This window comes from Bradyrhizobium sp. 141 (genome assembly GCF_023074055.1).
In the GTDB taxonomy this organism is placed as follows: Bacteria; Pseudomonadota; Alphaproteobacteria; order Rhizobiales; family Xanthobacteraceae; genus Bradyrhizobium.
The window spans coordinates 1-82958 of record NZ_JADPKR010000098.1 but is presented as its reverse complement, the minus strand read 5'-3'; the positions used below and the strand labels follow the sequence as shown (position 1 = coordinate 82958).

General features: G+C 64.1%; 79 protein-coding genes and 1 tRNA gene. 42 read left to right on the top strand and 38 right to left on the bottom strand.

Going from position 1 to position 82958, the window contains the following annotated elements:
* Positions 1-111 precede the first annotated feature (111 nt).
* The 4 genes from fabA to IVA81_RS30360 form a co-directional block, all read right to left on the bottom strand.
* Positions 112-642 carry a bifunctional 3-hydroxydecanoyl-ACP dehydratase/trans-2-decenoyl-ACP isomerase gene (gene fabA, locus IVA81_RS30375; RefSeq protein ID WP_247324792.1) on the bottom strand — a complete coding sequence of 177 codons (531 nt, stop codon included), beginning with the start codon at positions 640-642 and terminating at the stop codon, positions 112-114.
* 102 nt (positions 643-744) lie between these two features.
* The gene (locus IVA81_RS30370; RefSeq protein WP_247324791.1) at positions 745-1812 is read right to left on the bottom strand and encodes a GGDEF domain-containing protein; all 1068 of its coding nucleotides are present in this window, start codon (positions 1810-1812) and stop codon (positions 745-747) included.
* Between the two features lie 165 nt (positions 1813-1977).
* A complete protein-coding gene (locus IVA81_RS30365; RefSeq protein ID WP_247324790.1) occupies positions 1978-3519 on the bottom strand; it encodes a DEAD/DEAH box helicase in 1542 nt (513 codons plus the stop codon).
* A gap of 299 nt (positions 3520-3818) precedes the next feature.
* Positions 3819-4778 carry a helix-turn-helix transcriptional regulator gene (locus tag IVA81_RS30360; protein WP_247324789.1) on the bottom strand — a complete coding sequence of 320 codons (960 nt, stop codon included), beginning with the start codon at positions 4776-4778 and terminating at the stop codon, positions 3819-3821.
* Between the two features lie 200 nt (positions 4779-4978).
* Here IVA81_RS30360 and IVA81_RS30355 point away from each other — a divergent pair, with 200 nt between their 5' ends.
* From IVA81_RS30355 to IVA81_RS30340, 4 genes are all read left to right on the top strand, one after another.
* Positions 4979-6493 (top strand): caspase family protein, encoded by a 1515-nt coding sequence (locus IVA81_RS30355; protein ID WP_247324788.1) that lies wholly within the window; start codon positions 4979-4981, stop codon positions 6491-6493.
* A 284-nt stretch (positions 6494-6777) separates the two neighbouring features.
* Positions 6778-7206 carry a hypothetical protein gene (locus IVA81_RS30350; protein WP_247324787.1) on the top strand — a complete coding sequence of 143 codons (429 nt, stop codon included), beginning with the start codon at positions 6778-6780 and terminating at the stop codon, positions 7204-7206.
* 230 nt (positions 7207-7436) lie between these two features.
* The gene (locus IVA81_RS30345; protein ID WP_247324786.1) at positions 7437-8684 is read left to right on the top strand and encodes an FAD-dependent oxidoreductase; all 1248 of its coding nucleotides are present in this window, start codon (positions 7437-7439) and stop codon (positions 8682-8684) included.
* 179 nt (positions 8685-8863) lie between these two features.
* Positions 8864-9628: an outer membrane beta-barrel protein gene (locus IVA81_RS30340; protein WP_247324785.1), complete on the top strand. Its 765-nt coding sequence runs from the start codon at positions 8864-8866 to the stop codon at positions 9626-9628.
* A 103-nt stretch (positions 9629-9731) separates the two neighbouring features.
* On the opposite strand, the gene IVA81_RS30335 is transcribed toward IVA81_RS30340, so the two are convergent.
* From IVA81_RS30335 to parE, 4 genes are all read right to left on the bottom strand, one after another.
* The gene (locus tag IVA81_RS30335) at positions 9732-10502 is read right to left on the bottom strand and encodes a glucose 1-dehydrogenase (RefSeq protein WP_247324784.1); all 771 of its coding nucleotides are present in this window, start codon (positions 10500-10502) and stop codon (positions 9732-9734) included.
* Between the two features lie 21 nt (positions 10503-10523).
* The gene (locus IVA81_RS30330) at positions 10524-10709 is read right to left on the bottom strand and encodes a hypothetical protein (RefSeq protein ID WP_027557870.1); all 186 of its coding nucleotides are present in this window, start codon (positions 10707-10709) and stop codon (positions 10524-10526) included.
* Between the two features lie 312 nt (positions 10710-11021).
* Positions 11022-11804 (bottom strand): porin family protein, encoded by a 783-nt coding sequence (locus tag IVA81_RS30325; protein ID WP_247324783.1) that lies wholly within the window; start codon positions 11802-11804, stop codon positions 11022-11024.
* A gap of 444 nt (positions 11805-12248) precedes the next feature.
* Positions 12249-14291 (bottom strand): DNA topoisomerase IV subunit B, encoded by a 2043-nt coding sequence (parE, locus tag IVA81_RS30320; protein WP_247324781.1) that lies wholly within the window; start codon positions 14289-14291, stop codon positions 12249-12251.
* Between the two features lie 273 nt (positions 14292-14564).
* On the opposite strand from parE, the gene IVA81_RS30315 reads away from it, so the two are divergent.
* From IVA81_RS30315 to argC, 3 genes are all read left to right on the top strand, one after another.
* Positions 14565-15095, top strand: coding sequence for a DedA family protein (locus tag IVA81_RS30315; protein ID WP_247324779.1), 531 nt, complete (start codon positions 14565-14567; stop codon positions 15093-15095).
* Between the two features lie 225 nt (positions 15096-15320).
* The gene (locus IVA81_RS30310) at positions 15321-15986 is read left to right on the top strand and encodes an FMN-binding negative transcriptional regulator (protein WP_247324777.1); all 666 of its coding nucleotides are present in this window, start codon (positions 15321-15323) and stop codon (positions 15984-15986) included.
* Positions 15983-16966, top strand: a complete 984-nt coding sequence (argC, locus tag IVA81_RS30305) for an N-acetyl-gamma-glutamyl-phosphate reductase (RefSeq protein ID WP_247324775.1) — start codon at positions 15983-15985, stop codon at positions 16964-16966. Before IVA81_RS30310 ends, argC begins: the two co-directional genes overlap by 4 nt.
* 146 nt (positions 16967-17112) lie before the next feature.
* On the opposite strand, the gene IVA81_RS30300 is transcribed toward argC, so the two are convergent.
* From IVA81_RS30300 to phaC, 3 genes are all read right to left on the bottom strand, one after another.
* Positions 17113-17880, bottom strand: coding sequence for an outer membrane beta-barrel protein (locus IVA81_RS30300; protein WP_247324773.1), 768 nt, complete (start codon positions 17878-17880; stop codon positions 17113-17115).
* A 192-nt stretch (positions 17881-18072) separates the two neighbouring features.
* The gene (locus IVA81_RS30295) at positions 18073-18471 is read right to left on the bottom strand and encodes an MAPEG family protein (protein WP_247324771.1); all 399 of its coding nucleotides are present in this window, start codon (positions 18469-18471) and stop codon (positions 18073-18075) included.
* A gap of 63 nt (positions 18472-18534) precedes the next feature.
* Entirely contained in the window at positions 18535-20343 is a 1809-nt protein-coding gene (phaC, locus tag IVA81_RS30290; RefSeq protein WP_247324768.1) for a class I poly(R)-hydroxyalkanoic acid synthase, read from the bottom strand.
* A gap of 253 nt (positions 20344-20596) precedes the next feature.
* Here phaC and IVA81_RS30285 point away from each other — a divergent pair, with 253 nt between their 5' ends.
* The 4 genes from IVA81_RS30285 (at position 20597) to glpX (ending at position 24739) form a co-directional block, all read left to right on the top strand.
* Positions 20597-20872 carry a hypothetical protein gene (locus tag IVA81_RS30285; protein ID WP_247324766.1) on the top strand — a complete coding sequence of 92 codons (276 nt, stop codon included), beginning with the start codon at positions 20597-20599 and terminating at the stop codon, positions 20870-20872.
* Between the two features lie 214 nt (positions 20873-21086).
* Entirely contained in the window at positions 21087-22307 is a 1221-nt protein-coding gene (locus tag IVA81_RS30280) for an LL-diaminopimelate aminotransferase (protein WP_247324765.1), read from the top strand.
* Between the two features lie 29 nt (positions 22308-22336).
* A complete protein-coding gene (locus IVA81_RS30275) occupies positions 22337-23653 on the top strand; it encodes a homoserine dehydrogenase (RefSeq protein WP_247324764.1) in 1317 nt (438 codons plus the stop codon).
* 84 nt (positions 23654-23737) lie between these two features.
* Positions 23738-24739 (top strand): class II fructose-bisphosphatase, encoded by a 1002-nt coding sequence (gene glpX / locus IVA81_RS30270; protein ID WP_247324763.1) that lies wholly within the window; start codon positions 23738-23740, stop codon positions 24737-24739.
* Positions 24740-24808: 69 nt separating this feature from the next.
* Here glpX and IVA81_RS30265 read toward each other — a convergent pair whose 3' ends face one another.
* Complete coding sequence (locus tag IVA81_RS30265; RefSeq protein ID WP_247324762.1) at positions 24809-26227, bottom strand: hypothetical protein; 1419 nt, start codon at positions 26225-26227, stop codon at positions 24809-24811.
* Between IVA81_RS30265 and IVA81_RS30260 the strand changes: the two genes are divergently transcribed.
* Positions 26169-26897 carry a haloacid dehalogenase type II gene (locus IVA81_RS30260; RefSeq protein ID WP_247324761.1) on the top strand — a complete coding sequence of 243 codons (729 nt, stop codon included), beginning with the start codon at positions 26169-26171 and terminating at the stop codon, positions 26895-26897. The two genes, IVA81_RS30265 and IVA81_RS30260, sit on opposite strands and share 59 nt — an antisense overlap.
* A 41-nt stretch (positions 26898-26938) precedes the next feature.
* On the opposite strand, the gene IVA81_RS30255 is transcribed toward IVA81_RS30260, so the two are convergent.
* Both IVA81_RS30255 and IVA81_RS30250 read right to left on the bottom strand, forming a co-directional pair.
* Positions 26939-27838, bottom strand: coding sequence for a hypothetical protein (locus IVA81_RS30255; protein ID WP_247324760.1), 900 nt, complete (start codon positions 27836-27838; stop codon positions 26939-26941).
* On the bottom strand, positions 27823-29661 hold the full coding sequence (locus IVA81_RS30250; protein ID WP_247324758.1) for a peroxidase family protein: 1839 nt from the start codon (positions 29659-29661) through the stop codon (positions 27823-27825). The genes IVA81_RS30255 and IVA81_RS30250 overlap by 16 nt, the downstream gene beginning before the upstream one ends.
* A gap of 323 nt (positions 29662-29984) precedes the next feature.
* Between IVA81_RS30250 and IVA81_RS30245 the strand changes: the two genes are divergently transcribed.
* Both IVA81_RS30245 and IVA81_RS30240 read left to right on the top strand, forming a co-directional pair.
* Positions 29985-31349 carry an FAD-binding protein gene (locus tag IVA81_RS30245; RefSeq protein WP_247324756.1) on the top strand — a complete coding sequence of 455 codons (1365 nt, stop codon included), beginning with the start codon at positions 29985-29987 and terminating at the stop codon, positions 31347-31349.
* Between the two features lie 213 nt (positions 31350-31562).
* Entirely contained in the window at positions 31563-34718 is a 3156-nt protein-coding gene (locus IVA81_RS30240; protein ID WP_247324755.1) for an adenylate/guanylate cyclase domain-containing protein, read from the top strand.
* A gap of 4 nt (positions 34719-34722) precedes the next feature.
* Here IVA81_RS30240 and IVA81_RS30235 read toward each other — a convergent pair whose 3' ends face one another.
* Positions 34723-35466, bottom strand: a complete 744-nt coding sequence (locus IVA81_RS30235; protein ID WP_247324754.1) for a TetR/AcrR family transcriptional regulator — start codon at positions 35464-35466, stop codon at positions 34723-34725.
* A 179-nt stretch (positions 35467-35645) separates the two neighbouring features.
* Here IVA81_RS30235 and IVA81_RS30230 point away from each other — a divergent pair, with 179 nt between their 5' ends.
* From IVA81_RS30230 to IVA81_RS30220, 3 genes are all read left to right on the top strand, one after another.
* On the top strand, positions 35646-36848 hold the full coding sequence (locus IVA81_RS30230; protein WP_247324752.1) for an efflux RND transporter periplasmic adaptor subunit: 1203 nt from the start codon (positions 35646-35648) through the stop codon (positions 36846-36848).
* Positions 36849-36853: 5 nt separating this feature from the next.
* Positions 36854-40000, top strand: coding sequence for an efflux RND transporter permease subunit (locus IVA81_RS30225; protein WP_247324751.1), 3147 nt, complete (start codon positions 36854-36856; stop codon positions 39998-40000).
* A gap of 73 nt (positions 40001-40073) precedes the next feature.
* Entirely contained in the window at positions 40074-40967 is an 894-nt protein-coding gene (locus tag IVA81_RS30220) for a LysR family transcriptional regulator (RefSeq protein ID WP_247324749.1), read from the top strand.
* A gap of 14 nt (positions 40968-40981) precedes the next feature.
* Here IVA81_RS30220 and IVA81_RS30215 read toward each other — a convergent pair whose 3' ends face one another.
* The 6 genes from IVA81_RS30215 to IVA81_RS30195 all read right to left on the bottom strand — a co-directional run bounded on the left by IVA81_RS30215 (position 40982) and on the right by IVA81_RS30195 (position 45054).
* Positions 40982-41191 (bottom strand): hypothetical protein, encoded by a 210-nt coding sequence (locus IVA81_RS30215; RefSeq protein WP_247324748.1) that lies wholly within the window; start codon positions 41189-41191, stop codon positions 40982-40984.
* Between the two features lie 11 nt (positions 41192-41202).
* A complete protein-coding gene (locus tag IVA81_RS40515; protein WP_256469402.1) occupies positions 41203-41328 on the bottom strand; it encodes a hypothetical protein in 126 nt (41 codons plus the stop codon).
* A gap of 4 nt (positions 41329-41332) precedes the next feature.
* On the bottom strand, positions 41333-41491 hold the full coding sequence (locus IVA81_RS30210) for a hypothetical protein (RefSeq protein ID WP_247324747.1): 159 nt from the start codon (positions 41489-41491) through the stop codon (positions 41333-41335).
* A gap of 26 nt (positions 41492-41517) precedes the next feature.
* Positions 41518-42936, bottom strand: a complete 1419-nt coding sequence (locus tag IVA81_RS30205) for an OFA family MFS transporter (RefSeq protein ID WP_247324746.1) — start codon at positions 42934-42936, stop codon at positions 41518-41520.
* A gap of 244 nt (positions 42937-43180) precedes the next feature.
* Positions 43181-44164 carry an MBL fold metallo-hydrolase gene (locus IVA81_RS30200; RefSeq protein WP_247324745.1) on the bottom strand — a complete coding sequence of 328 codons (984 nt, stop codon included), beginning with the start codon at positions 44162-44164 and terminating at the stop codon, positions 43181-43183.
* Between the two features lie 224 nt (positions 44165-44388).
* Positions 44389-45054 carry a GntR family transcriptional regulator gene (locus IVA81_RS30195; RefSeq protein ID WP_247324744.1) on the bottom strand — a complete coding sequence of 222 codons (666 nt, stop codon included), beginning with the start codon at positions 45052-45054 and terminating at the stop codon, positions 44389-44391.
* A gap of 119 nt (positions 45055-45173) precedes the next feature.
* Here IVA81_RS30195 and IVA81_RS30190 point away from each other — a divergent pair, with 119 nt between their 5' ends.
* From IVA81_RS30190 to IVA81_RS30150, 9 genes are all read left to right on the top strand, one after another.
* Complete coding sequence (locus IVA81_RS30190) at positions 45174-45968, top strand: enoyl-CoA hydratase/isomerase family protein (RefSeq protein WP_247324743.1); 795 nt, start codon at positions 45174-45176, stop codon at positions 45966-45968.
* A 9-nt stretch (positions 45969-45977) separates the two neighbouring features.
* Positions 45978-47237: a CoA transferase gene (locus tag IVA81_RS30185; protein ID WP_247324742.1), complete on the top strand. Its 1260-nt coding sequence runs from the start codon at positions 45978-45980 to the stop codon at positions 47235-47237.
* Positions 47238-47300: 63 nt separating this feature from the next.
* A complete protein-coding gene (locus IVA81_RS30180) occupies positions 47301-48293 on the top strand; it encodes a tripartite tricarboxylate transporter substrate-binding protein (protein WP_247324741.1) in 993 nt (330 codons plus the stop codon).
* A gap of 208 nt (positions 48294-48501) precedes the next feature.
* On the top strand, positions 48502-48984 hold the full coding sequence (locus tag IVA81_RS30175) for a tripartite tricarboxylate transporter TctB family protein (RefSeq protein ID WP_247324740.1): 483 nt from the start codon (positions 48502-48504) through the stop codon (positions 48982-48984).
* Between the two features lie 11 nt (positions 48985-48995).
* Complete coding sequence (locus IVA81_RS30170) at positions 48996-50534, top strand: tripartite tricarboxylate transporter permease (protein WP_247324738.1); 1539 nt, start codon at positions 48996-48998, stop codon at positions 50532-50534.
* Positions 50531-51535, top strand: a complete 1005-nt coding sequence (locus IVA81_RS30165) for a 4-hydroxythreonine-4-phosphate dehydrogenase PdxA (RefSeq protein WP_247324737.1) — start codon at positions 50531-50533, stop codon at positions 51533-51535. Before IVA81_RS30170 ends, IVA81_RS30165 begins: the two co-directional genes overlap by 4 nt.
* Positions 51536-51672: 137 nt before the next feature.
* Complete coding sequence (locus IVA81_RS30160) at positions 51673-51882, top strand: hypothetical protein (RefSeq protein ID WP_247324735.1); 210 nt, start codon at positions 51673-51675, stop codon at positions 51880-51882.
* A 135-nt stretch (positions 51883-52017) separates the two neighbouring features.
* A complete protein-coding gene (locus tag IVA81_RS30155) occupies positions 52018-53079 on the top strand; it encodes a glycosyltransferase family 4 protein (protein WP_247324732.1) in 1062 nt (353 codons plus the stop codon).
* 12 nt (positions 53080-53091) lie between these two features.
* A complete protein-coding gene (locus IVA81_RS30150) occupies positions 53092-54087 on the top strand; it encodes a L,D-transpeptidase family protein (protein ID WP_247324731.1) in 996 nt (331 codons plus the stop codon).
* 42 nt (positions 54088-54129) lie between these two features.
* Here IVA81_RS30150 and IVA81_RS30145 read toward each other — a convergent pair whose 3' ends face one another.
* From IVA81_RS30145 to IVA81_RS30135, 3 genes are all read right to left on the bottom strand, one after another.
* Positions 54130-54546, bottom strand: coding sequence for a cupin domain-containing protein (locus IVA81_RS30145; RefSeq protein ID WP_247324729.1), 417 nt, complete (start codon positions 54544-54546; stop codon positions 54130-54132).
* A gap of 51 nt (positions 54547-54597) precedes the next feature.
* Positions 54598-55341: an SDR family oxidoreductase gene (locus IVA81_RS30140; RefSeq protein ID WP_247324727.1), complete on the bottom strand. Its 744-nt coding sequence runs from the start codon at positions 55339-55341 to the stop codon at positions 54598-54600.
* Positions 55342-55739: 398 nt separating this feature from the next.
* Positions 55740-56816: a methyl-accepting chemotaxis protein gene (locus tag IVA81_RS30135; RefSeq protein WP_247324725.1), complete on the bottom strand. Its 1077-nt coding sequence runs from the start codon at positions 56814-56816 to the stop codon at positions 55740-55742.
* Between the two features lie 284 nt (positions 56817-57100).
* On the opposite strand from IVA81_RS30135, the gene recJ reads away from it, so the two are divergent.
* The 3 genes from recJ (at position 57101) to IVA81_RS30120 (ending at position 60741) form a co-directional block, all read left to right on the top strand.
* Entirely contained in the window at positions 57101-58942 is a 1842-nt protein-coding gene (gene recJ, locus IVA81_RS30130) for a single-stranded-DNA-specific exonuclease RecJ (protein ID WP_247324724.1), read from the top strand.
* Between the two features lie 95 nt (positions 58943-59037).
* A complete protein-coding gene (locus IVA81_RS30125; protein WP_247324717.1) occupies positions 59038-59847 on the top strand; it encodes a glucose 1-dehydrogenase in 810 nt (269 codons plus the stop codon).
* A 96-nt stretch (positions 59848-59943) separates the two neighbouring features.
* Positions 59944-60741 (top strand): aldolase, encoded by a 798-nt coding sequence (locus IVA81_RS30120; protein WP_247324715.1) that lies wholly within the window; start codon positions 59944-59946, stop codon positions 60739-60741.
* A gap of 6 nt (positions 60742-60747) precedes the next feature.
* Here the strand turns inward: IVA81_RS30120 and IVA81_RS30115 are convergent, their stop codons facing one another.
* Positions 60748-61977, bottom strand: a complete 1230-nt coding sequence (locus IVA81_RS30115) for a lytic murein transglycosylase (protein ID WP_247324713.1) — start codon at positions 61975-61977, stop codon at positions 60748-60750.
* A gap of 144 nt (positions 61978-62121) precedes the next feature.
* Here IVA81_RS30115 and IVA81_RS30110 point away from each other — a divergent pair, with 144 nt between their 5' ends.
* Both IVA81_RS30110 and IVA81_RS30105 read left to right on the top strand, forming a co-directional pair.
* The gene (locus tag IVA81_RS30110; RefSeq protein WP_247324711.1) at positions 62122-62382 is read left to right on the top strand and encodes a hypothetical protein; all 261 of its coding nucleotides are present in this window, start codon (positions 62122-62124) and stop codon (positions 62380-62382) included.
* 60 nt (positions 62383-62442) lie between these two features.
* Positions 62443-62694, top strand: coding sequence for a hypothetical protein (locus tag IVA81_RS30105; protein WP_247324709.1), 252 nt, complete (start codon positions 62443-62445; stop codon positions 62692-62694).
* 34 nt (positions 62695-62728) lie between these two features.
* On the opposite strand, the gene IVA81_RS30100 is transcribed toward IVA81_RS30105, so the two are convergent.
* Positions 62729-63250 (bottom strand): MarR family transcriptional regulator, encoded by a 522-nt coding sequence (locus IVA81_RS30100; RefSeq protein ID WP_247324707.1) that lies wholly within the window; start codon positions 63248-63250, stop codon positions 62729-62731.
* A gap of 54 nt (positions 63251-63304) precedes the next feature.
* Between IVA81_RS30100 and IVA81_RS30095 the strand changes: the two genes are divergently transcribed.
* Both IVA81_RS30095 and IVA81_RS30090 read left to right on the top strand, forming a co-directional pair.
* A complete protein-coding gene (locus IVA81_RS30095) occupies positions 63305-63784 on the top strand; it encodes a carboxymuconolactone decarboxylase family protein (RefSeq protein ID WP_247324705.1) in 480 nt (159 codons plus the stop codon).
* A 21-nt stretch (positions 63785-63805) separates the two neighbouring features.
* Positions 63806-64309: a cupin domain-containing protein gene (locus IVA81_RS30090; RefSeq protein ID WP_247324703.1), complete on the top strand. Its 504-nt coding sequence runs from the start codon at positions 63806-63808 to the stop codon at positions 64307-64309.
* A 52-nt stretch (positions 64310-64361) separates the two neighbouring features.
* On the opposite strand, the gene IVA81_RS30085 is transcribed toward IVA81_RS30090, so the two are convergent.
* The 3 genes from IVA81_RS30085 to efp all read right to left on the bottom strand — a co-directional run bounded on the left by IVA81_RS30085 (position 64362) and on the right by efp (position 67637).
* Positions 64362-65348 carry a DUF808 domain-containing protein gene (locus IVA81_RS30085; protein ID WP_247324701.1) on the bottom strand — a complete coding sequence of 329 codons (987 nt, stop codon included), beginning with the start codon at positions 65346-65348 and terminating at the stop codon, positions 64362-64364.
* A 79-nt stretch (positions 65349-65427) separates the two neighbouring features.
* Positions 65428-67050: a M23 family peptidase gene (locus IVA81_RS30080; RefSeq protein WP_247324695.1), complete on the bottom strand. Its 1623-nt coding sequence runs from the start codon at positions 67048-67050 to the stop codon at positions 65428-65430.
* Positions 67051-67070: 20 nt separating this feature from the next.
* Positions 67071-67637 carry an elongation factor P gene (gene efp, locus IVA81_RS30075; RefSeq protein WP_247324694.1) on the bottom strand — a complete coding sequence of 189 codons (567 nt, stop codon included), beginning with the start codon at positions 67635-67637 and terminating at the stop codon, positions 67071-67073.
* Positions 67638-67799: 162 nt separating this feature from the next.
* Between efp and epmA the strand changes: the two genes are divergently transcribed.
* The 3 genes from epmA to IVA81_RS30060 are packed head-to-tail and all read left to right on the top strand — an operon-like array spanning position 67800 to position 70253.
* Positions 67800-68864, top strand: a complete 1065-nt coding sequence (gene epmA, locus IVA81_RS30070) for an EF-P lysine aminoacylase EpmA (RefSeq protein WP_247324692.1) — start codon at positions 67800-67802, stop codon at positions 68862-68864.
* Entirely contained in the window at positions 68861-69955 is a 1095-nt protein-coding gene (locus tag IVA81_RS30065; protein WP_247324690.1) for a lysine-2,3-aminomutase-like protein, read from the top strand. The genes epmA and IVA81_RS30065 overlap by 4 nt, the downstream gene beginning before the upstream one ends.
* Before the next feature lie 43 nt (positions 69956-69998).
* Positions 69999-70253, top strand: coding sequence for a hypothetical protein (locus IVA81_RS30060; RefSeq protein ID WP_247324688.1), 255 nt, complete (start codon positions 69999-70001; stop codon positions 70251-70253).
* 67 nt (positions 70254-70320) lie between these two features.
* Here IVA81_RS30060 and IVA81_RS30055 read toward each other — a convergent pair whose 3' ends face one another.
* The 3 genes from IVA81_RS30055 to IVA81_RS30045 form a co-directional block, all read right to left on the bottom strand.
* Positions 70321-71406 (bottom strand): 3-deoxy-7-phosphoheptulonate synthase, encoded by a 1086-nt coding sequence (locus tag IVA81_RS30055; RefSeq protein WP_346659424.1) that lies wholly within the window; start codon positions 71404-71406, stop codon positions 70321-70323.
* A 235-nt stretch (positions 71407-71641) separates the two neighbouring features.
* A complete protein-coding gene (locus IVA81_RS30050) occupies positions 71642-72220 on the bottom strand; it encodes an HdeD family acid-resistance protein (RefSeq protein WP_247324686.1) in 579 nt (192 codons plus the stop codon).
* 156 nt (positions 72221-72376) lie between these two features.
* A complete protein-coding gene (locus IVA81_RS30045) occupies positions 72377-73174 on the bottom strand; it encodes an IclR family transcriptional regulator (protein ID WP_247324684.1) in 798 nt (265 codons plus the stop codon).
* 179 nt (positions 73175-73353) lie between these two features.
* Between IVA81_RS30045 and IVA81_RS30040 the strand changes: the two genes are divergently transcribed.
* The 5 genes from IVA81_RS30040 to IVA81_RS30020 are packed head-to-tail and all read left to right on the top strand — an operon-like array spanning position 73354 to position 77781.
* Positions 73354-74514, top strand: a complete 1161-nt coding sequence (locus IVA81_RS30040; RefSeq protein ID WP_247324683.1) for an aminotransferase class V-fold PLP-dependent enzyme — start codon at positions 73354-73356, stop codon at positions 74512-74514.
* A gap of 14 nt (positions 74515-74528) precedes the next feature.
* Positions 74529-75431 (top strand): amino acid ABC transporter substrate-binding protein, encoded by a 903-nt coding sequence (locus IVA81_RS30035; RefSeq protein WP_247324682.1) that lies wholly within the window; start codon positions 74529-74531, stop codon positions 75429-75431.
* Positions 75432-75489: 58 nt separating this feature from the next.
* Entirely contained in the window at positions 75490-76281 is a 792-nt protein-coding gene (locus IVA81_RS30030) for an amino acid ABC transporter permease (RefSeq protein WP_247324681.1), read from the top strand.
* Complete coding sequence (locus tag IVA81_RS30025) at positions 76278-76973, top strand: amino acid ABC transporter permease (RefSeq protein WP_247324680.1); 696 nt, start codon at positions 76278-76280, stop codon at positions 76971-76973. The genes IVA81_RS30030 and IVA81_RS30025 overlap by 4 nt, the downstream gene beginning before the upstream one ends.
* 37 nt (positions 76974-77010) lie before the next feature.
* Positions 77011-77781, top strand: coding sequence for an amino acid ABC transporter ATP-binding protein (locus IVA81_RS30020; RefSeq protein ID WP_249812904.1), 771 nt, complete (start codon positions 77011-77013; stop codon positions 77779-77781).
* Positions 77782-77789: 8 nt separating this feature from the next.
* Here the strand turns inward: IVA81_RS30020 and IVA81_RS30015 are convergent, their stop codons facing one another.
* From IVA81_RS30015 to IVA81_RS29990, 6 genes are all read right to left on the bottom strand, one after another.
* On the bottom strand, positions 77790-78830 hold the full coding sequence (locus IVA81_RS30015) for a PrsW family glutamic-type intramembrane protease (RefSeq protein ID WP_247324679.1): 1041 nt from the start codon (positions 78828-78830) through the stop codon (positions 77790-77792).
* Between the two features lie 291 nt (positions 78831-79121).
* A complete protein-coding gene (locus tag IVA81_RS30010) occupies positions 79122-79364 on the bottom strand; it encodes a hypothetical protein (protein ID WP_247324678.1) in 243 nt (80 codons plus the stop codon).
* 136 nt (positions 79365-79500) lie between these two features.
* Positions 79501-80508 carry an acyl-CoA desaturase gene (locus IVA81_RS30005; RefSeq protein ID WP_247324676.1) on the bottom strand — a complete coding sequence of 336 codons (1008 nt, stop codon included), beginning with the start codon at positions 80506-80508 and terminating at the stop codon, positions 79501-79503.
* A gap of 119 nt (positions 80509-80627) precedes the next feature.
* A complete protein-coding gene (locus IVA81_RS30000) occupies positions 80628-81254 on the bottom strand; it encodes a PilZ domain-containing protein (RefSeq protein WP_247324674.1) in 627 nt (208 codons plus the stop codon).
* Between the two features lie 216 nt (positions 81255-81470).
* Positions 81471-81968, bottom strand: a complete 498-nt coding sequence (locus IVA81_RS29995; protein WP_247324673.1) for a hypothetical protein — start codon at positions 81966-81968, stop codon at positions 81471-81473.
* A 293-nt stretch (positions 81969-82261) separates the two neighbouring features.
* Positions 82262-82336, bottom strand: a tRNA-Glu gene (locus IVA81_RS29990).
* A gap of 224 nt (positions 82337-82560) precedes the next feature.
* Between IVA81_RS29990 and IVA81_RS29985 the strand changes: the two genes are divergently transcribed.
* A complete protein-coding gene (locus IVA81_RS29985) occupies positions 82561-82815 on the top strand; it encodes a PilZ domain-containing protein (protein WP_018323099.1) in 255 nt (84 codons plus the stop codon).
* Positions 82816-82958 lie beyond the last annotated feature (143 nt).

The following is an 82958-nucleotide window of genomic DNA, read 5'->3' as shown; positions in this document are numbered from 1 at the left end:
CCGCCAGGCCACGCCTTGACGGACGCGAGCACGGCGTCATCATGGCAGGCGCAGGCGATCCGTCGGCTCAAAACACCGCCGCCATTTAATGGTTGCTACGAGACCTGATGCTCAGTCCACGGCCTTGGTCAGGCCGACCCTCATGTCCTTGGCCGTGAAGACGCAGACGCCGTCTGCAAGCACGCGGCCGTCGGCGATCCCGAGCACCAGCTTGCCGCGCCGGACCTGACGCATGGTCACCTCGTAGCGCACGCATCGCGCGTCCGGCGTGATCGTGCCGGTGCACTCGACCTCGCCGACGCCGATGGCGCGGCCCTTGCCCGGTGAGCCCGACCAGCCAAGCCAGTAGCCGATCATCTGCCACATCGCGTCCAGGCCCAGGCTTCCGGGCATCATCGCGTCACCGCGATAGTGGCAATCGAAGAACCAGTGGTCCGGCACAATGTCGAGCTCGCCGACGATATGGCCTTTGCCAAACGCGCCGCCGTCCATGCTGATCTCGGTGATACGGTCCATCATCAGCATCGGCGGAGCCGGCAATTGCGCATTGCCGGGGCCGAAATAGCCGCCTTCGCTCGATCTCAGCAGCTCGTCCCTGGTGTAGGACGGTTGTGGCGTGTGGAAATCGTGGGGGTTGGGCAAGACGACAAGTCCTCGCGATCGGGCGCTTTGAGGCGGCGAGGAAGATGTCGTTCGTCAGGCGGGAAAGTCAAGCGCAGGCATTTTTCGACCGCGCTGCTTCCATCACGCCACCCGGCTATGCGTCTCGACCGCGTATTCCGGATCGGCTTCGCAGATCACGCGGTTGCGGCCGTTCCGCTTGGCGGCGTAGAGGCAGGCATCCGCACGCTCGATCAGCGCATCGGTGTCGTCGCCTTGCTTGAGCATGGAGACGCCGACGGAGATGGTGACGCGGCCGAGGATCTCGCCGGTGGACTTCTTCTTCAATTCCTTCGCCATCACCGCGCGGCGGATGTGGTCGGCCACCGTGAGGGCCTGACGCAGCGCGGTGTTGGGCAGCACGACCGCGAACTCCTCGCCGCCATAGCGTGCGGTGATATCCTGGCCCTTGATGGTCTGCTTCAGCGAAAGGCCGACGAGCCGCAGCACCTGATCGCCGGTCAGATGGCCGTAGGAATCGTTGAACGATTTGAAGTGATCGATGTCGAACAACAGCAGCGACAGCGGCTCACCCGATGCGAGTGCGCTCTGCACGGCCATATCGATCATGCGATCGAAATATTTGCGGTTGCCGAGTCCGGTGAGCGGGTCGGTCAAGCTCTCCGCGCGGATCGCCTCCAGGCTCTGCTGCAGATTGCTGATCTCGTTCTTCGACAGCGTCAGTCGGTCTTCCAGCGCCTTGTTGGTCTCACGCATCTCGCTGGTCGAACGCAGCAGCGTTTCGACGATCGACTTGATCTGCTCGCGGCTCTTGGCCGACGAGAGTTTTTCGGTGGCGTCCGACAGGCTCGCATCGTAGGAGCCGGTCATGCCGAGTGCATCGCCCAAGACCTTCATCACGTCGTCGATCTCGCCGATGACGCGCGCGCCGACCTTGTCGATGCGGTCGGTGGTCTTGATGTGGGAGAGATAGGTTTCGTAGATCTGCTCGAGATCGGCTTCAGTCAGCTTGCCGCTGCGCGCCAGCGTCTCGTTGACGATCTTGTTGAGTGGCGCGTTGTAGCCGGTGGCGTAGACGTACCAGATCTCGTAATTGCGGGGAATTGCCGTCTGTCGCAGCGATCGGATCTGACCGAGCGCTACCTCGGCGAACGCCATCGTGCGTTCGTGTTCGTCGAGAACCTTGACCACGGAACATACCCCACAGCGGTCGGTGCGCCGTCGACCGCAGCAATGCTTAAATTATGTTCGTAGGCTAACGGACGATCGTGAACGCCCCGTAAATATACGTTCACGAATGCATCTAAAAAATTGTGCGGCGGGTTTGCTCAACCGAAACCTGGAGCGCGTCGCGCTTCAGGCCCCGGCGGGGGAGCGAACCGGCCGCAGCAGAAACGCCGGCAGATGCGAGTGATCGCCCGGCTCGGTGTCGGCCTCGCGTTGGCGGCGGGGCTCGGGACGGCCGATCGACGGCACATGCGCCGTATTGGCCGGCTGGCGCGCGTCGTGACGCGGCTCCGCCCTGCGCTTGTCGCTGGAACGATGCCTTGCTTCAGCGGGCTGTCTTGCCTCCGAAGGACTCTTGGCTTCGGACGCATGTCCGGCCTCGGAAGCTTGTCTTGCTTCGGAAGCATGTCTTGCCTCGCCACGCGGCTCGTGGCTGCGCTCACGGTCGCGGCCGCGCTGCGGTTTGCCGCGCCCGCCGCGTGAGCGTTCGCGGCCACGCGACTCGCGCGGACGCTCGGTCGCATCGGAGGCTTCGGTGTGGATTTCAAAATTGCCTTCGGCGCGCGGAATGCTCTGGCCGATCAGCTTCTCGATTGCCACCATCGACTTCTGGTCGAGCGGCGTCACGATCGAGATCGCGGTGCCGGTGCGGCCGGCGCGGCCAGTGCGGCCGATGCGGTGAACGTAATCGTCGGCGTGATGGGGAACGTCGAAATTGTAGACGTGGCTGACCTCGGGAATGTCGAGGCCGCGGGCGGCGACGTCGGAGGCGACGAGCAACGGCAGCTCGCCCTTGCGGAATTGCTCGAGTGCGGCGGTGCGGGCCGACTGGTCCATGTCGCCGTGCAGGGCGCCGACGCTGAACCCGTGCTTCTGAAGCGATTTGTGAACGATCGCCACTTCACGCTTGCGATTGCAGAAGATGATCGCGTTCTTGAGGTCCTTGGCTTCGCGCAGCAGGCGGCGCAGCAGGTCGCGCTTCTCGTGCGCCTCGCGCCCGGCGGGCACCTGGACCTGCGTGACCGTCACGGCGGTGGTCGCGGGCTTGGACACCTCGACCTTCTGCGGATTGTGCAGGAAGGTCTCGGTGATGCGCCGGATTTCCGGCGGCATGGTCGCGGTGAAGAACAGGGTCTGCCGCGTGAACGGGACGAGCTTGCAGACGCGCTCGATGTCGGGGATGAAGCCCATGTCCAGCATGCGATCGGCTTCGTCGATGACGAGCAGCTCGACCCCGGTGAGGAGCAAACCGCCGCGCTCGGTATGGTCGAGCAGGCGGCCAGGGGTGGCGATCAGCACGTCGACACCGCGCGTCAGCTTGGCATCCTGGTCTCCGAAGGAAACGCCGCCGATCAGGAGCGCGACGTTGAGCTTCTGGCCGGCGCCGTATCGGTCGAAGTTCTCCTTGACCTGGGCCGCGAGCTCGCGGGTCGGCTCGAGGATCAGCGTGCGCGGCATGCGGGCTCGAGCGCGCCCTTTTTCGAGGATGGTGAGCATCGGCAGCACGAAGGCCGCGGTCTTGCCGGTGCCGGTCTGGGCGATGCCGAGCACGTCCTTGCGCGCGAGGACGTGGGGGATCGCCTGTTCCTGAATGGGGGTGGGGGTGGTGTAACCGGTGGCCGCCACTGCGGCGAGGACTTTTTCGGACAGTCCGAGATTTGAAAAGGACATTGAGCCTCTGGTCGAAACCGCCGTTCGGAATCGAGGATGATTAAGGCTGTCGCGTTCCACCCCGAAACGGCGCGCTCTCAAAGAAGCTGGGGGTGCTGACTCACGCGGACAAAGCGCAAGGCTCAGGAATCGCTCTTCGATCTGAGCCGCGTCGCCCCGGAACATAGGCGGGAATCGGCCAAAGTCAATGGAGCGGGCGCGGGAAGGCCCTAAAAAACCTGAGGTTTTCACCAAATAGCGGGCGCGACTGGGGTTTTTCACCCGGCCCCGCGCTCCGGCCGGAGCCGCCAAAATGGCGGCTAACGCCCATCCGAGCCCTGGGCCCGGAAGTCACCGGGGGCCATGCCGTAGGCGGCGTTGAAGACCCGGTAATAGGTCGCCAGGCTCTCGAAGCCGCACGCGGCCGCGACGTCGGCGATCAGCCGCTCGGGCGCCTCGCGCATCAGGCGGCGGCTCTGTTTCAGGCGTTCGTCCGTCACGGTCTGCGAGAAGCTCTTCTCCGCAGTCTCGAACAGCATGTGCAGGTGGCGCACGGACACGCCGAGCTCATCAGCCACCATCGCCGGCGCCAGATCCGGGTTTTGCAGGTGGCACGCGATCAGGCGGCGGGCCTGCGAGAGGCGTGCGGCCCGCAGCGCGGCCTGTCCGCGCCGGGTGCCGGGCCTGACGATGCCGCGCTCGATCAGCGCCAGATGGGCCAAAGCCTGGACGAGGGAGGTCGCATCGCTGGCCTGATCCGCGGAGGCTTCACCGAGCTCGGCAAAGCAGGCCCCGAGCAGGGGCGCCAGGGTCGGATCGCCGAACGTCCGAGGCGAAAGCTCGCGCATGCGCTTGTCCTGCGCCGGGATGCTGCTGAGCGGGATCTTCAGGATCCGCAGGTGGAAGCCCCCGGCGCCCAGCGGCGTGGTGCGGTAGGGCAGGTCGGTATGGCTGGTGGCGAAGCTGCCGTTGGCGATCGCGAAGTCGCTTCCGCGCATGCCGCCGAACCAGCCGCCGCTGCCGAGCTGCTGGTAGACGCAGATGGCGTCGCCCGGCGCGTAGGCGATGTCGGTCGTGCTGCGCTCCACCGTGTAGGGCGAGGCCTTCAGCTCGACGAGGCCGGCGCCGCCCAGCTGGAGCAGCGAGAATTCGCCGAAGAAGTCCGCGCGCCGTTCGCGCTCGAGTTCGGCCGTGACGCCGAACAATCCCTTGGAACGCACCTCGCGCCAATAGTCGAAGCGATCATTCGGCTCGACCTCGTCGGTACACCAGCGATACACGGCAGCCCCCGCTTGCAGCGCAATTGCCCTAGAAAGAGCAGATTCCGTGGGAATCTGCCATAGCCAGATCATGGAACCGGAGCCCAGGTCCCTTGAACCGCCGTTACGCCTGGGCCGACTATCACACAGCGGCAGGGGATCCAATGAACTGCTGTTCGAAGGAAGCGGCCTGCGGCCGTTCTGCAACGGGAATTTTTGCGATGACGCGTCGGCTTTTCAGAATTCTGGCGGCCCTTGGCCTGGTGGCGGGCCTGAGCGGCTTCGCTATTCCCGCCCATGCCGAGAAGCGCGTCGCGCTCGTCGTCGGCAACAACGACTACAGGAACGTCCCGAAGCTGCTCAAGGCGGTCAACGACGCCCGCACCATGGGCGATACGCTGAAGCAGCTCGGCTTCTCGGTGATGGTCGCAGAGAACCAGAACCGGCAGCAATTCTCCGAGACCTTGCTCGCCTTCGACAAGGCGATCGAGCCCGGCGATACCGCGTTCTTCTTCTACGCCGGCCACGGCTTCGAGATCGCGGGTCAGAACTATTTGCTGCCCACTGATGTGCCGTCGGCGACCGAAGGGCAGGAAGAGCTGGTGCGCGACGCCTCCATCCTGGCCGACCGCATCGTCGAGCGCCTCCAGAACAAGAAGGCGCGGACGTCGATCCTGGTGTTCGACGCCTGCCGCAACAATCCGTTCGAGCGCAAAGGCACCCGTGCGGTCGCCGGCGCCGGCGGACTTGCGCCGATGATGCAATTGCCTGAAGGCGTGTTCTCGGTGTTTTCGGCAGGTCCTCGCCAGACCGCGCTCGATCGTCTGTCCAACGACGACGCCAATCCCAATTCGGTGTTCACGCGCACCTTCGCCAAGGAGCTGCTCAAGCCCGGCGAGAATCTCGTGCAGGTGGCGCAGCGCACCCGCCGGGCCGTGAGCGAGATGGCCGATACCGTGAAGCACAGGCAGGTGCCTGTCTATTTCGACCAGATGGTCGACGACGTGTTTCTCAGCGGCCTTGCCAAGGATGCCGTCGCGCGTTCGGACGACCCGCCGCCGCAGAAGCTCGCGGCGCTGCCGCCGGTGTCGGTGCCGCAGCTGCCGAAGGAGGAGGCCACCAACGCGCCGATCGCGAGCTTCTCGCGGCACAATGGCGGCTGGAGCGTGGTGTTCTCCTTCGCCGACCCGGCGCTCGGCATTTCCTGGCGCATCGCCGGCAAGGGTGACTTCCGCGAGACCGGCTTCATCGATACGCTCGATCCGCGCACGCGCAAGCGCATGCCGAACCCGTCGATCGAGTTGCCGCCGGATGCTCAGGCCGGCACCATCGAAGTCCGCTATGTCGATCAGTCCGGCGACATGCAGGGGCCGTTCCCGATCAGGTTCGATCCTGAGGCCGCGCTGATCCGCGACCAGCGCAAGATCCTCGACATGACGGCGACGAGCTGGCTGTCGTTCCGCGAGTTCAACGGGCTGCTGGTCTACTACACGCACCTCGTGTCCTATCGCTGCGCCATCCGCGAGGTGCGCATCGGCATCGACACCGCCGTGCCCAACCAGGTGCTGAAGATGCCGCCGTGCGACATGCGCGACCCCAGCGCGATCACTGCCGGCATGCCGCTCTACATGAAGCTCGCTCCCGCTACGCAATCCGTCTCGGTGGAGCTGACTTATCGCGACGGCAGCGTGTCGGAGATCAAGAGTTTCCGCAGCGCGAACCGCAGTAATAATTGATGATGACTCCTTGTCGGTTGCGTCGCGACCCCGTGGGGGGTTGCGTCGCGACCCCGAGGGAGTGGACTAACGGAACTGTTCTTCAAGAGGCATGTTAAATTCACCTTGGACCAAGCCTTTGCAGGATTTGCGGTCGTCGTCCAACCATCACTGAGCTTCTGGCAGAGCGACGAAAGCTGACGGCTTCGGCATCCCGTGACTGAAGCGAAAGAAGTTCGGTAAGCACGTACCAAGGAACAACTCCTTGGGTCCCTGGATTGTCCACCAAACCAGGGAGATGATCCATGATCCGCAAGTCCATCCTTGTAGCCTTCGCCTGCGCTGCGCTTTCGACGTCCGCTTATGCTCAGGGAGGCGGCGGTGCTGGAGGCGGCGGTGGCGCGGGTGGTGGTGCCAGTGCCGGCGCCGCTGCAGGGACGGGTACCGGCGGCGCGGGATCCGCGGCCAGTTCGGGTGCTGGAATGGGCACGTCATCCAGCAGCGCCAATTCGGGGCCCTCGGCTCCGTCAGGGATGGGGACGCAGGGCACCACCACCGGAGCCAACGTCAACACCAACAGGAGCCAGAGCAATCCGAACGTTCAGCCGCCGACTGCGAACGGCACGTCGCCGACAGCGGCGCAAGCTGCGCGGAACTCTGGTGCCGGCCATGCGCCCAACGGGTTGCCGATCGGCAGCCCGGGCAGCGGGACCAGCAATGAAGATCAGAAATAGTCCAGTTCCCGTCCAGGATAGGCCCGCGCCGTGCGGGCCTATCTGTTGCCTCGCGAGCGGCAAACATCAGGGGGCGCGGCTTATTCCCGGGACCGGACGGGCCGGAGTGACCTGAGCTGCCGGGCAGCGTTCGACATCCCGCATCCAAATTCAGACGCCGATCACCCGGAATCGGCGTTACATTGCCCGCCATATCTTGATCCATACTCACATCGCGGATCGCGGCTGCAATGACATCCGACCAGCAATCGAACCGGACCAAGAAAGTCCGCTGCTGCATTGTCGGCGGCGGGCCGGCCGGCATGATGCTCGGATATCTCTTGGGGCGGGCCGGCATCGAGGTCGTGGTGCTGGAGAAGCATGCGGATTTCTTCCGCGATTTCCGCGGCGATACCGTGCATCCCTCGACACTTGAGGTCATGGACGAGCTCGGCCTGATCGACGGCTTCCTGAAGCTGCCGCATCAGCGTTTGCAGAAGATGGACGGCCTGTTCGGCGGCACGCCGGTGCGCATTGCCGATCTCAGCCGGCTCCACACCAAATATCCTTTCATCGCCTTCATGCCGCAATGGGACTTCCTGAATTTCCTGCGCGAGGCCGGACGGCGCTTTGCCTCGCTCGAGGTGATGATGAGCACGGAGGCGGTCGATCTGATCCGCCGCGGCGAGACCATCGCCGGCGTGCGGGCGAAAACGCCTGATGGCATCATCGACATCGAAGCCGATCTCACCATCGCTTGCGACGGCCGGCATTCGACGGTGCGCGAGCGCGCGGGCCTTGCCGTCGAGGAGATCGGTGTGCCGATGGACGTGCTGTGGTTCCGTGCGGGCCGCAAACCCGACGAGACCGAAAAAGTGTTCGCGCGCGTCGAGCCCGGCAAGATGATGGTCACCTTCGACCGCGGCGACTATTGGCAGTGCGCCTATGTCATCGCCAAGGGACAATACGACGCGGTGAGGGCGAGGGGATTGCAGGCGCTGCTCGACGACGTTGTGCGCATGGCGCCGATCCTGAAGGGCGGCATCGCCGACGTGAAGAGCTTCGACGACGTCAAGCTGCTGACCGTCGCGATCAACCGCATGGCGCGCTGGACGCGGCCGGGCCTGCTTTGCATCGGCGACGCCGCGCATGCGATGTCGCCGGTTGGCGGCGTCGGGGTCAATCTTGCCGTGCAGGATGCGGTCGCGACCGCCAATCTGCTGGCCGACAAGTTGCAGCACGGCTGTCCGTCCGAGAACGATCTCGATGCTATCAGGCGTCGCCGCGAGTTCCCGGTGAAGATGACGCAGCGGATGCAGGTGATTGTGCAGAACAAGATCATCAGCGGCGCCTTGAAAGGCGGCGATCGGCCGCTCAAAGTGCCGCTGATCGTGCGCCTCATCACCGCGCTGCCGTGGCTCCAGGGCATTCCGGCGCGCCTGCTTGCGCTCGGCGTGCGGCCCGAGCACGTGCATTCGAAGGCCGCGCCCGGATCGTAGCGCAGGGAGCCGGTAGGGATAACGCCGCGTTAAATCGCGCGTGCGGCGTTGCTAGCGTGCAACAGCGCCCAGGGATTTGCGGACCGGCGCGCGCCCCTGCGCCGCGTTAACTTTGTTGATTCGAATTTTAGTAACACCCGTCTGTGACCTTGCGCCCATCAAAGGACACGGGGTGTACCATGCGTAACAAATTCATTGCCGCCTTCGCCTGCACGACCGCTCTGGTTTCGACGGGCGCGGCCTCCGCCGCCGATCTCGGCGCGCGCTACACCAAGGCACCCGCTTATGTCGAGCCGCTGTTCAACTGGACCGGCTTCTACGTCGGCGGCCACATCGGTGGCGCCTGGACCAACGAGCAGTTCATCAACAACGGCAACAGTGGCGGCTTCGGTGATCTCTCTCCGGGAGAAGGTTTCCGTCAGCGCAACTCGGGCATCATGGGCGGCGCCCAGATCGGCTACAACTGGCAGGCCAACAATTACGTGTTCGGCATGGAAGGCACGATCTCCGGCCTCAACAACAAGGGTTCGTTCACGAACACCGTGTTTGGCACCGGTGACGACGTGTTCTCCTGGCGTGCCAACGTTCTGGCAACGGTCGTCGGCCGCGCCGGCTTCGCCGTGCAGAACAACCTCTTCTACATCAAGGGCGGCTATGCCGGCGTGAACAACCGTCTGTCGGTCAGTGACACCGTCGGCACCGCGGGTTCGGGCGGTCAGACCCATTGGGCCAACGGCTGGACCGTCGGCGCCGGCTGGGAATACGGCGTCACCCGCAACTGGATCGTCGGCCTCGAGTACAATTACGCGGCTTTCGGCAGCCAGACCTATCAGCTTGGCGGCACCACGACCAACTACACTTTCGACGCCAAGCCGCGCGATATCCAGTGGGCCGTCGTGCGCGCGAGCTACAAGTTCGACGCGCCGACCATCGCCCGCTACTGAGCACGTCGACCGCAACGCGACCAACGATCAAGAAAAGCACTGCCAAAATTCAAAAGCCCCGGCCTGGTCCGGGGCTTCTTTTTTTCGTGGTGTAGCCCCGGTCTCAGGCCATCACCGAGAAGCCGCCATCGACGGGGATTGCGGTGCCCGTGACGAAGTTCGACGCGGACGATGCCAGGAACACGGCGATGCCGGCGAAATCGTCGATGTCGCCCCAACGCCCCGCAGGCGTGCGCGCCAGCACCCGCTCGTGCAATCCCGATACCTGCTGCCGCGCGCCGCGGGTGAGGTCGGTATCGATCCAGCCCGGCAGGATCGCGTTGACCTGGATGTTGTCGGGGGCCCAGGCATTGGCGCAGGCACGCGTGTACTGCACGATTCCGCCCTTGCTGGCCGCATAGGCGGTGGCGAAGCTCGCCCCGAAGATCGACATCATCGAGCCGATGTTGATCACCTTGCCGTTGCCCGACGCCTTCAAGGCCGGATAGGCGAGCTTCGAGCACAGGAACGCGCTGGTGAGGTTGGTGTCGATCACCTTATTCCACTCGTCGAGCTCGAGCTCGTGCGGCGGCTTGCGGATGCTCATGCCGGCATTGTTGACGAGAATGTCGATGCGGCCGAGATCCTTGACCGCGCGCGCCACCATGGCTTCGATCGCGGCCTTGTCGGTGACGTCGGTCGCAACCGCGATCGCCTTGACGCCGCGCTGCCTGAGATCTTCGACGGCCGCGTTGGACTTCGCCTCGTTACGTCCGACCACGGCTATGTCGGCGCCGGCATCGGCAAGGCCGCGCGCCATGCCGAGCCCGATGCCGCCATTGCCTCCTGTTACGACCGCGACCTTGCCGCGGAGATCGAACCGGCTGGATGTCATGCTTGTATTCCCTGGTTTCTTCTATTGGTTGCTCTGCCAGATCAGCACCAGCCCGAAGCCGGCCATGGCGGCGCCATAGCCGGCCCATTGCAGCTGGTTGACCATGAAGCTCGATCGCGGCCAGGGGACGGTGCCCGTGCCCTGGCCGATCCAGAGCAGCCCGACGGCGAGGGCGAACAGGCCTGCTACAAGCAGAAATCTGCGCATGCATTCCTCCCCATCGGTCCGCTTCCGTCGCGACTCGCGGCATCAACGATGCTGCGGTCTCGAAAGCTTGGGGCGCACAGTAACCGTAGCTTTGGTTCGGTTACAATGGCGGCGCCGGCAGAAGCCGTCGCAGGCAAATCCCAGCACATGTCGCGATGCGCGGGCAGGGCGATCACCGATGTTGTGCGGGTGATCGAAGCTCAGCTCACCGCTGCGGACCGTCGTTGGGAGGCGAGCATTGGCTGCCGACGCGCTCACAACGAAAAAGCCCCGGACAATGCCGGGGCTTTGACGTTTGATCGTGAGATCAGATCAGTACTTCGCGACGACCGGACCGGTCCAGTTGAAGCGGTAGACCAGCGAGGTCGAGATCGTCTGGTTCCAGCTGTTGGCGCGGATGCTGTTGCCAACCGCAACGTTGCCGACGTCGAACAGTTCGTCCTGAGTCTTGGCATTGTAGAAGGCCGAACGATACTCGGTCTTCATGAACCAGCCGGGCGAAGAGACGCCGAAGATGTTCAGGCTGTTCTCGACACCGCCACCGACGAACCAGCCGTTGCGGTTGTAGCTGTTGAGGTGGATGCCGGCGGGAGTGCCGCCCAGCGTCGTGAAGTTGGTCTGGCCGAAGTGGGCGCCCGAGTAACCGCCGTTGACGTAGGAGAGAACGTTCGGGGCGACCAGCCAGCCGAGGCGCACGCCCGCGGCCCAGGAGGTTTCCAGCTTCTGGTTGCCGGTGATGCCGATGGTCGGATCCTGGATGGTGGCGCGGATGCTGCCGAACTGACCGTCAGCGAACACACCGGCGACCCAGGTGCCGCTGAACTGCCAGTCGTAACCGGCGCCGACGGTGCCGAACCAACCGGAGCCGCCCTGACGCTGGTCGATCGTCAGCGGAACCGCGCCGACAGTGGTCTGGACGTGCTGGTCGGCATTCGAGAGGCCGCCGCCGCCACCGCCGAAGACGTAGAAGCCGGTCCAGTTGGCGACGGGCGCCGGCATCGGAGCCTTCACGTAGGGACGGGCACCAAGGTCAGCGGCCGAGGCCGAACCGGTCATCGCCGCAACAGCGGTTAGAGCGAGCAAAGTCTTTTTCATGTCAAAATCCCCAACCTTGGTCTGTCGTAGCAGGCGCGAGCGCGCTGAAGTCCGTGTCATCTGATGTCCGGACTATAGACGGTTCTCGCCGAAATGCTGTTGCCGGCTAGGCACAGTTGCCGGAAAACGCCGTTGAGCGGGCATTTGAGGCGTAGCTCTCGAAAGCGGAAATAATCACGCAAAATCAATCATTTGTGTCGATTTTGAGATCTCGAATTCGGGTAAGGTTTCGTTAGGACATTCGGCTTTGTCCGAAATGGAGGCAGTCCCGCCTCAGCCTCAGCGCCGTGAGTCGTTGGCCGAGTCGCGGTGGCGGCGCAGGGAATCGCTCAAAGGCGTGCGGACCCGCGGGCAGGCGTTATCGGCAAAGGGCGGCGCCCCCACAAAATGAAAGAGCCCCGGCTCCTCGCCGAGGCTCTTGAACGGAGTGGACGGCCCGAGGGCTCAGACGTCCAGCAACTCTTCGCTGGCAAACTCGGCCTTGTCCGAGATGAAGGCGAAGCGCGCCTCGGCCTTGGTGCCCATCAGGCGTTCCACCGAATCCGCCGTGGTGTCGCGATCGTCGGCAAGCAGCACCACCTTGAGCAGCGTGCGCTTGCTCGGATCCATGGTGGTCTCCTTGAGCTGCGCCGGCATCATCTCGCCGAGTCCTTTGAAGCGGTTCACCTCGACCTTGGCGTTGGCGTTGAACTCGCTCTTGAGTAGCGCCTCCTTGTGCTTGTCGTCGCGCGCGTAGACCGATTTCGAGCCGTGGGTCAGCTTGTAGAGCGGCGGCACCGCGAGGAAGAGGTGGCCCTCGTCGATCAGCCGCGGCATCTGCCGGTAGAAGAAGGTGATCAGGAGCGAAGCGATGTGGGCGCCGTCGACGTCGGCGTCGGTCATGATGATGATGCGCTGATAGCGCAGATCCTCTTCGCGGTAGTGCAAGAGCTGGCCGCAGCCGATTGCCTGCACGAGGTCGGAGAGCTGCGCATTCGCCGTCAGCTTGTCCTTACCGGCGGAGGCGACGTTGAGGATTTTTCCGCGCAGCGGCAGTACGGCCTGGGTCTTGCGGTCACGCGCCTGCTTGGCGCTGCCGCCGGCCGAGTCGCCCTCGACGATGAACAGCTCCGAGCCCTCGGTGCCGGCATCGGTGCAGTCGGCGAGCTTGCCGGGCAGGCGCAGCTTCTTGCCCGCGGTCTTGCGCGCGGTTTCCTTTTCCTGGCGGCGGCGCAGCCGCTCCTCGGCACGGTCGATCACGAAGTCGAGCAGCCTGTTGGCCATGTTCGGATTGCCCGACAGCCAATGGTCGAACGGATCCTTCATCGCCTGCTCGACGATACGCTGCGCTTCGGCGGTCGCGAGACGATCCTTGGTCTGACCCTGGAATTCGGGCTCGCGCACGAACACCGAGAGCATCACGGCCGCGCCCACCATCACGTCTTCGGAGGTGATGGAGGCTGCGCGCTTGCCCTGGCCGACGCGCTCGGCGTGATCCTTCAATCCGCGCAGAAGCGCGCTGCGCAGGCCGGATTCGTGCGTGCCGCCATCCGGCGTCGGCACTGTGTTGGTATAGGAGGAGAGGAAGCCGTCGGCATCCGCGGTCCACGCCACCGCCCATTCGCAGGCGCCGTGCGCACCGTTGCGGCCGGACTTGCCGGAGAAAATGTCGGGATGCACCAGCGTGTCGGCGTGGATCGCAGCCGCCAGGTAGTCCTTCAGTCCGCCGGGGAAGTGGAACGTCGCTTCCGCCGGTACATCCTCGATGCCCTTGAGCAGGTCGGGCGCGCAGTTCCAGCGGATCTCGACGCCGCCGAACAGATACGCCTTCGAGCGTGTCATCTTGAACAGGCGCTGCGGCTTGAACGCAGCCTTGGCGCCGAAGATGTCGGTGTCGGGCTTGAAGCGTACGCGCGTACCGCGGCGGTTGTTGACCTTGCCGAGGTCCTCGAGCTTCCCCTTGGGATGGCCGCGCTCGAAAATCATGCGGTGCAGCTTCTGGCCGCGCGCAACCTCGACCTCGAGACGCGAGGACAGGGCGTTCACCACGGAGATGCCAACGCCGTGCAGACCGCCTGACGTCTCGTAGACCTTGGAGTCGAACTTGCCGCCCGAATGCAGCGTGCACATGATGACTTCAAGCGCCGACTTCTTCGGGAATTTCGGATGAGGATCGATCGGGATGCCGCGGCCGTTGTCGGTGACGGTGAGGAACCCGTCTGCGCTGAGTTCGACTCCGATGAAGGTCGCGTGTCCGGCCAGCGCCTCGTCCATCGAGTTGTCGATGACTTCGGCGAACAGGTGATGCAACGCCTTCTCATCGGTGCCGCCGATATACATGCCCGGCCGGCGACGCACCGGTTCCAGGCCTTCGAGCACCTCGATGTCGGCTGCGGTGTAGTCGGCTTCCCCGCCGCTCGCGCGCGGCGCCGCCTTGGCGGCGCGGGATTTCGGCTCGTCGCCGCCGAAAAAGTCGTCTTTTGCTTTGGGTTTCAACTGTTTGGACATATATCTTGATGCGTTTTGAGGGCCGCATGGGCGGCGAATCGATTGCGCCGACTATGCCACTTCTGACTTGGAAAGGTTATCGCAGGGGCGGGCCGGGCGATGTGGTTGAGGGCCAATCCCGGCGATTTTACGCCGCAGGCCCTCTAATTCCCGGCAATTTGACCTGCCGGTCTGTGCCGAGCCCGGTTTTGTGACTTGATGTCACACAAGCCCTTGGCTTACCAGTCTTTTTCATCGAGCAGCACCTTGAGACGGGGCGGAAGGCTATTTTTGATGGAGCAGTTTGCGCACGCCCTGGCCGATTTCGTGCGCGTTCACCAGGCCTGGGCGGCTCCGATCGTGTTCCTGCTCGCTTTCGGAGAATCGCTCGCCTTCATCTCGCTGCTGGTCCCGGCCTGGGGCGCGCTGGTGGGAATCGGTGCGCTGATCGGGGCGAGCGGAATCAGCTTCTATCCGGTCTGGATTGCCGGCGGCCTCGGCGCGGCGCTGGGCGACTGGGTCTCCTACTGGTTCGGCTTCCGCTACAAGGAGAAGGTCGCCCAGATGTGGCCGCTCTCGCGGTATCCGGAACTCCTGCCCCGAGGCGAGGCTTTCGTGCGCAGCTGGGGCGTGCCCAGCATCTTCATCGGCCGGTTCTTCGGTCCTTTGCGCGCCTCGGTGCCGCTCGCGGCCGGCATCTTCGAGATGCCTTATTGGAGTTTCCAGGCCGCCAATTTCGTCTCGGCCCTGGTCTGGTCGGCCGTGCTCCTGCTGTTCGGTGACGTGCTCGCCAAGATCATGGAATGGATCTGGCGGGTGATCTGACTTCCAAACCTTGACGGAAACCGGATCTGGCCTTATAGCCGCGCGCCATGATCAACGCCGCGACCATCCTGTTCGCCCGTCGCCGCCGCCGCAGTCTTGCGGTTTGGGCGGTCGATCGCGTTTGAGATCATCGTCTTTGCCGCTGGATCCGATCCGCGGCATTCTCTCTCCTGTCAGCGCGATCTGATCCGGCGGCCCCCCAAAGAGGCCCAGCAGGAGACCACGATGTACACGCCACCCTTTTTCAAGCAGGACCGCACCGCAAGCCTGAAGTTCGCCGAAGAGCGCGGCTTCGGCACCATGTGCGCCTTTGACGGAAAGAAGCCGGTCGCTTCCCCGCTGCCGTTCTATCTGACCTACGCCGCTGATGGGACGCCGCAGGCCGCGTTTCATGTCGCCCGTCACAATCCGCTGCTAAAGCTTGCGGGCGGCGATGCGTCCTGGCTGCTCGCGGTCAATGGGCCTGATGCCTATGTATCGCCGGACTGGTACGTCTCGCCGGACCAGGTGCCGACCTGGCTCTACCAGTCGGTGCATCTGAGCGGGCCGGTGCGGCTGTTGTCGGACGACGAGCTGTCGGTGCAGATCGACACGCTCAGCGACAAGTTCGAGCACTGGCTGCTGCCGAAGAAACCGTGGACGTCGGGCAAGATGACGGCGGGCCGGCTCGAAGCGATGAAAAAGGCGATCGTGGGTCTGGTGATGAATGTTGAAGAGGTCGAAGGCAGCTTCAAGCTCAACCAGCACAAATCCGACGCCGATTATGCGGCGATCGCGAATGCGCTCAGCGCCGGCGATGCCGACGCCAAGCAGATCTCACAGTTGATGCGGCAGGCAAGGCCGCAAGTTTTCGAACACGACACGAACAAGCTCGAAAGGAGCGCGTCATGAGCCTCGCTGAGACCACAAAGGCCCCGATCACCGGCGCGGCGAAAAAACCCGCAACCGTCTTCGTCGATGGCGGCTCCGGCACCACCGGGCTCGGCATCAACGAGCGGCTCAAGCTCCAGGGTGATGTTGCGGTGAAGACCATCGCCGACGACAAGCGCAAGGACCCTGCGGCCAAGAAGGCGCTGATGGAGGAGGTGGACCTCGTCATTCTCTGTCTGCCCGACGATGCCGCCAAGGAGACGGTCGCGCTCGTCGACAGCATGGGCGCCTCGGCACCAAAGGTGCTGGACGCTTCCACCGCCTATCGGGTCGCGCCCGACTGGGCCTATGGCTTTGCCGAGCTGACGCCGGATCAGGCCGGCAAGATCAAGGCCGCCAAGAAGGTTTCCAATCCCGGCTGCTATCCGACCGGCGCGATCGCGCTGCTGCGGCCGATCGTCGACGCCGGCCTGCTGCCGGCTGATTATCCCGTCACCGTCAACGCGGTGAGCGGCTATTCCGGCGGCGGCAAGTCGATGATCGCAAGCTTTGAAGACGGCAGCGCGCCGTCCTTCGAGCTCTACGGTCTCGGCTTCGAGCACAAGCATCTGCCGGAGATGCAGCTCTATTCGAACCTGACGCGGCGGCCGATCTTCATTCCCTCTGTCGGCAACTACCGGCAGGGCATGCTGGTCTCGGTACCGCTGCAGCTCGACACGCTGCCCGGCAAGCCCAGCGGCGCAGACCTCCAGGCCGCGCTGGCCAAGCGCTATGCGGGCTCGAAATACGTCTCGGTGATGCCGCTGCAGAACGAGGCGACCAAGGGCGGCAAGCTCGAGCCGGAAGCGCTCAACGAGACCAACATGCTCGAGCTCTACGTCTTCGCCAGCGACAAATATCACCAGGCCGTGCTGGTCGCTCGCCTCGACAATCTCGGCAAGGGTGCCTCCGGCGCAGCCGTGCAAAACATGCGGCTGATGCTTGGATTGCCGGAGGAGTAAGACAGTCTCGTGCCCCGGACGCAGCGCCGCGCCAATTGGCGGTGCGCTGCAGAGCCGGGGCCCATTCTTGCTTCGCTTGCGGCCTTCTGGGTCCGGGCTCTGCGCAGCAACGCTTGCGCGTTGCAGCGCGTCCGGGACACGAGACCTCAGTACTTCGCGATGAGGGGGCCGCCGAACCGGTAGTTGATGCGGGCGGTGATTAGGTCGACGTCCTGACCGATACGGTCGGTGCGTGAGAACGTGCCGACCGGCGTCAGCGCGCCGTTGGAAGTGAGCGTGATGTCGTGCCGGCCCATGAACAGGTGGTCGTATTCGAGGCCGACCGACCAGTTCGGGGCAAAGCCGTATTCGAAGCCGACACCGACCGCGCCGCCCCAGCGGGTCTCGTCGGCACGATCGAACTCGGCCCCGGCCAGACCGCCCGTACCGGCGCCGCGGTAGCGATCGCTGGTAACGGCGGCACCGCCCTTCACGTACAGCAGCGCATTATTCCAGGCGTAGCCGACCTGGCCGGTGAACAGGCCGAAGGCATTGATGCGGGTGCGGTTCTCGACGCCGAGCACGGCGCTGGCATTCCGGCCATAGAGGTCGGCCCAGTCGCCCTGCGCTTCGAGGCCGAACACGAAGGCGCTGCTTTGCCAGCGATAGCCGACCTGGCCGCCGGCGACGGCGCCCGTTGCGTCATGGCACCCTTCGGCAACGCCAGGGGCGAAGCCGACCGTCTGGTCCCAGCACTTACGCGACGATCCGTAGCCGCCATTGGCGCCGATGTAGAAACCGCTCCAATCGTAGATCGCGGCGATCATCGGCGGCGCCTTGGTGTAGGGACGGGCGGCAAGATCAGCGGCGTTGGTCTGGGTCGTGACGGCGGCGAGCGAGAGGACGCCGAGCGCGGATGCAATTTTCCAATTCATGTCTGCCCCGAATCAAATCAATTGCGATGCGCAAATATAGCCGGGGATGGGTGAGATTCCGCAGTGGCGGAGCGGCGCTTTGCCTAATTCTCCCGAACTGTCGTCCGTCGGCAACAGTCCATGGTGGCGCAACTTTTGGTTGCAGCATCGGAGCGTGCTTCAGCTTGGCATCGCTCGTGCCGGGACGAGCGTTCAAAGCACCTTGAAGATCGCCAATGCCAGCACGGCCTGCGCGAGGAAGCCGACGGTGAAGGCCAGTGTGCGGAAGATCGGGATGCCGAGCGCGTAGACGATCAGATGCGCGACGCGCGACCAGAAATAGACGGCGCAGGCGAGCACGGTCCATTTGGTGGAATAATCGATCGCGTTGAGGATCAACACCAGCGGCGCGAAGATCACGAGGTTCTCGACCGCGTTGTCGTGCGCGAACATCAGCCGCGTCGCCCAGTCGGCCTGTGCCTTGTCGTTTCGGGTGGGGTTGGCCATCACGCTCCCGAGGCCGCGAACCTGACAGCGGTTGACCATATAGGGAATCCAGAGGATCCCGGTCAGGATCACCGTCAGTGTCAGCCAGAACAATTCGCGCGTCATGGTTCGATCCCTCTGTCGTCGCTGCGTTGAGCGCGAGTCTATACAAAAGCGCGGAAGATTCCGCTATGCGCGGACCCTGACATAGCTGCCGGGCGCGTCCTCGATCGGGGGCAGGGCGTCGCTGCCGACGCTGCGCGCCGGGACTTCCTCCGGATCGATCCCGCGCAGCCATTCGCGCCAGTCCGGCCACCACGAGCCCTTGTGCTCCACGGCGCCCTTCATCCACTGTGCGACGTTGACGTCCTTGATGTTGTCGTTGGTCCAGTACTGATACTTGTTCGAGGCCGGCGGATTGACCACGCCGGCGATGTGGCCCGAGCCCGACAGCACATATTTCACCGGGCCGCCGAAGAACTGCGAGCCGTACAGCACCGATTCCGCCGGCGCGATGTGGTCCTCGCGGGTGGCGAGGTTGTAGACGGGCACCTTGACCTTGGAGAGATCGAGCAACGTGTTGTCGAGCACCATCGTGCCGGTGGAGAGCCGGTTCTCCAGATAGCAGTTGCGCAAATAATAGGAATGGTTCGACGCGGTCATGCGCGTCGCATCGGAATTCCAGTGCAACAAGTCGAACGCGCTCGGCTGCTGGCCCTTCAGATAGTTGCTGACGACGTAGGACCAGATCAGATCGTTTGAGCGGAGCATGTTGAAGGCCATCGCCATCTTCGAGCCTTCGAGCACGCCGGCCGTCTTCATGTCCTGTTCGAGGGCCGCGATCTGCTCCTCGTCGACGAACACGAGGAGATCGCCGGCATGGGTGAAGTCGACCTGGGCGGCGAAGAACGTCGCGGACGCCACGCGCTGGCGGCGCTTCTCGGCGAGCCAGGCCAGCGTGGTCGCCAGCATCGTGCCGCCGACGCAATAGCCGGCGGCGTGCACCTTCATCTCGCCGGTGACCCTCTCGATCACGTCCATCGCCGTGAGCAGGCCTTCCTTCATGTAGTCTTCCCAGCTCTTGTTGCCGAGCCGCTTGTCGGGATTGACCCATGAGATCACGAACACGGTGATGCCCTGGTCGACGCACCACTTGATGTAGGATTTCTCCGGCTTGAGATCGAGGATGTAGAACTTGTTGATCCAGGGCGGCACGATCAGGAGCGGGGTGCGCAGCACCGTCTCCGTGGTCGGTGAATACTGGATCAGCTGCATCGTCTCGTTCTGGTAGATCACCTTGCCCGGCGTCGTCGCCATGTTGACGCCGACGACGAGGTTGTCCGGATTGGACTGGCGGATCTTCAGCGTGCCCTTGCCGGCCGCTATGTCCTCGGCGAGCATCTTCAGGCCGCGCGCCAGATTGTCGCCGCTGCTCGCCACCGTCTCGCGCAGCACCTCCGGATTGGTCAGCACGAAGTTGGACGGCGACAGCGCATTGGTGACCTGCTGGACGTAGAACTCGGCCTTGCGACGCGTCTGCGGATCGAGCCCTTCGGCATCGCGCACCAGCTCCTGCGCCCATTTGGTCGTGAGCAGATAGAGCTGCATCACGAAATCGAAGAACTGGTTCGATTTCCATTCCGGGTCGGCAAAGCGCTTGTCGCGCGGGGAGGGCGCGATCGCAGGCGGGGCGTCCTGGCCGGCCATGCGGCGCACCGCCGAGCCCCAGAGGTCGAGATAGTCCTTGGCGAGCTTGGTCTGCAGATCGGAAGAGCGGGACGTATCCGACAACCAGTATTCGGCGACCGACGTGAAGGTCTTGACGACCTCCGCAAGCTCGGCCGGCGGCCGATCCTGCACCTCGCCGCTCTCGCGCGGCTTGAGGTAAGCGGCCAGCGCCTTGCCGCCGCTCTCCATCGCCCGCGCGACATTCATCGCGAAGGCTTCCGCATCGAACTTCGTCTCGGGTTTGGGCGTATCGGTCGTGGCCATACTCATGAGCAGAACAGTAACGACTCATTCCGTATTCGTCACCGCGAAGCTCGCATGTTTGGCGTTAAACACTCTCGAAGATGTGTTGCAGTGCGACAAATCTTCTTGGTTCCGTCACATTCGGGCCGCACCGCTCGGCTTGGTGGGCAACGGCTGTTTTCTCGCTCTCGCCATTCGGGCAGCAATGGTTTGAGCTTGGGCGCGGTCTTGGGTAAGGTTGCCCGGGGCCGTGCTTTGGGACGAGTAGGGGATTTCCCAAGTGTTGGCGTTATGGGACCTGCAAAAGACGCTGCCGATCCGCAGCGCGCTGCTGATTGCGGCGCTCGCCATGGGCGGCTGCTCGAGCCAGCTCGCGGATATGACGCCCACGGACGCGCAGGCACATCCGAGGGAGCCCGGTACCTACCTGCCGGTGCACGACCTGCCGCCGGATCGGGATCAGGCGACCATCCCGCTGGAGCAGCGCGCCAAGATCGAGGCCGAGCTCGCCGCCGCGCGCGATCGCCAGGCCGCTGCCGGCAAGGACGCGAAATGAGGCACAGCAAGGTAATCGCTGGCGCCCCCGCCTTGCCGTGCTAAAAGATCCCGGTTCAGCCGAGAGTCAGGGCGAACGACTTCAGTCTTCGTTGTCGATGATTGCTCTAAGCATTTGATTTTGAGTAGTTTTCACGACGATCCTGAGCGCCCTTCCGAATCGTCGTCCGTCCTGTCGATTCTGCCCTGACCGGTTGCCCGGAGCCCAGAGAGCCATGGAAGAATTTTACCGCATCCGCCGCCTTCCGCCTTACGTGTTCGAGCAGGTCAACCGGGCCAAGGCGGCCGCGCGGAATGCTGGCGCCGACATCATCGACCTCGGCATGGGCAATCCGGATCTGCCGGCCCCGGCGCATGTGCTGGAGAAGCTGAAGGAGACGCTGGGCAAGCCGCGCACCGACCGCTACTCGGCGTCCCGCGGCATCCCCGGACTGCGCCGGGCCCAAGCCGGCTACTACGCCCGCCGCTTCGGCGTGAAGCTCAACCCCGACACCCAGATCGTGGCGACGCTCGGCTCGAAGGAGGGCTTTGCCAATGTGGCGCAGGCGATCACGGCGCCCGGCGACGTCATCCTCTGTCCGAACCCGAGCTACCCGATTCACGCCTTCGGCTTCTTGATGGCGGGCGGCGTCATCCGCTCGGTGCCCTCCGAGCCGACGCCGCAGTTCTTCGAGGCGGTGGAGCGGGCAATCGTGCATTCGATCCCGAAGCCGCTCGCGCTCGTCGTCTGCTATCCTTCGAACCCGACCGCCTATGTCGCGAGCCTCGATTTCTACAAGGACCTGGTCGCGTTCGCGAAGAAGCACGAGATCCTGATCCTGTCCGATCTCGCTTATGCCGAGGTCTATTTCGACGAGAGCAATCCGCCGCCCTCAGTGCTCCAGGTGCCGGGTGCGATCGATGTCGCCGTCGAGTTCACCTCGATGTCGAAGACCTATTCGATGGCCGGCTGGCGCATGGGCTTCGCGGTCGGCAATGAGCGCGTGATCGCGGCGCTCGCCCGCGTCAAATCCTACCTCGATTACGGCGCCTTTACGCCGGTTCAGGTCGCGGCGACCGCGGCGCTGAACGGGCCCGACGATTGCATCAAGGAGATGCGCGACACCTACCGCAAGCGCCGCGATGCGCTGGTTGAATCGTTCGGCCGCGCCGGCTGGGAGATTCCGCCGCCGGAGGCGTCGATGTTCGCCTGGGTGCCGCTGCCGGAAGCCTTCCGCAGCGTCGGCAGCATGCAGTTCGCGACCCTGATGGTCGAGAAATCCGGCGTCGCGGTGTCGCCCGGCGTCGGCTTCGGCGAGCATGGTGAAGGATATGTCCGCATCGCCATGGTGGAAAACGAGCAACGGATCAGGCAGGCCGCGCGCGGCGTGCGACGCTTCCTTGAAAGCGGCATCGAAACGTTGCACAACGTCGTTCCGCTCGCCAATCGGCGTTAAGTTCTCTTCGGCAGGTTTTCTAAGACATCATGGTTGCACCCCTGAAAGTGGGCATAGCGGGGCTCGGCACCGTGGGCGCCGAAGTGGTCCGTTTGATTGAAACGCAGGCCCGCGTGCTCGCGGGCCGCAGCGGCCGCGGCATCCGTGTCGTTGCCGTCACCGCGCGCTCGAAGGCGAAGAAGCGCGGCGTCGATCTGCGCGGCGTCGAATGGGTCAGGGATCCGATGGCGCTGGCCACCCATCCCGGCATCGATTGCTTCGTCGAACTGATGGGCGGCGCCGGCGATCCCGCGCTGGCGGCCGTCGAGGCCGCACTCAACGCCGGCAAGTCGGTCGTCACCGCCAACAAGGCGCTGCTGGCCAAGCACGGCCTCAAGCTCTCCAAATCAGCCGAAAAGCACGGCGGGGCGTTGAATTACGAGGCAGCCGTCGGCGCCGCGATCCCCGTCATCAAGACGTTGCGCGAGGGTCTTGCCGGAACCGGCATCAACCGTGTCTACGGTATCCTCAACGGCACCTGCAATTACATCCTGACGAGGATGGAGCAGGAGGGTCTGTCCTTCGCCGAATGCCTCAAGGACGCGCAGCGGCTCGGTTATGCCGAGGCCAACCCGTCCTTCGACGTCGACGGCCATGATACCGCGCAAAAACTCGCGATCCTCGCCAGCCTCGCCTTCGGCACGAAAGTTGCTCAAAGCGCGGTGTATGTCGAAGGCATCTCATCCATCGCACCGGAAGATCTGCGCGCGGCGTCCGATCTCGGCTACCGCGTCAAGCTGCTCGGCGTTGCGGTGCGCACCGCCACGGGCATCGAGCAGCGCGTGCATCCGACGATGGTTCCAAAATCCTCCTCGATCGCGCAGGTGATGGGTGTCACCAATGCTGTCACGATCGACGGTGAGGGCATTCCGCCGATCACGCTGGTTGGCCCCGGCGCCGGCGGCGCCGCGACGGCATCCGCCGTGGTCGCCGACATCGCTGATGTCGCGCGCGGCATCCGTGCCAATCCGTTCGGCCGGCCGATTTCGCAACTGCGCGACACCAAGAAGGCGCCGATGGAGCGGCACGAGGGCGGCTATTACATCCGCCTTCTGGCGCGCGATTTCCCCGGCACCGCGGCTGCGATCGCGACGCGGCTTGCAGAACAGAAGATTTCGATCGAGTCGATCGTGCAGCGTCATCCCAATGGCGGCGCTGCGCCTGATAACGGCAAGGCGGTCCCCGTGCCCGTCATCCTGATCACCTATGCGACCCACGAGGACGCCGTGCGCCGCGCGCTCGCCGCCGTGCAGAAGGACAAGGTGATCAGCGGACGGCCGCAGGTGATCCGGATCGAGAAGAACTGAGGCGGTTCGTCGAACGAACCGTGGGCGTTACGAGTTAATGCGGGCAAGGAATCCTGTCCAAAACTGTTTCGAAGGAGTTAGCCGATGTCGACCCATATTGAAGTCCCCCCGCACGCCTTGCTCGAGCGCATTCTCACGCTGGAGATCGTGCGGGTGACGGAGCGGGCGGCGGTGTCGTCGGCGCGGCTGCGCGGGCACGGTAACGAGAAGGCGGCCGACCAGGCCGCGGTGGATGCGATGCGCCGCGAGCTCAACAAGCTCCCGATCGAGGGCACCATCGTGATCGGCGAGGGCGAGCGCGACGAGGCGCCGATGCTCTTCATCGGCGAGAAAGTTGGCCTGAACGCCGGCCCGCAGGTCGACATTGCGGTCGATCCGCTCGAAGGCACCACGCTGTGCGCCAAGAACATGCCGGGCTCGATTGCCACGATGGCGATGGCCGACGGCGGCACGCTGCTGCACGCGCCCGACGTCTACATGCAGAAGCTCGCGATCGGCCCGGGTTACGACAAGGGCGTCGTCGATCTCGATGCAACGCCGGCCGACAACGTCCGCCGCCTCGCCAAGGCCAAGGGCGTCCAGCCTGACGGCATCACGGTTCTCGTGCTCGATCGTCCGCGCCATGCAAGCATCATCGAGAGCGTGCGCTCGACCGGCGCCGCCGTGCGCCTGATCACCGATGGCGACGTCGCCGGCGTGATCCATTGCGCCGATCCTGACAATACCGGCGTCGACATGTATCTCGGCACCGGCGGCGCGCCGGAAGGCGTGCTCGCGGCCGTGGCGCTGCGCTGCATCGGCGGCCAGATGCAGTGCCGGCTAATCCTCGATTCCGCCGAGAAAATCGAGCGCGCCGCCAAGATGGGCGTCAACGATCCCAAGATGATCTACGGCATCGAGGACATGGCGCGCGGTGACTGCCTGTTCGCCGCCACCGGCGTCACCACGGGCTCGCTGCTGTCAGGCGTCAAATTCCGCAAGGACGGCGTGATCGAGACCGAGACGGTGGTGATGCGCTCCGTCACCGGCACCGTGCGCTACATCAAGGCCGAGCACCGCGAGCTGGCCAAGTTCCATTTGGACTAAGGCTGTCCCCCACGCGATCGTTCGGCCGGTTGAGCCGGACGTCGCAGGGACTGGTCCATCGTCTGCCCGCTACGGGCTGCGCAGCGGCGACGGCATGAACAAGAACACGTCGCACAAAGTCAGAGCGAGCTTGGCTGCTCCTTGCAGCAAGCCAACCTCCTCGGCCCAGGGCTGGAGAATGGATCTCGCGGACGCCATGTCTCCGCTCTCGAGCGCGCGGCGCGCGTTCGTGTCGGCCTCGGCATAGACATCGGTTGCGATCATTCCGGACAGCGCCTGCGAGAGGCCTTGATCGAAGCTCTCGATGCGGACTTCCGATTCATAGTGATCCGGCCTGAGCCTGATTTGGTTCTTGGCCTGTGCCGGATCGAAAAGCCCGACCTTGCCCAGCATGACCAGCAGCGGATGATTCCGGGCAATGGCGGCGGGAATGATCGGATAGGTCCTGATTCTCCCCGATCGATCATCGAGGGATGAGAACGAGATGACCGGTCCGATATTGAAGCGCGAGTTGCGGTGGAGCACCGCGACGCGATGATCGATCTCGGAATCGGCCTCGAACACCTCGCCGCTCTTGGGTCCGTCGTCCAGGCCGTTTCCGATGAGATATGCCGAAAGCTGGGCGACGCGGGCGGTGACGGTGTGTTGATCGAGCCCATCCACCTCGAACTCGATCTCTCGTCCAGTGAACGCCGACAGTCCGACCGTGTAGGCTCCTATGGTCTTGCCGGAACGGTAGGGGACGATCTCCATCCACAATGCGAACGGTTGATCTGGATAGGGCGCAAACGCGCTACGTGACTGCTCCAGCCACATCTCGGGCGAACGACCGACGTTTCCCCGCCAGACCACGGCGACAACACCAGCCAGTGCCGCGACGACGGCCCCCACAAAGGCCGTCGCGAGACGTGTATTCTCGGCAAAACCCAGCGCCTTCAGTTCCGCATTGCTTTCGGCAGGACCCATCGGCGAGACGATGAGGTGCGCGCGATGGCGGCCGGCGGCGTCGACAGATTCCGGCCATAGCCAGGAGGCCCGCTGCCACAGCTGCTGATCGAAAGGCATGGGCGCCGGAATCATGAGGATCGCCATGAGTTGATCGCCGGCACGGATGAACATCGGATCGCCAGCGTCGGCGCGTGATGCGATCGTGCTGCGGCTCCACTGCAACTCGGGATGACGAACGCGTAGCGCCCGGATCAACGCCTCTTCGTCCGGGAGGCGGGCATCGTCGAGCAAAATGTATGCGACAGGGATGGTTGTCATGGCAGATGCGGGCGCACCCAACTGGTTGAGATGGTCACATTGCTCGTCGCGGACGAACGTGATGTGGCGGACAACCGCTATTGTTGCATGGAAAGGATCGTGCTTTAAAGCCCTCGATGTCAACCGGAGCCAACCGCGCGCAGGAAAATCCGCGGAGCGAAACATGACGCCAACATCCGATCTCTCCGCCGTCAAAGCCCTTGTCTTCGACGTGTTCGGCACTGTCGTGGACTGGCGCACCAGTCTGATCACAGACTTCATGTGGTGGGGCAAACAGCGCGGCATCAGCGCCGACTGGACCGCTTTGGTCGACGGCTGGCGCGGCATGTACATGGCCTCGATGGACGACGTGCGCAAACATCCCGAGCGTGGCTATGTCATGCTCGACGATCTGCACCGCCGCTCGCTGGAAAAGCTGGTCGATCAATTCTCGATCAAGGGCCTCACCGAAGCCGATCTCGACTATCTCACAAAAGGCTGGCACCGCCTGCATCCCTGGCCCGACAGCGTCGCGGGCCTGACCCGGTTGAAAACTAAATTCGTGATCTCGCCGCTCTCGAACGGCAACGTCGCGCTGCTCACCAACATGGCGAAATTTGCAGGGCTGCCGTGGGATCTCATCCTATCGGCCGAGCTGTTCGCGCACTACAAGCCTGATCCGGAGACCTATCTCGGCGCTGCGCGTCTGCTCTGCCTCAAGCCGGAAGAGGTGATGATGGTCGCCGCCCACAACGGCGATCTCGCGGCTGCGCAGAAGAACGGGCTGAAGACCGCCTTCGTGGCGCGGCCGACAGAGTACGGGCCGCTGCAGAAGGTGGACTTCGAAGCGACTGGCAATTGGGACATCGTCGCGAAGGACTTTGGCGGGATCGCGGATAAGCTCGCCTGCTAATTCCATCCCGTGCGATTGCCGACGACGTTGCGCGGCGTTCTTCAAGCGCCTGCTGTCGCGCGCGTTCTGGCCGCCTGCCAGACGTTGCTGAGCAAGGCCGGGACAAGGCCGTGAGCGGGACACTGATTCCAGGCACCGGCAAAGAATGCGAAGCCCGGGTCGGAGGCGCGCTGCTGCCGGGCATTTTCGACCGCCAGCAGGACCAGCGTCCGCGACCGCAGCCGGATCAGACCGATGAAGTCTCCGTCGCGCGTCTCGCGGACCACGCGCGCCGGCGCGCGCAGGGTGCGAAGCAGCGCGTCCTTCGGCTCGATCTTCGCCAGATTGTCGCCGTGGAGCGCCAGCTCGCGCATCAGCTCGATCGATTTCACGATGTTGTTCATCGCGAGCGCAGTTGCGTGCGCGCAAGCCATGTTGCCGCGCGAGGCAGTCTGGATTCGATCGAGCGCGGCCTTCAACGCGCCGCTGCGCCTGAGCCAGGCTGCACGCAGCGGCCAGGCCGACGACCAGGCCTGCAACGTGCGCGCGGCGGCGTAGGATTCCTCGCTCGCGAGATAGTCGGGGAAGAACAGCCGGCCTACGGCCTGCTGTACAACGACGCCCATGCTGCGATGCGCGCGCCGGCCGCCGACGTAATTGCCGAGCTCGGTGATCTCCGGCGCGATCTGTTGCAACAGCGCATCGATCTTCGAAAGCGCGGATTCGAGCGAGGCCTGATGCGCAGCGCGCAGCGGATCGTGCCGGTCGCGAAATGCTGGCCAGATGTCGCCATCGGGGGCGCGGAAAACCGTTAGCTTTGCCGCGACCGAGCGATTGAACAGGCCTCCGCGGCCGGACAGCGAGCGAGTGACCACAGCCGCATCGTTGACGCGGAGCAGTTCATCCGGGTTGCGGACGAGGGCGAGGCGGACGAGGCCCGGAATGGTTATGATGAGGGCCACGCTGAGCCTCGCAGCACGTTCCAGGGGGCAAAGGCGTTGTTGACGCCCTCGAGCGCCGGGCCGAGTTGCGGCACGTGCCGCAGCAGCACTGATTTCATTCCGTTGTTCTGGATCCAGTCCAGACCGAAGTCGGTGTAGATTTCCGCCCGGTAATCGTCTGTGAAGAAGCGGTCGCTCTTGAGACGCCGCGATGCCATCAGGATGAAGATGCGGAAGGCGCTATCGCTGAAGCCAAAACCGTCCGGCAGATCCTCGGCCAACAGTCCGACCATCAGATCGACGCGGTCGACGTCGCCCTTGTAGATCGCGCGCATCTTCTTTGCCGCGCCGGGAATGCTGGTGATCTCCTCGAATGTCTTGACCCGTTGCTTGCCGACCAGCTCGCGGAACCGGTTGTAGCGCGGCACGCCGCGCTCGCGGTCGCGCACGATATCGATGGCGGCCATGTCGAGCAGCGGTTGGCCGTCCTTTTCGAATTGGCGGAGGAAGTTGGGGTAATTATGCAGGCGAATGGCGCCGGGATGTGCCGTGCCGAACGAGTACAGCAGGTCGACGAAGCCGTGCGTCTCCATGAACTTGCGGGTCGCGCGTCCCTGCATATCGACCAGCTTGCAGTGTTCAACCCCCGCGGCGTCGATCCGCCGCACATCCATGTCGTCCGGGATCAACGGGTGCAGGCGGTAGACCGCAGTGAATTCCTCGGTCATCGCGTAGGGCGCGCTATGCTGATCCGTCGGAGAGCGGATGATGCCATAGGCGGCTTCGCTGTTCTCGCCGAGCACCGCTCGCAGCACCCGGCACGGTATCCCCGACCAGTTGGCGCGCATGCTGAAGTCCAGCGCAGGATGGCCGAGGATGCCTGGCGTCCATTCGATGGTGTGGATCTTGGCGATCAGGGCTGCGTTGATCAGGCGCGCGCGCTGGAACAGTTCCTCGTCATTCCAGGTTGGATACCGTGTCTTCAGGCCATCGCAGATGACGTTGTGCTCACGTGCGAAGAGATTGTGGAGCAGGCTGAGCCCGACCCACCAATTGTCGTTGAATCCAGTGAGATCGGCGCCCGGATGAGCTGGATCGGCGGGAAGCATTCCATCGCTCCCGACCTCGATCTTTCCGTCGGCCTTGGAACGGATCTGCATCTGTCTGTCGCGATCGCTGCCGTAGATCTGTCCGGCGTCCCACCAGTGCGAGTTGAGGTTACGGAATGTGGGTGTCGCGCCGAGCCATGGTTCACGCGGCGTTCGGTCGGGGACAGTCCGGCGGATCTTCATGCAGCCGTCGACCCGTTCGTCTTCGGGCCAGGTATCGCCCGTCTTCAGCGGGATTTTGAACTCGTTTTCCGGCTCGGGAACCCCATGGCTGAACCAATTATGCGTTTCGAACTGAATCCAGGCGGCGGCCAACAGATTGAGGCTGGTCGCGGGAATGAAGGTGTCGCGCGCCAGCAATTCCATCGAGATCACGCGCGGGCTGGGTTCGAGCAGGTCGTCTACGCTGTCCGGCACGCATTCCGGCAGCGGGAAATTGCGTCCGAACCGGGCGCCCGCCATGCCCATGCGCGGATGGTCGAGGCTGTTGAAAGAGCCATCGGCGGAACGCCACCGGTCATTGCCGGTGCTCCAGCCAGGCGGAGTCGTGCCGTAACCCGTGTGGCGGAGGTTGTGCTCCCGCAACCGCTCGCGGAAGACCGAAAGATTGGCGGATCCGAGCAGGGTCGGCAGGTGGTCCCATCTGACAAAAAAATTGATGACCCGAAAGGCGACATCCAGGACCGCCTGGAGCAGGCCACGATGGAAGACAAAACCATCGTTTTCGCGGGACATTGACGCTCCCAAACAACCGCGTGAAATCAATTGGGATTGCAACTAGCAAAGGCAGTTCAATAGCACCAAAATGCCCCGCTTGCCAACGCGACGTGCTGGAAGCTGCGGTCGCCCCGTCGTACAATTTCCCCTGTCGGTTGAACATTTGCTCGGATAGGATGCCATGCAGCCCTGGCTGCGTTAGGCCGCCCGGCTGAATTTGCGCGCGGAGCGAACTGCGCGGCAACGTGCTTGAACCTTGTGAAGACCAGGCCGACACCGGCGTCGGCAGGACAGAAGAGCCATCTTAAGTTGCGTGTTTCGCCGTCGAGGGGGTGACGCAGATGGGCAGTATGGTTCGCAATTATGATGGCGGGATCACAAGCTCTCCCGCGCAACTGGTGTCGCCGCGATCCGTCGAGGAGATACAATCGATCCTCAGGGATGCCGAGCGCTACCCAAGCCCTGTCCGGGCCATGGGCAGCTATCATTCCTTGACGCCTTGCGCATCGTCGGACGGCACGATCATCGACATGTCCGCGATGAGCCGCATCCTCAAGATCGATCCACATGGCATGACGTTCACGGCCGAGGCGGGCCTCCAGTTCATTGTCGCATCTCGGGCGTTACGGGCGATGAACCTCCAGTTTCTGACCAATATCGAGATCGGGAACATGACGCTGGGGGCGGCGGCCTGTTGCCACACCAAGGACGGACTGGATGGCGGCGAGTTTGGACAGGTCGGCTCGTACATCACGGCGATCAAATGGGTAACCCCCAGCGGCGAGATGGCGGAAGCGTCGCAGGATAAAGACCCGCATCTGATGTACTTCATGCGCTCGAGTTACGGCTTGTCCGGCGTCATCTACGAAGTGACGTTTCGGATCAAACGGCTGGAGGCGATCCACTTCAGCTATTTGCCGCGCCCGATCGCAGAGCTGACCGAGAAGGAGGTGGATGGGATCATCGATGCGTCGCGAGGTCTGATCTGCTGGACGGTCGGTCGAAAGGCGCACTTCCAGACGCGGCACCCCGCCGACCGGGTTGGACCGTTGGGATCGCTGTTCGCCGCCAGCCGCCGTACCCTCTGGAATTATACGGAAGCGCGCGTCGGCAGGTTCATCGACAGCAGCATCCCCACCAAGCCTCTCAGGGATGTGTCGCTCGACGCTTGGTTCGTTGGCAGCAAGCTGTTGATGTCGTTCCTGCACCTGGTCGGCGGCGCGACCTTGTACAATCCCGACAAGACGATCGACTACAGCGAGACGCCGCCATCGGCGCGTTATGCATTCACGTTCTGGACATTTCCGCGCGGTGAGTGGCTGAACGTGCTGCGCGACTATGTGGACTTCAGCGAGAAGTATTTTGAGGAGCATGACTTCCGCTGCAACATGGCGCTTGGTTCCTACTTCATCCGGAAGGACGAGCATTCGTTGCTGTCCTACTCGCATGACGGAGATGTTTTTTCAGTCGATCCCATTCACGCCTATACGGACAGGCCGGCGTGGGACGGGTTTTTGAAGGAGTTCAATGAGTTTGCGTCCAAGAGAAATGGCATTCCTCTGCTGAACCAGAGTCCGTTCATCACCAAGCGCCATGTCACGGCGGCGTATGGGGCGAGATGGACGGAGTTCTCTGAGCAAGTCAGACGCGAGGATCCGCACGGGCGCATGCTGAATCCGTTCTTTGCGGATCTGCTTAGCCCGTGAGGATCGACGCGAAGCGACGACGGGAGTGACGTGCCGACAAGTCCGGTCTGGGCTGAAGCTGTGCCCGGCGGGATCGAGACAGTGTGGCTGACGGATAGTCGCCGAAAGCGTTGTGGACTTGTTTTGGGAGAAATGCGCAATCTTGTCGCCCCCTGGAAAAGGTAGGGCGCCAGCTCGAAAACGCCGAAAAATGTCAGAATTCCGGAGTGGGTGATGGACGATCCTCACGACAGAGCAACCGAACGCCGTCAGCTCACGGTCTTGTTCTGCGACGTCGTTGATTCAACGGGCCTCTCCGAGCGCTGCGACATCGAGGATTTGCGCGAGATATTGTTGGAATTCCAGGCGATCAGCTCGCAGTGCATCGCGAATGCCGGCGGCAGTGTCGTCAACTACATCGGCGACGGCATTCGCGCCGAGTTCGGTTATCCCCTCGCATCGGAAAACGAGGCTGAGAGCGCGGTACGCTGCGGTCTGCTGTTGTTGCGGGCAATTGGGGAGTTGAGCGATCGCGCGATCGCGGCGATCCGGGAACCGCTTCGCGTTCGGATCGGCGTGCATACGGGAGTAGCGGTGATCGGCAGGGCGGGGCCGGGTCACGTACACGATGCGACCGAGATCGTCGGCGATACGCCCAACATCGCATTCCGGTTGCTGGAAATGGGCGAGCCCGATTCGCTCGTGATCAGTGGTGAGACAAAGCGCCTGCTGCGAGGCAAATTCGCCTTGCAACCGCTAGGCATGCGTTCACTCAAGGGACTGTCGCGGAAGGTCGAGGTCTTTCTCGTCTCAGGCGAGACGTCGGAAGATGGCGTCGGCCACCGCGCCCGCCATCGCAATGCCTCGCGCCTCGTCGACAGGGTCACCGAATTGGGGCAGTTGCTGCAGGCCTGGGAGCTGGCGAAGACCGGGCAGGGGCGTACGGTGGAGATCACCGGGGAGCCCGGCATCGGCAAATCGCGCTTGGCACTGGAGCTGATCGAAAGGGCGGCTTTGCCGGATGGCCTGATCCTGGCGATCCAGGCCTCCGGCCCGCATCAGAACACGCCGCTATACCCGATCATCAGAGCCCTTGAGCAGCGCATCGGCATTGGCAGGGACGAAGACGCCGAGGTGAACTTGGCGCGTCTGCGTGATTTCATGGCCGCAACGTCCGGCGGCGACGAGGAGCAGTTGACGCTGATCGGTCAAATGCTCGGTTTACCGGGGCCGGCGGCGTCAGGTCCAACAACAATTCCCGACGCGCATGAGCAACGTCGGAAGACGCGCGATGCGGCGGTGCGGCTGTTGATCTCGCTGACGCGCGGCGAGGCCAGCCTGATCCTGGTCGAGGATTTTCATTGGGCCGATCCGTCGACGATCGAGATTGTCGAGCGCATTGCCGGCCAGATCGGGGGCACGCGCAACCTGCTGGTGGTCACCAGCCGAGCGTCTGTCATCGGTAGCGTGTCGCCGATGATCCTGCGCATCGTGCTTCAGCGTCTCGACGACGAGCACTGCCGCGATCTCGCAGGATCGGTCGTCCGCGACAAGCAACTGCCAAGCCAGTTGCTCCAGCAGATTGTCGCGCGATCGGACGGTGTGCCGCTGTTCGTGGAAGAATTGGCGGCGGCTGCCCTCGAGACTGGACAGGTCGATCCCGGCGTCAGAAGGGCTGGCGCGAGCGGACCTTCAGAGGTGCCGTCGGCGCTCTACGACTCCCTGATGCTGCGTCTGGAGCGGCTCGGCAATGCGAAGGCGGTCGCGCAGCTCGCGTCGGTGATTGGCCGGAGCTTTTCGCATCGGCTTCTTGCCGCCGTTGCCGGCGAGCTTCGCGACGCGCTCAAACCCGCCCTCGAGCGACTGCGAGCGTCTGGATTGATAGGGCTTGAGCGCGATGACGATGAAAAGGTCTACTCCTTCAAGCATGCCCTGGTCCGGGACGTCGCCTATTATTCGCTTCTCAAACGCCAGAGGCGGGAGCTTCACGACCGCGTGGCTGAGGAGATCGAGCTCCATCTGCCGGAGATTGCCACCACCGAACCCGGCTATCTCGCGCAGCATCTGTCTGAGGCGGGACGCACCTCCCGAGCGGCACAGATGTGGCTTAAAGCGGCCCAGCAGGCAGCAGAACGTTCGGCAAATCTGGAGGCGATTGCCGAACTCAACATGGCGCTGGAGGAGATCAGGAGGCTTCCAGCAGGGCTTGAACGGGACAATCTGGAGCTGAACGCCCAGATCGCGCTGATCGGACCGACGATCGCGGTCCAGGGATTTGGCGCCGACGCGGTCGCCGATGTGAGCAGCCGTGCGATCGAGCTCTGCCGCGCTCTCGATAACGATCCGCGCATCTTTCCGGCGCTGTACGCAAGATGGTCTTACCTGCGTGTGGCAAGCAACGTCCGGGAGGCGGGCACGCTGGCGCGGGACTTTCTGACGCTCGCCGAGCAAAAGGGAACGAGGGCCGATCGGATGGTCGGCCATCGGTTGCTCGGCACCTCCTTGCTCGACGGGGAGACCGAGCAGGCGTGCATCCATCTCGATCGGGCGGCCAAGCTCTACGATGCTGCCGCCGACCGCGCGACGGCCGTGATCTACGGGACCGACGTGCAGATCACGAGCCTGTCCAATTTGTGCATTTGCTGCTGGCTGGTGGGCCGAGTGAGCGAGGCGATCGCGCACGGCCAGGAGGCACTCGGACATGCGCAGCAATTGTCGCATGCCCATACCCTCGGTTATGCCTACGCGCATGCCTGCATGCTCCACACGCTGGAGCGGGACGTGCAGACCGTCCGGGCGCTCGCGCAACGCACGCTCGATGGGGCGATCAGACGGGAACTGCCGCTCTGGGTCTCGGTGGCGCGGACATTTCTCGGTTGGGCCGACCTCGAAAGCGGCCGCCTCGCGGAAGGCATCGAAGTGCTCGAGAAGCAGCGTGATTTCCTGCAGACGGCGCACCTCGTCTACTGGCTGCCCACCTATCTTTGCTGGCTGGCCGAGGCCTATCTCCGCGTCGACAGGCTGGCGGACGCCCGACGTTGCCTCGATCAGGCGCGCAACGTCTTCGGGCGGGGCGGCAACTACTGGTACGAGGTCGAGTGCCTGCGTATCGAAGGGCGGTTTGCTTCGCACGCGCAAATCAACGACACCATGCTCGCGGAGCAGAACTTCGAGCTGGCCCTGGCGCTCGCCCACCGGCGTGGCCAGCGAGGATTTGGCTTGCGTGCCGCCGAAGGGCTGACGAGCCTGCTCGCCGCCAGAGGCCAGACGGACCGCGCACGCACGCTGCTGCAGCAGGAATTGCAGCTATTCGCTGGTCAACCAGAGCGCGGCGATCGCGCGGATGCCAAGAGGCTGTTGCGCGACATCGAGGAGCGCTCGCGCATCTGACGCCTCAGATCCGGGATCGAGCCGGTGTCCTTCCTTCGGACGCCGAACCCTCGGACGATGGGTGCTCGCCCCGGGGCCGCGTTGCACCGGCGCGATTCTCGACCGCACAGAACGTCGCAATCGCAAGATCGATCCGCCGGTCCAGCGCGCGGCGATTGAGCTTGAATCCGGTGTCCGTCAGCAGCCTGAAATGATCGTGACTGAACACCATGCCAAACAGCATTTCGGCGATGAGGCGGAGCGGCACGCCCTCGAAACGAGGCTCCAGGCGAACGGCCTTGAGCAGGTCGACGATATGCTCGATGCCGCTTTCGATGATGACCTCGGCGAACATGCGTCCCAGCGCAGGCGAGGCCTGACGTTCACCGATGATCAGGCGCTGCAGCGCGATTTCGCCCGGCGACAACGCCACGTCCGCCGCCTCCCGGAGCGTGTTTCGAAGCCGGATCGTTGGTGATCCTTCCGCGGGGGTGTCTGCGTAATCGGCTTGCGGCAGGCTGCGCAGCAGCATGGCGCGAAACAGCTCAGTCTTGCTCTCGAACAATTTGTAGAGTGTCTTTTTCGACATGCCGGCGGTACCGGCGATATCGTCCATCGTCGTCGCGGCAAAACCCTTGCTGGTGAAGGTCTCCTTCGCCGCCGTCAGCAATTGCAACATGCGTGCGTCCGGGGCGGGAAGGCCGACGGCCGGCTTGGTCCGCCCCGAAGGCGGGTCGATGCGCCCCTGACTGCTGGATTCTCTCGCCATGGAAACACCCGCCTTGAATCTGAGCTGCTTCACGACTGCTTGAACGCAGTTGAACAGGCAGTCTAGCACTTGACTTCGGGAAGGGAAACCAACAAGTTTCCGGGCGGAAACTGAATAGTTTCCAAATGTTTCCGTGCGCGATCCCCTGGAGGGGCCGCAACTTACCCATGGATCTCATCATGCGTCCCCCGATCGTCCGCGCCGTCCCGTTGATTGCCCTGCTGCTTGCCGCTTGCGGGGAACGGAGCCCGCAAGCCGCTCTACAGCAGATGGCGCCCGAGGTCGGCATCACGACCCTGAAACCGCAGGAAGCGAAGATTTCGACGGTCCTGCCGGGGCGCGTCGTTGCCTATCAGGTTTCCGAAGTCCGGCCGCAGGTCACGGGCATTTTGCTCAAGCGTGACTTCGTGGAAGGCGCCGAGGTGAGGGAAGGCGATCTGCTCTATGAGATCGATCCGGTGCAGTACAAGGCGGGTCTGGCGAGCGCGGAGGCCGCGGTGCAGAGGTCGGAGGCAACGCTCGTCAGCGTCAAGCTGAAGGCTGCGCGCAAGACCCAGCTTCTGCAGACCAACGCGGCCAGCCAGCAGGACGTTGACGATGCCGTTGCCGCCTACAAGCAGGGCGAGGCCGACCTGAAGGCCGCCGAGGCCAACCGCGAAACCGCCGCAATCTCGCTGGACCGCACCAAGGTCACCGCGTCGATCTCGGGCCGGATCGGCAAGTCAAGCATCACGCCCGGCGCGCTCGTCATCGCCAGCCAGGCGACCGCGATGACGACGATCCAGCAGCTCGACCCTGTTTATGTCGACCTCGACCAGTCGACCTCCGAGATGGAGCGCCTGCGCAGCCAGATCGCCAGTGGCCGGCTCAAGCGCCCGGCCGAGGGCGTGCAGGTCGAGCTGTTGATGGAGAGCGGCAGGGCCTATGGCCACAAGGGCAAGTACGGATTCACCGATGCCAGCGTCAACGAGAGCACCGGCTCGGTCTCATCGCGCGCGGTCTTCGCCAATCCCGAGCGCGCGCTGCTGCCCGGCATGTATGTGCGCGCCCGGGTGGTCGCGGGCGTCGATCCGGCCGCTATCCTGGTGCCGCAGCGCGCGGTCTCGCGCAATCCGCTGGGGCAGGCGGTGGCGATGTTCGTCGACAAGGACGGCAAGGTCGAGCAGCGGACGCTGGAGCTCGGCGAGGATGTCGGCAGCAACTGGCTCGTGCGCTCCGGCGCGAGGTCGGGCGATCGCCTGATCGTCGAAGGATCGCAGAAGGCCCGCCCCGGTGCGCCCGTCAAGACCGTGGAGCTCGCGGTCGATCCTGCAACCGGCCTCACCGTGGATCCGACGCGGCAAGCCGACGCGCGGCCCACGGCCGCCACAGCCGGGCAGTAATCGTCATGTCCCATTTCTTCATCAAGCGGCCGATCTTCGCCTGGGTCATCGCCATCCTGATCATGCTCGGCGGCGTGCTCGCGATCTTGCGCCTGCCGATCGCGCAATACCCGCAGATTGCACCGACCGTGGTCACGATCACTGCGACCTATCCCGGCGCCAACGCCCAGACCGCGGAGAACTCGGTGACCAAGGTCATCGAGCAGAACATGACCGGTCTCGACTATCTGCAATACATGTCGTCGTCGAGCACCTCGACCGGCGTGGTGCAGATCTCGCTGACCTTCACCAACGAAGCCGATGCCGACATCGCCCAGGTGCAGGTGCAGAACAAGCTTCAGCTGGCAACCCCGCTGCTGCCGCAGGTCGTGCAGCAGCAGGGCATCAAGGTCGTGAAGTCGTCGGCGAGCTTCCTGATGGTGCTCGGCTTCGTGTCCGAGGACGGACGGCTTGCCGCCAGCGACATCGCCGATTACGTGGCGTCCTCGGTCAATGATCCCATCAGCCGCGTCGCCGGGGTCGGCCAGGTGACGTTGTTCGGTGCCGAATACGCCATGCGCATCTGGCTCGATCCCGATAAATTGGCGAAATACAATCTGATGCCCGGCGACGTGACCGCGGCAATCCAGACCCAGAACACGCAGGTTACGGCCGGCCAGCTCGGCGGTCTTCCCGCCGTCGGCGGCCAGCAGCTCAATGCCACCATCACCTCGCAGAGCCGCCTGCAGACCGTCGAACAGTTCAAGGACATCATCCTGCGCACCGCATCGTCCGGCCAGACCGTGCGCATCGGCGACGTCGCGCGCGTCGAGCTCGGTTCGAAGTCCTATGATTCAGCGGCTCGCTACAACGGCAAGCCTGCCGCGGGCATGGGCATCAGCCTTGCGACCGGCGCCAATGCGGTCGCAACGGCGGAGGCGGTGAAGGCGCGCATCGCCCAGCTCAGCGCCACCATGCCGGAGGGCCTTCGCGTCATCTACCCCTACGACACCACGCCTTTTGTGAAACTATCGATCGAGAAGGTGGTGCACACGCTGTTCGAGGCGATCGTGCTGGTTTTCGTCGTGATGTTCGTGTTCCTGCAAAGCTGGCGAGCGACCCTCATTCCGACCATCGCGGTACCCGTGGTGCTGCTCGGGACCTTCGGCGTGCTCTCGCTGGCGGGCTATTCCATCAACACGCTGACGATGTTCGCGATGGTCCTGGCGATCGGCCTTCTGGTCGACGATGCCATCGTCGTGGTCGAGAACGTCGAGCGCGTGATGGCCGAGGAGCAGCTCGGCCCACGCGAGGCGACCGAGAAGTCCATGCGCGAGATTACCGGGGCGCTGGTCGGGATCGGCGTCGTGCTCTCGGCCGTGTTCATCCCGATGGCGTTCTTCAATGGCTCGGTCGGCATCATCTACCGGCAGTTCGCGCTCACCATCGTCACGGCGATGCTGCTGTCGGTGCTGGTGGCGCTGGTGCTGACGCCGGCACTTTGCGTGACGATCCTGAAGCCGCCGAAGCACCATGGCGCGCAGCGCGGCTTCTTCGGGCTGTTCAACCGCGGCTTCGACCGCATGGCCGACGGCTATCAGCGCACCGCGGGCGCTGCGATCAAGCGCGTCGCCGGGGTGATGATCGCCTTCGTGGCGATCGTCGCCGGCATGGTCGTCCTGTTCCAGCGGCTGCCGAGCTCGTTCCTGCCCGAGGAGGACCAGGGCACGATCATGACCCTGATCCAGCTTCCGGTCGGCGCGGCCTCGACGCGCACCCTCGAAATCATCAAGCAGGTCGAGCATCAATATCTCGACAACGAGAAGGATGCCGTGGACGGTGTGTTCGCGGTCAATGGTTTCAGCTTTGCGGGGCAGGGGCAAAATGTCGGTCTGGCCTTCGTCAGCCTGAAACCGTTCGACGAGCGCAAGAATCCGGCGGCCTCGGCGCAGGCGGTGGTCGGCCGCGCCATGGGGGCGTTCATGAAGATCCGCGACGCCATGGTGTTTGCGGTGCTGCCGCCGTCGATCCCCGGCTTCGGCAATGCCGGCGGTTTCGATGTCTATCTCCAGGACACCGGCGGCAACGGCCACGAGGCGCTGATCCAGGCCCGCAACCAGCTGCTCGGGCAGCTCGCGGCGGACAGACGCGTCGCGCAGGCGCGGCCGAACGGCCAGGACGACACGCCGCAATTCAACCTCGACGTCGATCAGGCCAAGGCCACAGCACTCGGCGTCAACCTCAGCGATCTCAACACTACGCTGTCGGCGGCCTGGGGCGGAGCCTATGTCAACGACTTCATCGACCGGGGCCGCGTCAAGCAGGTCTATGTGCAGAGCGACGCGCCGTTCCGCATGGGCACCAGCGACATCGGCCGCTGGTACGTGCGCAACGTCTCTGGCTCGATGGTGCCGTTCTCGGCTGTCGCGACCGATCGCTGGAGCTTCGGCTCGCCGCGTCTCGAGCGCTACAACGGCGTTGCCGCCGTCGAGCTTCAGGGCCAGGCGGGGCAGGGCATCAGCTCGGGCGTTGCCATGCAGGCAGTAGAGGAGCAGATGGCCAAGCTCCCCAAGGGCTACGGCCACGAATGGACCGGATTGTCGTTTCAGGAACGGCTCACCGGCAGCCAGACGCTGTATCTCTATTCGATCTCGCTCCTGATCGTCTTCCTGAGCCTCGCGGCCTTGTACGAGAGCTGGTCGGTCCCGTTCGCGGTGATGCTGACGGTGCCGATCGGCGTGCTCGGCGCGTTGCTTGCGGCGACGCTGTTCAGCCAGGCCAACGACGTCTATTTCCAGGTCGGCCTTTTGACCACGATCGGTCTTGCCTCGAAGAACGCGATCCTGATCGTCGAATTCGCGCTGGAGCAGATCGCGGCCGGCAGCAGCCTCGTCGATGCCACGCTGCACGCGGCGCGGCAACGCCTGCGTCCGATCCTGATGACCTCGCTCGCCTTCATCCTCGGCGTGCTGCCGCTGGCGGTGGCGACCGGCGCGGGCTCGGCCAGCCAGAACGCTGTCGGCATTGGCGTCGCCGGCGGGATGATCGCGGCAACCGTCCTCGGCATCTTCTTCGTGCCCGCGCTGTTCGTTCTGGTCCGGCGAGTATTCCCGGGGACCCCGGCGGATGCAACTGGGTCGAAGACCGTGGCCGCAGCCGAGCCGGCGGAATAGCCCCCACTTGCCAGTTTGACATCCCCGAAGAGAGCGCCTTTCATATCGATAATTTCGATTTGTGGGGATGCCGGTGGACACTGAGCTCGCGCGTACATTCCTGACCGTGGTCGCGACGGGGAATTTCATTACGGCCGCCGATCGCCTTCACGTCAGCCAGTCCACAGTCAGCACGCGGATTCACTCGCTCGAAGAGCTGCTTGGCTGCACACTGTTCGTTCGCAACAAGGCCGGCGCGGCGCTGACGGCGGCGGGCCGTCAGTTTCAGCGTCACGCTTCGACACTTGTTCGCACCGTCGAGCAGGCCCGGCACGACGTCGGAATTCCCAAGGGATTTAGCGGCGCGCTCGTCGTCGGCGGCCGTATCGGTTTGTGGGAGGAATTTCTGCTGCTCTGGGTGCCGCGCATGCAGGAGGCCAATCCGCATATCTCCATCCGCGCCGAAAGCGCGCTGGAGCCGGAGCTGATGCAGGGGCTGGTCGAAGGCCGCCTCGACATCGGCGTGATGTACACGCCGCAAAGCCGCCCGGGCCTCAAGGTCGAGTTGCTGATCGAGGAGCAGCTTGTGCTGGTCTCGACCAACCCCAAAAGCGATCCGGAGCCGCAGGATGGTTACGTCTATGTCGACTGGGGGCCGGAATTCTATGCCCGCCACAGCGCCGTCTTTCCCAATTTTGCGGGACCCGCGCTGACTGCAAACATCGGCTGGCTCGGGCTTCAGCACGTGCTCGCCAATGGCGGCTCCGGCTACTTCGCGCACCGGATCGTCGAGCCTCTGCTCAAGGCCAGGCGCTTGCATCTGGTGGCGGGTGCACCGAAATTCTCGATGCCGGCCTATGTCGTCCACTCAGTCGACCAGCCCGATGATCACGTTCAGACCGCGATCGCGCTCATGCGCGACCTCGCCGCCGAGCAGACCCGCCGCATGATGGAAACGCCGGCGCGTGCCACACGCAAGCGTCGCTGACGGCCTGTTCGAAGCTACCCGCGTCTATAAAGGCGAGTCTCGGCGACGGCCGTCACGGCGCCAATCGCCAGCATCGCGACGACGATGTCCGCGGTCGCGCCGAGGCCGAAGGCCAGAACCATGGCGGCGATCACCGCGGCCAGCATGGAGACGGCAAAGCCTTCGTCGCTGATCAACCGTCGCGCGTTGCCGAGCAGCGTTGCGTGCATGTCCGTGGGGCGCATCGGCCTCTTGCCTATTGAAACAGCTTCATGGCGTTGAGCAGGGTCTGGATGACGCCTGCGAGCAGGGGGATGCCCGCAAAGCTCCAGGCCAGCGCCAATTGCAGCGGTGTGGTCCTTGCCGTCTGAGCGCTCTGCATGATGTCATGCCCCCGAGGGATTGTTGCTGGCCGCGACCGCCGCCGCGATTTCACTGGCGCGATATGCCGGCTTGATCGCCGCCATGGTCCGGGACAGCCGATAGGCGACCCAGCTCAGCAGCAGCTGCGAGAACGATGCCTCGCTTCGCGATGTCGTCGTCATGGTTGCTCCTTTTTGCTCGCCGCGCCTCAAGCGCGCGCCGGTTCGAGACTTGCCTTGTCGTCGTCTTTCATGTGATGGCGCTTGTCGACGGCGCGGACGCAGAGATTGGCGAGGAAGCCGACCACGAGCAGTCCGGCCATGATGTACATGGTGGTGTTGTAGGCCTGCGCCTTCGGCACGCCATGGGTGACGTTGTATTCGCGGATGTAGTTGATCAGCACCGGCCCGGCGATGCCGGCCATCGACCATGCTGTGAGCAGGATGCCGTGGATGGCCCCGACATAGCGCGTGCCGAACATGTCGCGCAGATAGGCCGGCACCGTGGAAAAGCCGCCGCCATACATGCTGACGATGATCAGGAAGCACAGCACGAACAGCACGACATTGCCGCTGGCGCCGGCATAAGGCACGGTCACGTAAAGCGCGAAGCCGAGCACCATGTAGACGAAATAGGTGTTCTTGCGCCCGATGAAGTCGGACAACGAGGCCCAGCTGAAGCGTCCGCCCATGTTGAAGAGACTCATCAGGCCGACGAGACCGGCGGCCGCGACCGCGGTGATGTGTCCCGGGAACATCTCCTGGCTCATCGCCGAAGCCTGGCCGAGCACGCCGATGCCTGCGGTGGTGTTGCAGAACAACACGATCCAGATCAGCCAGAACTGCGGCGTCTTGATCGCCTGATAGACAAAAACATCGTTCTTCGTCATCAGCTTGGTGGCGGTTGCCGGCGGCACGTAGCCTTCCGGCTTCCAGCCCGGCGCCGGCACGCGGACGATCGCGGAGCCGACCATCATGAAGAGGAAGTAGACGCAGCCCAGCGTGATGAAGGCGCCGAAGACGCCGACGTCGGTCATGCTGGCGAACTTGCTCATCAGCCAGACGGAGAAGGGGGAGGCGATCAGCGCGCCGCCGCCGAAGCCCATGATCGCCATGCCGGTTGCCATGCCCGGCCGATCGGGAAACCATTTCATCAGCGTTGACACCGGCGAGATGTAGCCGATGCCGAGCGCACAGCCCCCGATCACGCCATAGCCAAAATAGATGATCCAGAGATTATGCAGATGGACGCCGAGCGCGGAGATCAGGAAGGCACTCGCCCAGGCGATGCCGGCGGTGAACATCGCCCGCCGGGGTCCCCCTTCCTCGACCCAGCGTCCGAACACTGCCGCCGACAACCCCAAGAAGACCATCGCGATGGAGAAGATCCAGCCGAGTTCCGTGAGCTTCCAGTCACCCGGAGCTGATTGGGTGATGCCGATCAGCTTGGTCATCGGCAGGTTGAAGACGCTGAAGGCGTAGGCCTGCCCGATACACAGATGCACGCAGAGCGCCGCGGGCGGCACCATCCACCTGCTGTAACCCGGCCTTGCAACCGTATGCTCGCGATCGAGGAACGACAGCAGGGAGCGTGAAGGCAGCCCCGATGCATCGAGCGTGGTCGTCATCGAAAATCCTCCTGGCGCGTCGCCCTTCTTGGCGCAGCCATCCGGCTGCAGGCGATCGCGTCCTCAAGCTACGCAGGAGAATGGTTTTGACAAACGAATAATATCGACTGTTGCTATCGATATTCCCGATATAACGGCGCGGAGCTATGCGGAGCCCGGTTGCAAGCAAAAGGTCCGGACAGCGCGCGCTGTCCGGACCTGGTGAGGCGAGCGAGTGGACCGACCTGCCTTGGTCGGCCTCGGCCTACAGCGTCATCTTCATCGGTTCGGGATAGTAGTGGAAGCCTTCGCCCGCCTTGGCGACGTGGCCGTAACCCGGCCAGGCGAAGTGATAGGACATCACCGGGATCTTGTTTGCCGCGAGCATCGTCAGGAGCTTGACGCGCGACTCGGCCGCCTGCTTCGGATCCGTGTCGTAGGAGAACTCCATCCGCGGCCGCTCCAGCAACAGCACCGAATGGTGCGAGAGGTCGCCGAGGAAGGCGAACGATTTGCCCGCCGAGGAGACCGTGAAGATGGTGTGGCCGACGGTGTGGCCGGGCGCCGCCAATGCCTGCACGCCCGGCAGAAATTCCTGGCCGTCCTTGAAGAACACGATGCGGTCGCGGACCGGCAGCAGGTTCTTGCGGGCGTGGACGACGAAGTCCTTGACCGGGCTGCCGAGCTTGCCTTCGTCGGTCCAGAAATCGAAATCGGTCTGGGAGATGTAGATCTGCGCGTTCGGAAACAGCGGCTTGCCGCCTTCGTCCACGATGCCCCCGATATGGTCGATATGGGCATGCGAGCAGACCACGGCGTCGATGTCCCCCGGCTTGATGCCGGCCTCGGTCATGCTCTTCTGTTGTCGCCCGGTGGTGGCGCCAAACATTTTCGAACTGCCCATGCCGGTATCGAACAGGATGAGCTTGTCGCCGGTATTGACGATCGGCGAATTCTGCTCGAGCACGACATTGTCCGGTGACAGGAAATTGTCGGCCAGCATCTTCTTGACCTCTTCCTTTGGAACGCCCGTGAAAGTCCCGGAGGGATCACCGAGCGGCAACGGCCCGTCGGATACGACGGTCACCTCGGCATCGCCGAGAACGAAGCGGTGCCAGTAGGGCGTCTGGGTGCCGAGCTTGGGAGCCCGCGCCAACGCGCTGCTGCCGAGCATGGCGCTGGCGCCAAGGCCAGCACCAAGGCCCGCCCCAAGTGCGAGCAGGGACCGACGAGAGACATCGATTGTCATGCGTTTCTCCGCTTTGTCTTTTGTTTTGCGCGATTGTTCGCGCGTTGGCACCGGCCCGATCGGCCACGCGACGGCAGGTCGGCAGAAAAGTATGCTGCGCCGGCCGCGACAAGCTAGCAAGTGGAATTAGTGCGCAGATTCACGCGGAGCGGGAACGAGCTCCCGGAGCGGGAAGGCCACGTGTGGACGCGCTCTCCGCCAAACCAGGACGACACGAATTGCGCCTAGGCAATTCTCAGCGTGAGGTCGTTTCCTTCCGTCTCGGCAAAGCCCGCCTGCAGCACCTCTTCGCGCTTGTGGCGCAGATGCGCACGCAGGATGTGCGAGAGGCCGGCGCCGTCGCGCCTCTGAAGCGCGTTCAGGATTGCCTCATGCTCCTTCACGGCGAGCGCCCAGCGCTGTGGCGTCATCGGCGTGACGTACCGCGCGCGCCGGATGCGCGCGGTCACGGAGGTGTACAACCCCGCGAGCACGGGGTTTCCGGCTGCGTTGACAATGGCTTCGTGAATGGCGCGGTTGCCGCGATAATACTGGATCAGGTCGCCCGCGCGATAATGCTGAACCATGTCCGCATGCGCGGCGGCAATTGCGTCGATCTCGGTGTCCGTGATGCGCTCGCAGGCGAGCTCGCCGGCGAGGGCCTCCAGGCCCTGGCAGACCTCGAACAGGTCGCGCATGTCCTTGTCAGTCAGTTTTGCCGCGCGTGAGCCGCGATGCGGCAGCAGCTGCACGAGACCTTCCGCAGCCAGCACCTTGAGCGCTTCGCGCAGTGGCGTGCGCGAAATCTCGAGCCGCTCGCACAGCTCACGCTCGGGAATTCGGGCGCCCGGCGGGATTTCGCCGTCGAGCAGGATGGCACGGATGCGTCCGACGACGTCTTCATGAAGCATGGGTCTGAGCTCAATTTTGCATTCAAAAATGAACTTACAGGCAGAAATTTTCAAGTTCCAGCTTGAAAATCTCATGTTTTGCATTCAAAAATTGTAAAAAACAGGAGGACGCCGAGGAAATGGACCTGCAAGTCGAGGCAGAAGACCTTCTTTTTGAATGCAAGGACGGCATCGGGCGGATCACCTTCAACCGCCCGCAGGCCCGTAACGCCTTCACCTTCGCCATGTACGAGCGGCTCGCGGCGATCTGCGAGGAAGCCAACCGCGACCACGCTATCAAGGTGCTGGTGCTGCGCGGGGCCGGCGACAAGGCGTTCGCCTCGGGCACCGACATCAACCAGTTCCGCGAATTCAGGACGCCGCAGGACGCGATCGATTACGAGAACCGGATCGATCGCGTGCTGACCACGCTCGAACAGTGCCGGGTGCCGACCATCGCGGCGATCAACGGATTCTGCACCGGAGGCGGGGCGGGCATTGCCGCTTCCTGCGACCTGCGCATCGGCACGACAAGCGCGAAAATCGGGTTTCCCATCGCCCGAACGCTCGGCAACTGCCTGTCGATGTCCAATGTCAGCCGTCTCACCGCGCTCATTGGTGCCGCGCGCGTCAAGGATCTCATCTTCACCGCGCGCCTCGTCGACGCCGCGGAGGCTGCAAGCGTGGGGCTGCTCGGCGAGGTCGTCGACGATCTCCAGGCCCTCGATCGGCGCGCCGACGAGGTGGCTCGCCTCGTCGCCAGCCATGCGCCCCTGACGCTGAATGCGACCAAGCAGGCCGTGGCCCGCCTACAAAGGCGGCTGACGCGCGACGAGGGCGAGGACCTCATCCTGATGTGCTACACGAGCCAGGATTTTCGCGAAGGGCTCGATGCTTTCCTCAATAAGCGCGCGCCGCAATGGCGCGGCCAATAGGACCAGCCGATGCAAAGCGATCGATCGCAATCCAACTCTCGCCGTTCGGGACCGCTGGCTGGCCTCAAGGTCATCGATCTCACCCATGTCATGGCCGGGCCGACCTGCACCTTGATGCTCGCCGACATGGGCGCCGACGTGATCAAGATCGAGAAATGGCCGAACGGCGACGATACCCGTCATTCGGTGCCGCCGAAGATCGGCGACGAGGCGGCGTCCTTCCTGATGATGAACCGCAACAAGCGCGGCATCGTGCTGGATCTGAAGACCGACGGCGGCAAGCAAGTGCTGCGGCGGCTGATCGCGGGCGCCGACGTGCTGGTCGAGAATTTTGCGCCCGGCGCGATGGAGCGTCTCGGCTTCGGCTATGAGGATCTGCACGCCGAATTCCCGGCGCTGATCTACTGCTCGCTGTCGGGCTTTGGCCGCACCGGTCCCTACAAGCATCGCCGCGGTTTTGACCTCGTCGCGCAGGCGATGAGCGGCATCATGAGCTTTACCGGCGAACGTCCCGACGGTCCGCCCGTCAAATGCGGCCCGCCGCTGTCCGACATCACCGCCGGTCTGCTCGCGAGCATGGGCATCCTCGCCGCCTATACGCATCGTCTCAAGACCGGCGAAGGGCAATGGGTCGAGACCTCGCTTTATGAGGCCGCCCTGGTGCAGACCTATTGGCAATCGACCATCGCGCTCGCCGCGGGCACCGCGCCGCGCGCGATGGGCTCGGCCCATCCGCTCAACGCGCCGTATCAGGCCTTTGAGGCCTCGGACGGCTGGCTCGTGGTCGGCGGCGCCAACAAGAAGCACTGGCTGTTGATGCTGGAGGCGCTCGGCGCCAGCGAGCTCGCCGCCGATCCGCGCTTCGTCACCGGGGCCGACCGCATGGCGCACCTGAAGGAGCTCGAAGCGGTCCTCGGCGAGCGCTTCCGTACCAAATCGCGGGCGCACTGGCTCGCGGCGCTGGACGAGAAGGGCGTACCGTGCGGACCCGTGCATGACATGCTGGAGGCACTTAGTGATCCGCAGACGCTGGCGCGCGAGATGGTCGTCGAGGTCGAGCATTCCACCCTCGGTCCGGTTAAGACGATCGGCCTTCCCGTCAAGTTTTCGGAGACCCCAGGCAAAGTGCGATCAGGGGCGCCCGTCTATGGTGAGCACACAGGCGAGGTTTTGGCCGAGCACGGGTTCGACCAGAGCCAGATCGAAGCGCTCGAAAAAGAAGGTGCAATCGTGCTGGCCTCAGGAAGACGCGAGGAACGCGTCGCCTGAACGGATTTCGAAACGACAAGAACAAAGACAAAAACATAAAAGACAAATCAGCTGGAGGAAATCATGGGTCGGACGTCAATATTCCTGCTCTCCGCAGCCGCGACCGTGCTCGCGGGCACGATGCCGGCGCTCAGTGCCTGGCAACCGCAAAAGCCGATCGAATTCATCGCCACGGCCGGGCCGGGCGGCGGCACTGACAATCTCGCGCGCGCGGTGCAGAACATCATCACCAAGCACAAGCTGACGGAGCAGCCGATCGTCGTCGTCAACAAGGGCGGCGGCAGTGGCGCTGAGGGCTACGTCTACGGCAAGGCCTCCGCCGGCGATCCCTACAAGGTGATCTTTGGGACGTCGAACGCCTGGCAGCAGCCGCTCGTCTCCAAGGTCGCCTTCAACTACACCGATCTCACCCCGATCGCCGCGATGGCGCAGGACGAGTTCCTACTCTGGGTCAAGCAGGATGCGCCCTACAAGACGGCGGGCGACTATCTGAAGGCCGCCGCATCGGGCGAATTCAAGATGGGCGGCGCGCAGTCAAAGGACACCGACGAGGTGCTGACGCGCATGATCGAGAAGGCCGGCAAGGTCAAACTGACCTATATCCCCTTCAAGAGCGGCGCCGAGACCGCCGTCCAGCTCGCCGGCGGACACCTCGAGTCCCACGTCAACAATCCCAGCGAGAGCCTCGGGCAATGGCGTGGCGGAACGCAGCGTCCGCTCTGTGTCTTCAGTCCGAAGCGGCTGCCGCAGGGACAGAAGGTCACCGCAACCGAAGGCTGGAGCGACGTACCGACCTGCGTCGAGCAAGGGCTCGACATCAAGCAATATGAGCAGCCGCGCACGGTGTGGTTGCCCGGCAAGGTCACGACGGACCAGGCTGCGTTCTATGTCGACCTCATGAAGAAGGTGCAGGCGACGCCGGAGTGGAAGGACTATATCGAGAAGACCTCCCAGGTCGACACGTTCCTGACCGGCGCCGAGTTCGACAAGTTCATCAAGGACGACCTCGAGCACGTCAAGCAGGTCGCGGGCGAGCAGGGCTGGCTGGTGAAGTGAGCTGAATTGTTTTTGGGCTAATCGCTTCCATGAAGCCAATCGCATCCGAGAACCTCATCCTGAGGAGCCCGCGGAAGCGGGCGTCTCGAAGGATGGCCGCGGGCGCCATGTCGCCTGTGGCCGTCCTTCAAGACGCGCGCAAGGGCGCGCTACTCAGGACGAGGCTGGTGAATGACGTCCTGTTGTTTCTCGTCATCGGGAACCCCGAATGATCTCCCGCCGCGCCCTTGAACTTGCCACCGCCATCCTCACTGGCAGTTTTGGTGTGACCGTCGTCGTCTCAAGCCTCGACAATGGCATCGGCTGGTCGAGTGCAGGCGTGGAAGCCGGCACGTTCCCATTCCTGACCGGCATCATCATCGTGCTCGGGAGCCTCTATAATCTCGCGCGGGGCGCGCTGCCGGCCGCGACGCTCGCAAATGTCCCCGTCGCGATCACGCCGGTCGAGCTGCGCCGTCTCGCCGGCCTGTTCGTGCCGGCTGCGATCTTCGTCGCCGCGATCCCGCTCGCCGGGATGTACGTCGCATCCTCGCTCTATGTCTTCACGGTGCTTGCGATTCCCCGGCACCAATCCGTGCCGCGCGCGCTCGCCATGGCGGCAGCGACCGCGCTCGCGCTCTATGTCGTGTTCGAGCGCATGTTCCAGGTGAGCCTGCCGCACGGCGCGCTCGCTGCGGCGCTCGGGTTCTGACGGAGGGGCCGATGGAGAATCTCTCGGAGCTCTGGCACGGCTTCACCATCGCGGTCACCGTGCCGCACCTCGTCCTCATGGTGGTCGGCGTGCTGCTCGGCATTCTCGTCGGCGTGCTGCCGGGGCTGGGCGCGCCGAACGGGGTGTCGCTGCTGCTGCCGCTGACCTTCGGCATGCAGCCGGTGTCGGCCATCATCCTGCTCTCTAGCATGTATTGGGGCGCACTGTTCGGCGGCTCCGTCACCTCGATCCTGTTCAACATCCCGGGTGAGCCGTCCTCGGTCGCAACCACCTTCGACGGCTATCCGATGGCGCGCGACGGCCGGCCGACCACGGCGCTCGCCACCGCCTTCGGCTCGGCCGCGTTCGGTGCACTGATCGGCGTCATATTGATCACCTTCCTCGCATCCTGGGTCGCGCAGGTCGCGCTCGCCTTCGGGCCGGCTGAGTATTTTGCGGTCTATTTCCTCGCCTTTGCCAGCTTCGTCGGCATGGGCGGCGCGGCCCCGATCAAGACGATCGTGGCGCTGGCGATCGGCTTCGCGATCGCCGCGATCGGCATCGACACGGTGTCCGGCAGCGTCCGCCTCACCATGGGCATCGACGAACTGGTCAAGGGCGTGAACTTCGTCGTCGCGGTGATGGGCCTGTTCGGCATCGGCGAGCTTCTGGTTGCCGTCGAGGAGGAGTTTCACGCCCGCGCGGTGTCCTCAAAGATCGACTGGCGCGAGGTGTTTCGCGCGGTCGGCCGCCTGCCGCGGCATGGTGTTGCGCTGCTGCGCAGCGCTGCGATCGGATGTTGGATGGGGATCACGCCGGGTGGCCCGACCGCGGCGTCCTTCATGAGCTACGGCATCGCCCGCCGCTTCTCGCGTCGCGGCCGGTATTTCGGCACAGGGGAGGTCGAAGGCATCATCTCGCCGGAGACCGCCGATCATGCCGCCGGCACCAGCGCGCTGCTGCCGATGCTCTCGCTCGGCATTCCCGGCTCGGCGACCGCGGCCGTCATGATGGGCGGGCTGATGATCTGGGGCCTCAATCCCGGGCCCATGCTGTTCGTCGACCAGAAGGATTTTGTCTGGGGCCTGATCGCCTCGATGTATGTCGGCAATATCGTTGCCGTCGCGCTGGTGCTGCTGACCGTTCCGGTCTTCGCCGCCTTGATGCGGATTCCCTTCGTGGTCATCGCGCCGCTGATCGTGATCATCTGCGTCGTCGGCGCCTATTCGGTGTCGAACTCCTATCTCGACGTCGTGATGATGCTGGGCTTCGGGATCGTCGGCTATCTCTTCAAGAAGCTGTTCTATCCGCTGGCGCCGCTCGTGCTCGCGATCGTGATCGGCGACAAGGCTGAGGATGCGTTCCGGCAGTCGATGCTGATGTCCAAGGGATCGCTCGGGATTTTCTTTGCAAACAAGCTGGTGACATGCCTGATCGTGGCCGGCATTGCGCTTTTGCTGCTTCCGCTCGCGTTGCAGCTCGCGCGGATCTGGCGCAAGCCCGCATCCCCTGCGACCGAAACGACCGCCCACGAGAAGGTGATCATATGACCGCAAAGCCGCTGATTGCATTGGCAATGGGAGATCCCGCCGGCATCAGCCCGGAGCTGACGGCGAAGCTCGCGGTGCAGGACGACATCCGTGCCCAAAGTCGGCTCGTTGTCATCGGTGACCGCCGCATCTTCGACGACGGCGCGCGCATTGCCGGTGTCAAGCCGGAGCTGACGACAGTGGAGCAGGGGGCTGACCTTCGCGCGGCGGCGGGCGAGACGCTGTTTGTCGACCTCGGCCATCTCGATCCCAGAGAGGTCGAACCGAAGACTGCGACCCTTGCCGGCGGAAAGTTCGCCCTGGCGAATTACAAGCACGCACTCGAACTGGGCCGCGACGGACGGGCCGATGCCGTCTGCTTCACGCCTTTCAACAAGCAGGCGATGCGGCTTGCCCGTGCTGAATACGATGACGAGATCGCGTTTTCGGCCGAGGTGGTCGGTCTCAAGACGCCCGCGAGCGAGTTCAACGTGCTCGACCGGCTCTGGAATGCGCGGGTGACTTCCCACATCCCGCTCAAGGACGTCGCCGGGCGGCTGTCCAGCGAACGCATCCATCGCGCGCTCGAGCTGACCGATTCATGCATGCGTAAGGCCGGCTTCGCGCGGCCACGCATTGCGGTTGCTGGTCTCAATCCGCATGCCGGCGACGGCGGCAATTTCGGCCGCGAGGAGATCGACATCATCGCGCCCGTGGTCGCGGTCGCTCAGCGCGCGGGCATCGCCGCGGAGGGACCGTTCCCGGCCGATACCATATTTCTGCGCGCCAAAGGCGGCGCCTTCGATGCGGTGCTGACGATGTATCACGACCAGGGCCAGATCGCGATGAAGCTGATGGGCTTCGATCGCGGCGTGACCTTGCTCGGCGGCTTTCCATTCCCGATCTGCACGCCCGCGCACGGCACCGCCTACGACATCGCAGGGCAGGGCGTCGCATCGATCGGCGCGAGCCGCGCCGCGCTGCTGCTGGCGGCGGAGATGGCGGCTCGTCGCGTCGCTTGATTCCCTCAGATGAGGAGGAGGGCGCCTGCTTGTGCCTGCCGGCCGCGCGCAGTTTCAGCCCTTCCGGGAAAAAGTGGAAACTTCCGCCGTCGTAACGAGTTGCAGTCCCATGAACGTCTCCATCTCGGAGCTGGAACATGGTCGACGACGACCCGCTACGAACGGCGGTGGATATTGCTTGGTCCGTTTACCGCGCCCGGCGTCCCCACGTCGATGCCGCGGATAGTCGTCGCTGCCTGCTCGAGCGTCATCTGCAAGGGAGATGGGAAGCGCGCGAGAGCGATGCCGAAGAACTCACGGGATTCGGGATTGCCTACCTCGATCGGCTTCCCGACGACGAATGTTGAGGCTCATGGAAGGGCTCGTCTGCCGGGCGGCGGCCACAAGTGCCAGGCCGAATTGGACGCTTCTCGCGATTTCGAACCTTCTGTCCGCCGCGATCGTGCTGATCGTGCGTGCGGCGGTTTAACGGGTAGCCTCCCATGCGCATTGCTCAGCTTGCTCCCCTGGCCGAAAGCGTCCCTCCGAAGCTCTACGGCGGCACCGAGCGGGTCGTGGCTTGGCTGGTGGATGGGCTGGTCGAACTCGGCCACGAGGTCACGCTGTTTGCGAGCGGCGACTCCAGGACGAATGGCAAGCTTCATCCGGTCTGGCCACGCGCGCTGCGTCTCGGGCGGAAGGGGGCGGACCCGGCCGCGGCGAGTGCGATGCTGATGGAGGCGATCGCGAGGCGTGCGCGAGAGTTCGACGTGATCCACGCGCATATCGACTGGCTGTCCCTGCCGTTGCTCAGTCGTCTTGGCGTGCCGTTCCTCACGACCATGCATGGTCGCCTCGACTTGCCTGGCCTACCCGACGTGGTTCGGCAATTCCCTAAAGCATGCTTCGTGTCGATTTCCGATCATCAGCGCCTGCCGCTTCCGGTTGCGAAATGGATCGGAACTATCCAGCACGGGCTGCCGTCCGACTTGTTTCGCCCGTCCTACGAACCGGGATCCTATTTGGCGTTTCTCGGGCGTCTCACCGCGGACAAGGGTCCGGAGGACGCCATCCGCATCGCGCGTGCAGTCCAGATGCCCCTCCGTATCGCCGCGAAGATCCCGCGCGCCGAGACAGCCTACTTCAGGAAGCACATCGAGCCCAACATCGACGGCAAGAACATCCGGCTTGTTGGTGAAGTCGATGACGCGAAGAAACAGCCCTTCCTTGCCGAAGCCGCTGCGCTGCTGTTTCCGATCGATTGGCCGGAGCCATTCGGGCTGGTCATGATCGAAGCGATGGCGTGCGGAACCCCGGTGATTGCCTACCGCTCCGGCTCCGTCCCCGAAGTCGTCGAACACGGCCTGACCGGCTTCATCGTCGAGAGCGAGGAGCAGGCCGTCAAGGCCGTCGGCGAGTTGGGCAAGCTGGATCGAAGGAAGGTGCGCGCTCGCTTCGAGGAGCGCTTCTCCGCGAGCCGGATGGCGAGGCAATACGAAGACCAGTACCGCAAGCTGGCCGCCGCCGCGGCCCGGGAATTGATCACAGAACCGTTGGAAACGTAAAAGGGCTCGGCGATGTCGCTCGGAAAAGCGGGGCAGATTTGCATCTTTCTGGTCTTCGCTCTGGCGGTCCCGCCGGCGTTCGCCGCGGAGATGGACGCCGCCGCCATCAATTCCGCTCAGCCAACGAACAAGACTCTCTCGAACGAGAAGCCGACGCCGGCGGGCGTCCGGCTGCAGGTCCTCCTGGACCGGGCGCATTTCTCGCCCGGCGAGATCGACGGCAAGTTCGGAGAGAACGCCCGGAAGGCGCTACGGGCCTATGCGGAAGCGCAGCAATTGCCGAGTTCGGACGCTTTGTCGGAGGACGTCTGGAAGGCGTTGCAGGCGGATGACCGGCCGGTAACGATGACATACACGATCACCCAGCAGGACGTGGCGGGTCCTTTCCTGAGCAAGCTTCCATCAAGGATGGAGGAGATGAAAGACATCCCGAAGCTCGGCTTCACGAGTCCGCGCGAAGGACTGGCCGAGAAGTTTCACATGGGCGAGGAGTTGTTGGCGGCGCTCAACCCCGGGCGCCACTTCGATCGGGCCGGCGACACCATCGTCGTCGTGGATACCGCGAGCGGAGGCGCTGCGCCTGCCAAAGCCGACAGGGTCGAGATCGACAAGAGCCGACAGACGGTGAAGCTGTTCGACAAGTCGAATGCGCTGATCGGATTTTATCCAGCGACGGTCGGAAGCGAAGAGAAGCCGTCGCCCTCGGGCACGCTTAAAGTCACGGAGATCAGCCGCAATCCGCACTATCGCTACAATCCCGATTATCGCTTCAAGGACGTCCGCTCCCGCAAGCCTTTCACCATCCAGCCCGGTCCGAACAATCCAGTCGGCACGGTGTGGATCAACCTTTCCGCCGAGGGCTATGGCATTCACGGCACGCCTTCGCCGAAGAAGATCTCCAAAGCGGAGTCCCACGGCTGCGTGCGTCTCACCAATTGGGACGCCGAACGCGTGGCAGCCAGTGTCGCGAAAGGTACGCCGGTCGCTTTCGTAGGGAGCTCCGGTTGACGCCAGCGTCTCGTTCCAGCTCCGCTGTCTGCTGATCCGGCACTACTTCGCGATGGGTGTCACCAGCTCCTTATCGGCCGTATCCACCACGAACACGGCCAGCAGCTTCGCCGGCTCGGTGTCGCTGGCATTGGCGCTGACGGCATGGCGATCGCCGGGCTTTTCAGAGAAGTTCTCTCCCTTGTGAAAGACCTTGGCGGGGCCGTCATTGACCTGACTGCGGATCGCGCCTTCCAGGACGGTGGCGTAGATGAAGGCGGAGGGCGGGTGCATGTGGGCCGGCGAGGAGCCTCCGGGACCATACTCGACCAGTACGCCCTTCATGCTCTTGCCCGGGACATTCGGCAGCGCCTGGTCGAACACGACGGTCACTTTGGCCGATGGCGCAGCCGTCTCGGCTGCGTGGGCCGCCAGGACGGAGGCGGTGTAAACCACAATTGCGATCAGCAATCTGCGCATGGGATTCCCTTCATTGCCGTTTCTGTCGTGATTTTCTGGACTTGCGGGTCTTCAGAGCCTCGCGAGCCATGTTGCGAGCGGCGTTTTCCCGAGCCGTGCCTCGCCGAGCGGGATCAGCGATGTGTCGCCAATGGGGGCGCCATAGTACGGTGCCTTGGGGTCTCCCACCACCGGGCGGGCGTCGCCGGACGCCTTCACACGTCGCGCGACGAATTCATTGAAGGGAGCCTTCTCGGGTCCTGCGATATCGATCGTGCCGTTGAGCGGCTGGCCTGTTGCGACCTCCGCGAGGCGGTCGGCCACGTCCTCGCCCGCGATCGGCTGAAACATCGCCGATGGAACGACGATCCGGCCCTCGGTCGCACCCATATCGGCGATGGCGCCGAGGAATTCGAAGAACTGGGTGGCGCGGACGATCGAGTAAGGGACCGGAGAGGCCTTGACGATGGTCTCCTGCGCAAGCTTGGCACGAAAATAGGCGATGTCGGGCGAGCGCTCGGTACCCACGATCGAAAGCGCCACATGATGCTTCACACCCGCAGCCGCCTCGGTCGCGGCGAGGTTTTGGCTCGAACGCTCGAAGAATTCGAGCACGGCGGCGGGCTCCCAGGACGGCGCGTTGGCGACATCGACGACGACATCCGCGCCCGCCAATGCCGCAGCGAGGCCTTCCCCGGTCACGGCATTCACGCCTGATTTCGGCGAGGCCGCCACAGCCTCGTGGCCTTGCTGTTTGAGCCTCGCCACGAGCTTGGATCCGATCAACCCTGTTCCGCCGATCACGACAATCTTCATGGCATGTCTCCTCGGTATTTTACCAAGCGCGAGATGATCCAAGACCAATGCCGGCTCGCGCTCTCACGTCAATGACGTGATGCGAAGCGACCCTACTCGACCAATGGCGTGAGGCTCTTGCCTGTAACGAGCGCGGCTTGTCGGAAAATGCTTCAGAAGCCGGGGGCGATGTCACAAACCGGCAAGGGCCATTCGCTCGTGGGCGAACACGGCCTGCGATGATCACAGATTGCCAATGTTTTGCCCGACGTGTCAAGCCATTTCGGCGTAACCGAAAAAACAGGAAATGAACATCTCTGACAAAAACTCAATGAAACCAACCCTCTGGCTACTGTGCATGGGGTTGTTTCGCGAGTTTTGATCAGAGCGGGGCTCCTCGTTCGATTCTGCGGGGCGCCTCAGGCCCCGCAGATGATCACGCCGTACCAGCCCAGGCCCCGATAGGTCTCGTAGCCCGGCGTCGCATGAAAGGCGACCAGCGAACCGTTGCGGTCGTGATAGAAGCCGGAACGCTGGCCGTTCAGCGAGATCGAGATGCGCTCGCTGAGGATGCCCTGGCCGTCGGACGCCGCGATGACGCGCAAATTCGAATCGACCAGCAGCACGCGGGCCCTGTCGCTGTCGCCGATGCGCACGCCCTGGACGATGGCGCGGGCCTGCGGCTCCCAGTCGAAATGGATGGCGAGCACGCCGATCGGGGCGCCGTTGGCCTGGCCGCCGGCGCGGACGCTGGCGCAATAGGTCGCAACCTGCGCGTTGCCGAGCAGCGGCTGGTTCTCGACATCGCCGGCCACGTAGTCGTCACCGGAGCGCAAGCTGCGCGCCTCGCGAAACCATTTGGTGTGGGCGACATTCTGGCCGACGGCGCGGAAGCGGTCGGCCCGGCCGTTGGCGATGACATTGCCGTCGAGATCGCAGAGCCAGAGGTCGAGATAGACGGTGTAGGCCCCGAGGATCACGCCGAGGCGCTGCGAGGCATGCGAGACGGCCGCCGCGCTGGGGGAGGCCGCGCAATCGACCACGGCGGAATCGGTCGCCCACCAGCGCACGTCGCAGGTGCGTTCATAGAGGTTGCGGTCGATCAGCTCGATTGCGTTCAGGGACAAGTCCATCATGCGCTCGCCGCGCGAACGCTGGCTCATGCGCTCGATCGAGGAGACGAGATCGCCGGTGCGCTTCGTCAGCTGGCTTTCGAGCTCGCGTGCGATGGTCTCGACCTGTTGGCCGACGCCGCGCACCTCCTGGGCCACCACCGCAAAGCCCGCGCCTTGCGCGCCGGCGCGCGAGCTTTCGATCAGTGCGTTCAGCGCCAGCATCTTCATCTGGTTGGTGATCTGCTGGATCGACTTGGTCTTGTCGACCGCGATCTGGTTGACCTCCGCGGTCAGGCGGTTGATCAGCGCGGAGATGTCGGAATCATCGTCAGCGGGTTCGGTGGCGATCGGCTTGGCTTTCAGACCCAGCGCAGCAGACATCGGGGGATTTCCCTTGGCAATGAGGTCTGATCTGCAACGAACCCGGAACATCAAATTACAGATCGAATACAAGTCTTTTTCGAAGATTCCGCCTAACGCCTGCTTAATTTGCTGTTCGGCGGAATGCCCAAATGATAGTCACTCCGCCCCTGTCGGGGAGCCATCCACCGCTTTGTGGGCCGCTGCCGTTGCAAAGTTCGGCGGATTCCCGGCCAATCCGCCAGTGACCGGACGCCCTGCGTGTTCGTCCGGGGTCCCGAGTTCCCAAAGATCGCTCTCGAATCATGACGCCGCCTGCCACCGCCTTGCCCGTCGAAGCGCCCCAGGCGTTCCTGGGCGTCGCGCGCTCGCTCACCGACAAGCTCTGGCGCGACCGGCTCGACGCGCGCGGGGCGGCCAAGGCGCTTGCCATCGTGCAGCGGCACCAGCTTCCGGAGCTGCTGGCGCGCGTGCTGGCGGGGCGCGGGGTCGATATCGACGCGGTCGCCGACTTCCTCGATCCGACCATCCGCAAGCTTTTGCCGGACCCGTTCACGGTGACGGAGATGGAAGCGGCCGCCAAGCGGATCGCGGATGCCGCGGCGCGGGGCGAGAAGGTCGCGATCTTCGGTGACTACGACGTCGACGGCGCCACCTCGGCGGCACTGCTGGCCTGGCATCTGCGCCATTGCGGGCTCGATCCGCTGATCCACATTCCCGACCGCATCTTTGAGGGTTATGGCCCGAACGTCGAAGCGGTTCGCGGGCTCGCGGCCAAGGGTGCCACGCTGCTCGTCACCGTCGATTGCGGCACCACCAGCATCGAGCCGCTGGCTGAAGCGAAACGGCTCGGCATGTCCGTGGTCGTAATCGATCATCACCAGGCCGGCACGGAGCTGCCGGAGGTCGACGCGCTCGTCAATCCGAACCGGCTCGACGATCTCTCCGGCCTCGGCCATCTCGCCGCCGTCGGCCTCGTGCTGGTGACGCTGGTGGCGGTCAATCGCGAGCTGCGCCAGCGCGAGTTCTGGAGCGCGGAGATGCCCGAGCCGGATCTGCTCGGCATGCTCCACCACGTCGCGCTGGGCACGGTTGCGGATGTGGCACCGCTGATCGGCCTCAACCGCGCCTTCGTCGCCAAGGGGCTGATCGCGATGCGGCGCCGCGACCATGTCGGTCATACCGCGCTGATGGACGTGGCGCGGCTCAACGGGCCGCCGGAGGCTTGGCATCTCGGCTTCATGCTGGGGCCTCGCATCAATGCCGGCGGCCGCATCGGCCGCGCCGATCTCGGCGTGCGGCTGCTGCTGGAAGGCGACGGCGTCGAGGCCGCGCGGATCGCCGCCGAGCTCGACCGCCTCAACGGCGAGCGCCGCGTCATCGAGCAGGCGGCCGAAGCGCAGGCCGAAGCCGAGGCTCTGGCCTCGATCGGGCTCGAGGACAAGCTCGGGGTGATCGTCACGGCGTCCGAAGGCTGGCACCCCGGCGTCGTCGGCCTCGTTGCCTCCCGCCTGAAGGAGAAGTTTTCGCGGCCGGCTTTTGCCATCGCGCTGGAGCCCGGCGGCATCGGCACCGGATCGGGCCGCTCGATTGCCGGGGTCGATATCGGCAAAGCCGTGCGACAGGCGGTCACTGATGGCATTTTGCTCAAGGGCGGCGGGCACGCGATGGCCGCGGGTGTGACGTTGCGGAAGGAGAAGCTCGCCGAATTCCGCGCCTATCTCGAGAACGCGCTGGCGCAGGACGTCGCCGAGGCGCGCCACGTCAACGAGCTTTATATCGACGGCGCGGTGTCCGCGCGTGCGGTGACGACGGAGCTCGCGGCGACGCTGAACCGTGCCGGTCCCTTCGGCAGCGGCAATCCGGAAGCTGTGCTGGCGCTGCCGGCGCATCAGCTCGTCTTTGCCGACGAGGTCGGGCAGGCGCATCTGCGTCTGCGCTTCAAGTCAGGCGACGGCGCCATCGTCAACGGCATCGCGTTCCGCTCGGTCGGTCAGAAGCTCGGTAATGCGCTTCTGGCCAATCGCGGCCAGCAACTGCATGTCGCGGGCTCGCTCTCGGTCGATCGCTATCAGGGCACCGAACGCGTGCAATTCCGCGTCATCGACGTCGCGCTACCCGACCAGGGGCCATCCGTGATTAGATAACGCAAGATCCGACGCGACAAACGCGGAACGCGTTTGCGCGGAGATCATGCGAAAAAAAATGATGCGCTCAAACAACAAAAAGAAAGGGAGTGAACATGGCAGGGCAGGTTGAGGGCAAGGTCGCGCTGGTGACGGGCGGGGCCTCGGGTATCGGCGAAGCCATCGTCGAGCTATTCGCGCGCGAGGGCGCCACCGTCGTCATCACCGACATCGATGAGCTGCGCGGGCCCGAACTCGCCAAGCGAGTGACAAAAGCGGGCGGCAAGGCGATCTTCCTGGAGCAGGACGTCACCAGCGAGGAGCGCTGGATCGAGATCGTCACCGAGGTCGCCAAGCGCTACGGCCGGCTCGACATCATGGTCTCCAACGCCGGTATCGGCATTGCCGTGCCTTCGATCGTCGACATGACGCTGTCCGACTGGCGCAAGCAGAACGCGATCAACCTCGACGGCGTCTTTCTCTCGGTCAAGCATTGCCTGCCGCTGATGCGCAAGCATGGCAGCGGCTCGATCGTCATGATGTCGTCGCTGGCGGGCTTGCGCGGCTCGCCCGGGCTGTCGGCCTATTCGGCGACCAAGGGCGGCGTGCGGCTGTTCGCCAAGTCGATCGCGATGGAATGCGCGGCGGCGGGCGACGGCATCCGCGTCAACTCGGTTCATCCCGGCATCATCGATACGCCGATCTGGGGCAAGATCCCGACGGGCGCAACCGGCGCCGGCCAGAACGCGCCGATCGATCCGGAGGAGCGGGCGAAGGTCGTCACGCCGCTCGGCCGCGCCGGCGAGGCCGCAGAGATCGCCTCCGGCGTGCTGTATCTGGCCTCTGATGCCTCGCGCTACGTCACCGGCAGCGAGCTCGTCATCGACGGCGGCATGAACGCAGGCGGCGTGCCGCGGCGGGCGTGAGCCGCGCAGGGCAGGGCGGCACGCGCAGGGGCTGACGCGCAGGCGTAGCCCCTGTACAACGCGAGCAGCTCTCGACCGACAGAGGTGTCCTTCGCCATGGCGCACAGCCTTCACGCTTCCTCCCCCGCATCAGCGCCATTCCGCTCGAACCGGCCGGACCTTGCGACCGATGCGATCCGCACTGCGCGCGAGGACCTTGCCGCCTGCTTCCGCATGGCGGCGCGCAATGGCTTCGAAGAAGGCATCTGCAACCACTTCTCAGCCGTCGTGCCAGGCCATGACGAAATGTTCCTCGTCAACCCCTACGGCTACGCCTTTCGCCAGCTGACCGCGTCGAAGCTGCTGATCTGCGACTTTCACGGCAACGTGCTCGATGGCGAGGGCGTGCCCGAGGCGACCGCGTTCTACATCCACGCCGAGATGCACAAGCGCCTGCCGCGCGCGAAAGTCGCCTTCCACACCCACATGCCATTCGCCACGGCGCTGTCGATGACCGAAGGCGACCCCTTGATCTGGGCCGGCCAGACCGCGCTGAAGTTCTATGGCCGCACCGCGGTCGATCGCGACTACAACGGCCTTGCGCTTGACAACCAGGAAGGCGCGCGCATCGCGTCCGCCGTCGGCGATGCCGACATCATCTTCATGAAGCATCACGGCGTGATGGTGCTGGCGCCGACCATCGCGGAGGCCTGGGACGATCTCTACTACCTCGAACGCGCCGCCGAGGTGCAGGTGCTGGCGATGTCGACGGGACGAAAGGTGCTGCCCGTGGATCCCGCGATTGCGGCCGAAACCTACAGGCAGATGCGTGAGGGCGATTCCGAATCCGCGCGGCTGCATCTCGCCGCGATCCGGCGGCAGCTCGATGCCGAGGAGCCGCAGTACCGGCACTGAGGTCGCCTACGACCCCTGCCGCAGCTTGGCCAGCACCTTCAGCCCGCCATAGCCGTCCGCCGGTGTGATGCCCGCGCGCTGCTGGAAATCCTTGATCGCCTTCATGGTGTCGTTGCCGACACGGCCGTCGGTGCCGCCGGTGTCGAAGCCGGCCTTGGTCAGACGCGTCTGCATCTCCTGCACCTCGGCCAGCGTCAGTGCGCGCTCCGAGCCGGGGAAGGGTTGAATGAATGGCGGCGCCCCGAGACAGCGGTCGCCGAGATGGCAGATCGCCAGCGCATAGTTCATCGACGGATTGTAACTCTTCACCGAGTAGAAGTTCGGTCCCAGCAGAAACGTCGGTCCGCCCGCGACCGGCGTCCACATCTGAGCGGATGCATTCGGTTGCGGGAACGGCTGGCCGTCGGCGCGGGTGACGCCGGCCGCCTGCCATGCCGCATAGGTACGGCTGCCGCTCATATTGCCGGCCGCGCGCACCTCATAGCCCCAATGCTCGCCGCGATGCCATTTGCCGCGATTGACGAGATATTTGGCGGTCGAGCCCAGCGCGTCGTCGGGCTTGCCGAATGGCGACACCTTGCCGTCGCCGTCATAGTCGATGCCGACATTGAGCCAGACTTCCGGCATCCATTGCGAATGCCCCATCGCGCCGGCCCAGGATCCCTGCATCTGCTCCGGCGTGCTCCAGCCCTTGTCGACGATGCGCAGCGCGTTGATCAGTTCGGTCTCCCAATAGGCCTTCCGGCGCGGCTCGTTCCAGGCGAGCGCGGCCAGCGAGGGAAACACCGGCGTCATGTGGTTCTGCTGCACCAAGGGATCGCCATAGGCGGACTCGACGCCCCACAGCGCCAGCAGCGTGCCACGCTCGACGCCGAAATCGCGCTCGATGCGCGCGAGCAGCGCCTCGTTGTTCTTCAGGGCGGTCTTGCCGTTGATGATACGCCAATCGGAAACGCGGCGGTTGATGTATTGCCAGACCTGCTCGTGGAATTCGGGCTGGCTGCGCATCTGCTTGAACACGCTCATGTCGGGTTCGACCCGCGCCATTGCGCGCTGCCAGGCCGCAGGCGAAATGCCCTTCGCCATCGCACGTGCGCGAAAGGCTTCGCGCCATTCGTCGAAGCCTGGAGGTGCGGCGAGGACGCGTGTCGGAAGTGCGAGCACAGCGGCTGCACCGAGCGTGGATTGGAGCAGGGCGCGGCGCGTCGGATGGAGCGAGGAATCAGCGTGTTTCATGGGCACATTCTAGCCCGAAACATGGCCTGTGTGCGCCGGTTCCTGGAACAACTGGGCGGCTAGTTCTGCGTGACCGGATCAGGCATTCCGTCGGAACAAACTGTCGCAGTCCCGCATTCCCCCCGCACCACTGAGGAGGACAAGATGAGGAAATATCTGTTTGCTGCTGCCATGGTCACGGCCATCGCAGCGCCTGCGTTCGCGGACGAGGTCGGCGTTCACGTCGGCCCGGTCGGCGCGGGCGTGACGGTAGGTCAGTCCCATGAATATCGCGAGCGAGACCGCGATCGCGACCGTACCACGGTCATTAAAGAGCGCGAGCCCGCCGACCGCACCACCGTGATCAAGAAGGAAGATGAATTCGGCAATCGCGAAAAGACCGTGATTCATCACGACAACGATTGATAGAGCAGGGCCCCGGCGGGAGCGCCGGGGCCCATTCTGTTCATCGAGATTAGGGGTGGAATGAAGATATACGCGCATGCGGAAAGCCATGTCGTCGAACTCGACGACGGATCGCAATGGCAGATATTTCCCGGCGATCTCGCGACGACGCTGAGCTGGAAGCCCGAAACCGATCTGCACCTGGAGCCGAGCGGCGACCGGGTGAGTTCGCATGTGCTGGTGAATGACACTGACCTCAGCCGCGTGCGGGTGATCGCAGCGGGCGAGAGCTGGCCCGATGGTGAGGTCAAGGATGCACTGAAGGGCGGGTAGCATCCCCTTTTGGGCACGAGGGGCGGAAGCCCGCCTAGTCCTCCTTCAAGTCAGCTGCGATGCCAGCTAGCCACCGCCGGATCGCAGTTTCGTCCCTGCTGTCCAAGCCTTTCGCCAGCCGCTTCTCCAGCGCGATCACACGCTCCCTGCACGCCTTTAACAGCGTCGCACCGCGCGGCGTCAGCGCCCATTGCTGAATGCGGCCGTGGACGGGATGCGGCGTCATCAGAATTGCGCCGTCGCGTTCGAGATTGCGAATGATGACACCGACGGTCTGGGGCGTCAGGAAGGTGAGGCGGGCGACGTCGGCGCCGGACAGGCCCGGATAGGCGTTCAGCATCGTCAGCACCGCGAATTGCGGCGATGTCACGCCGAGGTCGGCGAGGGTGCGCTCCATGGTCAGGCGGACAGCGGCATGGGCCTGTCGCAGGAGATAGCCGAGATAGCCTTGCTCGCCGCGCTTGCCTTCTCCGGGCGCAGGAATACGTACGGCGTCGTCGGCAGCCGCCTTGCCGGCGATTTTCGATCTTGTGATGGCAGCGGTCTTGCGCGACATATCAGAGCTCTTATAAGATATAAGTACACTTATATTAATACGAGGTGCACCGCAATGTCACACGCCCGCAGCGAATACGAGGATTTCAAGAAGATCGCGCCCGACGTCTATGAGGTGGTTCTGGCGCTCGGTCAGCTTGCAACCAAGGCTGGCCTCGACAAGCAGCTCATCGAGCTCGTCAAGCTGCGCGCCTCGCAGATCAACGGCTGCGCCTTCTGCGTGCAGCACCACGTCCTGCTGTCGGAACGGATCGGCGTTCCCGTCGATAAGCTCCATCTGGTCGCGGTCTGGCGCGAGGCGCCGGTCTTTTCCGCGCGTGAGCGCGCGGCGCTGGCCTGGGCGGAAGCCCTGACACTGCTACCCGGTGGCGTCAGCGAGGAGGTTTATTCGGAGGCAACGCGCGAGTTCTCCGAAACCGAGCTGACCTACCTGACCTCGGCGGTCGCCTCGATCAATGTCTGGAACCGGTTTGGCGCGGCGTATCGCTGGACGCCGGCCAAGCGGCCGGCCGCGGCGAATGCTGCGGCATCCTGATTGCAACGCAGGGAGGTCAACGTGACAGCAATGAGTTTCACCGCTGCGCAGCGCCCGATGCCGTCGCGGTCGATGGCGATCGCCGTCCTGGGCGGGCTCGCCTGCGCGCTAGCGATCGGCAAGGTGCTGCCGGTGACGATCGACAGTGTGTCAGGTGCGCTGGCGCCGCTCTGCGCCACAGCTGCGGAGGGTTCGCCGCTCGACAAGGTCGAGCCGATCGGCTCCTACGCATTGCCAAACGTGCCTGGCAAGCGCGTCACCATCGTGCGCGTGTTCTACGGCCCGGGCGGATTTTCACGTCCGCATCGTCACTCTGGATCCGTCACCGCCTACATCACCAAGGGCGAGATCCGGTCCCAGCTCGGCGGCGGTCCGGTCGAGACGTTTGGCGTCGGCCAGTCCTTCTTCGAGCCGCCGGGCTCGACGCATCTGGTCTCCTCCAATGCCAGCGCGACCGAGCCGGCAGAGTTGATCGCGGTATTCGTGGCGGATGAGGGCGCGCAGCTCACGACGCTGCTTGAATAATCGGTAGCCCGGATTGCGCTTCGCTCCATCCGGGCTACGCGGCGGGTTGCCTTCAGGCCTGCCGCGACCGCCGCAACCGTTTCCATGCCGGAGAGAGACCGTATTCGACGGCCGGAATCGCAAGTGCGCCGACAAGCAGTCCGAGCAAGCCTGAGATGGCCGCCTCGACCGACCATTCGATGATGCCGGCGACGGATGGAAGGGCATGTGCGGCGGCCTCGGTTGCGGCATGGACGGTGCGCCCGACCACGGGCGGGCCGTATTTTTCGATGCCATGCAGGATGATGCCGCCGCCGACCCAGATCATGGCGGCGGTTCCGATGGTGCTCAGCACCGCCAGGAAGACGGGCATACCGCGGACGAGCGCGCGTCCGAGCAAGCGGATCGCGCCGCCAATGATCGAGGCGCTGTCATAGCGCGCGAGGGCCATGCCAACATCGTCCGCCTTCACGATCAGGGCCACCACGCCGTAGACTCCGGCAGTGATAAGGATGCCAACCAGCGCCAGCACCAGTGCCTGCGTCCAGATGCTGCCCGTCGGGAGAGCCGCCAGCGTGATCGCCATGATCTCCGCCGACAGGATGAAATCGGTCTTGATGGCGCTCGCGACCTTCTCGTCCTCGACCGACCGGGCATTCAACGCAATCGGCTGGAGCTGAGCTTCGTGGTGGTGCGCATGATGCGGCATCACGGCTTCGAGCACCTTCTCGGCGCCCTCGTAGCAGAGAAAGGCTCCGCCCAGCATGAGCAGCGGTGTGACCGCGGCGGGAAGGAAATATCCAAGCAGCAGGGCAATGGGGAGCAGGATCAGCAATTTATTGCGCAGCGATCCGATCGCAATCTTACCGACGATCGGCAGTTCGCGTTTCGAGGCAAAACCGATGACGTAGTTCGGCGTGACGGCCGCATCATCGATGACCACGCCAGCCGCCTTTGTGCCTGCTTTGGCAGCCTGGCTCGCCACATCGTCGAGTGAGGCCGCCGCCACCTTTGCAATTGCCGCGATATCGTCGAGAAGACCGATCAGTCCAACACTCATCAACCCCTATCCTTTGTTCGATCTGGCGATGGGCGCGACGACTTCCCTCGCACCACCCGGCATTGGAACGCGCAAGCCGTCAATTGTCCTCGCCGCTCGATCCCTCGCGCAGGTCCGGCTTGAGAACGTCGTCCGGCAGCGCGTGTGCCACGGGCTGCGTCGTGACAGCTATCTCCGGGCCGACCTCGCGCCCGCGGGCGCGGATCAGGCGTTCATAGGCGGAAACCAGGGTGACGTAGGGGCTGACCCAGATCCAGCCGTCGCGTGTGAACACCTGCACGTCGAAATGCAGATGCATCGAGGTTCCGGCGGGATGGTCGAGATAGTTCGAGATTACACCGATCTTCTCGCCCTCGGTGACAATGCGGCCATTGACCACGCCGTCGGCGTTCAGCGCCTGCGGATTCATGTGCATGTAGCGGAAGCGGATGTGCTCGGTGCGGCTGTTGACTTGAAGCGTCGCGGCCTGGTCCTTGGCTCCGCGGATCACGATCGCACCACGCACGGCGACGACGCCGCGCTGCTTGGGATCGCAGGGCTCGCGGCCTTCGCCGGGCGCGGGGCAGTCGGCGGCGCGGATGTCCTCGCCCTGATGTCCGTAGCCTCCGCCACATTGCCACACCTCGAAACTGCGCGACTCGCAGAAATTGTCGCGCCAGGGATAGGCGGTCGGACCTTCGCTCTTGTCGCGCTTGCCGTAGGACTGCGAGCGCACGAACGCAGGCGCCTTCTCGAGCGGGAATCGGATCTGCGCATAGGCCATCACGTCAGGATGGCCGCCCTGCTTGCGGTAGCCGGTGTTCGGGATGATGTCGCCGCTCGGCCGGTAGCTGAAGTCCTGTGAACGTTCCGCCGGACGATCGAGGATGTTGGAGGCAATGTCCGTCAATGGCCGCATACGCTGGCCGCCGGCGACACGCAGGGCCTTCAGGAAGCGCTCGGCGACGGGATAGGCTTCCTTGCAGGCGAGCCGCCGCGGCTTGGCGACGCTGTCGAGGCACTGGATCGACACGACATAGGCGGCGCCGAAACGGCTGAATGCGTAGCGTACATAGCCCTCCCGGATGAATCTGCGGAGGTCCGGATAGGTCGTCGCGAGCGGCTTGACTGGCTCGCCCTTGCCGCCGGAGGGATCGGCGATGTCGTAGACCAGCGCCGATCCCGTGATCTGCACTTCGACCGGCCTTGTGAACACGCGGCTCGGCATGCCGTCGCCGGCGCCGGGCTCGAACGAGAAGGTCGCGCTGTAGCCGGCGGGGCCGGCATCGAACATGTCGACGGGATTGAAGTCCGCCTGGTAGCGCGACAGCGCGGGCGTTGCCGGCGCGCCGCCGCGCTGCGCCTCGAGATACGCGGCGGCATCGAACGGCAGCAGCACCGGCACGGGACTGCGGGTGATGCCGGTAAAGAATCGCGAGGAAACCGCGTTGAGCTGCACCAGTGCGGGCGTCGCGCGCGGATCGTAGCGTGGCACCGAACGGCGAGGTGCGAAGATGAAATCGTCCGCGACCCGGGGGCGGCTGTTGATCTCAGTGCGGACCTGGTCGAGCGCTGCGCGCCAGTCGACGCGCAGGGCCGTGAGCGAGGGGCTGCGGAATTCATCGGCAGCGAGCGGAGCGGCGATAAGGAGCGAAAGCGACGCCAGAAGCAGCGAGACGAAGCGGAAACCCTTCCCAACCACTGTCTCGCCCCCCGGCGGCACCTGCTGCTCTGATCCCTCGATTAGTCTTTGGCGCGCTCGGAGTAGGAGCCGTCTTCGGTCATCACGACGATGCGGGTACCGACGGCGATGTGCGGCGGCACGGTGGTACGGATGCCGTTGGAGAGCACCGCCGGCTTGTAAGACGAGGAGGCGGTCTGACCCTTGGTCACCGGCTCGGTCTCGACCACTTCCAGCGTCACGCGCTGCGGCAGCGCCAGCGACACCACGTTGACGTCATGCGTCGACAGCTTGACGGTCATGTCCGGTTGAAGATAGGAGGCCGCGTCGCCGACGACGTCCTTGGAGACCTGGACCTGGTCGTAGGTCTCGGGGTTCATGAAGTGGAAGCCGTCGCCATCTTCATACAGGAAGGTGTAGTTGCGCTCTTCGATCGTGGCCTTTTCGACCTGGTCGGTGGTCTTGTAGCGCTCGGAGATCTTTACCCCGTCCGAGATTCGGCGCATTTCGATCTGGCTGACCGGGGTGCCCTTGCCGGGATGGATGTTCTCGGCGCTCACGACGACGTAAAGCTTGCCGTCTTGCTCGATCACGTTGCCCTTGCGAATAGAACTGGCGATGACTCTCAAAGCTATATTTCCTGCTTGCTTGGCCCGGCTCGGGCCAGGACGTGGTCAAATCGATGGGGGAGTTGGGGCCTCAAATCGGACCTCGGCACCCGTTTCGGGCCGCAACATACTGATTTTGCCGCTGGATGCCAGCCTTTTGCTCGGGACGGGGGCGGCCGGCTAATGGCTGGGGACAAGCCGATCTCGCCTTTCTGGTTGCCCGGACGGCACCTCGACCGTCGGCCGTTCCTCCAGGCTAGGGGAGCCATTACCGGGGCTCTACGGGGCTTTTTCGCCGAGCAGGGGTTCGTAGAGGTCGAAACTTCCGTCCTCCAGGTCTCCCCGGGCAACGAGACCCATTTGCACGCCCCCAGGACCGAGGTCATGCGGCCGGACGGCAGCCGAGCCAGCCGATACTTACGGACCTCGCCCGAATTCGCCTGCAAGAAGCTGCTGGCGGCGGGCGAGACGCGGATTTTCGAGCTCGCCCGGGTGTTCCGAGACCGTGAGCGCGGCGACCTGCATCTGCCCGAATTCACCATGCTGGAGTGGTATCGGGCCGGCGCGCCCTATGACGCCATCATGGCCGATTGCGTTGTCGTGATCGCCCGTGCGGCGCAGGCGACCGGGATCGGGACCTTCTCCTTCCGTGGCCGGACCGCCGATCCCTTCGCTGAGCCGGAACTGTTGACGGTCGCGGGCGCCTTCGAACGGTTCGCCGGCATCGACCTGCTGTCGACAATCTCGGGCAACGAGGGTAACCGTGCCGCGCTCGCCCAGGCGGCGGCCAGCAAGATCCGTGTGGCCGAGGATGACACCTGGTCGGACATCTTCAGCAAGGTCCTGGTCGAGCATGTCGAGCCGCATCTGGGGCAGGGACGTTTGACCATTTTGTTCGAATACCCATCTCCAGAGGCGGCGCTGGCAAGGGCGAAGACTGACGATCCCAGGGTTGCCGAGCGCTTTGAGATCTACGCGTGCGGCGTCGAGCTCGCCAACGGCTTTGGGGAACTGACCGATGCCGAGGAGCAGCGCAAACGCTTCACGGAATCGATGGCGGAGAAGCAGCGCCGTTACGGCGAAGCCTATCCGCTGGATGAGGACTTTCTGGCCGCCGTTGCGGCAATGCCGGAGGCGAGCGGTGTTGCACTCGGGTTCGACCGGCTGGTGATGCTGGCGAGCGGCGCATCGCGAATTGATCAGGTGGTGTGGACACCGCCTGCAAATGAAACGTCAAGTGAGACATGACGAAGACGAACCTTGCACGCACGCTGCGCGAGCCGGCTGAGCTCGTCGCCGAAGGTCTGGCGCCCGCAGCAGCGCTGCCGGCGCTCGAACGCGTTGCCGCGCGCTATGCGGTGGCCATCACGCCGGCGCTGGTCGAACTGATCGATACGTCCGACCCGGACGATCCCATCGCGCGGCAATTCGTTCCGAGTGCAAACGAATTGGAGATGCAGCCCGGCGAGAATGCCGATCCGATCGGCGATCACCCGCATTCGCCGGTTCCCGGAATCGTGCACCGCTACCCCGATCGCGTCCTGTTCAAGCTCGTTCACGTCTGCGCGGTCTATTGCCGATTCTGTTTCCGCCGCGAGATGGTGGGGCCCGGCAAGGAGAGCGCGCTGTCGGACAGCGCCTATCGGGCGGCGATCGATTACATTCGTTCGCATCACGAAATCTGGGAAGTGATCCTGACCGGCGGCGATCCGCTGATGCTGTCGCCGCGGCGGATGGGCGAGATCATGACCGATCTGGCGGCAATCGATCACGTCAAGATCATCCGCCTTCACACCCGCGTCCCCGTGGCCGATCCCGCGCGCATCAGCGACGAGATGGTCGCGGCGCTCAAGGTCGAGGGCGCGACCACCTGGGTGGCCGTGCATGCCAACCATGCGCGCGAGCTGATGGGGCCGGCGCGCGCCGCCTGCGCGCGGCTCGTCGATTCCGGAATTCCGCTGGTGAGCCAGTCCGTGCTTTTGCGCGGCGTCAATGACAACATCGCCGCTCTGTCGGATTTGATGCGAGCTTTCGTCGAATGCCGGATCAAACCCTACTACCTGCATCACGGCGATCTCGCGCCGGGCACAGCGCATCTGCGGACGACGCTGGCGGAGGGGCAGGACTTGATGCGGCAGTTGCGCGGGCGGGTGTCAGGACTGTGCCAGCCGGACTATGTCGTCGACATTCCCGGCGGCGCCGGCAAATCGCCGGTGGGGCCGAGCTACGTACTGGCGCCGCAAAATACCGCACCCGACGCGGGTGAAGCGGGAGCCGAAACGCGCTATCGTATCATGGACTATTGCGGCGACGTTCATCTCTATCCGCCCGAGACCTGAGCGGTGATGGGGCGCGCGCCGGCTTGAGAATGGAGAAGCGGACATGAAGAAGATCATGGTGGCAGCATCGCTCGTGGTCTTGCTTGGCGGCGCGGCGGTAGCACAGACCGGCGGTTCCAAGGGGTCGACATCCAGCGGAGCGTCCTCTGGCTCGGTGTTGCCGGCACCGGTCGGTCACCGCCAGCCCCGCGCGGCCGACGTGCCGAGCGAGAAGAATTTGAGCAATCCGAATAGCCCCGTGAACAAGGAAGACGCGGAGCTGGATCGCAAGATCAAGAGCATTTGCCGCGGCTGCTGATCGCTCCACCTCTCCCCGCTGGGGAGAGGTGAAGCGCGCAAGCGACCGAACCTTTGCTCGCCACGCTTTAGGCGGAGCGCTCGTGCAATCCGGCGCGGCTTGTGTTGCGGCGGACCTCGACCGCATCGGCGAGCTGCTCGAGCACGGTCGCCGTGGCCGGCCAATCGATGCAGCCGTCGGTGATGCTCTGGCCGTAGGCGAGCGGCTTGCCCGGCACCACGTCCTGGCGGCCGGCAACGAGATTGCTCTCGATCATCACGCCCATGATCCGGTTTTCGCCGCCGGAGATCTGACCGGCGATGTCGGCCATTACCAGCGGCTGGTTCTCCGGCTTCTTGCTCGAATTGGCGTGGCTCGCATCCACCATCACCAGCGGCGCGACGCCGGATTTCGCCAGCTCGTTGCAGGCCGCGGCAACGCTTGCTGCGTCATAGTTCGGCTTGCTGCCGCCACGCAGGATGATGTGGCAATCCTCGTTGCCGGCAGTCGAGGCGATCGCCGAGCGGCCGAGTTTCGTCACCGCCATGAAATGATGCGGATGCGCGGCTGATTTCACCGCATCGGCGGCAATGCGGACATTGCCATCGGTGCCGTTCTTGAAGCCGACCGGACACGACAGCCCGGAAGCCAGCTCGCGGTGGATCTGGCTCTCGGTCGTGCGCGCGCCGATCGCGGCCCAGGACACGAGGTCGGCGATGTATTGCGGCGTCGTCATATCGAGGAATTCCGTGCCGGCGGGCAGGCCGAGATTGTTCACCGCCGACAGCACGTTGCGTGCCAGCCGCAGACCCTTGTTGATGTCGAAGCTGCCGTCGAGATCGGGATCGTTGATCAGGCCCTTCCAGCCGACCGTGGTGCGCGGCTTCTCGAAATAGACCCGCATCACGATCTCGAGCTGGTCGGCGAGGTCTTCGCGCAAGCTCGCGAGGCGCTCGGCATATTCGAGCGCGGCCCTGGGGTCATGCACCGAGCAGGGACCGACGACGACCAGAAGGCGGTCGTCCTGGCCGGTGAGGATGGCATGGACGGCGTTGCGCGCGGCCATCACCACACGGGTCGCGGTGAGCGTGCGCGGGACCTCCCGCATCACCTCTTCCGGAGTGCTCAGTTCTTTCAGTTCACGGATGCGAAGATCGTCGGTCGTGCTCAGCACGGCGGGCTCCTGTCGTTTTGAGAACCTGCCGGCCAATAAAAAAGCCGCCAGGTCTGGCGGCTTGTTCGGACGTTTGCTGCAATGTTTCAGATTGAGCGCGATCCTCCTGCCGCCAGCGAGCTGTCGTAGCTAAAGTACCAAAAATAGCTGGTGGCGACGGTGATCATGGCAGGCCATATAGCGCGCCATCGGCGCCTTGTCACCCCCCAATCGGCGCGGCAGGCGACGAGGGGCCTCAGGTGTTGCTGTGGCGCGCCGCCAGCGCCATGCCGATCAGGCTGGCGCCGCCGAACAGCAGGTTGATACCGACGAGAACGCCGATGGCCCATTCCGCCGAGCTCGGCAGTCCCGTGATCACCATGAACGAGATCGCGATGTCGACGAGGCCCGAGATCAGGAGCCACGACCAGCGGCCGCTCAGTTCGCGGCGGTGCTCCAGTGCGTACATGATGGTGGCGACGCCCTCGGCGAGGAAATAGGCCCCGAGGACAATGGTCAGCGTCAGCACGGCCTGCATTGGCCGCGCGAGCAGCAGCATGCCGGCGAGCACGGCGAGCGCGGCCGAGATCAGCGACCACCAGAAGCCCGGCGTGCTGCGCGCCCAATAGGTCACGATCAGTCCGCCGATGCCGCTGATCAGGAACATCCAGCCGAGAAAGATCGCGATCGCGAGGCTCGCGAGCGGCGGCAGGATCAGCGCCGCGATGCCGAGAACGACGAGCAGGATGCCTTCGAACAGGAAGGCCTTCCAGTGTGCCTTGACCGTCTGGCTCATGACGGATTGCAGCCGTGAAAAATCTTCGGGCGATGTCATCGTCTAACTCCGGAAACGGAAGGAGGGCGTTCCATCTAGGCACTGTACCCATACCCGGCGGCCTAATGTGACGCGCTACTTCTCCTATAGGGACCAAGTTGTGCGGCAGCGCAATAGGTCGCAACGGGCCAGAAACGAACGATCGCGCGAGCGAGTTTACCGGTCGTCCCCATCGTCATCAGCCTGGAGGATCGTTTCCGACAAGAGCGCTGCGGCTTTCTGTAGCGGGCCTAGGAACCCGTCCAATTCGGCGAAGCTAACCCGCGCCACGGGAACGGAGACACCCAGGCATGCGATCAGTTCACGATCCGGAGACAGGATAGGGACCGCGCAGCCAACGACCCCTCTCACATACTCCTCATTCGTCTTGGCCCAGCCCCGTTTGCGCGTCTCATCGAGGACCTTCAGCAGGCTCTCGACATCCACGATCGTTGTTTCGGTATATCGGGTTAGAGGGAGTGCCCGGCACAGCTTCTCACGCACTCGCTCCGGCACTCGGCTCATGTAAATCTTGCCGGTGGACGTGCAGTGCAGTGGCGCGGCTTCACCCGGATTGAATTCGAGCCCTTGCGGTTGCGACACGCGCACACTGTCGACGTACGCGACCGTGTTATCGCGCACCACGCCGATCTCGCACTGCTCACCGATCTCGGCGGCAACCGCGCGCAGGACGGCATGCCGGCGCGCGGTGCGGAAGGCCGCGCCGATGACTCTTGCCGACAACGTCACGAGCTGATTGCCGACTACATAGCGCTTGGTGCCGAGCGCCTTCTGAACTAGGCCGCGTTCCTCGAGGTTTCCGACCAGCCGGTGCGCGGTCGGCAGCGGCAGCGCCAGCGCACTGGCGACCTCCGCAACCGAGACGGCTTTGGTTTGCCCGGCGATATGTCCAACGATCGCAAACGCGCGGTCGAGCGGTCCGTCGCCCTTTGCCTCGGCCCTTGCTTCCGTCATGCGCGTCCTTTGGTTTCTGGCATGTCAGTAATTATCATTTTTCGGAATTAATGCTATCGGAATTTGATAATAGATCTAGATGGTCACCCCCAATGCTCATATCGTTGGCGCTGCCGGCGGATGAGTAAGATTTGTGCAACGCACATAGAGTTCGCCGGCAGGCTGAACAGGAGGGTGGATTGTCAGGTCACTACGACGTTGACGCCGTGCGGAAGGAATTCCCGGCTGCCGAGCGGATCACCTATCTCGACTCGGGCTTCCAGACGCCGCTTGCCCGCCCCGTCAAGGCGGCGATCGACCTCTTCCTTCGCGAAGGACTGGAGACGGCCGGACCGAAAAACGTGTGGCTCGATCGCGTCGAAGCAACCCGCGCGAAAGTCGCGCGGTTTCTGGGCGCGTCCCCCGTTGAGATCGCCTTCACCAAGAACACCTCGGAGAGCATGAACATCGCTGCGAATGCGCTGCCTCTGCGCGCCGGCGACAAGGTGCTGATGATTCACGGCGATCATCCAAACAACGCCTATGCGTTCCTCAATCTGCAACGGAGGGGCGTAACGGTCGAGTTCGTGCCGATGACGGACATCGCCAACGACGAGAGCATTCGCCCCTATATTGATGAGAACACGCGCGTGATCTCGATGTCGCTGGTGACGTTCCACGCCGGCCACCGCTTCGATGTCGAGAGCATCGGCGCCCTGTGCCGGGAGAAGAGTCTCTATTTCGTCGTCGACGTCATGCAGGCGATCGGTGTGGTGCCGATCGACGCCAAAGCCATGAACGCGACCTTCATCGGGTCGGGCAGCCACAAGGGATTGCTCGTGCCGCAGGGGCTCGGGCTGCTCTATTGGGACAAGTTCAGGACCGAGCTCGAGCCCGCTTACCTTGCGGCAGCGAGCCTTGCCGAGATACCGGCCGATCTCATCGCCCAATCCGACAAACTGGAACTGGCCGCGAGCGCGCGCCGCTTCGAGCTCGGCAACTTCAATCTTCCGGCCATTCAGGCGCTCGGTGCCTCCATCGACATGATTGACGCGATCGGCGTGCAGAACATTGCGAACCACTGCTTCGATCTCGGCGATCACCTGATCGCGCAGCTCGATATGCTCGACGTTCGCCTGGTCGGCCCCCGCGAGCGGCAGCACCGCTCGCCGCACATTTACGTCATTGCGCTGCCCGCCGCCGAATGGCTCGGCCATTTCGAAGAGAACGGCATCCGCATCTCGCCGGAGCGGGATGGCATTCGTGTGTCGTTCGGGATGTTCAACACGTTCGCGGACGTCGATCGCCTGATCGACGTCATCCGCCGGCGCGGCGTCAAACCGTCGCACAAGGCCGCTTAACAGAGGAGATGCACATGACGAAGCTTGCGCGTGTATTCGGTGTTCTGTCCGGCCTCGCGGCCTTCGGCGTCTCTCTCGGGCCGTCGAGCGCAGCCGACAGTTCGACGCTGGCCAAGATCAAATCGAGCGGCGCCATCACCATCGGCTACCGCGAAGCCTCCATTCCGTTCTCCTATCTCGGTCCCGATCAAAAGCCGATCGGCTTTTCGCTGGATCTTTGCGCGGCAATCGTCGAACGCATCAAGACGGAGCTGAACTTACCCAATCTCACCGTCAACTACAGCCCGGTGAACTCTTCCAACCGGATCCCCCTCATTCAAAGCGGCACCGTCGATATCGAATGCGGCGGCACGGCAAACGACAAGAAGCGGCAGGAACAGGTTTCGTTTTCGGTCACGACCTTCGTCAGCCAGCCACGCTGGCTGGTCAAGGCCGACAGCGGCGTGAAAACCGCCGGCGGCTTGAAGGGCAAGACCATCGTCGTCACCCAAGGCTCCAACGCCATCGGATTCGCGCAAGCGGCAAATGCGAAGGAACAGCTCGGCCTCAACATCGTCCAAGCCAAGGACCATGCGGAATCCTTCCTAATGCTGAACACCGGCCGCGCAGCCGCCTTCATGGAAGACGACATTCTCCTCGCAGGCCTGAAGGCCGCAGCGCCAAATCCGGACGCGCTGATCTTCCTTCCGGGAGGCTATGCCAAGGTCTACTATGGCCTGATGTTCACGAAGGGCGATGCGCCCTTCAAGGCGCTCGTCGACGACGTTCTCTCCAAGCAGATGGCGTCCCGCCAGTTCGAGAAGACCTACACGAAATGGTTCACGAGGCCCATTCCGTCCAAGGGTGAGAATCTTGCCTTCCCGCTCACCGACGAGCTGATGGAGCGGATCGCCCATCCCAGCGATGCGGTCGATTGATGGGCCGATCGCGGAGAAGTTCTCGCACATTGATCCTCCCTCGAACCCGAGGTTCGCGATGTTCGGAGTGCTTTTTGAACAGGCGGCGGATGGCCAGCGCTATATCGAGTGGCTTCTGTCGGGCCTCGGTTGGACGCTCGCGCTGGCGTTCTTAGGCTGGTGGATCGCCTTCGCGGTCGGCCTCGTGGTAGGGATCGGCCGGACCGTCCAGAACCGGATCATCGCGGCGCTGGCGCGGCTCTATGTCGAGATCTTCCGCAACATCCCTGTGCTGGTGCAGATGTTTCTCTGGTACTTCGTGTTGCCGGACATCCTGCCCACCGCGCTCGGCAACGCCATCAAGCAGATCCCGCCGCCCTGGGGCTCATTCTTTCCCGCGCTCGTGTGTTTGGGTCTCTATACCGCCGCGCGCATTGCCGAGCAGGTTCGTGCCGGGATCGAGGCCCTGCCGAAAGGACAAACCGAGGCTGCCCAGGCGCTCGGGCTCACGGGATATCAGACCTATCGCTTCATCATCGTGCCGCAGGCGTTGCGCCTGATCGTGCCCAGCCTGACCAGCGAGGTCATGGGCATCTACAAGAACACGTCGGTCGCCCTGACGATCGGCCTCATGGAGCTGACCGCGCAGGCGCGGCAGATCAGCGAAGCGACATTCCAGACATTTACTGCCTTCGGCGCTGCGACGCTGATCTATCTCGCACTCGCCTTGCTCGCCTACCAAATGATGGTCGCGATCGACAAGGCGGTGCGTATCCCGGGCACCACCCCTGCAAAAGATGCGATCGAACCCGGTCCGGAGGACGTCCAGCCGGTTGATTCATTGCCCGAGGGGATGGAGGTCGCAAAATGAACAGCCTCGATTTCTCGATCGTCTTCCAGTCGTGGCCCTATCTCTGGTCGGGACTGCTGTTCTCACTCGCGCTGACCGCCGCGGCTAGCGTCATCGGGATGATCCTCGGCACTTGCTTTGCGCTCACTCAGCACTTCGAGGTGCCTGTGATCGGCAGGATCGTGCGCGCCTACATCGCGCTGATCCGCTCGATCCCGCTGATCCTCGTGCTGTTCTGGTTCTTTTTCCTGGTGCCGATCGTGCTTGGTCATCTCAGCGGCAACGGCCGTCCGATTCCGATTGGCGCCACCTGGACGGCCTTTATCACCTTCGGCCTATTCGAGGCGGCCTACTATTCGGAGATCATCCGGGTCGGATTGCGCGCCGTGAATCGGGGACAGTTCGAGGCGTGCCAGGCCCTCGCGCTATCCACCTTCGACACCTATCGGTGCGTGATCCTGCCCCAGGTGCTCCGCGTGGCGAGCCCGATCATCCTGAGCCAGACTATCATCCTCTTCCAGGATACGTCGCTGGTCTATGTGCTTTCGCTCACGGACCTGCTCGGCGCGGCCTCGAAGCTTGCGCAGCTCAACAGCCGTCTGGTCGAGATGTACCTCGTGGTTGCGCTGGTCTATCTCGCCATCAGCTCGGCTGCATCCCAATGCGTCGCATCCCTGCGCAAGCGCTACGCGATCGCTGGATCCCGCCGGTGACGAATTCAGTCTGACCACGCCAACCTAGGAGGCGACGATGCTTCAGGACAATACTGCGCGCGGGGCCAATCTGCCATCGGCCATCGTAGCCGTTGAGCACGTGGTGAAGCGCTTCGGTCATTTCACCGCGCTGAGCGACATCAATCTCAGCGTCACGGCCGGCGAGAAGATTGTCCTTTGTGGTCCATCGGGATCGGGCAAATCGACGCTGATCCGTTGCATCAACCACATCGAAAAGCACGATGGCGGCCGGATCGTCGTCGCCGGCGTCGATCTGACGGACCGGGTGACCGACATCAACAGCGTCCGCCGGGAAGTCGGGATGGTATTCCAGAGTTTCAATCTGTTCCCGCATCTCTCAATCGTCGAGAACTGCATGCTTGCACCGATGAAGGTGCGCGGCTTGTCCAGCGAGGAGGCGCGTGAGCGCGCGATGGGCGTTCTTCGCCAGGTGCGCATCCACGATCAGGCCAGCAAGTATCCCGGACAGCTCTCCGGTGGTCAGCAGCAGCGCGTTGCCATCGCGCGCGCCCTGTGCATGCAGCCCAAGATCATGCTGTTCGATGAGCCGACCTCCGCGCTCGACCCGGAGATGGTCAAGGAGGTGCTCGACACCATCATCGGTCTCGCGCGAGACGGCATGACGATGATCTGCGTCACCCACGAAATGGGCTTTGCGCGCGAAGTCGCCGACCGCGTGGTCTTCATGGATCGCGGGACAATCGTCGAGGAAGCCGATCCCGAAACCTTTTTTCGCGCCCCCCGCACCGAGCGAGCAAAGGGCTTTCTCCAGCAGATCATTCACTAGGAGGTGGATCAACCGCCGCCGGGCGCCGAGGAAAAACCTTCCGCGCTGGTGCGGATGCGGTTGCGGCTGAGAATGTAGATCGCCGTTGTGACAATCAGAAGCGCAAGGCCGAGCAGGATCGAGACGAAGCCGATCGGAATCAGGGCCAGCGTCAGATTGCGTTCGGGGTTGATGAGCCAGTGATGGATCGAGGTCAGCACGAAGGCGAGCCCGAGAAAGCCGACGCCGCCGCCGGCAAGCAGCAGCGCCCACATCCGGCGAAGCTGGCTGAGCCGCTCCCGCGCAACATCGGTCCGGGGTGCGTGGTGGCGGGCGACGCGCCGGACCAGGCGGATGGCGAAGGCGATCGAGCTGAAGCCGATCAAGAGGCTCGCAGCCCCCAGCCACATCCGCAAGCTCGGGTCGAGGTCCGGCATGCGCTGGAGGGTGAGCAGGGGGAAATCGAAGGCCGAATGCAGCGCGAGGGGCCCCGCGAAGATCAAAAGGCGGCTGGAGAGGCGAGCCCAGTCGCGATGGTGGCGGTTGGCGCCCAGCGCCGTGCCGGCGCGCGCGATCGTCAGGTAAGCGCCCGCGATGATACCAAGCGCGCCGTGGAATGGCACCGTCAGCACGCTGCGCAACGCGGCCAGCGAGCGCCACATCTCGGCGTGCTGAACCAGATAGGCCAGGTTCTCGTAAGCGGCGAAGCCGAGGCCGACCGCGGCGCCATAGACCACGGTGTCCATCGGGTTGGCAAAAGTCCGCCGCTTGGTCGAGGAGACCACCACGATGGCGATCACCTTGACGGCTTCCTCAGGCAACGCGACGCCGAAAACCGAATGCATGGCGAGCGCCGCCCAGGGGTCGTCGGGGGCTGCGACCATCTTGGCGAAGGGGGCACGGGCAAGGCCCAGCAGCGAGATGCTGGCGGCACCGAGCAGGAACGCGGTCCAGACCTGAGCGGGTGGGCCAGGGCGCTCTTCAGCGGCGATGACAAGCCACAGCATCAACAGCGCCGGGGCGATGGCTGCAGTTCCGATGACGGTGGGCAACGCTTCAATCAGATACATCGGCGCCGAAAATAGGTTCCCTTGGTCCGCTAATCTACAATTGCCGATGCGACCATGTGTCATGCGCTCGCTGTCGGCTCGCTTAACGAGCGCGACAGCTTTCGTTCATCTGCCGTCGCCCGTGGAGATGTAGAATGCAAGCGCAATCAATTGCATGACAGAACCTGTTCGTCATCCATGGCAACGACGGCGTGATTGTGCCGGGCGCAATTGGCATGTCAGATCAAGGAAATGCGCAGGTTTCTTCGATGCGCTGCGCACGTATTCCGGCGGCGCGTTCGGAGCCGGGACTCAGTGGGTGGTGAACGGCGGCGGCGCGCCGGGGGCGATGTCGAAGGTGCCGAGATGGAATTCTTCGCCAGGAGACGCGTCCGGCCCACCTGGTTGCGCCAGCAGCGTGAACGCGGCCTGGGGGTAGAGCTTCCAGATCTCCAGGTCGCCGGCGGTGATAGTGAGCCAGCCGAACCTGTACATGTAGCGTCCGGGCTCGCTGACCCGGCCGACCCTGTCCCAGGTGATCTTGTTGACTGCCATCCGGTCCCCCGATCGCAAGTCCGCAAATGACGTCCGGCGTGAGGCTCGGACCGACAAAAGCTGATCCCGCAATGGGGCCGCGATAGGGCGGCGATGCGGAGGCGGGACGGCCGGAGGAGGGCCGCCGCCTGCCGGTTCAGCGCGCCGTCGAGGCTGCCTCTGCTTCGGCTGCCCGCTCCAGCTGACGGTGCGAGGCGTGGAAGACGTCGTGGACGAGGCCGATCTTTTCCAGGCCCAGGATGATCAGGCCGTTGAGATCGATCTCCCACCAGGCGTGCGAGATGTAGGCGTCCCGCGGGAAGCGGTGATGGTTGTTGTGCAGGCCCTCGCCGAAGGTGAGGATCGTGGTCACGAACTCGTTGGTCGAGGCATCGTCGACCTCGAAGCGGCGATAGCCATAGGCGTGGCAGACCGAGCCGGTGAGCTGGCTGGTGAGGATCAGCAGATAAGCGCGGAGCAGGCCGGAGAACAGCACGCAGCCGATCATGGCGTGCACGCCGCCGAAGGTGTAGCCGATCACGCCCGGGATGAAGACCGCCGACATCCCGTACCAAACCCAGCGCGTGCGCACGAAGAACATCGCAATGGGATCGGCGAGGATGTCCTTGGCGTAGTATTCGTTGTCGGTGGTCGCCTGGTCGAACACCCAGCTGCCCTGCGCGTGCAAGAAGCCCTTGAGCGCGCTGACATAGCGATTGCCGAAGCCGTCGAATTGCGGGCTGTGGGGATCGCCGATGTCATCGGCGTAGAGATGGTGGCGGCGGTGGTTGGCGACCCATTTGGCGATCGAGCCCTGGATCGCCATCTGGGCGATGGCGCAGAAGAAGACCCGCATGATCGGGCCGGTGCGGAAGCTGCGATGGACGAACAGGCGGTGCATGCCGGCGCCGATACCGAACGTCGTCAGTGCGAACATCCAGACGAACGTGAACAGCTCGACCTTGCCGAGACCTTGCGTGACAGCCCAGATGATGCCGGCGACAGCGCCGACATAGAGGATGCCGAGCAGGAGATAGCTCTCGCGCAGCTTGGCTTGCACGAGCGGTCCCTCGGTGACGACGCCGGGTGGAAGCTGCGGCTTGGGCGCGATGGACGCATTCTGCGGGGTCTCAGCCGGGACGAACTCGGCGTCAGCGATGGACATTCCAGGACTTCCAATATGGGGCCCGCAATGATTGCGGACGTGCTGGATCACACCCTATCGCGCGAGGGACTCCATCTCCAGTATTTAGTTAAAGAAGAGTTAAAATTGGCCGGTCCGGTTCAGGCCGACTGCTGCAGGGGCGAGCGCACGACGAGGCGGACCAGGTCATCCCGCGACTGCTTTTCGGCGAATTTGACCGCGAAGCCGCTGTCGAATTTGCGGATGACCCGCCCCACACAGGCGCCGACGGCAAGCGCGGTTCCCACCGGCGGGTCGTACTCGCAGGATATCGCGACGCCGGCCGTGGAGACGTCGATGATGAAGCAGGGATGGATGCTGCCGTCGGCGAGGGTCAGGAGGGTGTGCGCGACCTGGGGAACGAAACGAGCGTCACGCCGCAGCTCCTGGACGCTGTCGTCCCTCTGCTTCTTCTCCAGCCAGGTCAGCTTTTCCGACATCCAGGCGCGCCGCGCCCGCGTCATGTCGAGCTCCATCAGAAAGCCCGCCTTCAGCGTCGCGCTGATGGTGCACTGGAATTCGCCGAAATCCTGGAAATAGGAGGTCACACGCTCGCCGACCTTGCCGACGACAGGCACGTCCACGATCATGCGAAAGGGCGAGACGCGCTTGGTCCGGCAGGCGAAGGTGCGCAGCTTGCCCTCGCAATCGTACCAACGCGGCAGCGAGTAGCTGCCGGCCACGGTGACTTCCACTGCTCGTTGCCGGAGGAACTCTGTGACGGACATGCGCGCCAATCGTGGTTTGGGATCGTTTCCGTAATTCCACGGTAGCGCTCAAATTCTAAGTAACTGATACCGCCGCTCGCGAGCGGGGGTAAATTTCCGGTAAATACGCTCCTCGGTGCCCCTGCCAAAAGCGCGGCATAAGGACCCGATATGCTGCAGGCAATCTCACAACATCGTCATTGATGGCGCAGTGAAGCAAACGGCGTGACGCCGCGCCTAAGGAGATCCGAACAGCACCAGCAAGGCCAGCGCGGCAACGGCCGTGACGAACTGGATCGTCGTCCACGCCAGGCCGCTCGGACTGATCTGCAATCCCAACGGCGGTAATGCGCGCCGCATCGCGAGCGCCGTGAATGCTTCGACGATGGCGAGCAGAAGGGCGACGCCGGCGAGGAAGGACCATGCCTCCGCCGGCGGCATCCACGGTGCGAGCCAGTCGGGAACGGAGCCTTTCAAGGCGGCGAGCAAGGCGAACCATCCGAACCAGAATGCGGAGCGCTTGATGATGTCTGGGCCGATCGTTTCGGGCTCAAGGCGGATGCCGATCCTTGCCAGCGCGCTTTCAATGCGCTCGCCGTCGGTCAGGACGACGAACGCGCCGAGATAGAGTGGAATGCGCGACTGGAAGAGCAGGGCGAGGATACCGAACAGGACGGCGTAGCCGATGACATCGCCGAGAATGTCTTGGGTGCTTCTGCCCGGCAGCGCAGACACGGCCGGCTCAGAATCTGCCTGCCGTTGCGGAAGCGATCTGGCGCGCGCCATGTGCTCCAGCATTTTGGCGCGCCGGTCCGATGGGTGCTGAGGGGAATGGCCCAGCCAAGTCGGAACGCCCGGCGTCATTGCGACCGCGCTGGACGAAGCTTCAATCTCGGGGTGACGCTGTGCCATGGGTCTCGACCGGTTCCAATTGGCATTGGTCGGTGGCGAGAGGCGGGAAGGTTCATGCCGCCGCGGCGGAAATCGTGGCAATTAGGGAGGGAGGGCGACAGGCGTCGCGTGCGCACTGGCGCTCCCTAGCGGAATCGAACCGCTCTCTCCACCGTGAAAGGGTGGCGTCCTAACCGATAGACGAAGGGAGCAAACACAGGGCCCGGCCGTTTCCCGGCATGACCGCTGGCCGGCCGAACAGGGCCCGGCGGCTTGCAGCGGGCGAACGTATAGTGGCCTTTCTGGCTTCGGGCAAGCCGTTCGGACCGGTCTTTTGGCGCCGGTGGACAGCGCTGGCCCCGAGGCCATTCGGAGGGCGATTTCAACGGTTTCTTAGGGTTCCCGGATTAGCGCTGGAGCGGGAGATCTTTCACCAATGCCACCGCCGAAAAAGCGCGCAGCCCGCAAGCTGCTGTCGCAGCACGCCTGGATCACGCTCGACGGCGGCTTCGCCGCGCGGCACTGCCTGGTCCAGGACATCTCGGATTCGGGTGCCAAGATCACGCTGGACGAGGACGCCAGCCAGCTCCCGGGTGTGATCCGGCTCGCCTTCGCACGCGATGCGCGCACCGGGCGGAGCTGCCAGGTGGTCTGGCGCCGCGGCAAATCGGCCGGCATCAAGTTCATCTGATCGCGGCCCTCGGCCGCCCCGATGGCGCGCAGCGCCGGTCCGGGCTAGGAGCCTGTCCAAGTAGTCGCTGGTCAAGCTGGGGCGAGTCTGATTCTTTGCGGGGCTATGAGCAAGGATTTTCGACTCTGGAAGATTGACGAGGC

Coding starts and splice junctions, on each gene's coding strand:
- IVA81_RS30365 (WP_247324790.1), bottom strand. CDS start 3,519: ATGTCCTTTTCAAATCTCGGACTGTCCGAAAAAGTCCTCGCCGCAGTG.
- IVA81_RS30355 (WP_247324788.1), top strand. CDS start 4,979: ATGACGCGTCGGCTTTTCAGAATTCTGGCGGCCCTTGGCCTGGTGGCG.
- IVA81_RS30350 (WP_247324787.1), top strand. CDS start 6,778: ATGATCCGCAAGTCCATCCTTGTAGCCTTCGCCTGCGCTGCGCTTTCG.
- IVA81_RS30345 (WP_247324786.1), top strand. CDS start 7,437: ATGACATCCGACCAGCAATCGAACCGGACCAAGAAAGTCCGCTGCTGC.
- IVA81_RS30340 (WP_247324785.1), top strand. CDS start 8,864: ATGCGTAACAAATTCATTGCCGCCTTCGCCTGCACGACCGCTCTGGTT.
- IVA81_RS30335 (WP_247324784.1), bottom strand. CDS start 10,502: ATGACATCCAGCCGGTTCGATCTCCGCGGCAAGGTCGCGGTCGTAACA.
- IVA81_RS30330 (WP_027557870.1), bottom strand. CDS start 10,709: ATGCGCAGATTTCTGCTTGTAGCAGGCCTGTTCGCCCTCGCCGTCGGG.
- IVA81_RS30325 (WP_247324783.1), bottom strand. CDS start 11,804: ATGAAAAAGACTTTGCTCGCTCTAACCGCTGTTGCGGCGATGACCGGT.
- parE (WP_247324781.1), bottom strand. CDS start 14,291: ATGTCCAAACAGTTGAAACCCAAAGCAAAAGACGACTTTTTCGGCGGC.
- IVA81_RS30315 (WP_247324779.1), top strand. CDS start 14,565: ATGGAGCAGTTTGCGCACGCCCTGGCCGATTTCGTGCGCGTTCACCAG.
- IVA81_RS30310 (WP_247324777.1), top strand. CDS start 15,321: ATGTACACGCCACCCTTTTTCAAGCAGGACCGCACCGCAAGCCTGAAG.
- argC (WP_247324775.1), top strand. CDS start 15,983: ATGAGCCTCGCTGAGACCACAAAGGCCCCGATCACCGGCGCGGCGAAA.
- IVA81_RS30300 (WP_247324773.1), bottom strand. CDS start 17,880: ATGAATTGGAAAATTGCATCCGCGCTCGGCGTCCTCTCGCTCGCCGCC.
- IVA81_RS30295 (WP_247324771.1), bottom strand. CDS start 18,471: ATGACGCGCGAATTGTTCTGGCTGACACTGACGGTGATCCTGACCGGG.
- phaC (WP_247324768.1), bottom strand. CDS start 20,343: ATGAGTATGGCCACGACCGATACGCCCAAACCCGAGACGAAGTTCGAT.
- IVA81_RS30280 (WP_247324765.1), top strand. CDS start 21,087: ATGGAAGAATTTTACCGCATCCGCCGCCTTCCGCCTTACGTGTTCGAG.
- IVA81_RS30275 (WP_247324764.1), top strand. CDS start 22,337: ATGGTTGCACCCCTGAAAGTGGGCATAGCGGGGCTCGGCACCGTGGGC.
- glpX (WP_247324763.1), top strand. CDS start 23,738: ATGTCGACCCATATTGAAGTCCCCCCGCACGCCTTGCTCGAGCGCATT.
- IVA81_RS30260 (WP_247324761.1), top strand. CDS start 26,169: ATGACGCCAACATCCGATCTCTCCGCCGTCAAAGCCCTTGTCTTCGAC.
- IVA81_RS30250 (WP_247324758.1), bottom strand. CDS start 29,661: ATGTCCCGCGAAAACGATGGTTTTGTCTTCCATCGTGGCCTGCTCCAG.
- IVA81_RS30245 (WP_247324756.1), top strand. CDS start 29,985: ATGGGCAGTATGGTTCGCAATTATGATGGCGGGATCACAAGCTCTCCC.
- IVA81_RS30240 (WP_247324755.1), top strand. CDS start 31,563: ATGGACGATCCTCACGACAGAGCAACCGAACGCCGTCAGCTCACGGTC.
- IVA81_RS30235 (WP_247324754.1), bottom strand. CDS start 35,466: ATGGCGAGAGAATCCAGCAGTCAGGGGCGCATCGACCCGCCTTCGGGG.
- IVA81_RS30230 (WP_247324752.1), top strand. CDS start 35,646: ATGCGTCCCCCGATCGTCCGCGCCGTCCCGTTGATTGCCCTGCTGCTT.
- IVA81_RS30225 (WP_247324751.1), top strand. CDS start 36,854: ATGTCCCATTTCTTCATCAAGCGGCCGATCTTCGCCTGGGTCATCGCC.
- IVA81_RS30215 (WP_247324748.1), bottom strand. CDS start 41,191: ATGCGCCCCACGGACATGCACGCAACGCTGCTCGGCAACGCGCGACGG.
- IVA81_RS40515 (WP_256469402.1), bottom strand. CDS start 41,328: ATGCAGAGCGCTCAGACGGCAAGGACCACACCGCTGCAATTGGCGCTG.
- IVA81_RS30210 (WP_247324747.1), bottom strand. CDS start 41,491: ATGACGACGACATCGCGAAGCGAGGCATCGTTCTCGCAGCTGCTGCTG.
- IVA81_RS30205 (WP_247324746.1), bottom strand. CDS start 42,936: ATGACGACCACGCTCGATGCATCGGGGCTGCCTTCACGCTCCCTGCTG.
- IVA81_RS30200 (WP_247324745.1), bottom strand. CDS start 44,164: ATGACAATCGATGTCTCTCGTCGGTCCCTGCTCGCACTTGGGGCGGGC.
- IVA81_RS30195 (WP_247324744.1), bottom strand. CDS start 45,054: ATGCTTCATGAAGACGTCGTCGGACGCATCCGTGCCATCCTGCTCGAC.
- IVA81_RS30190 (WP_247324743.1), top strand. CDS start 45,174: ATGGACCTGCAAGTCGAGGCAGAAGACCTTCTTTTTGAATGCAAGGAC.
- IVA81_RS30185 (WP_247324742.1), top strand. CDS start 45,978: ATGCAAAGCGATCGATCGCAATCCAACTCTCGCCGTTCGGGACCGCTG.
- IVA81_RS30180 (WP_247324741.1), top strand. CDS start 47,301: ATGGGTCGGACGTCAATATTCCTGCTCTCCGCAGCCGCGACCGTGCTC.
- IVA81_RS30175 (WP_247324740.1), top strand. CDS start 48,502: ATGATCTCCCGCCGCGCCCTTGAACTTGCCACCGCCATCCTCACTGGC.
- IVA81_RS30170 (WP_247324738.1), top strand. CDS start 48,996: ATGGAGAATCTCTCGGAGCTCTGGCACGGCTTCACCATCGCGGTCACC.
- IVA81_RS30165 (WP_247324737.1), top strand. CDS start 50,531: ATGACCGCAAAGCCGCTGATTGCATTGGCAATGGGAGATCCCGCCGGC.
- IVA81_RS30160 (WP_247324735.1), top strand. CDS start 51,673: ATGGTCGACGACGACCCGCTACGAACGGCGGTGGATATTGCTTGGTCC.
- IVA81_RS30155 (WP_247324732.1), top strand. CDS start 52,018: ATGCGCATTGCTCAGCTTGCTCCCCTGGCCGAAAGCGTCCCTCCGAAG.
- IVA81_RS30150 (WP_247324731.1), top strand. CDS start 53,092: ATGTCGCTCGGAAAAGCGGGGCAGATTTGCATCTTTCTGGTCTTCGCT.
- IVA81_RS30145 (WP_247324729.1), bottom strand. CDS start 54,546: ATGCGCAGATTGCTGATCGCAATTGTGGTTTACACCGCCTCCGTCCTG.
- IVA81_RS30140 (WP_247324727.1), bottom strand. CDS start 55,341: ATGAAGATTGTCGTGATCGGCGGAACAGGGTTGATCGGATCCAAGCTC.
- IVA81_RS30135 (WP_247324725.1), bottom strand. CDS start 56,816: ATGTCTGCTGCGCTGGGTCTGAAAGCCAAGCCGATCGCCACCGAACCC.
- recJ (WP_247324724.1), top strand. CDS start 57,101: ATGACGCCGCCTGCCACCGCCTTGCCCGTCGAAGCGCCCCAGGCGTTC.
- IVA81_RS30125 (WP_247324717.1), top strand. CDS start 59,038: ATGGCAGGGCAGGTTGAGGGCAAGGTCGCGCTGGTGACGGGCGGGGCC.
- IVA81_RS30120 (WP_247324715.1), top strand. CDS start 59,944: ATGGCGCACAGCCTTCACGCTTCCTCCCCCGCATCAGCGCCATTCCGC.
- IVA81_RS30115 (WP_247324713.1), bottom strand. CDS start 61,977: ATGAAACACGCTGATTCCTCGCTCCATCCGACGCGCCGCGCCCTGCTC.
- IVA81_RS30110 (WP_247324711.1), top strand. CDS start 62,122: ATGAGGAAATATCTGTTTGCTGCTGCCATGGTCACGGCCATCGCAGCG.
- IVA81_RS30105 (WP_247324709.1), top strand. CDS start 62,443: ATGAAGATATACGCGCATGCGGAAAGCCATGTCGTCGAACTCGACGAC.
- IVA81_RS30100 (WP_247324707.1), bottom strand. CDS start 63,250: ATGTCGCGCAAGACCGCTGCCATCACAAGATCGAAAATCGCCGGCAAG.
- IVA81_RS30095 (WP_247324705.1), top strand. CDS start 63,305: ATGTCACACGCCCGCAGCGAATACGAGGATTTCAAGAAGATCGCGCCC.
- IVA81_RS30085 (WP_247324701.1), bottom strand. CDS start 65,348: ATGAGTGTTGGACTGATCGGTCTTCTCGACGATATCGCGGCAATTGCA.
- epmA (WP_247324692.1), top strand. CDS start 67,800: ATGGCTGGGGACAAGCCGATCTCGCCTTTCTGGTTGCCCGGACGGCAC.
- IVA81_RS30065 (WP_247324690.1), top strand. CDS start 68,861: ATGACGAAGACGAACCTTGCACGCACGCTGCGCGAGCCGGCTGAGCTC.
- IVA81_RS30060 (WP_247324688.1), top strand. CDS start 69,999: ATGAAGAAGATCATGGTGGCAGCATCGCTCGTGGTCTTGCTTGGCGGC.
- IVA81_RS30050 (WP_247324686.1), bottom strand. CDS start 72,220: ATGACATCGCCCGAAGATTTTTCACGGCTGCAATCCGTCATGAGCCAG.
- IVA81_RS30045 (WP_247324684.1), bottom strand. CDS start 73,174: ATGACGGAAGCAAGGGCCGAGGCAAAGGGCGACGGACCGCTCGACCGC.
- IVA81_RS30035 (WP_247324682.1), top strand. CDS start 74,529: ATGACGAAGCTTGCGCGTGTATTCGGTGTTCTGTCCGGCCTCGCGGCC.
- IVA81_RS30030 (WP_247324681.1), top strand. CDS start 75,490: ATGTTCGGAGTGCTTTTTGAACAGGCGGCGGATGGCCAGCGCTATATC.
- IVA81_RS30025 (WP_247324680.1), top strand. CDS start 76,278: ATGAACAGCCTCGATTTCTCGATCGTCTTCCAGTCGTGGCCCTATCTC.
- IVA81_RS30020 (WP_249812904.1), top strand. CDS start 77,011: ATGCTTCAGGACAATACTGCGCGCGGGGCCAATCTGCCATCGGCCATC.
- IVA81_RS30015 (WP_247324679.1), bottom strand. CDS start 78,830: ATGTATCTGATTGAAGCGTTGCCCACCGTCATCGGAACTGCAGCCATC.
- IVA81_RS30010 (WP_247324678.1), bottom strand. CDS start 79,364: ATGGCAGTCAACAAGATCACCTGGGACAGGGTCGGCCGGGTCAGCGAG.
- IVA81_RS30005 (WP_247324676.1), bottom strand. CDS start 80,508: ATGTCCATCGCTGACGCCGAGTTCGTCCCGGCTGAGACCCCGCAGAAT.
- IVA81_RS30000 (WP_247324674.1), bottom strand. CDS start 81,254: ATGTCCGTCACAGAGTTCCTCCGGCAACGAGCAGTGGAAGTCACCGTG.
- IVA81_RS29985 (WP_018323099.1), top strand. CDS start 82,561: ATGCCACCGCCGAAAAAGCGCGCAGCCCGCAAGCTGCTGTCGCAGCAC.